The organism is Janibacter sp. LM (assembly GCF_039631275.1).
GTDB lineage: Bacteria > Actinomycetota > Actinomycetes > Actinomycetales > Dermatophilaceae > Janibacter > Janibacter terrae.
Genome location: NZ_JBDIVG010000029.1, coordinates 1 through 91684, shown reverse-complemented (window position 1 = coordinate 91684; position 91684 = coordinate 1). Strand labels below are relative to the sequence as shown.

Sequence of the window (91684 nt, the reverse complement as noted above, 5' to 3'; positions counted from 1 at the left end):
GCTGACGCAGGCGCGACTCCAGATGGTGCGTGCTGCCGACGTAGTAGCTCCCGTCGGCGCACCTGAGCATGTAGACGTGTGCCATCGCTCGATCCCAGCAGGGTCGGCGAGGGGACGAAGGGAGTTATCCACAGTTGTCGGCGGGCGCCCCCTTCGAGACGGTCGCTGCGCGACCTCCTCAGGGAGCGGTGGGGTGGGACCTCCTCAGGGAGCGGTGGGTGGAGAGTGCGCGGCGGCGCCCCCTTCGAGACGGTCGCAGCGCGACCACCTCAGGGAGCGGTGGGGTGGGACCTCCTCCGGGAGCGGTGGGTGGTGAGGGCGCGGCGGCGCCCCCTTCGAGACGGTCGCAGCGCGACCACCTCAGGGAGCGGTGGGGTGGGACCTCCTCCGGGAGCGGTGGGTGGTGAGGGCGCGGCGGCGCCCCCTTCGAGACGGTCGCTGCGCGACCTCCTCAGGGAGCGGTGGGGTTGCGACCTCCTCAGGGAGCGGTGGGGAGGGGACGCGGACGAAACCTATTGGGGGGCACCACGGCCCGCGTGGTTGCATGGGGCCAGCATTTCCAGACGAAGGGGACCCCATGACGAAAGAGGGCGCGCGCGTAGAGGTGCGCAACCTGACCAAGAGGTTCGGCAGCTTCACCGCTGTCGACGACCTGACCTTCTCGGTCGAGCCTGGCCGGGTCACCGGCTTCCTCGGCCCGAACGGCGCCGGCAAGACGACGACCCTGCGCATGCTGCTCGGCCTCGTGCGCCAGAACCACGGCACGGCGACCATCGACGGCAAGACCTACCGCGAGCTCGACCAGCCGCTGCGGGTCGTCGGTGCCGCGCTGGAGGCGACCAACTTCCACCCCGGCCGCTCGGGCCGCGACCACCTGCGGGTGCTCGCCGCGACGATCGGCGCGCCGAACAGCCGTGTCGACGAGCTCCTCGAGCTCACCGGCATCCCGGCCGCCGCCCGCAAGAACGCGGGCGGCTACAGCATGGGCATGCGCCAACGCCTCGGGCTGGCCGCGGCCCTGCTCGGCGACCCCCGGCTGCTCGTCCTCGACGAGCCGGCCAACGGTCTCGACCCCGAGGGCATCCGGTGGCTGCGGGGGTTCCTGCGCCACCTCGCCGACGTCGAGGGGCGCACGATCCTCATCTCCAGCCACATGCTGCAGGAGATCGAGCAGACCGTCGACGACGTCGTCATCCTCGCCAACGGCAAGCTCGTGAAGGAGGGCACGGTCGACGACCTGCGTGGCGGCGCGACCACCCTCGTGCGCACGACCGACCCCGATTCCCTGCTCGGCGCCCTTCGGGTCGCCGACGTCGTCGCCTCCCGCCAGGAGGACGGCGGCATCATCGCCCAGACCGAGGACCTGCGCCTCATCGGCGACGTCGCGCTGCGCGCCGGCGTCCCGGTGCACGAGCTGCGCTCCCTCGGCGCCGACCTCGAGCAGCTGTTCTTCTCCCTCACCGAGGGCACCAACCGCAATCTCGCCACCGGGGGGCCCTCCGTCCCGGTCGCGGCCGCCACGATCGAGGGCAAGGAAGGGGTGAACGGCTGATGTGGGGTTCCATCACCTCCGAGATCCGCAAGATCTTCACGACCAGGCTCTGGTGGGGCATGGGCATCGGGATGGCGGTCGCCGCCTTCCTCCTGTCGATGGCCGGCGCCTCCTTCCTCGGCCTGACCAACCCGGACGGCTCCAGCGCCGGCTTCGACGAGATGACCCCGGCGCTGGGCCAGATGATCTACACCGCCGGCCTGCTGGGGAACTTCGGCAGCCTCTCGGCGCTCTTCCCGCTGGCGCTCGGTGTCCTGCTCATCACGACGGAGTACCGGCACAAGACCGCGACCGCGACCTACCTGGCCACCCCGCGCCGGTGGGTCGTCGCCGTGGCCAAGACCCTCGCGGTCGTCGTCGTCGGCGCCGTCCTCGGACTCGTCCACGTCATCGCCTCGGTCGGCGGCGGCGCGCTCGTGCTGACCCTCTTCAAGGATGGCGCTCCCCTGCTCCTCGGCAACAGCGAGGTGCTCTCCTCGCTCGGCACCTCGGTCGTCGCGACGATCGTCTGGACGCTCATCGGCTTCGGCTTCGGCATGCTCGTGCGCAACCAGATCGCGGCCGTGCTGCTCGCGGTGGCCTTCGGCTTCCTCGGCCAGCTGATCCTCAACATCGCCTTCGGCCTGCTCGGCTGGACCACCGCGAGCAAGTTCATCCCGGGCAACCTCACGACGGGGATGCTCGTCACGGGCGACCCGACCAACGGCACGATGACCGCAGGCGCGGAGAGCCCGTACTTCACCTGGTGGGTGTGCGCGCTCATCCTCATCGGGTACGCGGCCGCACTCACGGTCGTCGGCTCGTTCCTGAGCAACCGCAAGGACATCAGCTGAGGGGGTTCCCCCTTCGCCCTGACCGAGACTCGGGTGGTGGCTCGTATCCCTCGCGGATCGCGGCCATCGCCCGAGTCTCGTCTGGTGTGGCCGGTGGCCGGGCATGGTGTTCGTCACGTTAGGCTGCCCCGGTGGGTCCGCGCTGACTTCGGGCCCTGATCGCGACTGTGACGAAAGAGGCGTATGCGCCGTGCCTGACCCCCAGGATGGCTCCGTGTCCATGGACGACTTCGGCCCCAACGAGTGGCTGGTGGACGAGCTCTACCAGCAGTTCACGCAGGATCGGAACAGCGTAGACAAGGCGTGGTGGGAGTTCTTCGAGAACTACACGCCGGGACAGGCTGGCGGGAGCTCCAACGGCAGCACGGCGAAGGGGGATTCCCCCGCCGCGAGCGCGCCCGCCGCCAAGGCCGAGCCCAAGAAGGCCGAGCCCAAGAAGGCCGAGCCCAAGAAGGCTGAGGCCAAGCAGGCCGAGCCCGCCAAGGCCGCCCCGGCCAAGGCCGAGACGAAGAAGGCCGAGACGAAGAAGGCCGAGCCCACCCCTCGCGAGGAGCAGAAGCCCGCGAAGGCGGAGGCGCCGGTCGCCGAGGACGTGCACACCCCCCTTCGTGGCGCCGCCGCCCGGGTCGTCACCAACATGGAGGCCTCGCTCGAGGTCCCGGTCGCGACGAGCGTGCGCGCGATCCCCGCGAAGCTGCTCATCGACAACCGCATCGTCATCAACAACCACCTCGGGCGCAGCCGTGGCGGCAAGGTCTCCTTCACCCACCTCATCGGCTACGCGCTCATCAAGGCGCTGCGGATGATGCCGGAGATGAACGTCGGCTACACGACGAACGAGAAGGGCAAGCCGGTCGTCGTCCAGCCCGCGCACATCGGCCTGGGCATCGCCATCGACCTGCAGAAGGACGACGGCTCCCGCCAGCTCATGGTCCCCGCGGTCAAGCCCGCCGAGACGATGGACTTCACCGGCTTCTGGCGGGCCTACGAGGCCGTCGTCAAGAAGGCCCGCGACGGCAAGCTGGCCGTCGAGGACTTCCAGGGCACGACGATGTCGCTGACCAACCCCGGCGGCATCGGCACGGTCCACTCCATCCCCCGCCTCATGAAGGGCCAGGGCGCCATCATCGGCGTCGGAGCCCTCGACTACCCGGCCGAGTGGCAGGGCGCGAGCACCGAGACGCTCAACCGCAACGCGGTCTCCAAGCTGGTGACGCTCACCTCGACGTACGACCACCGCATCATCCAGGGCGCGCAGTCCGGTGAGTTCCTGCGGGTCGTCCACCAGCTGCTCCTCGGCGCGGAGGACTTCTACGACGAGATCTTCGCCAGCCTGCGCATCCCCTACGAGCCCGTGCGCTGGGTCCAGGACATCTCCACGACCCACGACGACGACATCAACAAGGTCGCCCGTGTGCAGGAGCTCATCCACTCCTACCGGGTCCGCGGCCACCTCATGGCCGACATCGACCCGCTGGAGTACAAGCAGCGTCGCCACGAGGACCTCGACATCACGAGCCACGGCCTGACGCTGTGGGACCTCGACCGCCACTTCGCCACCGGCGGCTTCGGCGGCGAGCCCTTCCTCAAGCTGCGCCACATCCTGGGCATCCTGCGGGACTCCTACTGCCGCACCACCGGCATCGAGTACATGCACATCCAGGACCCCGACCAGCGTCGCTGGATGCAGGAGCGCGTCGAGGTCGGCTACGCCAAGACCACGAGCGACGAGCAGCTGCGGATCCTGCGCCGCCTCAACGCTGCCGAGGCCTTCGAGACCTTCCTGCAGACGAAGTTCGTCGGGCAGAAGCGCTTCTCCCTGGAGGGCGGCGAGTCCGTCATCGCGGTGCTCGACCGCATCCTCACCCGCGCCGCGAGCGAGGGCATGGACGAGGTCTGCATCGGCATGCCGCACCGCGGCCGCCTCAACGTGCTGGCCAACATCGCCGGCAAGTCCTACGCGCAGATCTTCCGCGAGTTCGAGGGCCAGCTCGACCCCAGGTCCGTCCAGGGCTCCGGTGACGTCAAGTACCACCTCGGCACCGAGGGTGAGTTCACCGGCGAGGACGGCGAGACGACCAAGGTCTACCTCGCGGCCAACCCGAGCCACCTCGAGGCGGTCAACCCGGTCCTCGAGGGCATCGTGCGCGCCAAGCAGGACCGGCTCAACCACGGCGGCGAGGACTTCCCCGTGCTGCCGATCCTCATGCACGGTGACGCGGCCTTCGCCGGTCAGGGCGTCGTCGCGGAGACCCTGCAGCAGAGCCAGCTGCGCGGCTACCGCACCGGCGGCACGATCCACGTCGTCGTCAACAACCAGGTCGGCTTCACCACCTCGCCCTCGGCGAGCCGCTCCTCGGTCTACTCGACCGACGTCGCGCGGATGATCCAGGCGCCGATCTTCCACGTCAACGGTGACGACCCGGAGGCCTGCGTGCGGGTCGCCGAGCTCGCCTTCGAGTTCCGGCAGAGGTTCCACAAGGACGTCGTCATCGACGTCGTCTGCTACCGCCGCCGCGGCCACAACGAGGGCGACGACCCGTCGATGACCCAGCCGCTCATGTACAAGCTCATCGAGTCCAAGCGCTCGGTCCGCAAGCTGTACACGGAGAACCTCATCGGCCGCAAGGACATCACGCCGGAGGAGGCCGACGCCGCGCTGCGCGACTACCAGGCCCAGCTCGAGCGGGTCTTCGTCGAGACCAAGGAGGCCCTCAAGCAGGGCCCCGACTCCCCCGCCGACCAGGCCGGGTCCGGGTCGAGCGACGTCCCCGACAACGCCGGCCTGGAGCGTCCCGCAGCGCAGACGAGCGACCGCACGAGGCACTCGGCGGTCGACACGGCGATCTCGGAGACCGACCTCAAGCACATCGGTGACGTCTTCGACTCCCCCCCGGCCGACTTCACGATCCACCCGAAGCTGCAGCAGGCGATGCAGAAGCGCGCCGCCTCGGTCAGCGAGGGCGGGATCGACTGGGGCACCGGCGAGATGATCGCCTACGGCTCGCTCCTCATGGACGGCACCCCGGTGCGTCTGGCCGGTCAGGACTCGCGGCGCGGCACCTTCGTCCAGCGTCACGCCGTCCTCATCGACAAGAACACCGGTGAGGAGTGGACGCCGCTGAACTACCTCGGTGGCGACCAGGCCCGCTTCTGGGTGTACGACTCGCTGCTGTCGGAGTTCGCGGCCCTCGGCTTCGAGTACGGCTACTCCGTCGAGCGTCCCGACGCGCTCGTGCTGTGGGAGGCCCAGTTCGGTGACTTCGTCAACGGCGCGGCCACGATCATCGACGAGTTCATCTCCTCCTCGGAGCAGAAGTGGGGCCAGAACTCCTCGGTCGTCCTCCTCCTGCCGCACGGCTACGAGGGCCAGGGGCCGGACCACTCCTCCGCCCGCATCGAGCGCTTCCTCGCGCTGTGCGCGCAGAACAACATGACGGTGGCCTTCCCGTCGACGCCGGCGAGCTACTTCCACCTGCTGCGTCGTCAGGCCTACCACCGTCCGCGTCGTCCGCTCATCGTCTTCACGCCGAAGTCGATGCTGCGCCTCAAGGCCGCGAGCAGCCAGCCGGAGGACTTCACGACGGGCACCTTCCGCGCGGTCCTGCCGGACCTGGTCCAGCCGAAGGGCGACCAGGTCACCCGGGTGCTCATCGCCGCCGGCAAGGTGACGTGGGACCTCGAGGCCGAGCGCAAGAAGCGGGGCGACGAGACCACCGCGATCCTGCACCTCGAGCGCTTCTACCCGCTGCCGGGCGAGGAGCTCGCGGCCGAGCTGAAGCACTACCCGAATGCCGAGCTCGTGCTCGTGCAGGAGGAGCCGCAGAACCAGGGTGCATGGCCCTTCCTCGCCATGAACCTGCCGGGTGACCTCGCCGCCCATGGCGAGACCCGCACCCTGCGTGCGGTCACCCGCCCGGCGAGCGCCTCCCCGGCGGCCGGCACGGCGAAGAAGCACGCAGCGGAGCAGGCGGAGATCATCCGCACCGCCTTCGATCGCTGATGTACTTCACCGACCGCGGGATCGAGGAGCTCGCGGACCGGCGTGGTGAGGAGCAGGTCACTCTCGAGTGGGTGAGTGACCAGCTCCGCACCTTCGTCGACCTCCACCCCGAGTTCGAGACGCCGATCGAGAGACTCGCGTCGTGGCTGGCACGCCTCGACGACGATGAGCTCGACGACGAGTAACGTCGGGGGCCAGTCCACTTCCGTACCGACCCCCAGGAGCACCCCCGACGTGAGCGGCCACCCGATGACCGACGCTGCCGGCAACGAGTTCACCCCGAGCGCCACCTTCACCACGGAGGACGGACGACGGGAGATCGCGCTGGTCTTCATCGGCGACAGCTTCGTCGCCGGTGTCGGTGACGACAAGGCCCTCGGCTGGACCGGTCGGGTCATGGCCCGCACCTCGGTCCCCGAGGCCCTCGTCGCGCAGTACAACCTCGGTGTGCGCGGCGAGACCGCCGGTGGGGTCGCCGAGCGGTGGCTCACGGAGGGCGTGCGTCGCTTCGACGGCGTCACCGAGCGTCGGCTCGTCGTGCAGGTCGGTCACGCCGACGTGCAGGCGGGCACCTCGATCGCCCGGCTGCGGCTCAACCTGGCCAACATCCTCGACGAGGCCTCGAGCCAGGGCGTCGCGACCTTCGTCGTCGGTCCCCCGCCGTCCGCCGACCCCGAGACCAACGACGCGCTGCGGCACGTCGTCGAGGCCCAGCGCGATGTCTGCGACCGCCGCGGCGTGACCTTCGTCGACACCTTCACCCCGCTCGTCGGGCACGACCAGTGGGAGTCCGACCTCGCCGCCTCCGTGGACGGCACGCACCCCGGCCAGGCCGGCTACGGCCTCATCGCCTGGCTCGTGCTGCACCACGGCTGGGGCGAGTGGCTGGGCTAGAGGTCCCCCCTCCCGGTTCGAGGTAATCCCGACCGGCTATCCGGTCGCTCACCCGTCGACCCCTGATACCTCGACCCGCGTCATCCCCACACCTCCTGCGTGAGCGGCTCCCGTCCACCGATGGCGAGCGCACCCCGCGGGCGAAGGGAGAGCCCGTCACCGTGCTCTCATGACCACCAGGGAGACCCCGCTCGAGCGGCACCGGCGCGTGCTGGCCGTCGCGGCCGACACGGACCACGTCATGAACCATGCCGCCCTCCGCGCGATCGACGTCACCAGGCAGCAGGCGGCCCGCCAGGTCGCGGCCGGTCGGTGGGCGCGGCACGGCAGCCAGACCTTCGCCATGCACACGGGCGAGCTGAGCTTCGAGGCACTGTGTCGCCGCGCGGTGTGGGAGGTCGGGGAGCGGGTCACGCTCGTCGACGGGGTCACCTCCCTTCGCCTCGCGGGCCTCAAGGGGTGGCAGGACGACGACGTGCACGTCTCGCTCCTGCACACCCACGACCCGAGTCCGCGCGGGGGCATCCGGATCCACAAGGTCATCCGCAGGACCGAAGGGGAGGCCCTCACCCTCGGCATCCCCCGCACCAGGCCCGCCGTCGCCGCGATCCGGGCGGCGCACTGGGCGGCGACAGACCGAGCGGCCGCGACGATCCTCGCGATGACGGCGCAGCAGCGCCTCGCTACCGGGTGGCAGCTGGTCGACGCTCAGCACGAGGTGCGGGGTCGCACTCGACGGGCCTTCATCAAGCAGGTGGTGCGTGACGTCGCCGACGGCGCCCAGTCGCTCGGCGAGTTGGACTTCACGGCCGCCTGCCGCTCGCGTGGCCTGCCCGAGCCCACCCGTCAGGCCGTGCGCCGGGGCCGGGACGGTCGCGTCTACCTCGACGCGTACTTCGAGGAGTACGGCGTGGTGGTCGAGATCGACGGCGCGGGCCACCTGTGGGGGCTCACCGGTGTGGCCGACGCCCTGCGCGCCAACCAGGTCGTCATCGACGGGGACCGGGTGCTGCGGATCAACCTCATCGGGTGGCGGCTGGACGAGGACGCCTTCATGGACCAGCTCACCTTCGCCCTCGGGTCCAACTGGGCACGGGACAACCTCGCGCGGTACCTGCGCGACCACCCGGACGTCACGCCCCCTCCCCCGATCCCGGCGCCGTCGCCTCGCCCCCGACGCCCGCGGGGCCAGGCCCCCCGGACCCGTTCGAGGTAAAACCGGTCGAAGGGTGAGCGACCGGATAGCCGGTCGGAGATACCTCGACCCATTGGGCCGCTCATTCGAGGTATCAGGGGTCGAAGGGTGAGCGACCGGATAGGCGTCCCCGAATACCTCGAACGGGCAGCTCAGGCGCCCAGCACCCGCTCGGTCGCCGAGTACCGCTCCTCGGCGGCGGCCTTCTGCGGCCGCCACCACGCCTCGTTGTCGCGGTACCACTCGATCGTCGCCGCCAGCCCGGCCTCGAAGTCCTCGTACGCCGGCTCCCACCCGAGCTCGGAGCGCAGCCTCGAGGCGTCGATGGCGTAGCGCCGGTCGTGGCCAGGCCGGTCGGTCACGTGGTCGAAGTCGTCCGCGGACCGCCCCATCAGCCGCAGCACGGCCTCGACGACCCGTCGGTTGTCGACCTCGCCGTCGGCACCGATGAGGTAGGTCTCCCCCAGCCGGCCGCGGTCGATGATCGTCCACACCGCGCTGTTGTGGTCGTCGACGTGGATCCAGTCGCGCACGTTGAGCCCGTCGCCGTAGAGCCGCGGACGGCGCCCGTCGATGATCTCGGTGACCTGGCGCGGGATGAACTTCTCCACGTGCTGGCGCGGCCCGTAGTTGTTGGAGCAGTTGGAGATCGTCGCGGCCACGCCGAAGGACCTCACCCACGCCCGCACGAGCAGGTCGGACGCCCCCTTCGTCGACGAGTAGGGACTGGACGGGTTGTACGGGGTCTCCTCGGTGAACCGCTCCGGCGCATCGAGCTCGAGGTCGCCGTAGACCTCGTCGGTGGAGATGTGGTGGTAGCGCACGTCGTGGCGGCGCACGGCCTCGAGCAGCTGGTAGGTCCCCATGACATTGGTCTCGACGAAGATCCCCGGCGACGCCAGCGAGTTGTCGTTGTGCGACTCCGCGGCGAAGTGCACGACGACATCCGACTCCCCCACCAGCGCGTCGACGAGCCCACCGTCGCCGACGCTTCCCTCGACGAGCCGCACGCCCGTCCCCTCGAGCGAGGACCGGTGGCCCGCGTACGTCAGCGCGTCGAGCACCGTCACCTCAGCGTCCGGCCGCGTCGCCAGGGTCTGGTGGACGAAGTTGCTCCCGATGAACCCGGCCCCGCCGGTGACGAGTACGCGCATGTCAGATCCCCTCCACGTAGCGCCGCAGCGCATCCATTTGGTCGACCGGCTCGTACCCGGCCGCCCGAAGCTTGTCGAGCGCGAGCGTGGAGTGCGTCGGCCGCGGCGCCATCGGCCGCCCGGCGGCGTACTCGGCCGTCGTCACCGCCACGACGTCCTCGCGGGCGCGGCCGCGCAACGCGAAGACCTCCCGCGCGATCCCGGCCCAGGTGAGCGGGGGCCCGTCCTGCGTGACGTTGTACGTGCCGAAGGGAGCGGACCGCGCCACCAGGTGCAGTGTCGCCGCGGCGATCTCGTCCGCGAAGGCCAGCCTCCCGGTCTGGTCGTCGACGACGGAGGGGGACCTCCCTTCGTCGGCGAGTCGGGCCATGGTCCGCACGAAGTTGCCGCCCTCCCCCACGACCCACGACGTGCGCAGCAGGTAGTGCCGCGGCGCGACGGCGACGGCGAGGTCACCGGCGGCCTTGGTGCGGCCGTACTCGCCGAGCGGGGCGAGGGCCTCGCTCTCGTCGTGCGTCTCGACGTGCCCGTCGAAGACGTAGTCCGAGGAGTAGTGCACGAGCGTGAACCCGTCGCTCACCGCGCGTCGGGCCAGCTGCGCAGGCAGCTGCGCGTTCAGGCGCCAGGCGAGCCGGGAGCCCTCAGGAGTCTCGGCGTCGTCGACCGCGGTCATCGCGGCGGCGTTGATCACGAGGTCGTGCCGGGTGAGGTCGTAGGCGTCGAGCGCGGCGGGGTCGGTGAGGTCGAGCTCGGCGCGCGTCGGCGCGACCGCGTCGGGCAGGAGCGCGCGCAGGGCCCGGCCGATCTGCCCGGTCCCGCCCAGGACGAGCGCCGGCTTCGGGACGAAGGGGGTGACCTCCCCCAGCTGCGGGTTCGCCCGGTCCTTGTCGCTGATCTCGCTCTGCGACAGCGGGATCGGCCAGTCGATCGCGACGCTCGGGTCGTCCAGCGCGAGCGCTGGATAGGTCAGGCCGGGGCGCCAGTGGGCGTTGACGAGATAGCTGTAGACGGTCTCGTCGGCGAGCGCCTGGTAGGAGTTGCCGACGCCGCGGGGCACGAAGACCGCCGTGCCCGGCTCGACCTCGAGGGTGAAGCTCGTCCCGAAGCCCTCCCCCGCGCGCAGGTCCACCCACGCACCGAAGATCCGCCCGTGGACGACCGTGACGTACTTGTCCCACGGCTCCGCGTGGATGCCGCGGGTCGCGCCGCGCGCGTCGTTGTGGCTGATGTTGTGCTGGACCGGCCCGAAGTCCGGCAGCCCCGCCGCGACCATCTTCGCCCGCTGCCACGCCTCCTCGAACCACCCGCGGGCATCGCGGTGGACGGGCGTGCGCACCACGAGCAGCCCGGGGACTGGCGTGCGCTCGACGGTGAGGTCCATGCAGCGAGGCTATCGGCGCGGAGCTGCCGAAGGCCGGGCCCGGCCCCCTTCGACCGTGGTGTCGTCGTGACCCGGGACGCCGTCGTGCCGACCGGCGTGGGCAGGGTGAAGGACGGGGGCGGGGCGGCGGCCTCCGGCAGACCGGCCTCAGCTGCGCGGAGGTGAGCGCTCCCGGGCCCAGGGTTCGATGGGCGGCGGGTGGAGCGTCGGTCCGGGGACGTCGTCCTCGGGGGTCAGTGCCACCCGATCGCGATCGCGTCCACCCCTGGCGCAGGCGGTCCCGGCTGGAGGGTCTGAGTCGATGACCGCGTCGAGCTCCAGGAGCAGCAGCTCGTCATCGCCGAGGACCTCAAGGAACCGCTCCACGGCTGCCTCGGTGAGGTCCTCCTGCGGGATCGTGCCGGTGAGCACGGCGCACCTCGCTCAGGCGTCGATCGCCTGCCGGCCCTCACCGCGGCCGGCAGCGATCTCGATCTTGCGGGGCTTGGCCTGCTCGGCGACCGGGATCCGCAGGGTGAGCACGCCGGCGTCGTACGAGGCCTCGATGTGCTGGGTGTCGAGGTTGTCGCCGAGGACGAGCTGCCGGCTGAAGGTCCCCCTGCGGCGCTCCGCCGCGATCATCTCCTGGTCCCCGCTCCTCGCCGGCCGCTCGGCCGTCACGGTGACGACATTGCGCTCGACGTCCAGGTCGATGTCCTGCGAGGCGAGTCCGGGCAGGTCGAACTCGACGATGAAGGTCTCGCCCTCACGCCACGCATCCATGGGCATCGCCGTGGGAGCCAGGCTCCCGTCACCGCGAAACAGCTGCTGAGTGACGCGGTCGAGCTCCCGGAACGGATCGGTGCGCATCAGCATCTGTGCCATCGTGTCCAACTCCTTCCCTCGTGGTGGACCACCACCTGATCTGTGGTGGCGGTGATAGATTTTTTATAGCAAGATCGAGCGAGACGGACAAGACCCGAGGAGCGAGATGACGGCGACTGATCCGACGCGTGGCGTGTACGGGATCTCGGTGGCGGCGGACCTGGTGGGGATGGGTTCGCAGCAGCTGCGCTGGTACGAGACGCAGGGGCTGCTGAGTCCCGACCGCACGCCCGGAGGCACCCGGCGCTACAGCGACGAGGACCTGACGCGCCTGCGCCGCATCGACGCGCTCCTCGACGCCGGGCTCAACACCGCCGGCGTCGCGATGGTCATCGAGCTGCAGGACGAGATCGACGACCTCAATGAGGAGCTCACCCGAGCACGACAGCCCTGACACCCCCTGGAAGGACACGGATGTGGACACCCGAGCGCTCCCCTTCCCGCCGGCCCGTGGCGCGGACCGGCACGCCACGCGGGACATCGGCACGCCCGCGACACCGCTGGACTCCCTCACCGTGCGGGAGCTGATCGCGCGGCTCGCCCGCACCGAGGACCAGCTCAACCTCGCGCGGTTGCAGGACGGTGCGGGTGGATCGGAACCGGTCGGCCACCTGCTGAGCGAACAGCTGGAGATCATCAGCGAGCTGCGACGACGCCATTGACACCGGTCGAGGGCCTACGCTCGGGCTCATGCGCGGGATCATCCTCGCCGGGGGGACGGGGTCCCGGCTCCACCCGATCACCCTCGGCGTCTCCAAGCAGCTCCTGCCGGTCTACGACAAGCCGATGATCTACTACCCGCTCAGCACGCTGATGCTGGCGGGGATCCGCGACATCCTCGTCATCACGACGCCGCAGGACGCGCCTCAGTTCGAGCGGCTGCTCGGGGACGGGAGCCAGCTGGGCGTGTCGATCACCTTCGCGCAGCAGCCGAGCCCGGACGGGCTCGCGCAGGCCTTCCTCATCGGTGAGGAGCACCTCGCGGGCGGGCCCGCAGGGCTCGTGCTCGGCGACAACATCTTCTACGGGCCGGGTCTGGGCACGCAGCTGCGGCACTACGCGCACATCGAGGGTGCGGCGGTCTTCGGGTACCAGGTCGTCAACCCGCACGACTACGGCGTGGTCGACTTCGACGACGAAGGGCGGGCCCTGCACCTGGAGGAGAAGCCCGCCAACCCACGCAGCCGGTTCGCCGTGCCGGGTCTGTACTTCTACGACGAGACCGTCGTCGAGCGGGCCCGCGGGCTGCGCCCGTCAGCACGTGGCGAGCTGGAGATCACCGACCTCAACCGCACGTACCTGGACGAAGGGAGGCTGCAGGTCGAGGTCCTGCCGCGCGGGACCGCGTGGCTCGACACCGGCACCTTCGCCTCGCTCAACGACGCCAGCAACTACGTGCGCACCCTCGAGAACCGGCAGGGCCTGAAGATCGGCTGCCCCGAGGAGGTCGCCTGGCGGATGGGCTTCATCGACGACGCCGCCCTCCGCGGGCGCGCCGAGCCCCTGGTCAAGAGCAGCTACGGCGCCTACCTCCTCGACCTGCTGACCTGACCCCCGCTCGCAACCCTTTACCGCTCCCTGAGGAGCTCGCGCCCCCTCACCGCTCCCTGAGGAGCTCGCGCAGCGAGCGTCTCGAAGGGACGCCCTCGCCCCTCTCACCGCTCCCTGAGGAGCTCGCGCAGCGAGCGTCTCGAAGGGACGCCCTCGCCCCTCCCCCCGCTCCCTGAGGAGCTCGCGCCGCGAGCGTCTCGAAGGGACGCCCTCGCCCCTCCCCCCGCTCCCTGAGGAGCTCGCGCCGCGAGCGTCTCGAAGGGACGCCCTCGCCCCTCCCCCCGCTCCCTGAGGAGCTCGCGCCGCGAGCGTCTCGAAGGGACGCCCTCGCCCCTCCCCCCGCTCCCTGAGGAGCTCGCGCAGCGAGCGTCTCGAAGGGACGCCCCCTCGCTCCCCGAGGACCTCGCACCCCCTTCACCGCTCCCTGAGGAGCTCGCGCAGCGAGCGTCTCGAAGGGACGCCCTCGCCCCTCTCCCCGCTCCCTGAGGTGCTCGCGCAGCGAGGGTCTCGAAGGGACGCCCCCGCGCTCCCCGAGGACCTCGCCCCCCCTTCACCGCTCCCTGAGGCGCTCGCGCAGCGAGCGTCGCGAAGGGACGCCCCCTCGCTCCGCGAGGACCTCGCACCCCCGTCACCGCTCCCTGAGGAGCTCGCGCAGCGAGCGTCTCGAAGGGACGGCCACCCCCTCACCCAGCCCCGAAGACCGCGCGAAACAGCGACCCCAGCCGGTCGCGGCCATCCCCCGCCCCCGCGATCTCGATGACGGACGGATCCTGTGCGGCGATGCGCAGCTCGCCGACCACGATCCACAGGGTGAGCAGGGCGTCGTCGAGCTCGCCGCACTCCTGAGCGCTCAGCAGCAGATCCCGTAGGCCGGGCTCAGCATCGACCACGGCCGCCACCCGGCTCGCCGCTGACCGCCTGACGTGCTGGGTGCGTGCGTACCCGATGACGCGGCCCAGCTCGACCAGCGGAGCGGGGTCGGTGTGCCCGTCCCAGGCCAGGACGACCAAGGCCGACCTCGCATTCGCATACTCACGAAACCGGGCCGGCAGCACCAGGCACACGCCGGGACACCACGGGCACGAGTGGTAGCCCTCGAAGATGGGGGCGGGAGCCAAGGACGCAACTCCGTTGACCTGGTAGCAACGTGAGCACCACCAGAGGGACGCGCGCTCCGCGACCTCGATCATGGGCCTCCTCCTTCACAAGCAACACCGGCCACAGGAGTACCCAGACGCCACAGGATAAACCGCCTCATCTGGTGACCTGCGTTACGGCCGCCGCGTCGCTCGCTGAGGAGCTCGCGCAGCGAGCGTCTCGAAGGGACCCTCACCTCACAAGCGCCACCGCCACTGCAGTACCCAAACTGCCGCTCGACCTCCGCGGGGCGCGAGGGAGCGCCCCCGCCTTTCCTCGACGGTGGTCGGGCTGGCGAGCCGCTGCGTCCACGGTTCACGCTCGTCTGCTCGAGTCGAGCAGCCGAACGAGTTCCTTGAGCGTGAGGTCCGCTTGAGGTGTCGCAGCGAGTAGTCGAGGACCACCGTGCGGTGCTCGACCTCCAGCGGCAGGGCGATGTCCGCGTGCCTGAGGATCTGCTCCGAGATCTGACGCGCGGAGGGCTCGAGACCTCGAAAACACCCGGCCGAAACTCGTCGAGCCCGTGCTGGAGGGCTGATGCGCGCACGGGACCGGCAGATGTTGCTGGTGCACACGGTCATGGCGCGCACGGTCATGAGCTCTCTCCTGCCGGGCGACAACGTCCGACCATCGCGGGGGTCCCATGGGTGCGATCTCCGCCGCCGTATGCTGATTCCGCCTCAACGCACCCGGATCTTCGGAGCCCTTCCCCATGCCGCGTCACCGTATCGCTGCCCTCCGAGGACTTCCGCGAAGGCGTCGGAGTACCTGGCTCCCGATCGCGATCGTCCTTCTGCTCGCGCTCGTCGCCGCGGTCGCCTTGACCATCGACCGGACCGACTAGCGGACCGGCCCGGAGCCCACGAACGAGTGGCGAACACCACTGGACAGCGAGGCCCGGACCAAGACGAGCGCGGCGCTCGTCGTCGACGGTCGACCCAAGCTCGCGGCCGTCGTCTCGGGAGTGCCCGCCGAGCTCCAGGTGCTCGACATCGAGACGGGAGAGGTGGACAGCGCGGTCGGCCTGCCGGGCATGGTGAGCGGCGAAGCCATCGCCGTGGGCGGAGACGGCCACATCTACGTCGGAGGGGAATCCGGGCACGTCTTCCGGTACTCGCCCGGGTCGGCCGCCGCGGATGATCTGGGCGCGGCCACTCCAGGCACGACCAACATCTTCGACATGTCCGTCGCACCGGACGGCTCGGTCTGGGGTGGCAGCTACCCGACGGGGGAGCTGTGGCACCTCGACCCGGCCTCGGGGAGGATCGACAACCTCGGGCAGGTCCGACCGGGAGCGACCTACGCCCGCAGCGTGACGGTCGACGGCCGCTACGCATACGTGGCGGTGGGTGCGACCCGCCCCGAGATCATCCGGGTCGACGTCCGTGACCCGGCCAGCAAGACACGGATCGCCCTGCCCGAGCCCTTGACCGCCGGGATCATCAGCGAGGTGCGGGTCCTGGGCAACTTCCTCGCCGTGCGGCTCCCGTCGGGCTCGACCGCGAACGGGACGACGCACCCCGCGCAGCGACGCCTGTACGACCTGCGTCGCGGGTCGTGGGACGTCCCGGCGAATGTCACTGGGCAATCCCCCTCCCCCGTCGACAGTCGCGGCGAGTTTCACTACGTCGCCGACGGCCAGCTGTGGGGGGTCAGCGCCACGACGGGCACGAAGCGCGCGATGGCCTCCGTCGGAGCAGCCGTCGGCCGGGATCGTCACATCGTCCACGGGGCTTCGGCGACGACACGGCTGACTGGATGCTCACCTTCGTCCCGCAGTCCCAGGAGATCAAGGCGGTCGACCTCACGACCTTCGACCAGCGCACTCTCCCCGCTCGGCTGCAGCCTGTGCCGATGGCCATCAAGTCACTCTCGGCCGGGGACGACGGGCGCGTCTTCGTCGGCGGGTTCGGCGGTGCGAGCCTGGCCATCGTCAATCTTCGTACCGGCGCGACGACCCACTTGCCGCGTCGGCCGACGCCCCCCGGTCCGGGGACCATCGGGGAGATCGAGGGAACGATCGCGCACGGCCGCTACCAGTACCTTGGCACTACACCGGCGGCAAGATCTTCCGGAACGACCGCTCGCGGCCGTGGGTCGACGGGACGAATGCCCAGCTCATCGCGAGCCTCGGTCCTCCCACGGCCAGGACCGACCCGTGGCATGGGCCACGGCTGGACCACGGACCCTCTTCGGCACGATCCCCACGTACGGCGAGGTCGGAGGTGGTCTCGGGGTCATCCACTCCGACCAGGCCGACCCCACCTTCGTGCGCAACGTCGTCCCCGAGCAGTCCGTCGTCGCACTGACCGCCGTCGGCGACGTGGCCTACGGGGGCACCTCGCGTTGGGGAGGACTTGGTGCGCCCCCGTCCTCCGGCGACGCCAAGGTCTTTGCCTATGACACACGGCTGGGTCGCAAGCTGGGGGAGGTCGCACCCGAACCGGGCGCCCAGTCGATCGGCTCGATCGTCGCCGACGACTCGGGTCGGCTCTGGGTCGCCGGCTCAGGCACCCTCTACCAACTGGATCGACGGACGGGGGCAACGCTCCGCAAGGTCACGTGCACCCCCCTTCGCTGGCCGCGCGCCCCACCTACGCCTCCTCGGCACTGGTGGTCCACGAGGGCGCGATCTACTTCCAGTCGGGCGACAAGATCCACGCGGTCGACCCGGATACCCTCGACGTGACGACGGTGGTCTTCTCCGGAGTGACCGCGCCCCGTTTGGCCGTCGTCGACCAACAACTGGTCTACCCGGCCGGCACACGCCTCAAAACCGTCATGCTGTGACCGCCCCTCAGCGACCGTACGCTCCTGCGGGCCGCCGGCGACTCACAACATCTGCCACACTCGCCACAGGGGTATGTGATCCTGCGCAGACGAAGGGAGGGGACGTGGCGTCAGCCATGCCTGCTCGAGTCCGACGTCTGCGGCGCCACCGCCTCGTCGCCGCCGTGGCCGACACCCTCGTCTGGTCGGGAGCCGTCGGCGCAGCGACCGTCCTGCGGTATGACCTGGACCCCGCCCGCATCAGCCTCGACAACCTGGTCCTCGGGGCAGCGATCGCCTCGGCCGTCCACCTCGTGCTCGGGGTCGCCCTCGGCCCCTACCTCGTGCGGCACCAGGCGGGCTCCTTCGAAGAGGTCTACGCCCTGACCAAGCTCGGCCTGCTGGTCGGTGGGCTGCTCTTCGTTGCCAACTTCTTCTACGAACCCCTCCTGCTCCCCAGGTCGGTGCCCCTCACGGCGACGGCCATGGCCCTGATCGGCATGTTCGGCGCCCGGTTCGTCATCCGCGCCATGGATGTCGACACGCCAGACCCCGACGCCCGGAGGGTCGTCGTCTTCGGCGCCGGCGAAGGCGGGCACCAGCTCATCCGCTCGATGCTGCGTGACCCGCAGGAGGGGCTGCTCCCGGTGGCCATCCTCGATGACGACCCGCGCAAGCGGCGCCTGCGCATCGACGGCGTGCGGGTACGAGGGCGACGTGCCGACCTCGAGACGGTCGCGGATCGGGTGGGCGCCACCACCTTGGCGGTGGCGATCCCGAGCGCCGACTCGGACCTGATCCTCGATCTGCAGGACCGAGCGGCACGAGCCGGTCTCGAGCTGCTCGTCCTCCCGTCCACCTCGGAGATCATCGGGCTGCGCGGCGCCCGCAGCCTGCGCAGCATCGACCTGCGCGACCTCCTCGGCCGCCAACCGATCGAGCTGGACTCGGCGGCCATCGCCCGGACGGTCATGGGCCGGCGCGTGCTCGTCACCGGTGCCGGCGGTTCCATCGGCTCCGAGCTCTGCAGGCAGATCTCGCGGTACTCGCCCGCGAGTCTCGTGATGCTCGACCGCGACGAGACGGCGCTGCAGGGGACGCAGATGAGCCTGACCGGCCGGGGCCTCTTCGAGGGTGACGACGTCGTCCTCGCCGACATCCGGGACGTCGACCGGCTGTTCGAGGTCTTCGTCGAGCACGAACCGCAGGTGGTTTTCCACGCCGCGGCGCTGAAGCACCTGTCGATCTTGGAGCGGACCCCGAGCGAGGCGTGGAAGACCAACGTGATCGGCACACTCAACGTCCTGGAGGCAGCCAGGGCCCACGGTGTCGCCACCTTCGTCAACATCTCGACGGACAAAGCTGCCAACCCCCAGAGCATCCTGGGCTACAGCAAGCGGCTGACGGAGCGGCTGACCGCCGGGTTCGCGCGCAACTACGACGGAACTTTCGTCAGTGTCCGTTTCGGCAACGTCCTGGGTTCCCGCGGATCGGTCGTGGGCATCTTTTCCACCCAGATCGACCGCGGTGGACCGGTGACGGTGACCCACCCCGATGTCGAGCGGTACTTCATGCTGGTGGAAGAGGCCTGCCAGCTCGTGCTGCAGGCCGCGGCAGTCGGCCAGCACGGCGATGTGATGGTGCTCGACATGGGCCGTCCGGCCAAGATCGCAGACGTCGCCCGGACCTTGATATCGCTGGCTGGACGCCCCGACACCGACATCGTCTACACGGGGCTGCGCCCGGGCGAGAAGCTCCGGGAGGAGCTGTTCTCCGACGGAGAGACCATCCTGGGCTCCGGGCACCCTCGCGTGGCGCACGTCCCCGTCCACGCCATGACGACCCAGCAGATCGCCGGACTACGTGCCGCGTCCGAGGACGAGGTCATTGCTTGGATGATGCAGGGGCGACCGCGTCAGGTCACCGAGGACGGATTCCGCGCCGTGTGGCCCGGCGCCCCCGCCGACCTCGACACCCGTCGGTGAGGCCGATGAGTCGCACCTTCGTGCGGGTCACGATGACGACGGCGGCGGTCACGTGCGCTGCGGCCCCCGTGGTGCGTTCTGCGCTGAGGGCGGCCGACGTGCTCGACCGCCCCACTCATCGTTCCTCGCACTCGCTGCCCGTGCCCCGCGGCGGAGGGGTCGCCTGCGCCCTCGGGGTCCTTGCCGGCGGAGTGCTCGCACGAAGGGAGGCCGAGGGCCTGACGGGACGCCAGGCCCTCGCGGTGGGAGTGCTCACCACCACGGGCCTGGCCGACGACATCCTCGGCCTACCAGCTGCCACTCGTCTGGCCGTGCAGGTCGCAGCAGGTTGGTGCGCCGGCCGTGGAGGCGCTGACGTGACCGGGGCCATGGCATTCCCCGTGATCGTCAACGTCGTGAACTTCATGGACGGGATCAACGGCATCACCGGCCTCACGGCACTGGCGTGGGGGGTGACCGGTGCCGCCGGCGGCGCCCCGACGGTCGCCGCCCTCGTCGCGGGAGCAGCAGCCGGCTTCCTCCCCTGGAACCTTCCGGGCGGTCAGCTCTTCCTCGGCGACTCCGGCAGCTACCTCTTCGGCTCGCTCATCGGTTCAGGCGTGCTGTCGACCAGCAGTGCACGCGAAGCCCAGCTGCTGCTCGTGCCGCTCCTGCCCTATCTGGCCGATGCCGGTCTGACCCTCCGCCGTCGTCACGTGCGCCTTGAGCCGCTCCTCGTGGCCCATCGCGAGCACGCCTACCAACGTCTCGTCCACGAGGCAGGTCTGAGCCACACGCAGGTGGCTGGGAGCCACGCGGTCCTCGTCGCCGGCCTAGGTCTCGTGGCGCAGCGATGCAGGGCGCCCGTCGCCACGGCTACCGGGGTCGTCGTCGCGCTCGCGTGGGCCTGCGCGCCCGCGATCGTCCGGCGGATCAGACGAGATCCGCGCCGCTCACGGAAGCAGCTCGCGCACTGACGAGTTGCCGGGCCCCGTCTCGGTCTGCGTGCCGGTCTCGCTCGAGGTCGACGACGGCGGCGACGGCTCGGTGGAGCTGGTCGTCGGTGACTCGGTGGGAGAGCCGGTCGGCGACGGTGGGATGTAGGTCGGCGAGACGTAGGTCGGCGGGACATAGGTCGGTGGGATGTAGTTCGACGTGGGGGGAGCCCCCGGTGCCTCCGTCGAGGTCACCGGACTCGTCGTGGTGGGCTCGGGTTCCACGGTCTCCGGGGCGGTCGTAGACGGGCTATCGGTCGGGGCGGCCGTGGTGCTCGTGGCGCTGGAGCTGTCCGCCGAGTCGGCCCTGAGCAGGGCGTCCACGACCGTCGTTGCCCACAGACTCGCTCCCGCCTCGGACAGGCCCGTCGGCAACCAGTCAGCCCGCAGCTCGGTCCCCGAGGCATCACGGAAGGCCGCGTCGACGTCGATGACGGGCACATCTGCGCTCTTGGCCCAGGACCGCTGCTCACTGCGAACCGAGCCACCTGTCCCGTCCACGCGACGGGGAGGGACCACCAGGGCCAGGACGGCGTCCGGCGCCTGCTTCCGTGCGGCGGCTCGCAGGGCCTTCAGCCCCGGCCTGACATCCGCCTCGTCCTGCGGGGAGAAGCTGATGAGGACGACATCTGCGTCCTTCGGGATGAGGAACTGCGCTCGGTTGGCCGCGTAGGTGAGGCTGGCGGCAGCGACCGACCCGTTGCGCAGGGTGAGCTTCTTGCCGGTGCCCGAGGTGGTCTCGTCCAGGTAGCGCGTGGGGTCCGCGGGGTCCAGCTCGGAGTAGCGGACGGTGCGTTCGCGCTCTCCGGCGACATCGGCCATCTCCCGCACCCATCCCCCTTCCCCAACCCCGGGCTGCGCTCCCAGGACGACCACGACCGGGTTGGAGCGATGCCGCACGACGCTAGCGGGGCTCGGACTCTTGGTCGTCGTGGAGGAGGACGACTTCTCCGAGGTGGTCGAGGACTCGGAGGGGGTGCTGGACGACGAGGACAACGAGGGCGGACCCTCGACCCCCACGACCACGGCGAGCACGATGGCGAGGTTGAGGACCACGACCGCCACTCCTACGAGTACCCCGGACAGGCGTGCGCGTCTCACGATCGCCAGTATCACCCATGCCCTTGTCCCTTGGGCAATCGCGGCGTGCTGACCTGCACCCCGCGCTGGGCTCTCGAGTGGCAGACGACTGGTGCATCACCGACACTGGGGCTGCCCTCTCCCGTCCACGGAGGGCCACCGTCTCCTTCCATCGATGCAGACCGCATGAAGCGACTTCTGCATGCGCTCGCCCTCAGCGTCATGACGGGTGCTCTCGTGCTCCGTCGCAGTGCCGAGCGCGAGCGTCCTTGTACCGATCACTGCGGGTCCTGAGGCTTGGGGTCAGTTCGAGTCCACGGGGCTGACCCCGCAAGGGTGGTGGACGAGTGCCCCCTCACCGAACCGCGTGGTGGTCTCCAGCAGCCGAGCGATCTCCGGATCCCGTTTGCTCATGGTCGACGACACGTCCACCACTGCGGCCGCTTCCGCCACCCGACCGCGCTTCGAGGCCCACCCCCGTCGGACCTACTACGTCGCTGCCACGCCTACCAGACCGGCGGAAGCCAGCTGATGCGTATCAGCTGGTATGACGCGAACTCCAGGCTCATCGACCGCAGCCAGCGCGCCACCTCCAGGGCAACCATGGTGTGGCAGAGGGTCTCGATCGACGCCGTTGCCCCGGAAGGTGCTCGCTACGGCGAGCTGCAGATTACCTCGAGTGCGGCCGGTCGCGGCACTGTCTGGTGGGACGCGGTGACCCTGCTGACGCCCTTCGTCACGAACAGCGGGGCCCAGGCGACGCCGACGTCCTATGAACCCGTCCCCGGGTGGACCGTGACGACCAGTGGCGGAGCCAAGGCGAGCCGTTCCACCACTCAGGCCCCACTTGGCAGATGGTCCCCGGAGCTCGACGACGCCACCACGACCGGCGCGGCACGGGCCACGAGCGACCTGGTCCCGGTCCAGCCGTCGGTCACCCACACGGTGCGCGCTTGGGTCTTCCCCGTACGTGGCACCTCGTCGCTCGCGGTGGCGTGGCACGACGCGGACAAGCGACCCCTGACCTCCGAGACGGTGTCCGGCAGCAAGCCCTCCGGCCGGTGGGGCCTGATCGCGACGAAGCCCGTCGCACCGACGAGCGCCCACTACGTCACGGTGCGACCGCAGACCTCGGTCGCCGGCACGGCGCACTCCTACTGGGACGCCTTCAGCGTGCTTCCCACGCCGGGCGCGCCCATCCCGACATTCACCACCACCACCAGCCTCGGCACGCCTGTGGACGGTGAGGCGCAGACCAAGACGAGTGACATCGTGGTGGTCGGCGGGCGACCGAAACTGGTGACGATCGTCTCGGGCACCCCGGCGCAGCTGCAGCTCCTCGACATCCAGACCAACCGCGTCGAGACGACGATCGACCTGCCCGGCATGAGCGCTGGCCAGGCGATCACCGCCGGCCAGGACGCCAAGATCTATCTCGGCGGCAACAGCGGCGCGCTCTATCGGTTCACCCCCCGGAGCAAGCGCGCGGTTCGGCGGCCCGAGCCTGTCCATCGTCGACCCGGCTGATGGATTTAAGACCCAGTACCCGAAGACGTCCTCCCTCTCCGGCAGTGCGGTCATCAGGAAGGTCGAGGGCTCCGTGGGCAGCGGTCACCACCAGCACCTCGGCACCTACACCGACGGTCGGATCTTCCGGCACGACACGACGCAGCCGTGGTCGGACGGCAAGAACCCGGCCCTCCTGACGACCCTCGGACCGACCCACACGCAGGACGGCCCGCTCGCGTGGGCGACGTCGGGTGGCCGGACCTACTTCGGGACGGTGCCGAAGTACGGCGTGCGCGGCGACGGGCTCAGCATCATCGACAGCGCCACCGCGACCCCCGGTTCATCCGCAACACCGTCCCGAGCCAGTCGATCGTGAGCGTGGCTGCCGCCGCCGACGTGGTGTACGACGGCACCTCTCGCTGGGGCGGCCCCGGGGCCCGGCCGTCGGACGACGGCGCCAAGGTCTTCGCCTATGACGCCTCGACGGGCCAGAAGCTCTGGGAGGTCCAGCTGCGCGCGAATGTCCAGTCCTTCGGACCGATCATGGTCGGGCTGGACGCCACCATCTGGACGGCCGACTCGGGGGCCCTCTTCGAGCTGGTCCCCGAGGACGGGCGCGACGTTGCGGACGCTCGTGGTCACCCCCAGCCCCCAACCCGTACAGCACGCGTACCAGAACTCCGACCTCGCCAGCCACGGCGGGTACATCTACCTGCAGGCCCTCGACAAGGTGTACGCGATCGACCCGGTCACCCTGCGCGTCGCGGCGCCGGTGTCGAGAGGGGTGACGACCCGACGGATCGCGATCCTGGACGACCAGCTTCTCCACCCCGTCGGCCCCACCCTGATGCGGACGGCGATCCGCTGACTCGGTGACTGACGCCGCGAGATATGTTGTGGGCAGCGATCGAAGGGGGAACTCCGTGCCGATGTCCGCGGCCCGTACGGCTCTGTGGCACCTGCGCAAGGGCGGCGTCCGCCAGCTGCGGACCTGGCGGCGACGCCAGCGCGTCGGTGGCGGCGTCCCGACCGTGACGGGCACCGACTTCCCGGAGTGGCCGATGCAAGACCGGCCTCCGCGACGACCCGACCTGCGGGTCGCGGTGGTCCTCGACGACTTCAGCCGGCTGGCTCTGGCCCCCGAGTGGCACCAGATCGAGGTGACACCTTCCCGGTGGCGCAGTCAGGTGGCCGAGGGCCTCGACCTGTTCTTCGTCGAGTCGGCCTGGCATGGAAACGGCGGCACCTGGCGGTACCAGCTCACCGGGTCCAAGGCCCCCTCCCCCGAGCTCGTCGCCCTCGTCGAGCACTGCCGCTCGGCGGGTGTACCGACCGTCTTCTGGTGCAAGGAGGACCCGGTCCACTTCCACGACTTCGTCGACACCGCATCCCTCTTCGACCATGTCCTCACCACCGACGTCGAGATGCTGCCGCGCTACCGGGAGCGGCTCGGCCACGACCGGGTGGGCGTCATGCCCTTCGCGGCCCAGGAGCGCATCCACAACCCCATCCGCCCGGCCGGTGGCCATGCAAGCCGTGACATCGCCTTCGCCGGCATGTACTTCGCCCACAAGTTCCCCGAGCGCCGCGCACAGATGGACCTGCTCCTGGGGGCGGCCTCAAGGGTCTCGCCCCGGATGGAGCACGGGCTCGAGATCTTCTCGCGCTTCCACGGGAAGGAGTCGGAGTACCAGTTCCCTCCCCTGCTGGACGAGCACGTCGTCGGGTCGCTGAGCTACCTGCAGACACTGACCGCCTACCGGGTCTTCAAGGTCTTCCTCAACGTCAACTCGGTCGTCGGCAGCCCGAGCATGTGTGCCCGGCGGGTCTTCGAGATCTCGGCGTGCGGCACGCCGGTCGTCTCCACACCTAGCCCCGCGCTCGATGCCGTCTTCCCCGAGGACGAGGTGATCCGGGTCGACGAGCCGCAGGAGGCGGAGTGGATGCTCCGGGCTCTCGTGCGCAGCCCTCTACTGCGGGACCGCACCACCCACCTCGCCCAGCGCCGGATCTGGCGCGAGCACACCTATGCAGCGCGGGTCGACGAAGTCCTGAATCGGGTGGGGCTGGACGAGCACGTCCGGCAGGCGCGGACCGTGACGGCGCTCGTCTCGACGAACCGCCCGCACCAGCTCGAGCACGTCATCGCCCAGGTGGCCCGTCAGCGTGAGGTGCCGGTGCAGCTGGCGCTGCTCATGCACGGCTTTGACCATGAGGCGCGGGCGCGGGCGCTAGCCGCCGAGCACGGCATCGAAGACCTCGTCGTCTTTCGCGAGGACCAGGATGTATCTCTCGGATCGTGCCTGAACCGCCTCGTCGACGCCGCGGACGGCGAAGTGGTGGCCAAGATGGACGATGACGACGAGTACGGGCAGCACTACCTCTTCGACAGTCTCGCGGCGCTTGAGTACTCCGGCGCCGATGTGGTCGGTAAGCACGCCCATCACATGTACCTGGAGAGCCAGGGTGCGCTGATCGTGCGCTTCCCCGAGTGGGAGCACCGCTTCAGCCACTTCGTCGCTGGACCCACGATGGTCATGTCGCGCTCGGTCGCGCTCGAGCAACGCTTCCCGGACGCCTTCATCGGGGAGGACAGCGAGCTGCTGCGTCGAGTCTCAGCCGACGGAGGCCGAATTTACTCTGCGGACCGGTTCGGCTTCGTCCAGGTGAGGAGCGGTGCTGAACGTCACACGTGGGGGGCGACCGACGCGGAGATGGTCGCGAACGCCGACATGCTTGCGGCCGGAGTCGGCCTGGATGCGGCCGTGGACGCTCTTGCCGGGGGAGGATGGGGTTCTCCAGCCGTCGAGCCGAATCAACACCCGCAGACGTTGTTGCACCGAAAGGCGATCTGATGGCAGCCTCACCGCTCCCAGCGCACTTCCCTCTCACCCTCGTGTCCGTCGACGGCGCGGATTACCGGATCTGCCTTCCGCACGCGGGATCGGACTACATCCAGCGACAGATCAGCACGACCGGCGAGCCCTACGAGCACGAGATGCTCCAGGCGATGGCTGCGACGCTGGAAAGCGACGACCTCGTCCTCGACATCGGCGCGAACGTCGGGAACCACACCCTGTACCTCGCTGGTGTCGTGGGCGTGAACGTGGTCGCCTACGAGCCCGACGCGCGGCTCACCACCGCCATAGAGGAGTCGGTATCCGTCAACCAGCTCGGGGAGCGGATCCGCGTCCGACGGGCAGCGGTCTCCGACGAACCCGGTGAGGGAGTGCTCGTGGACGATGCGATAGGCAACCTCGGCGGCCAGCACCTCTCCACCGAGCCCGGCGCGGAGGGCTCGACAGTGCCGGTGATCCGGCTCGACGACGAGATGCCCCAACGACGGATTCGGGCCCTCAAGATCGATGTGGAGGGGCACGAGCGGCTGGTCCTCGAAGGGGCCGCGGAACTCCTCAAGCGCGACCATCCGGACGTCTGGATCGAGTGCCTGGACATCCAGTGCTACCGGGACGTGGTCGAGTTCCTGCAGCCTCGGGGCTATCGCTTCGACTCGGTCTACAACGCCTCCCCAACACACCGGTTCGTCCACGGGGACAGGACGACCACCCAGGCCATGAGCACCCCGATCACCGCACTCATGGAGAGGTTCTACTCGGACCATGCTGCTTATCTCTCCACCCGCGATTCCCTCGAGGAGGCGAACCGCAAGTATCGGCTCGTCACGCAGCAGTTGGCGGACCTCAAGGCGAAGAGCGCTGAAGGGAACGCACGGCTGGCCGATCGTGTCAACGAGCTCACGTCGGCCGCAGACGCCCAGAATCCCGATGCCTGGCAACGCGTCACCGCAGCGGAGGAGGGAGCGGAGCGCGCGGAGCAGCAGCGACAGGGAGCCGTCGATCGTGCCCGGCGGCTCGAGGCCGAGCTCGCTGAGCTCACGAGCAAGCACACGACACTGGCGGTGGACTACGACGAGCGGGTGACAACCCTCCTGGAGGCCGGGCAGCAGTTGCGTCGACAGCTGTCGGACGCGCGCGAGACGCACTCCCGGGAGGTCGCGGAGTTCCGTCAGCGACTGAGGGAGATCGAGGCGGCTGTCGCGGACGAACGCCGCGGGTGGGAGGAAGAGCGGGAGACGGGTGCAGAAGAGCTCGGCGTGCTCCAGCGAGAGCGGGACGAGGCGACAGCGGATCTGGACGACGCCAACCACCAAATCGAGGCCCTAACCGGCGAACGGGACCACGCCCACCACACCCTCGCCGAGCGCGACACCGAGTTGACCGACCTGCGCCCCCAGCTCGAGGACCTCACCACCAGCCGCGACCAAGCCCAGGCGGCCCTGGACGACGCCAGCCACCAGATCGAGGCCCTAACCGGCGAACGGGACCACGCCCACCACACCCTCGCCGAGCGCGACACCGAGTTGACCGACCTGCGCCCCCAGCTCGAGGACCTCACCACCAGCCGCGACCAAGCCCAGGCGGCCCTGGACGACGCCAGCCACCAGATCGAGGCCCTAACCGGCGAACGGGACCACGCCCACCACACCCTCGCCGAGCGCGACACCGAGTTGACCGACCTGCGCCCCCAGCTCGAGGACCTCACCACCAGCCGCGACCAAGCCCAGGCGGCCCTGGACGACGCCCGCCACCAGATCGAGGCCCTAACCGGCGAACGGGACCACGCCCACCACACCCTCGCAGAGCGCGACACCGAGCTGACCGACCTGCGTCATAGGCAGGCGCGGTACCGGGAGGACTTCGACGTCCTGCGGAGGTACGTCGCCACATCGAGTGAGGAGCTGGAGACCCTCCGCGCTGAAGCCGCCGAGCTGAGAATGTCCCTCGCGGAGCAGACCGACCGGTCTGGAGAGCTGCTAGGCGAGCTCGACCAAGAACGCGGCCGGATCGCGCAATTGGTCGCCGAAGGTGCTGAGCGTAACCAGCACGTCCAGCACCTCGCACGGAACAACCGCCATCGCCGCCAGCGCATCGTCGATCTCGAAGGGATCATCGAAGCCCGTCAGCTCGAGATCGACCGGATCGTCGAAGTCCGGCAGCTTGAGGCGGCTGAGCTTCGAGTCCGCCTCGAGAAGGGGGCTCGACGGCGCCAGCTGCTCGAGAGCGAGCTGGAGCAAGAGCGCGCCGAGTCCGACCGACGGTGGAGGACGGCTCGGGATCTCCGGGGGAGCCAGACCTATCGCGCCGGGCGGGCGTTGAGCGACGCACGCACATGGAAGGGCTTCTGGCTGCTCATCCCGCGTCTGTACGCCATCTACACGGGAGCACAGAAGGAGATTTATCGATGACCGCGCCAGGCATGGCCCCGACGCCCGTCGTCCCCGCCGACGTTGAGAACCGCCGGCGGCGCATAAACCCGGTCCCCGTCCGCCGTCGGGCCGGGCGGGCCGGAGATCTTGTCGTGGCCTGCATCCTGGACGAGTTCTCGTACAACTCCTTCGCCGGAGAGGCTGACCTGGCACCGCTGACGATGGAGAACTGGCTCGTCGAGATCTCCGCCGCTCAGCCGGACCTGCTGCTCGTGGAGTCCGCATGGCGGGGGCACAAGCAGACTTGGTGGAACACCGTCCACCGTCACGGTGCCGAGCTGACCGGAATCGTCCAGTGGTGCCGGAGCCGTGGCATCCCTACGGCGTTCTGGAACAAAGAAGATCCCGTCCACTTCAACACTTTCCTGACAACAGCGAGTATGTTTGACGCCGTTTTCACCACGGACCTTGACTGTGTACCGAGGTACAAGCAGCATCTTGGGCACACGAATGTGCACTTCCTGCCCTTCGCGGCCCAGCCCGCTGAGTCCAACCCGATCGAGGAATTCGAGCGCATTGACGGATGCGCATTTGCGGGGGCTTACTACGAGCGCTACCCCGAGCGTCTGGCGGACCTAGCGGAGCTCTCAGCCGAACTGTCCACGGGAAGCCGGCGGTTCGACATCTACGACCGGAACCTGGGTAAGCACACGCCGGGGTACCAGTTTCCTGACGAGTACCAGTCCATGATCGTTGGAGGCGCCCTGACGCCTGACATGCTCGCCATTCCTTACAAGGGGTATACCACCAACCTGAACCTCAACTCCGTCAAGCAGTCCCAGTCGATGTTCGCTCGGCGCGTTTTCGAGGTCATGGCCTCGAACACCCTGGTCGTGAGCAACTTCTCCCGAGGCCTCCGCGCCATGTTCGGCCAGCTATCGATCAGCACCGATTCCGGCGTCGAGATGCGACGTCGACTCGATGCGCTCGAGACCCAGCCGAACGGGAACGAGCGGCTTCGGGCCATGGCTCTGAGAAAGGTCCTCCGCGAGCACACCTATGCGGAACGTCTTGCGTTCATCGCTGCGCACAGCGGGGCAACCTTGAGGTCGGAGACGATCGAACGGCCCCTCCTCGTGCTGGAGCCGTCGAACGAGTTCGAGGAGCGCACTGTCCTGGAGGCTCTGACCGCCCAGAGTCACACCGACTGGCGGCTCCTCGTACTCGCCGGATCGACGGCTCTTGACGACCCTCGCGTCACCTACGGCGACCGAGCGAGCATCGCCGCCACAGGGCTGGTGGAGGGATGCACCCATCTGGGATGGCTCGACAAGGACGCGTGGTACGGCCCCCACTACCTCGAGGATCTGATTCTGGGGCTGCGTTTCGCGGATGTAGCGGCCTGCGGTCATGTGGAGCGCTTCATCTTCGACGGCGGGAGCACGGCACGACGGGACGACGCGGGAACGCAGTGGTCGATGCAACCGAACCTGTTGCTGGCACGCTCGCTGATGCTGGTCGATGACTGGGATTCATTGCCATGGGACCTGGATCTTGAGGACGCGTCCGAGCTCAGCCACGGCCCGGGTCTGGCCGTCGGACCGGTCGAGTTCGTCGCAGGGGGTGCCACCGCATCGGCAGCTGCGCTGTCGCCCGCGTCAACCTTGGACGTCGACACAGGTCTCTCGCTGACAGATTTGAGGAACTTCGCCGCCTCCCTCCATCTGGATGATTCAGCGGAGGAGCTCCTCCCACGGCTGCGCCTCGCCGAGATCCTGGCCGACCTGCCCCCCCACCCCGAGCTCACCATGTCCGAGACCCTCACTCAGGCTCTTGAACTCACGTCCACGCTTCCGGCGGGCCAGCATGTCTACTGGAACTGCAGCGGCACTGTTCCAAGGCCCGATGTCCTGCACGATGAGATGACGGTCTACCTCGACATCCCGGTCGGTCTCGACGCCATGCTCGTCGTGTACTTCCTCGACGACGAGGACCGACGTATCGGTCACGCCCTGGTCGGCCACCGACGGAACATCACTTTCACGGTGCCGGACAATTGCACGCGCGTCAGATGGGGCTTGCGTGTCAGCGGACCGGGTACGACCCAACTCGATGTGCTGTATCTAGCGGAGTTCCTGCCACCCCCGTTGCCTCTGCTGCCAACGGCGGACCACCTCGTCATCTCGAACATATACCCCTCATACGACAACCTGTATCGCAACGCCTTCGTCCACACCCGGCTGCGGCGCTACCACCAGGCAGACTTGCACACCGAGGTCGTCCTGCTCGCGCCGAGTCCCGCACCGGCCTTCCGTGAGTTTGAGAATGTGGACGTCGCAACGATCTCTCCCGAGGTACTGAGCACGACATTGGCGGAGCAGCCTGAGCGGACATTGGTCGTCCACACCCTCTCCCCTGGACTCTGGAAGGTCCTGAAAACTGCCGAACATCGCGGACGGGTCGTGGTGTGGGTCCATGGGTTCGAGATCCAGCCATGGTGGCGTCGACGTTTCAACTACGCTACAGAAGCCGAACTGGCCGAAGCGCAGCAGGTCTCTGATGAGCGGATGACCTTCTGGCGTGGAGTTTTCCACGACCTACCCGAGAACATCCACTTCGTCTTTGTGTCGCGCACCTTCGCCGAGAGCGTTTTCGAGGACATCGGCAAGAGGCTCCCCGAGGCTCAGTACTCGATCATCCACAACCCCATCGACACCGAGCTCTTCGCCTACAGGGAGAAGGAGCCCGAGCTCCGGAAACGGATCCTGTCTATCCGCCCGTACCACACTCGCGTTTACGCCAACGACCTCGCAGTTCAGGCAGTCCTTGACCTTGAACATCGAGAGGGCTTCGACGATCTGCATTTCACCTTCTATGGCGACGGACCCCTTTTCCAGGAGACCGTCGAGCCGCTACGAAGGCTCAACAACGTTGAGATCCATCAGGGCTTTTTGACTCACGAGCAGATTGCTGCAGTTCACCGGGAGCACGGAGTCCTGCTAGTCCCGACTCGTAGCGACACTCAAGGTGTCTCCCGGGACGAGGCAATGAGTTCGGGCCTAGTGCCTGTCACTTCAGCGGTCGCTGCTGTACCGGAGTTTGTGGACGACACTTGCGCCATACTTGCCCAAGCGGAGGACCACCAGGGACTAGCGGAGGGGATTTGGAGCCTGGCGTTCGATAGCAACCTGTTCAAGTCACTCTCAACTGCCGCTTCCTCGCGCGTTCGCGGCCAATGTGGGGCACACTTCATCGTCCCCCAAGAAGTCAGCGTCATTAATCAAACCATCGGAAACGAGTGCCGCCGCTTATGAAAATTTCCATCATCGGAAGCTGCGTAACACGCGACGCCTTCGAGATCGGCCCGCCGATTGTGCCAACCCACTACGTGGCGCGGTCTTCCCTCGGGAGCATGTATGGCGACACGCCGGCTTTTGAGTTCCCCACCGATCTCGTCACGTCGCCATTTCAGCGAAGAATGCTCGAATGGGACATTCAGAAAACCTCCCGCCTCATCCCTCTTAACGATGACACAGATGCGCTCATCTACGATCCTATCGACGAGAGGTTCTCCCTGGCACTTTGGCCTGACGGTGGAGTCTGCACAATCTCTAACGAGTTTCGAGCAATGAATGTTGCACTGCCCGAAGGGGTGAAAATCGTCCCATCGATGACCGACGACCACTACCAAATGTGGGAGCGCGGCTGGACCCAGATGGTGACCGAACTAACGAGGGCAAACATTCTCGATCGGCTGATTGTTCACAGGGCCATATGGGCCACCGGCTTTGACGATGCTGCCGGAGAGAGCCCCGTTTACCCGAGGCCCGTCATCGACAGGGCCAATCAATACCTCGGTCGACTGTCTTCCCGCATGGATAGAGACATCCCCCAGAGTCATCGAATTCAGGTCGAACCGTCATTGGTTCGTGCCACTCGTGATCATAAGTGGGGCCCGTCTCCCTTCCATTACACGTCTGCTTATTACGCCGACTTCCGAGAGAAGCTTTCCCAGATAGTCAGTTCGTGAGGCCTTCGCGGAAAGCTGTGGGGAACAGCGTGATTACACGATCCATGTCCGAGACCTCGGGATTTCTACCCATGTTCGTCGTGATAATCGCGTCCTTCCGATCGGGCAGCGCTTCATAGACCGTGTCTTGTTCCGCATGCCGTGTCCAAATATATCCAAAGTCACGCGAGTCAAGGATTACCGGCGCGAATTCATCCACCCGATGATGCGAGGCGTAGCGAGGCGGCACCGTCCACCTTCCATTCGATTCAATCCGCGAAATTCCAAGCAGACCGATAGCGATATTAGGAACAGTAACTTCACGGAAATTTGAGAACTGTCCATCCCGGTAGAGAGCAGTGACGCCCTTGCTCATTGAGATGTACATGCCGACGGTAGCATCAGACATTGAGCCAGCGCAGCGATCGAAGAAGTTCACGGGCAGGAGATCGTCATCGTCCAGCCGGAAACTTCCGTATATCTGTGGCCCGCCCCCCGTACTGGCCACAAGTTCGCTCGCCACTCGATCCAGATTATGCTGCCCCACGCCGTCTACATACTCGTCCAGAAGTAGCCATGGATACATTCGCGCGGCGTCGTGGAGTATGTCCGTCCACGGCGTGGGCATCTCCTTAGAGTAGGAAACCATGTGGCGGAACTGGTGTTCTTTAGCGGAAGCGTCAAGCTGAGGCAAGGAGCGGTTCACGAATATATCGATCCTCGGCTCCATCCGTTCGGGGGAATATAGACGTGTGAGATATGCGTCCCGATCTGATGCGTTCTTGCTTGCGTGCCAGGCGGAGGAACCTGGCAGAAAGAGCGAAAATCGGGTGTATCCAACGAAATGCATCTTCGTCCTATCCTGCTCACTTGCCCGGGGTGGGCGACTACCGCTGCCGACGCTTCAAGCCGGGCCGCTGTCGTCCGCGACTGCGATTCACCCTAACGGCTTGGCCTGTCCGGCTGGTCACCCCTCCGTCAGTGAGCGCCAGCGTGAAGCCCTCCGGGACCGTGTCTCGATCGTCGTTCCCAGTGGTTTGGTGTGCGCCGTCACACCACTCCAGTAGCTGAATTGGGCATAGTTGGTACTCCCCCGAGGTTAATACGACTGGCCGCCACCTATGCAGCCCCATCAAATCCCGACCGTAGCCCTCGCCCTGGAGGCCCCTCGATGCGCACATCCCGAACGCTGCACTGCCTGCTCGCAGCTCTGATGGTCGTGACCCTTGGGGTCTTCGCGGCCTCGGCGCAGGCTGCCCCGCCACTGGTCTCCGGCACCGAGACCGATCTTGGTGTCGCAATGCCGGGGAAGGACGGCGCGGTCCGCTCTGAGGATGCCGCGCTCGGCGCCCTCGGAGATGGCCGGTACCTCGCCGTCTACGCCGCGGCTGGAACGGCGGAGATCTCCCCGCGGCTCTTCGCGATGGACATGGCCGGCAAGAAGGTCGCGGAGATCGACCTACCCGCCGGTATGAACGTCCTGGCACTGACGTACAACCCCGCCTCCAAGAGCTTCTACGTCTCATCCGACGACAACTCGTACGGCTACGTCTACGAGTGGACCGGTGGCACGACGGTCACCCAGCGGGTGCGCATCGCAGGTCACAAGATCCAGACCCTGGCGGTGGCCCCCGACGGCGCTGTCTACATCGGCACGTTCGCTCCGAGCAACGGCCGGCTCTACCGGTGGGACGGAGCCCTGCGCGATCTGGGTCAGCCGGTGGCGGGACAGTCTTACGTCCGCGAGCTCGCCGTCACGAGCACCCACGTCTACGCGACCAACTACGCCTCCGCCCCGACTCGTCTGACCCGCATGGACCTGAACGGTGGTACTCGCACCAACCTGACTCTCCCCAGCGCCATCAGCTCCGAGAAGTCGATCGAGCACCTTCGCGTCGCAGGGGCCTACCTCCTCGGACGGACCGCAGACTCGGGCCGCCTCTTCGCGCTGAACATGTCCACCCTGCGCACGGTCAGCTTCAACGACCAGGTCGGCCGCGACTGGCGGACAGGAGAGACCGCAAACCCGGTGCCGTACCTGTCCAACGTGTCCCCGTACGCGGTGTCACCGCTCTTCGAGGGTAAGTACGTCTACCTCCAGCGGTCGGGCGCCGGACTGATGCGCGTCGACATCAGCGACGGCTTCAAGACCATCCGGCTCGACAAGTACTTCCCCGGAGAGAACCCGAACATCTGGAACGGTGCCACAGTCTCTGGCCCGACGGCTTTCGCGTGGCGCAGCGGAGCACTCGGTCGTGGGCTGTCCGTCGTCGCCACGACGATCGACGGCAAGCTCGTCGTGAACAGCCCCGCCCAGGCGGTCGGCGGCCCGGCTACCGCGTCGCTGAGCGCGACAGGGACCCCGTCCCAGATCTGGAGCATGGGGACAGACAGCGCCGGCCGTGTCTACGCGGGCGGGTACAACCTCCCGACGGGTGTCGCGAAGTACGCAGCCGGGAGCACGACGGTCCTGGACGGACCTCAGGTCGAAGGCTTCGGCGCGCACGGTGACGGTGTCTACATGGGCGGGTACAACGGCGCGGCCACCAACAGTGCCCCCATCCTGCTGTACGACGGCACCAACCCACCCGAGACTGTCGCCTACCTGAACCACAACCAGGAGAGGCCGGTCGCCTTCCAGTCGATGAGCACTAGTCTCGTCGCGATCGGATCGATCCCGGTCAAGAACACGTTCGGCGGTGCGCTCACCCTCTTCAACCCCGGCACAAACTCCGTCGTCGTCAAGAACAACCTCATCCCGAACCAGAGCATCATCTCGCTGAGCAAGCACAACGGTCTGATCGTCGGCGGATCCTCCAACACCGGCGGTACCGGCGTCACGCCCAGCGGCTCGACGATGGCGCAGATCTTCACCTATGACCCCTCCTCGGGCGCGCTCAAGACTCTGGAGGCCCCCGGTCCGTCCAGCAGCACATGGCGCTGGGTCGCCGCGATCACCCCCGACCCCGCGCAGGCCGGCCACTTCTGGGCGATCTCGACGGGCCAGCTCATCCAGTTCAAGATCAACGCCGACGGCACGCCGGCAGTCACGAAGAACCTCGGTGCGTACGACGCCAAGACCTCGTCGCCCTCCGGCCGAGAGCTCGGCATCGTCTTCAACGGCTCGACGATGTTTGTGACGATGGACGAGTCGATCTACGCGGTCAACCCCGAGACCGGGGAACGCCAGCTCGTGGCAGGCCCGACGCAGTCGGGCAAGGTCACCCAGCTCGTCAGCCCCGATAACGGCCAGACGCTCTTTTTCGCACGTGGGGTGCGCTGGTTCAAGTACACGGTGGCGTCCACGTCGATCCCGGCGGACCCGTGCACCTTCCCCGCGCCGACGGTGACCTCCCACCAGGAGGACACCTACTCCGCCCCGAACCAGAATGCGGTCTTCGAGGGGACAGCCGAGCCCGGCACCAAGATCAAGCTGGTTTCTGGAAGCCGAACGAGGCTCGCGGACGTCAGCGCCAGTGGCAAGTGGTCCATGTACCCGCTCTGGATGGGATGGTGGTCAGGACCGCTCACCTTCACCGCCAGCAAGACGGGTTGCGACTCGAAGGCCACGACCATCCGGGTCTGGTTCGTCAACAAGCCCACCAGCCACGTGAACGCCATCCTCACCAGCCACGACACGACGACCGTCTACTCCGGAAGCCAGTGGGTCGCCTTCGGCGGCAAGGGCACTCCAGGTGCTCTCGTCGAGATGTGGGTCGGCTCTCAGTACCGCTTCGCCACAGTGCGTGAGTCCGGTCGATGGAGCATGAGGTCGGTCTTCGTGGGGACCAACCCCATCACCATCAAGTTCAAGTCACACGCTCCGGGGACGACCACCCCGGTCAGGGACTCCACCGCATCGGTGAACTTCGGCTGACAGATCACGAAGAGGGTGCCTCGCGGACGACATCCGTGAGGCGCCTCTTCGTTCGTGCTGCCGCACAGCCGGACTACTGACCACCTTTGCCGCGCATCCGCCAGATGTTCCTCTGCAGCTGACCCAGGCGAGAGTTCCGCAAGTTCTGGAGGCGGCGGCTCGTGTACTCCAGGTCTCCCTGAAGCCTCGTGATCTGTTTCTCGGCGGAGGCCAGTCTCGCCGAGACCGCCAGGAGGTCCGCGGAGACCTCGGGGGCGGGCTCGACGTCGACCGGAGCCCCGGTAAAGTACCCCCATCGCGTCGCCGCCGCCTCTCGCGCATGCCAGCTGCTCACCGCGAAACAGGCCCCCAGGAGAGCGGCCGCTGCTGGGGCCCCCTGCTCGTCGTAGACCAGGTCCACCCACGGCCCCCGCATCCTGGCAACGACGGGGTCAAGCACAGGTCGTGCGGTATCGACGCTCCTCACGAGATCTGTCACGAGGACGCTGTGGCCCGTGTCCGCCGACAACGGGCGGCTACCCAGAGCAGCCAGGAGTCGAGGCGCGACCGTGGAGTACCAGTGCGGCCGGGACACCGTGAAGCATCGCTCAGCCGCCACGCGTAGGTCGTCGCCATGGTCTCTCATCCCCAGCAGCGCCGCCCTGAACTCCGAGGACGAGTCGACGAAGTAGGGGTAGTCCTCCCCCAGCATGTGCTCATGCATCCGCGTCCGGTTGACGATTACCGGCTTGGCAAGGGCGCCGTACTCCAGAACTTTCGTCGACAGCTCCGTGCTGTCCGACAGCCGGCTCGAGCGCCAGCTGATGCCAAGATCCGCCTGCCTGATGAGCTCGCGGGCCTCCGTGCGTGCGAGTCTCCCGTGCCAGGTGACGTGCGGGGACGAGGCCAGCAGGTACTTCACGTTTGCCACGAAGAGAGGGTTGTCGGGATCCTCCTTGAACTGGTCCCCAGCGATGTCAAGATGCAGCGACCCATCGACGGCCGCAGCCGACTTGACGCCAGCGATGATCCGATCAGGGATCCAGTCGCGCAGAAACTTGCCAGTGTAGACAAGCCGTGTCGGGTCGGGCCGAGCTACATAGCACTCCGTGAACTCCCCGTCTGCGTCCGGGACGTGAGGGGGCAGGATGAAGGCTCGCTCAGCCACGGATCCGAGTCCCCAGTGAGACAAGGTCCCGAGCATCTCAGGTGTCTGACAGCAGAACTGTGCCCCGAGCTGCTCCAGCTCGAGCAGTGCGGTCACCACGGCAGGGTCGGGGTCGTCGACGAGGCTCACGACACCCGTGACGTAGACGCTGGTCCTCTCGGCAGCCTCCGGACAGACCCGTAGAAACTCCAAGGCAGCTTCGTTGTCACGGATGAGCACGGCGTCGAACACTTCGCTCTCATACACCGCCTTGAGCGTCTCGCCGTAGGACTGACGTGTCATGTACGACCCGGAGAGTCCCAGCTCGAGGCCCAACCGGGAGCGGTATGGATCGATCAGTCGGACGTTCGCCCGCCCCAGGACCTCGGCCAGCACCTCAGGCCTTGTGACGGGGTTCGCGGCGACGAGCGTGACCTCCACTCCAGGGTACTGGGAGCACATCGCCGCCACCCCGGACAGGAAGAACGCTGACCCGTCAATGACGTTGACGTTGATGTAGCCGCCGAGGAGCACCCGGAACGGCGTGACCTCCAGCTCGATAGAGGGCCTCACCGCCCCAACTCCCTTGTCGCAGAGATGGTCTGCCCGTCGCGGTGCGATCGCACGGTGACCCGTACATGCTCGCCCCCTGCGAGGGTCCTCAGGATCACAACCGAGTTGTTGCGGACGTCCCGCTTGAGGTCCGACTCACCGTCGTCTCCGATCACGGTGAAGGTGTAGTCGAGGTTCTCCCCATCAGCGACGCAGATGACCTCGACGCCTTCCGGGAGGTGGTTGACGAGCACCTTCCTGATGCGCACCGTGACCAGGCGGGCACCCAGTCCCTCCTCCTCGTTGGTCTGCATGACCGCTGCAGTGTGCATCACCATGTACTGCAGCTGCCGCTCGAGCTCGCGATAACGGCATTCCCAGATGTCATCCACGCCTGACCTTCTCTCGGATGAGGGCGACTTCACGATGGACCGTCTGCTCGTGTCCGCACTGCGACCTCATCCGCCTCGCGCCTCCCCCGGAGATCTGCTGAAAGAGGTCAGGGTCGAAATACAGCTCCTCAACTGCGTCCGCGAGGCCTACCGCCGACTCCGGGGGGGCCAGCATCCCTGTCACTCGATTCTCGATGAACTCGGGGATCGCCGCCACATCGCTGCTGATCGTTGCCAGGCCAGAGGACATGGCCTCGCACATCGAGACCCCCTGGCTGTCGAAGCGCGTGGGAGCGAGAAAGACTCCGTGCAGCTGGTGAAGGTAGACGATCTCGTCCTGCGAGAAGAACCTCTCGTGGAGCGAGACGTTGGGCAGGTCCCGCAGATCCGCCACCTCTCGCTCGAAGAGGCGCCCCTCACCGCAGATGGTGAACTCGAGCTCGCCGAAGAAAGGCCGCCGGGAAAGTTCCTTGATGGCTCTGACCGTCAGGTCATTCGCATACTTCCGTGAGGCAAAGGGCCTGATGCTGAGAACTCGGAGGCGGTCGGCGTCCTCCTTGGGTTCGAAGCGGAAGAGGCGCTCGTCGACGAGGTTGGGGATGACGTGCGAGCCATGCATCTCGGCTCCAATATCAGGTTCGACAACCATCCGCTGGAACCATTCCGAGACGTTGATCCAGGTGAAGTCGAGGGGTTCATCCGTCACGAGGTGCCTGAGGAAGGCGTTCTGCTCCTCGTAGTAGGACGTCCTGCGCTCGAGCGCGACGATCGCCTCCTCGGCACTGTCCAGGAAGTTGAACCACCGGCGGTGCCAGGCCTCGGCCTCGAAGCCGTGGACCCAGACGAGCACCGGGCACGACACCTGGGCCTCGATGAGCGGCTGGATCCTTCCTGGCTCCGCGAAGTGGACGAGAACGGCGTCGAAAGTCTCGCCGCGCAGGAGCGCGAGCAGATCACGTGACCGCCCGACCTCAACGCTGACACCTTCGAACTCGTAGTCATACGGCGTCGCAACAGGCTCATGGTGGTAGAACACTCGGACTCTCATCCCAGCGGAGACATACGCAAGGACACGCCTATGGATGAACCCGTTGCGGTACAGGACCCCAGGGGACGGGTACGCATTGCAGACGACAAGAACGTCCAGATCCGGGGCGGTCCCGTCAGTGTTCGAAACTCGGGGCAGAGCTACCGGGGCAGGCGGCTTCATCTCAATGCTCCTGATCGTCATGTGATGCACGTCGGCGCACCCACCGGCACACCACCGACTTCGGCAGCCACTCGTCAACCTCGAGGCATCCGCCAGACTCGTCCAGCCAGCGCGTGAGGATAGTGCGTTCCTCCTCGCGGACCGTGTCGTCGAGCACGATCGTACTGTTCTCACCCAGTCGATCCTGGAGGGCGGAGAGTGCGGGGTACCGGGCGTGGCTACCGGTGGACGCGGGCGGGCCGTCGACGAAGAGGAGCCCGACCGACAGGTCATCGGGGAGCTCAGCTGTGTCGTACCAGAGTCGCTCCACCCCGCCGATTGTCAACGTCGTGAGGGGTGCCTCCACGACCGTCGCCCATCCCGACACCTCATAGGTCTCGAGGAGAGTCCTGGTCCGGCGGACGTGCTCCGCGTCGTGCTCCAGAGCGAAGCAGTGCCCCCTTCCTGCGCGACGCAGAGCGAGGGCTAGCCACAGGGTGGAGACCCCGGACCCGCACTCAAGGACCGCCGAACCCGCAGGCATTCGTCGGGCGTGATGCACAAGAGCCGCCAGAGTGGGCGCGGTCGCTGCCCAGTGTCCGATGCTGGGGAACGGCGGGAGACCCTCCGGAGCGGTGGCGCTCCGGAGGGCGAGGTACTCCGCCACGTCCGACGGCGCTGCCTCCTGGGCGTTGATCAAGGTCACCATGCGTTCCTCCAAGGCCGCGAGGCGTGCGAGGACTTCCTCCTGGAAGGCTGCTTGAGTCTCGACCGCGGGATCGTCCGCATGGTCATCAACCATCACGACCCCCCGACTCGGCGATGTCCTGGATCGCCTCCGCCACTCCCCGACGGATCACGTCATAGGTCCGCGCCGAGTAGTGGAAGGGCGCTGGACCCCAGCGGTGATCTGGATCGGCACGTGCCTCGGACTCCGGCACTCTGATGAATTCGAACCCAAGCTCCTCCAGATGCGAGTAGTACCCCGCCATCTGGGCGTTGAGCAGGTCAGCACGTGACGCTGTTGCCGGATCGGGGTCCGCCTCGGGCGCGTCCGACTCGGCGATGAACGGCACAGCGAGGACCCGGACCCGGCGTGTCAGGCCGGCCCTGTCCAGGAGATCTCGGAACTCCACGGCGGCCACGCGGAAGCGACTGAGGTGCTCTGGCTCACCGAACTGAATCGTCCTCAGGTCTTGGGTGAGGTCTGGATCGACCAGGGCTGTCCGAACCTCGAAGGAGTCCGTCAGGACGCGCCCGTCGCTCGCCATCCGCAGACCGAGCCGCTCGTCGACGAGGTCCCACAGGACGAGATCGGTCGAGTCCGCAGCGTCGCTGAGGAGATGGGGTGCACGGTGGGTCAGGTCCCATCGGACCATCCGTCGTTGGAAAGACGAGGGGAGCGGTGCGAGGTCGAGCTCGATCGGCTCGGCCGACGACATAGCGCTGACAAGGGACTGCCGGGCGACGTACTGGGTGATAGTGACGTCGCCTCGACCGTCGTTGAAGGCATCTCGCGATACACAGCTGCCGTAGATGAAGATTCGGGGACGCTCGGTCACGACTGATCCACCATCGGGACGAAGTCTGCTTCTCGATGCCCCAGCCCGAACATCTCCTCGATCGCCGCCACCGACCGACGCGAGGCTAGACCGTCCCCGTACGGGTTCACCGCATGGGCCATCTCCTCGTACGCGCTCGCGTCGTCGAGGAGCCTAGAGACCTCAGAGAGGATCTTGTTGACGTCGGTCCCCACGAGTCGCACCGTGCCCGCTTCCACCGCCTCCGGTCGCTCGGTGTTCGTCCTGAGCACGAGGACCGGCTTGCCGAGGCTGGGAGCCTCCTCCTGGACCCCGCCGGAATCGGTGAGGATGAGGTGCGCAGCCTGCTGCAGGTGGATGAACTGGACGTAGTCGAGTGGCTCGATGAGGCTCACGTTCGGCAGCGGCGTCAGCACGGGGAAGATCAGCTCACGGACGCGGGGGTTCTTGTGCGCCGGGAAGACGACCTGGACGTCCGGGTATCGCTGCGCGATCTCGGCGACCGCGCGCGCGATGTCGCGCATCGGTTCGCCGAGATTCTCTCGACGATGAGCCGTCATGAGGATGATCCGACGGCCCGAGCGCACGGCATCGGCGACCTCAGGGTCGGAGAAGGTCGCCTCGGTCTGGGCGGTGTGCAGCAGAGCGTCGATGACGGTGTTGCCAGTGACGACGACGTCCTGACCAGGGAAACCCTCCGCGAGGAGGTTGGCCCTCGCCTGGCCCGTCGGCGCCAGGTGGAGTCTCGTCAGCTGGCCGGCGAGGCGGCGGTTCGCCTCCTCCGGGAACGGCGACTGCAGGTCGTGGGATCGGAGGCCAGCCTCGAGGTGGACCACGGGGACATGCCGATGGAAGGCGGCGAGAGCAGACATCGCGACCGTCGTCGTGTCCCCCTGGACGAGGATGGCGTCGGGCTCCACCTGCGCGAGCGCCGAGTCCATCCCCTGGAGGACACGGGCTGCCAAGGCGTTGAGCGACTGCCCCTGACGCAGCACGGCGATGTCGAGGACCGGTTCGATCCCGAAGACGCCGTTGACCTGGTCGAGCATCTCGCGATGCTGGCCTGTCGTCACCGGCACTACATTGATGTGCGCCGAGGACCGCAACTCAAGGATCAACGGCCCCACCTTGACCGCCTCCGGCCGGGTGCCGTAGGCCACGAGTACGGTCTTCATTTCATGCACCTGACCTCTTCGTCTCCGCACGGCCGTCTGGACAGCATTTCTCACGTGAGCGATCTGAGCTTCCTCCGTCGTCCCTGTCTCGGCGTGGTGTAGGAGATGCTAACTGCAGCATGATCCTTCCGGACGTTGCGCAGGTGGGCAGCCGCCCGTTCGGGCTCGTCCTGGGCGATGCACCAAGCCCACCAGCGATAGGCGCGCGCTGTCTCCTCCGCCGGACCGTCGGCGACGATCTCTCCTTCGTGGAGCCAGAGGGCACGGGTGCACATCTCCTCGATGGTCTGGGCCGCGTGCGACACGAGGAAGATCGTGCCCGCTTCCTCCCGGATCTGCCTCATCCGGTCCTCGCTGCGGGACTTCGTGGCGGCGTCACCAGTCGCCAGCGCCTCGTCGATGAGGAGGATGTCGGGACGGGCGGCCGCCGCGATGGCGAAGCGAAGACGCGCACCCATGCCGGAGGAGTACGTCTTCATCGGTCGGTGGATCGCCGGGCCGAGGCTCGCCAGCTGCAGGACGTCCGGCACCGCCGCCGTCGCCTGCTGCGGAGTCAGACCTATCGCGAGCAGGCCGAGCCGGACGTTCTTCGAGCCGGTCAGCTCAGGGATGAGCGCCGCATTAACCCCGAGGAGGGTTGGCGTGCTCGTCGCAAGGACAGACCCCGAGGTCGGTGGCTCGAGGCCGGCCATGATGCGCAGCAGTGTCGACTTGCCGGAGCCGTTGTGACCGAGCAGGCCGATCGTCTCGCCCCGTCTCGCGACGAAGCTGACGCCTCTAAGAGCGTGCACCTTTGACTTGCGGCGCCACAGGCCAGCGCGTCTGCCGTCGTCCTCCTCGGCGACGACCTTGTAGGTCATCCTGAGGTCCCTGACGACGACGCTCGCATCGGTGATCAGCGGGTCACTCACGGCCGTACTGCTCCTCGCCCTGCCAGAAGTAGAGGAAGCCCAGGAGCGGGGTGACGACCGCCCACGCGGCGAGGACGACCCAGAGGACGGGATCACCCGGCTTGCCGTAGAGCAGCAGGTCCCTCGAGATCTCGAGGACGCAGTACAGCGGGTTGAGCTGCGTGATCGCCATGACGACGGGATGGTTGTCGGTGAGGTTCTCCAGGGAGAACATCACGCCCGAGCCGTACATCCAGATCCTCGTGAAGAACGAGATCGCCACCTTGCTGTCTGGGACGAGGGCCCCGAAACGCGCCGCGTACAGCCCCAGGCCGAGGTTGACCAGGGTCTGGAGGAGCAGGGCGACCGGGAAGAGCAGCCACCACGTGGTGATCGGGGCTCTCGGGGGAATGGTCAGGAGCAGGACGACCATCGTCAGGACTGTCGGCACAGTGGCGAAGGCCTCGCGGAGGATCCCTGCGAGCGGGATGACCGCACGGGGGAAGGCAAAGGTCCGGATGAGGTTCTTGCCGGTCGAGATCGCGCTGACCGAGGTCGTCAGGGACCGAGCGGAGTACCCGAACAGGAAGATCCCGATGAGGAGGAAACCGATGAAGTTGTCGATCCCCCGCGAGGCCCCGAGCAGCATCCCGAAGATCACGTAGTACGTGGCGCCATCGATGAGCGGCCGCCCGATGAGCCAGAGGTTGCCAAGGAGGAAGTCCTTGTTGGACGTGAACGTGCGTGCCTTGGAGTCGGCGACGATGAAGGCGCGGCGCCGCCAGAGCTCTCTGACGTAAGGGGCCAGGGGGAGCCGCCGTCCGACGGGTCGCAGGGCCTGCACGTCGACGTACTCGGTCGAGACCGGTCCGACGTCGTCGACCGGCGGGTCGCCCTTCGCGACTCTGGCCATCAGTGCACCTCCTCTGCGCCCACGAGTGTGTCGTACAGACCCACGTATCGGTGGGTCAGGGCGGTCCACGTGCGTGTCTCCGCGAATGCTCGGCCCCTCAGACCGAGGTCGGTCCGCAGCGTCTCGTCGCCGGCCAGACGGACGAGAGCCGCAGCGAGGTCGGCTGCGTCGTCCGGCCTCACGAGGAGGCCGCTCCCAGGCGTCTCGACGATCTCGGCCAGCGCGGGGAGGTCGCTCGCGACCACCGGGCGTCCGACGGCCATGGCCTCGATCGGCTTGAGCGGAGTCACGGTGCGGGCGACCTCGATGTCCCGACGCGGCACGACGAAGACGTCGAGCGCCTGGTGCCACAACCTCGCGGCCGAGCGCGACACTCGCCCCGGGAGCAGCACATGCCCCTCAAGCCCGAGACGGCGCACCTGATCGACCAAGGCGGGGCGAGCCACTCCGTCACCGACGATCGCGGATCGGACGTCCACGCCCGCCTCGCGGGCGAGCGCGACGGCGTCGATCAGGGTGTCCAGGCCTTCGTACCCGACGATCGAGGAGACCGTACCGGCCCAGATCCCTTCGGAAGGCAGGTCCAGGTGCCTCCGAGCGGACTCGGCGGGAGGCGCGTCGACGAGGAGGGTGGCGTCCACGGCGTTGGGCACGATGGTGACCCGCGCGAGAGGGACGCCACGGGCGACGAGGTCCTCTCGCATCGCCCCTGATGTCGTAACCACCGCGTCGGCGGCGAGGGCCATCTCGATTTCGCGGGCTCGCCAGAGCTGGTAACGCTCGCTCGTCAGGGCTCGCTGCGCTAGGTCGCCCGGGCGGGACGCCGCCCAGGTCTTCTCGAGCTGACCCCGGACCTCGTAGACCCACGGGACGTCGAGCGAGGCTGCCGCAGCCTGAGCGACGAGAGCGTTCGGGTAGTGCGTCGTGGCGTGCAGGACCTGGGTCCCAGACCGGGCGCCGATGCGCGTCACCTGCTCGGCCCACATCTCCAGGCGCTCCTCGGCTGTCGCGGGCAGGCGCGACCCGAGCACGCGGTGGTAGGGCACACCGTCGACGAAGTCTGTCGTGGCCGCGGCCGCCACCCCGATCGTCACCGGGTAACCCGGCCGCGTCACCGCACGCGCGGAGATACCCGCGCCGCGCTGAGCCTGGAGGATCGAGTGGCTGCGCATCGAGTAGCCCGATGATGTATGCGGCAGCGAGTTGGTCAGGACATGGGTCACGCTGCGGCGCCGCACGCCGAGTCTGACAAGGGGGGGTGCCGGTTCCGCGATCCGGTGGCCGGGCTGCAGCAGCGTTCGTTCTGAGGCGAGACGCGCCGCGTACCGCCGGTCTGACCCGTTGCCGCTGGTCGTGAGCTGCCGGACAGCCTCTCCGAGAGCACCCTCGCTCCAGAGGGCCCGGGCCTGGATCCGTCCCGGCCGCCCCGCGGTGCCCTCCACGATGAGCTCGAGCTCCTCGGCCAGACGAGACCTCCCTGCCGCGGCCAATGCCTCTTGGGCAGGCGCCGGGCGGTCCGCGAGGACGTGCCCCAGCGCCACGACGCTCGGCTGGCCGTGGACCCGCGTCAGACCGCTGGACAGCCTGTCCCTGACGCTGTGGGGCAGGCGGCGCATGACGAGCACGCCGAAGGAGACGGGGTCGTCGCCCACGTGCTCCACAGCCGTCGACCCGAGCAGCAGGAGGTTCGACCCGATGCTCCGCAGCCGCGAGAGGTCCGTGAGCGGCTGGTCACCCACGACCACGTGGAGGTCCCCGAGCAGCGCGAGGTACTGCTCCCCGATCACCGACCGGGTCGCGTGGGTCTTCACCCACGCCATGGCTCTCGGCGCCGGAGCCGGAGCATCAGGCGCCTCCGCCAGCCGGACCCACAGACCGGCGAGCGCCGCAGGGTCACCCGCGGGGACGACGTCTCCTGCACCCGACTCGAGCACGACGTCTGCCGCCTCGCCGCTCACGCTCGCACTGACGTGTATCCCGGCAGCCATGAGCTCGTAGACCTTCGACGGGATGGTGAGCCGCAGGCCGGGCCAGTCCCTCAGCATGACCAGGGCCGTGTCGGCCCAGCGGTAGTGCTCTGGCACCTCGTCGCGCGGCACGACCCCTCGCAGCTCGACGTCGACACCCGCACGATCCGCAGCCTCCTGCACGAGTGCGCGTCCGGCTCCTCCCCCGACGACGCGTAGGTGCACCCTGACCCCCGAGAGCGCCGCGAGGCGAGCGGCCTCGACGGCCGTCTCGAGACCCTGAGCCCGGCCGACGGTGCCGACGTAGACGACCCGCAGCTCCCCCTTCGGCTGCCGGGGATCGAGCCTGGGCTCGACGTCGAAGGGGTGGGCCGCGTTTCGGACGACCCGGACGTGGCGGAAGCGTCGCTCACGCAAGGTCTCCGAGAAGGAGTGGGTCGTGGTCACGACCACCGATGCCCGACGCTGCAGCAGGCTGGTCCCCATGGCTGCCACCCGCGCCAGGGCGCGCTTGACCCGTTGCTGTCCGGAGGCCCGCCCGCCCTCCCACCGATCGATGACAGCGAGGAGGTCGGGCCAGGCATCGCGCATCTCGAGCACCAGCGGGCGCCGCAGCAGGCGAGACACGGTGACGCCGGCGAGGAGCGACGGGAGCGCCGGGACCGTCGTGATGACGACGTCTGGCCTCGCCTCTCCCCGGAAGCGTCTCGCGATCCACACCGAGTCCGCTGCCCCGACGAGCTGATCGGCGAGGAGGGACCAGACGGTGCCGTCGGTCTCGCGGAACCGGGCCCGGTGGATGACCTCGCCGTGCTCGCCGCCGTGAACCGTCCCGGGGGCGAGGTGGCCCGCCTCCGGCCACATCCGCCCCGCGGGGTAGTGGGGCACGGGGGTGATGACCGCGAGGCAGTGGCCCTGTGCGACGAACTGCTCGACCAGCCCCGCCCAGCGCTGCTGGGGGGCACCCATCTCGGGGGCGTAATGATGCGTCAGCAGCAGGATGCGCATCGACCTGTCCCGGCAAGCATGAGAGGCATTCTGCCCGACGCCCGCTTGGTGCTTGTCACATGGCCCAAACCAGTGTCGGCGATTCCTGCTGCCTTCGACGGCAAACACAGCAAAATGGTCGCCATGCACTCAGTCAACGGCGCAGCTGTCACCGTCACCGGCGAAACCGGTTCCTTGGGCAGGACGACGGTCCGTCACCTCCTGCCATACACCTTCGGCTAGCACGGGCGCCCCCGGTACCGCGACCTTCGTCCGCGCGACGATCGCCGAGGAGGACGTGACGATCAACGACAACCAGGTCGGCCTGCTCCACGTCCAGGACGCTGCGCAGGCGCTCATCGACGGGCTGGAGACCAGCACCGGTCGACTCTCCCCGAGCCTGAGACGCACGAGGTGCAGGAGGTGTGAGACCTGCTGCAGGACTTGCACGCGAGCCACGTCCCCGTCGGCGAGATCCCCGAGCTCTCGACGAAGTTCCGCATCGACCTCTTCACCACCTACCCGGCGGCGCTCTTCCCCAAGCACTACCCAATCGCGCTCACCCCGCACAGCGACCCGCGCGGCTCCGTCGTCGAGACCGCGCGGTGCCGTGGCGGCGAGGGGCAGACCTCGTTCTCGATGACCGTGCCCGGCACCAACCGGGGCGAGTACTACCACCTGCACAAGATCGAGCGCTTCGCCGTCATCTCCGGCACCGGGACGATGGATCTGCGCAATATGTTCACCGACGAGGTGCTGACCTTTCCCTCCACCGGTGAACAACCCGTCGCCATCGACATGCCCGTCGGCTGGGTGCACAACATCACCAACACCGGTGACGGCGTGCTGCTCACGCAGTTCTGGAGCCACGCGCTCGTCCGTCCGCATGCTCCGGACACCTTCGTCGAGCCGGTCCACGCATCCAACACCTGAACACCAGTTTGGACATCCATAACTAGACGTTATGCTCCGGGGGTCCGTCCGAAGAGAGGTTCCCTCGTGCCCACTGCTGCCCCACAGGCTGCCCTGACGCACCTCGACGTCCTCGAGTCCGAGTCGATCCACATCATCCGTGAGGTCGCCGCGGAGTTCGAGCGCCCCGTCCTGATGTTCTCCGGCGGCAAGGACTCGATCGTCATGCTGCGGCTGGCGGAGCGGGCCTTCGCGCCCGCCAAGATCCCGTTCGGCCTGCTCCAGGTCGACACCGGGTTCGACTTCCCCGAGGTCCTCGCCATCCGTGACCGCTGGGTCGACCGGCTCGGCATCGAGCTGCACGTCGCGTCCGTCGAGCAGGCCATCGCCGACGGCATCGTCATCGACGACGGCAAGACCTCGCGCAACCGGCTGCAGATCGGCACGCTGCTCAACGCCATCGAGGAGCGCGGGTACACCGCAGCCTTCGGCGGCGGACGCCGTGACGAGGAAAAGGCGCGCGCCAAGGAGCGCATCTACTCCCACCGCGACGACTTCGGCCAGTGGGATCCCAAGAACCAGCGCCCCGAGCTCTGGTCCCTCTACAACGGGCGCATCCACGAGGGCGAGCACATGCGGGTCTTCCCACTCTCCAACTGGACCGAGCTCGACATCTGGCAGTACATCGGCCGCGAGCAGCTCGACATCCCCGAGATCTACTACTCGCACCAGCGACGCGTCTTCGAGCGCGACGGGATGCTGCTCACGGAGAGCGAGCACAACCCCCTTCGTCCCGGCGAAGAGGCGCAGGAGCGCACCGTGCGCTTCCGCACCGTCGGTGACCTGACGCTGACCGGCTGTGTCGAGTCCGCAGCCGGCACCGTCGAGGAGATCATCGACGAGATCTCCATCGCCCGCCTCACCGAGCGCGGCGCGACCCGTGGCGACGACCGGTTCAGCGAGGCCGCCATGGAGGACCGCAAGAAGGAGGGCTACTTCTGATGAGCACCGATGTTGAGAACGTGACCGACCCTTCGAGGCTCGTCGCTGGCGCTCCTCGCACCTCAGGGGGCGTGACGGGGACCGACCTGGACCTGGGGCTGCTGCGCGTGGCCACCGCGGGCTCCGTGGACGACGGCAAGTCGACGCTCATCGGGCGCCTGCTGCTCGACAGCAAGGCGATCTTCGAGGACCAGCTCGAGGCCGTCGAGGCCACGAGCAAGGCCAAGGGCCACGACCACACCGACCTCGCGCTGCTGACCGACGGCCTGCGCAGCGAGCGGGAGCAGGGCATCACCATCGATGTCGCCTACCGCTACTTCGCCACGCCGCGCCGCAAGTTCATCCTCGCCGACACCCCTGGCCACGCGCAGTACACGCGCAACATGGTCACTGGCGCCTCGACCGCCGACCTGGGGCTCGTCCTCGTCGACGCCCGCCACGGCCTGACCGAGCAGTCCCGCCGGCACACCGTCCTGCTGTCCCTGCTCCAGGTCCCCCACATCACCCTCGTGGTCAACAAGATGGACCTCGTCGGCTACGACGAGTCCGTCTACACGCGCATCCGTGACGAGTTCCTCGCCTTCACCGAGCAGCTGCAGGTGCCCGCGGTCGCGACCTTCCCCATATCGGCCCTCGTCGGCGACAACGTCGTCGAGACGAGCGACGCGATGCCCTGGTACTCGGGCACCAGCCTGCTCGAGCACCTCGAGACGGCCGAGAGCGCCGACCTCTTCGAGACGAAGGGGGACCGCTTCCCCGTCCAGTACGTCATCCGCCCGCAGCAGGGCGAGCACCGCGACTACCGCGGTTACGCCGGCCGCGTCGATGCGGGCACCTTCCACGTCGGCCAGGAGGTCGTCGTCCTGCCGAGCGGCGTGCGCACGACGATCGCCGGCATCGACACCCTCGACGCCACGCACGAGCAGGCCGTCACCGGCCAGTCCGTCACGCTGCGCCTCGGTGACGACGTCGACGTCTCCCGCGGCGACCTCATCGCCGACGCCGAGCACGCCCCCGAGGTGACCCGCGAGATCACCGCGACGGTCTGCTGGATGACGACCGGCACGCTCCACAGCCGGCAGAAGCTGCTGCTCAAGCACACGACCCGCACGGTCAAGGCCATCGTCGACGGCCTCGGAGCGCGCCTGGACGTCAACACCCTCGAGCGTGACGGCGAGGCCAGCGAGCTGGGGCTCAACGAGGTCGGGACCGTCTCCCTTCGCCTGTCGCAGCCGCTCGCGGTCGACGCCTACGCGACCCACCGGGCGACGGGGTCCTTCATCCTCATCGACCCGGCCACGGGCAACACCGTGGGCGCCGGGATGATCTCGGGCACGCACGGGGTCGAGTACTCGATCTGAGGGTCGGCCCGGCCTTGACTGTTCTGATCATGTTCAGAACAATGGGGGGATGGCTGTCATGACCACGTATCGCGCCTCCGACCTCTCCCGCGACAGCGCCAAGGTCTTCCGGTCGGCGGAAGAATCACCCGTCGAGGTGACCCGCCGCGACGGCGAGTCCTTGGTGCTCACCCGCAAGAGTGAGTACGACGAGCACTTCGCTGCGCTGGCTGTCGCTGCCGACCTCGTCGTGGTGTCCCTCGCACCCGGCGACTCTCCCCTCGAGGATCGGCTGCTCGAGCGCTTCCCTTGGCTGCGCTTCCTCAGCGCTCGCGACCGGACGTCCTTCACCACCGACATCATCGACACCGCCCGCGGGTGCGCGGCGGTCCACGACTTCGGGCCCTTCCTCGTCGAGCTCCACGAGTGGCAGGCGACAGCGGCTGCCATGGCTGCGGGGTACACGTCCCCTGATGACCTGGAGTGGCTGGACGAGCCGATGGTGGTACCCGACCCGCGCATCGCCCCGGCTCCCGTCGAGGCGTGATGGTCAGGCGGTCACGGGTACCGCGGCCGACGAGGTCCACGGAGTACACACTCATCTTCGGCACCCGCCAGGCCGAGCGGGGCTGGCGGGACCTGCTCGCGACCCAGCGCAATGCCGTGGTCGAGACGTGGGAGTTCCTCACCCGGACGCCTCAGGAGCGGGTCCCACGCAACCACCGCCTCAAAGGCGAGCTGTCCACCGTCACCCACGACGGACGTACCCACGAGCAGTGGCAGCACGAGCTGACCAACGGCGCACGCATCTGGTTCTACGTCGACGAGTCGACCGTCGTGCTCGTCGACGTGCACACCCGGCACCCCAACCAGACGAAGTAGCCCGCCCGGCGCCCGGCGCCGACGAGCGGGAGGCGTCAGCCCGCGTGGGCCGCCACCGCAGCGGCGACCGCCTCGGCCACGCCCTCCTGGAAGACCGGCGGGACGATGCAGTCGGCCGTGGGCTCCTCGACGAGGTCGGCGATGGCGCGCGCGGCGGCGAGCTTCATCTCCTCGCTGATCTGCACCCCACCGGCGTCGAGCGCCCCGCGGAAGATGCCGGGGAAGGCCAGGACGTTGTTGATCTGGTTCGGGAAGTCGCTGCGGCCGGTCGCCACGATCGACGCGTACTTGTGCGCGATGTCGGGGTGCACCTCGGGCGTGGGGTTGGCCAGCGCGAAGATCATCGGCCCCTTCGCCATCGTCGCGATCTGCTCCTCCGGCACGGTGCCGCCCGAGACGCCGATGTAGACGTCGGCGCCCTTGAGCGCGTCGCCCATCGAGCCGGTCCGGCCCGAGACATTGGTCGTGGCGGCCAGCATCTCCTTGTGCGCGACGAGGTCGTTGCGGTGCTTGCCGATGATGCCGCGCGAGTCGCAGACGACGATGTCGACGACGCCGGCGAGCTGCAGCAGCTGGGTCACGGCGACACCGGCCGCGCCGGCGCCGCCGACGACGACCTTGAGCGAGCTGATGGTGCGGTCGACGACGCGGCAGGCGTTGATCAGCCCGGCGAGCACGACGATCGCCGTGCCGTGCTGGTCGTCGTGGAAGACGGGGATGTCGAGGCGCTCGCGCAGCCGGCGCTCGAGGTCGAAGCAGCGCGGGGCCGAGATGTCCTCGAGGTTGATCCCGCCGAAGCTCGGCGCCATCCGGGCGATCGCGTCGACGAGCTCGTCGATCGAGCCGGACTCGAGGCACACCGGGATCGCGTCGACGCCGGCGAAGTGCTTGAAGAGCACCGCCTTGCCCTCCATGACCGGCATCGCGGCGAGCGGGCCGATGTCACCCAGGCCGAGCACGGCGGTGCCGTCGGTGATGACGGCGACCGTGTTGTTGCGGGCGGTGTAGGTGCGCGAGAGCGACGGGTCCTGCTCGATGGCCAGGCACACGTCGGCGACGCCCGGGGTGTAGAGCAGGGACAGGTCGTCCTGGTCGCGCAGCGGCTTCGTGGCCCGTACCTCGACCTTGCCGCCCTCGTGGGCGACGAACTGCGGGGCAGTCAGGTCGTAGGTGGTGGTGGGCTCGGGCGCAGACACGGCAGACAGACCTCGGATGAATCGATACCAGACACAGGAGACGGAGCGCCCTGGGCGACCTGGTGGGTCGCAGCGGGCGGCTGGTGAGCCGCGCCCATCCTCGCACACCCAGCCACTACGCTCGGCGAACCACCCCCCTTCGCCACCGGAGTCGTCCATGCGCTCGCGCACCCTGCTCGCCGCCCTGCTCACCGCAGCCCTGAGCGGCACCGCGCTCACCGCCCAGGCGCAACCGACGGCCTCTCCCGACCCGCAGGTCCGTGTCACGGGCACGCTCGTGCGCACCGCGGTCGAGGAGGCAGGTGGGCGGCAGCACTTCGGCGTGCTGAGCGAGGACCGGGTCGTCCCCGTCGACGGCGCCGGGCTGGAGCACACCGCACCCGGCTCCCGGGTGAGCATCGACGTCGCCGTCCCGCAGACCGTCCTGCGCCGCTCCTCCCCCGCCGCGCCCACGGCGACGCTGCGCGCCGCGAGCCGGGACACCGCCCTCGCTCCCGGCGGCGACCCCCTGCCCGTCACCGAGGTCCTCTCCGCCGAGGCCGCACCGCAGGCCGCGACGAGCACCCGCAAGATCACCTACGTCGAGGTCACGCCGAAGGGAGTGACCCGCGACCCGGTCACCAGTACCGTCGCGACGCGACAGGTCTCGGCCGCGGACGCCTACTGGAGCGACCAGTCCGGTGGTCGGATCCGCATGGGCGCGCCGACGATGAAGCCCCACTACACCTCCATCTACACGTGCAGCGACGACCCGATGGCGCGCTTCGACGAGGCGCTCGTCGAGACCGGCTGGCGGGTCGAGGACAACTCCAGCCTCGTCCTCGCGCTGCCGCGCTCCACAGCGAGCACCTGCGGCTACGGCCTCGGGACCCTCGGCGCCACCACCTCGGCGCCAGGGCTCCTGCACGTCGCCGACACCCGCTACCCCGTCCTCGCCCACGAGCTCGGGCACAACATCTCGCTCGACCACGCCAACTCGCTCATGTGCTCCAGCCGCAGCGACACGCGCAACCTCAGCGACGGCTCGTGGGACAGCGGCTGCCGCGAGGCTGCCTACGGCGACTCGCTGGACGTCATGGGCGTCTCCGGCTCGACCGCGCCGATGCTCTCCTCCCCGCAGGCCCTCGCCAAGGGCCTCATGCCCTCCTCCGCCGCGACGGCCGTCGGGCCCGGGACCACCCGCGTCACGCTCCGGCCGGTCTCCGGCATGGCCGGCCCCCGCGCGGCCGTGGTCACCAACCGCGGCTCCGGCGTGAAGTACTGGGTCGAGCTGCGCGCCGCCACCGGCCGCGACGCGACCAACCCCCTCGGCCAGGCCACCGGCGTGCGCGTGCTGCGGCTGAACTCCAAGGAGCGCACCAGCGTGCTCCTCGACCCCACCCCCACCGGCACCCGCGACAACTCCATGTCGCTCGCCGCCGGCCGCACCCTCACCAGCTACGACGGCAAGATCGCGATCACGACGGAGTCGGTCTCCTCCACGCAGGCCGTCGTGCGGATCGCCAACACCTCGAGGCCCAAGACCTTCTCGCTCGTCGCCGGGCCCCGCATCACCGGGACGAAGGGGGTCGGCCGCACCCTGACCGCCACGAACGGGTCGTGGTCGCCGACCCCGTCGTCGTACGGCTACCGGTGGCGGCGCAACGGCGTCGCGATCAACGGCGCGACCGGGCGCACCTACACCCCGACCCGCTGGGACGCCGGCCGCTACCTGACCGTCACCGTCACCGCCCGTCGCACCGGCTACACCTCGAAGTCCTCAGTCTCCCCCCGCGTGGGGATCCCGATCCACGCCACCCAGCGTCCCTACCTGGTCGGCACCCCTCGGACCTGGTCCCGCCTCACCGTCTACGTCGGGTCGTGGACGCCGAAGCCGACCTCGTACGCCTACCGCTGGTACCGCGACGGCCGCGCCATCAGCGGCGCGACCGCCAAGACGTACACGGTCCGCTCGATCGACCGAGGCCACCGCATCCAGGCCAAGGTCATCGCCCGCCGCACCGGCTACTCCACCGGGATGCAGCTGACGTACAGCACGACCATCCGCTCCTGACCCGACGCCCCTCCCGCCCCCTGAGGAGGCATCCGCCGCTCCCTGAGGAGCTTGCGCCGCAAGCGCGCCCGGCCCCCTGAGGAGCTTGCGCAGCAAGCGTCTCGAAGGGTGGCACCAACTACCCATACGTGCCGTAGATCCCCCGGTCCTAGCGTGTGCTCAACGCCGAGCGGGACTCCCCGCCACGACGCCGATCCCACGCCACGGGGGCTGCCATGCGCGCACGTCGAGTCCTGCCCGCCATCCTCGTCGCCGGAGTCGCGGTCGCCGCGGCGTCGACGACGAGCTCGGCCCAACCCCCTTCGACCGCCTCGGCGCCCGACGCGCTGGTCCGGGTGTCGGGCACGCTGCTCGCGACCTCGGTCGAGCGCGGCTCGCCCACGGCCTGGTACGCGGTGCGCGACGGTGACCGGCTCGTGCCGGTGCGGGGCGCGGTCCTCGGGCGGGTGAGGCCCGGCAGCACCGTGACCGTCGACGTCGAGGTGCCCGCCACCGTGAGCAGCGCGGCGGCCGCGGACCGGACGATCTCGATCCCGGGCCTGGGCGGTCGCGCCCGACCGCACGACCTCTCCCCCGCGGACCTGCGGGCGGCTTCCGACGCGACGCCGGCGAGCGCCGACAGCGCCATCGGGCGGGCGACGACGACGGTGCCGCTGGCTCCCGGCGCCGACCCGCTGCCCGCGAAGCGTCTCGTCTCCAGCACTCCCAGCACGGCCGCCGCGTACACGCCCGCGACCCGCAAGATCACCTACTTCGAGGTGACGCCGAGGGGGATCACCCGTGAGCCGCTCAGCAGCTCGCAGGCGAGCACGCAGGTGTCCTCGTCGGACGCCTACTGGCGGCTCAACTCGCGCAGCACCCTGCGGCTCGGCACGCCGATCATGCGCTCGCACTACGCCTCCCCGTACGGCTGCGCGGACAACCCCTTCGCCCTGTGGGAGGACGCGGCGAACGCGCGCGGGTGGGTCGCGGAGCAGGACTCCACCCTGGCCCTGAAGTTCCCCGAGGCGTCGTACGTGAGCGGAGGCTGCTCCTACGGCCTGGGCTCGGTCGGCATGGACCCCAACAGCGGGGGCTACGTGTACTTCGGGTCGTACACGACCAGCGTGCTGGCCCACGAGGTCGGCCACAACATGGGTCTCGGGCACGCCAACGCGATCGCCTGCGCCGGCGGCAAGAGCGACGGGGCGTACTCCAGCGGCGTCTTCAGCGGCTGCGACGAGTACGAGTACGCGGACTACATGGACGTCATGGGACCCGACCTCGGCGGGCCCCCGGCGATGCTCTCCAGCCCGCAGGCCCGCCACTACAGCACCCTCGAGTCGACCGCGCGCGTGCTCGTCGGCACCGGCACGACCACCGTCACGCTCAAGCCGATGGCGGGGACGAGCGGTGTCCGCGTCGCGCAGATCACCAATGCGATCACCCGCGCCGTGTACCTCGTCGAGTACCGCACCGCTGCAGGCCAGGACACGTTCGCCTCGACGTGGGTCCCGCCCGGCGTGAAGGTCCTGCGCCACAACCCCTACGAGGGCTCGAGCGTCCTGCTCGACGCGTCTCCGACCGGCAGTCCGGACGACAACTCGGTGCTGACCGTCGGGCGCACCCTCAGGAGCTACGACGGCCGCATCACGATCACGACGCTCTCGGCGACGTCGACCGGGGCGACGGTGCGGGTCACCAACTCGGCGACCCTCTCCCCCTTCACGCTCGTGACGGCCCCCAGGATCACCGGGACGAAGGGGGTCGGCAGGCTCCTCACCGCGTCCAACGGCACGTGGTCGCCGACGCCGACGTCGTACTCGTACCGGTGGAAGCGGAACGGGGCGAGCATCTCCGGCGCCACCGCCAGGACGTACACGCCGACCCGCTCGGACGCCGGCCGCTACCTCACCGTCACCGTGACCGCACGGCGTTCGGGCTACACCTCGAAGTCCGCGACCTCGGCCCGCGTCGGCATCCCGATCTACAACACGACGCGACCGAGCATCTCCGGCACCCTCCGCGCCGGCAGCACGCTCACGGTGACGAACGGGGTCTGGACGCCCACGCCGAGCACGTACGCCTACCAGTGGTACCGCAACGGCGTGGCCATCTCGGGGGCCACGAGCAAGACCTACGTGGTGCGATCGATCGACCGCGGCCAGCTGGTCAAGGCCAAGGTCGTCGCCCGCCGCACCGGCTACTCGAGCGGCTCGATCTACACGTACAGCAAGACGATCGCGCGCTGACCCCGCTCGCTGCGGAGCTTGCGCAGCAGGCGACCCCACGCTCTCGGCCCACGCTCCCTGAGGAGCTTGCGCAGCAAGCGTCTCGAAGGGCTGCGAGGATGCGCGCATGCTCCTGCCCGGTCTGACCCGCGTCGTCGGACGCTCGATGGAGCCGACGCTGCGTGACGGCGACCTGCTGCTCGTGCTGTGGGGCGCACGACCGCGCACCGGCGGCCTCGCGCTCGTGCGCCTCCCGGACGACGACGCCGGGCTCACGCGCCCGGTCGCGGTCAAGCGCGTGACGGGGCGCGACCCCGCCGACCCGACCCGGTGGTGGGTCGAGCGGGACAACCCCCGCGAGGGCGTCGACTCGTGGTCGGTCGGCTCGCTCGCCGAGGACGCCGTGCTCGCCCGCGTCCTGTTGCGACTCCCTTGCAGGAGAAGGCCCTTTGCGTGACGCAGCGACGTGCGTTGGGTACGTTGAAACCAGCGTCGCCCGCACCGCGGGCGATCCAGCCCCCACGAGAGGAAGGCACTCCATGCGACTTCGTGACATCTTCCGCATCACCCAGGCCAGCGCCCACTGCGACCTCCCCTGCGGCGTCTACGACCCCGCCCAGGCCCGCATCGAGGCCGAGTCGGTCCTCGCCATCATCAAGAAGGTCGCCGACAACGACGACCCCGACTTCCGCACCCGCGCGATCCTCATCAAGGAGCAGCGCAGCCAGCTCGTCAAGGAGCACCTGTGGGTGCTGTGGACGGACTACTTCAAGCCGCCGCACTTCGAGAAGTACCCGCAGCTGCACACCCTCGTGAACGAGGCCACCAAGCTCGCCGGCGCCGGCGGCACCAAGGGTGAGCTCGACCAGGCCAAGGCCGAGGAGCTGCTCGAGAAGATCGCCGAGATCGACAAGATCTTCAAGGAGACCAAGCAGGGCTGACCCCCCTTCGTCCTCCTGCGTGGCCGTCACCCTCCGGGGTGGCGGCCACGTTGTCGTCGTCAGACGTTGTCGTCGTCAGACGGCGCGCTCCATCACGGCCTGCTCGAGTGCGGCGACGACCTCCGGGTCGTAGTCGTACCCCAGACCGAGGTGCAGTCGCTCGAGCGCCACGGCCTGGGCGCGCGGGGAGCGGGCGCCCTCGGTGATGTCGTCCCAGGCATTGGCGACCCGCACGATGCGCGAGGCGATCGGGATGTGCTCGCCGAACTCGCGCGTTCGGCGGAAGGGGGTACGGACCTGGTCGAGCAGCGGGAGGAGCTCCGCGAGCTGCGGGGTCCCGGCCACCAGGCGCCGGGTCGAGTACGCGATCTGGGCCTCCTGGATCGCGGTGGCGTGGATCGTCGCGCCACCGCGCAGCGGCTCCGCCAGACCCAGCTGGCCCAGGTCGTGGAGCAGCGCCGTGCGCTCGACGAGGCGCAGGGCAGCGAGGTCCATCTCGAGCGAGCGACCGATCGCGACCGCGAGCCGAGCGACCCGCTGGGAGTGGCCGGGACGGGTGAGGCCGGCGACCTCGCTGAGCCGGGACATGGCGAGCATCGACTGCTCGAGGGCATCGCGGATGCCGATGACGCGCCGCACGGCCACGTACGTCAGGACGACGGGGATGATGAGCAGCGGGATCGCGGCCCACTCGAGGTAGGGGCTCGACAAAGCGATGAGCGGTCCGGTCGCGATCGTCGCGCCCCCGATCCCGGCCAGCGGCCCGACCTCGACCGCGAGCACTCGTGCCAGCGGCCGCTCCTCCCCCAGCCACAGCACGAGCGTCTCGAGCGCGCGCTCGACGAGACCACCCGCGAGAGCGGCCGCGAGCATGCCGAGCGCGCCCAGGGTGGACGAGTGGGCGGGGTCGAACGTCCACTCGACGAGGTTGTCCCCCCGGACCGCCGGGGAATGGGAGAGGTAGGTCGTGACGGCCACCCCCAGGAAGCGCGCACCGAGCGAGCCCTCGATGACCGAACCGCCCCGGGCCCGGACGAGGAGGCCACCGATGAGGATGCTCAGCCACACGACGGCCAGGACGGTCCAGCCGTCGACCACGGTGCCGGTGGACGCTGCGAGGACGAGCCCCAGCGCGGGCGCGGTCGTGAGCGGCGCGATGGCGCGACCGGCGACGACGAGCGGCACCTGCTCACCGATGATGATCGCGATGACGGCCACCACGGTGAAGCCGGTGAGGACGTCTGCGCTGAAGTTGGCGTTGATCGCGGCGTAGGACCCGATGAGGATCGCGCCGACGAAGAGGATCAGGCCGGATCGGCCGGGACGCTCGGTCACACCACGGCCTTCGGCAGCTGGTCCCGCTCGAGTGCCCGCCTCAGGGCCATGACGCACTTCGGGTCGAGGGCGTGCCCGGCCATGCGCTCGCAGGACGTGACCGCTTCCTCCGGGGACACCCCTTCGAGCACGCACGTGCCCCATGCGTCGGCGGTCGCGAGGACCCTGGCGCCGACCGGGATGCTGCGGCCGATGAGCCCGTGCGGCCGACCTTCGCCGTCGTAGCGCTCCTGGTGCGCGGTGATGATCTCCATCGACTCGTCGAGGAAGGCGATCGACCCGAAGACGCGGCGCGAGGCGTCGGCGTGGTCCCGGCGGCGGATGGCCGGCGGCGCGTCCTCGAGCGCGAGCTTGCCGACATCACGCAGGCGCGCGGCGGCCGTGACCTGGTCGACGACCCGCGCGGACAGACCCATGGTGGTCGCGATGGCGCCCGCTGCGGCGGCGACGACCCGCGCGTCCTCGGCGGCCCCCGGGTGGCGCAGCTCGAGCGCGCCGACGAAGGGGGCGAGCACGTCGTGCCGCGTCGCCCACTCCTCCGCGTGCTGACGCAGGCCCCACTGGATGACGAGGAGGGAAGGGAGGAAGAACAGGGCGGCGACCCACCCCAGGCCGGCGGGGGCCCAGAGGACGACGAGGAGGTAGGCCCCGACGATGGACAGCGCGTAGGCGGAGCTGGTCTGCTTCAGGACGTCGACGAGGACGACGCGCCACGGGGCGTTGGTGCTGAGCTGCAGGACCCCGGCGAGGAGGAACGCGTTGATGAGGCTCGCTGCGACCGCGGTGACGGCGACGCGCAGGGCGAGGTTCTGGGGGGTCGGCATCGTGTCGGTCATGCCCAGCTGCCAGCCTCCGGCCGCGGCGTAGGCGGCCGAGCCGGCGATGACGAGGAGAACACGCTGCGAGGCGTTGAAGACCCGCTTGACCGTGTTGTTGCGGTCGAGGAGGACGGGTAGGACCGCGACGACGATCGCCCCGACCGGTCCCACGAGGGGGATGGAGGCGATGTGGATCATGCCGGCGACCGACAGCTGGAAGGGCCCGACCGCCTGGGGCTTGCTGATCGAGGCGAGGCTGGCGACGACGAGCAGCGCCACGACCCAGCTCAGCTGGCGAGGGGGGCCCGCGAGGGCTACGGACGCACCTGCCGCGACCACCGCCAGGATGGCGACCGTCGCGACATAACCGTGCGTCGACCGGGACGGGGCCCCGGTCGACGCCGTGGTCAAGCTCAGGCGTCGGTGGACGGTGCGTCAGGCGACGGCAGCGCCCAGTCGACGCTGTTGGACTGGGCGCCGGCCCAGTCGACGCTGCGCTGAGCACCCGCCCAGTCGACGCTGGCGGCGCGCATCGCAGTGAAACCGGCGACACCGGTCAGGAGGGCGGCAGCGGCAAGGGCTACGGTGATTTTCTTCACGATCCTATGATGCCATCAATGTGGGTCAAAGAGGAAGGGTCATTGATAACGCTATGACACAATGACTCGTCGATCACCGCCCGGCACGTCGCCGGGGGCATCCAGCAAGGAGTCACCTCATGAGCAAGCGCGCCCGCAAGCGTCGCTCGCGCAAGGGCAAGTCCGCGAACCACGGCAAGAAGCCCAACGCCTGAGCATCTGCACCTCGTGCACTGAAGGGGGCCGCCCACCCGGGCCGGCCCCCTTCGTCATGCCTCGCGACGCCGAGTCTCGGGCCATGGCCACAAAACCCGGCTCTTTGCGACCATGCGCCACGTCTCGGGGGCCGGTCAGAGGAGGAGATCGCCGAGCCGGGTGATGAGCCGTCGGGTGTAGGCCGCCCTGACCAGGTGGATGTTGGTCATCTCCACGTACGTCCACCCCGCGGCTTCGAACCGCGCCCGACGGTCCCGCTCGTACTGCGCGCTCCGATCGGTGCGGTGCTGGTCGCCGTCGTACTCCGCCACGACCTTGGGCTCGCGCCACAGGAAGTCCGCGACGCCGATGAGGACGCCCCAGTCGTCGCAGACCCTGACGTTGAGCTCGGGCGTGGGCAGACCGTGGTCCCGGAACAGCAGCCGGGCCTCGGACTCCTACGGGGAGGCGGATCCCGGGTCGAGGAAGGGGGCGACCTCCCGCAGCGTGCGGATGCCGCGTCGGCCGGACAGCGTCTCGAGGTGGCGCAGGACCTGGGCCGGCGTCACGTCATGGTCGCGGAGCAGGGCGTCACCGGCGGCCACGAGCTGTGGGCGCGTCCAGCTGCCGGCCAGGTCCGACCAGGTGTGCAGGGCGGCGACGACCGGCAACCCGTGCACCTGCGTCACGGCGCGCGTCTCGAGGCCGTTGTGGCTGAGCACGCCGCGCCGCTCGAGCCACGGCCGGCCGCTGTCGCGACTGACGTGGACCGGCTCGTCGCGGCTCCACGGCCGGGGCGTGGGCAACCCGAGCAACCGGGCCGCCGTGAGATGACTGACGACTGCGTCCCGGGGCACCACCGAGCGGACCAGCCTCGCCAGCTCACCGACGTCGGACGGTCCCTGATCACCCGGGCGGAACCGCAGTCCGTGCGACGGGATCTCGAAGCCCGTGCGCAGACGCCCCCGGACGCCCAGGTCCCGCGCGTCGGCCATCGTGAAGCCGGCACCGGACAGGTCCCCCGGCAGCTGCTGCGGTCGTCTTCCCATGTACCGACCCCACCCTCCCCAGCGCCTCGGGCACAGCCCCACCGGCCTTCTGTGGACGGTGCGGGTCCGCCCCCTTCGCCTGTGGACTCATCGACACTCGGGCGATGGCCTCAAAAGTGGCGACATAGCGGCCATGAGCCGAGTCTCGGCGAGGGGGAATGAGGGGCCGGGCGAGGGCGTTGGACCCACCAGCACAACGGCCACGAAGGACAGGAGTGCACGTGCTGGTACTGCACGCCGGAGAGCGCACCGCCGCCCCGCTAGGGTGGAGCGCGATGACTGATCCCACGATTGACGAGCTGGAGGCCATGGCCGCAGCGGATGCCTCCGTCGACGTCTCCCAGGAGACGACGGAGGAGCGGCGCGCGCGCTTCGAGCGCGAGGCGATGCCGCTGCTCGACCAGCTGTACTCGGCCGCCCTTCGCACCACGCGCAACCCGACCGACGCCGAGGACCTCGTCCAGGAGACCTTCGCCAAGGCCTTCGCCGCCTTCCACCAGTACCGGCCGGGCACCAACCTCAAGGCGTGGATGTACCGCATCCTCACCAACACCTACATCAACAGCTACCGCAAGAAGCAGCGCGAGCCGAAGCAGTCCGACTCCCCCGAGATCGAGGACTACCAGCTCCACAAGGCCGAGCAGCACACCTCCAAGGGGCTGCGCTCCGCCGAGGTCGAGGCGCTCGACCGCATGCCCGACACCGAGGTCAAGCGCGCGCTGCAGGAGCTGCCCGAGGACTTCCGCATGGCGGTCTACCTCGCCGACGTCGAGGGCTTCGCCTACAAGGAGATCGCCGACATCATGGGCACGCCCATCGGCACCGTGATGTCGCGCCTGCACCGGGGACGTCGCCAGCTCCGCGAAAAGCTCACCGACTACGCCGCCGACCGCGGCATCGCATCCGCCAAGGAGGGTCAGGCATGAGCCACGACCCCGAGCACGTGGACTGCTCCCAGGCGCTCCACCGGATGATGGAGTACCTCGACGGCGAGATGTCGCGCGAGGACGCCCAGGGGATCGCCGAGCACCTCGCGCAGTGCGGCCCGTGCCTGGCCGAGCACGACCTCGACCAGGTCATGCGCCAGGTCCTCCAGCGCTCCTGCGCGCGGGAGCAGGCCCCGCCGCAGCTGCGCGCGACGATCATGCAGAAGATCACCACGATCTGCAACGACGGGTCGTGGACCGAAGTGACCCAGATCCGGCAGATCTCCACCGAGGGCTGAGCCGTACCCTGACGCCATGCGCGTCCTCGTCACCGGCGGAGCCGGGTACATCGGCTCCCACACCGTCGTCCAGCTCGTCGCCGCCGGCCACGAGCCGGTGGTCGTCGACAGCTTCGTCAACTCGCGCCCGTCGGTCATCGGCCGGCTCGAGGAGCTGACGGGCCGGCGGGTCGAGACGCACGGCTTCGACCTGCGGGACGCGGACAAGACCTCCGCGCTCCTGGGCGAAGGGGGGTTCGACGCCGTCATCCACTTCGCCGGCCTCAAGGCCGTGGGCGAGTCGAGCCGGATCCCGCTCGAGTACTACGAGAACAACCTCGGCACGACCTTCTCGCTCCTGCGGGCCATGGACCGGCAGGGAGTGCGCAGGCTCGTCTTCTCCTCGTCCGCCACGGTGTACGGCGAGACCGAGACCGTGCCCATGCCCGAAGAGCTCCCGACGAGCGCGACCAACCCCTACGGGTGGACGAAGGTCATGCAGGAGCAGATCCTGCGGGACGTCGCGGCGACCGGAGCCGTCCAGGTCGCGCTGCTGCGGTACTTCAACCCGGTGGGCGCGCACGCCTCGGGGCGGATCGGCGAGGACCCCCAAGGCACCCCCAACAACCTCATGCCCTTCATCGCGCAGGTGGCGGTCGGGCGGAGGGAGCGGCTCCGGGTCTTCGGCGGTGACTACCCCACGCCGGACGGGACCCCCCTTCGCGACTACATCCACGTCGAGGACCTCGCCGCCGGCCACGTCGCGGCGTTGCAGTACCTCGAGCGGCACCCCGAGACCCCGGTGCGCGAGTGGAACCTCGGGACCGGCCACGGCACGTCGGTGCTCGAGATGGTCGCCGCCTTCGCCGCCGCGAGCGGGCGCCCGGTCCCGTACGAGCTGGCCCCTCGCCGGGCCGGGGACCTCGCCGCCTGCTACGCGGACCCGAGCCGCGCCGAGGCCGAGCTCGGCTGGCGCGCGACGCGCACGATCGAGCAGATGTGTGCCGACACGTGGCGCTGGCAGTCGGCCAACCCGCAGGGCTACCCGGCCTAGACCCGCCCAGACGCGGGCAATGGCCGCTATCCGGGGTGGATAGCGGCCATCAGCCGAGTCTCGCGGTCAGCCGGCGAGGCGGAAGCGCGTCTGGCGGGCGCGCGCCTTCAGGCCCTTCATGCCGGACGTGCGCAGGATGCCCACGGCCTGCCGCAGCGAGGTGTCGTTGGGCAGGGAGAGGCGGATGATCTCGCTCCACGCCGAGCCGACCTGCTTGTGCAGCGGGCCGGTCAGGTACTCCAGCCCGTACTCCGCGAAGAGCGCCCGGATGCGCGGCGCGATCTCCGGGTAGCGGCGGCTGGGCATGTCGGGGAAGAGGTGGTGCTCGATCTGGTAGCTCAGGTGACCGGTGGCGATGTGCATCGGCGTCGAGCCGGAGATGTTGGCCGAGCCGAGCATCTGGCGCAGGTACCACTCGCCGCGGGTCTCCCCGTCGATCGAGTCCTTGGTGAAGGTCTTCACGCCGGCCGGGAAGTGACCGCACATGATGACCGAGTGCGTCCAGTAGTTGCGCACGAGGTTGGCGACCACGTTCGCGCCGAGGGTCGAGAGGAAGTTCGGCCCGGACAGCAGCGGGAAGAGGAGGTAGTCCTTCGCCGCCTGCTTCTTGATCTTGTTGACGACCTTGTTCGCCTCGGCCATCCACTCCGGGTTGTCCTTGCGGGTCGCCCAGTGCTTGCCGAGCTCCAGGTCGTACGCGGCGATGCCGTACTCGAAGAAGGTCGCGTTGATGAACTGCGTGATCGGCTGGATCAGGTAGCCCGGGTACCACTTCTGGGCGTCGTCGACGCGCATGATCCCGTAGCCGAGGTCGTTGTCGTGGCCGACGACGTTGGTGTACGTGTGGTGCACCTGGTTGTGGCTGTTCTTCCAGTGGTCCGCCGGGGTGACGTTGTCCCACTCCCACGTCGAGGAGTGGATCGCGGGGTCACGCATCCAGTCCCACTGGCCGTGGATGATGTTGTGCCCGACCTCCATGTTGTCGAGGATCTTCGACGCGCTGAGCGCGGCGGTGCCGGCGACCCAGGCGATCGGGTTGCCCGAGAAGAGCAGGGCCGCACGGCCACCGATCTCCAGGTAGCGCTGGGCCTTGATCACCCGACGGATGTACTGGGCGTCCTTCTCCCCCAACGAGTCCATGACGGACGCGCGGATCTCGTCGAGCTCGCGGCCGAGCTCCTCGATCCGCTCCGGGGTGAGGTGGGCGATGGGCGAGTCGGCGAGGTTGACGGTCGTGTGGACGACGTCGGCCTTGCCGCCGGTGATGCGGGCATCGGTCGCGCGGGGGCGCTCGAGAGTGGCAGTCATGGTCACTTCTCCTGGGTCTCGATGGTGCAGGAACCCGCGACGGCGGAGATGCAGGTCTGCACCTTCACCGGCGGGTCGTCGGGGGTCGTCGTGGTCAGGTCGCCGGTGCGCAGGTCGCGCACGGCGCCGTCGGTCATGGGCAGGACGCAGCTGAAGCAGATGCCCATCCGGCACCCGCTCGGCATGAGGACGCCGGCGTCCTCGGCGGCGTCGAGGATCGTCGTGGCGCCGTCGAGCTCGAGGGTGGTCGTGTCCGCCCCGGTACGAAGGGAGGCGGTCCCCCCTTCGCCGGCCTCGACGATCGTCGGGCGGAAGCGCTCCACGTGGAGCAGGTCGCTGTGGCCAGCGGCCTCGTAGTGGGTCTCGAAGGCGTCAAGCATCGGGGCGGGCCCGCAGATCCAGGTCTCGCGGTCGCGCCAGTCGGGGACGAGCTCGTCGAGCAGGTCGGGCGTGAACATGCCCTCGTCGTCGGTGTGGCGGACCATGACGCGGACGCCCGGCGCCGGGCTGGCGAGCTCCTTGGCGAAGATCACGTCGTCGGCCGTCGGCGCGGAGTGCGCGTGGACGACGTCGAGCCCGTCGAAGTCGTGGTTGCGCAGCATGCCCATGACCGGCGTGATGCCGGAGCCACCGGTGAGGAAGAGGACCTTGGCGGGGACGGTCTGCGGGAGCATGAAGTCGCCGGTCGCCTGGTCGAGCTGGACGATCGTGCCCGGTCGGGCGTGGTGCACGAGGTGCCGGGAGACGAGACCGTCGGGCATCGCCTTGACGGTGATCGAGATGAGACCGTCACGAGCGCTCGTGTCGGAGGTCAGCGAGTACGCGCGCCAGTGGCGGCGGCCGTCGACGTCAACACCCAGGCGGATGTACTGGCCGGGCGCGTGGCCCTGCCAGTCCCGGCCGGGACGGATGGTGACGGTGGCGGCGTCGCGGGTCTCGGGCACGACCGAGACGATGCGGCCGCGCAGGTCGGCCCCGGAGCGAAGGGGGGCGAAGAGGTCGAGGTACTCCTCGGGCACGACCGGCGTGGCCAGGCCGCGCGCGATGCGGACAGCCGTGTCGCGGGCCTTCAGCAAGGGCTGGGTCCGGACGGCGTCACGGGTCGCGAAAGTTGTCATGTGTCCATCCTCCCGCCTCAACAGGTGCCGGACCATGTCTCTCGCGAGTAGGCTTTGGTGCAATGAATTGTTCGCTGAGGACAAAGGACGCCCATGAGCACCCCGGATCTCGCGCTCGACGAGACGACCGTCACGGCCGTCCGCTCCCACCTGCCGCGGGTCGCCAAGCTCGTCGTCGCCGAGGTCATGGAGCAGGTGCCGGCCTACGACGTGCCCTTCCAGGGGCGGATGGGGCGGGTCATCGAGAAGGCGGTGCAGGTCTCGCTCGAGAGCTTCGTCGCGCTGGCCTCCGGGTCCGCACCCCAGGGCGCGCCCGTCGGGGTCGGTGCCGCCGCCGCCAGCGAGCTGGGCCGGGCCGAGGCCCGCAACGGCCGGCCCGTCGAGGCGCTGCTCGCCGCCTACCGCGTCGGCGCCCGGGCCGCGTGGCGCGAGCTGTCCGTCGAGGCCCTGGCCGCCGGTGTGGACGCCCCCACGCTGGGGCGCTTCGCCGAGCTCGTCTTCACCTACATCGACGAGCTGTCCGCCGCCTCCGTCGCCGGGCACAACCAGGAGACGAGCAGTGCCGAGCGCGACCGCATCGTCCACCTCGACCGGCTCACCCGCGGGCTCCTCACCGGCCTCGGGGAGGTCGAGCTCGACGGTGCGGCGGCCGCCGCGCGCTGGACCCCGCCCCGCACGCTCACCGCCGTCCTCGTCCCCCGCGGCCGACTGCCCGCGACGGCCGGCCTGCTCGACCCGCGCACCCTCACCCTCGGCGAGGACCTGCCCGTCGCCGACGCCGTCGTGACCCGCTCGGTGCTGCTCGTCCCCGACAGCGGGGGGCCCTCCCGGCAGCGGCTGCTCGCCCTCCTGGAGGGGCACGACGCCGTCGTCGGCCCCGCCCGTCCGTGGAAGCGAGCCCACGAGTCCTACGAGCGTGCCGCCCGCGCCGTCGACCTCGGCCCCGGGGTCGTCGACACCGACGCCGTGCTGCCCGAGCTGGTGCTGCAGGCCGACCCGGCCGCGCTGGCCGACCTGCGCGAGGCGGCGTTGGCCCCCTTCGCGGAGGTGGGTGAGGGCGCGGCCGACCGCCTCGCGGAGACCTTGCGCGCGTGGCTGCTGCTGCAGGGCCGCCGCGAGCTCGTCGCCGAGAGCCTGCACGTGCACCCGCAGACCGTGCGGTACCGCATGAACCAGGTGCGCGACCTCTTCGGCGAGCGCCTCGACGACCCCGACGAGGTGCTGACGATCCTGCTGGCCCTCGGCCGCGGGCGGTGACCGCTGACCTGCATTCCCCTAGGGCAATGGCACATCTTGACGTCGAGAGTCTGCATTGCCCTAGGGGAATGCAGACTCCACCCAGCGGACGACGGACTCGGCGACGGCGCCACCGCCGGTGAAGGAGTGGGTGCCGGGGGCCTCGTCGACACCGACCACGCCCGGGCCGATCCCTGCGGCGGCGAGCGCCGTGCGCACGTCGTCCGGGCAGCCGAAGGGGTCCCGAGCCCCCTGCACGACGTGCACCGGCAGGCCCGCCTCGACCGGGAGGACGAGCTCGTCGATGCGGGACCTGTCCGGCCCCTTGCCGGGCGGCACGAGCGGGAAGGACAGCGCGAGCACCCCGCCGGCGCCGAGCTCCGGCGCCAGCCGGCAGGACACCCTGGCCCCGGCGCTGCGTCCGCCGAAGACCACCGGGCCGGGGAGGGAGTCCCGCGCTCCTGCGACGATCTCCCGCCAGGCGGCGTCGAGCTTCGGCGGCATGGGCGCGACCTTCTTGCCGGCGACCTTCCACGGCATCTCCACGAGCGCCACCTGCCAGCCGTGCTCCGGCAGGGTCGCCGCGATCGCCACGAGGTCCTTGGCGTCGACGCCCCCGCCCGCGCCGTGGGTGAGGAGCAGGGTGCCGCGTGGGTCCCCCTTCGCCTCGGTGACGTGGAGGCGCGCCGGGCCCTGGGTGGTGGGCACCTCATCCATCCCGGCCCCCGTGGATCTCCCCGGTCTCCGGGTCGACGACGCCGACGAGCTCCGACTCCGGCAGCGGCGTGAGCAGCCCGGGGCCGTTGTTGCGCGTGGCGTTGACCGCGGTCGAGATCGGGTACGCGGCGAACCGCCCCGGCTGCGCGAAGGCGAGCATCTCCCCCACCTCGGCGAGGTCGGTGAGGGTCGGGTCGAGCCAGCGCGCCCAGTCCCGCGGCTCGAGCACGAGCGGCTGCCGGTCGTGGATGCGGTCCATGCCGGGGTCGGCTGCCGTCGTGATGATCGTGAAGGTCGTCAGCCACGCGTCCGGGTCGTCGTTGTCCGCCACGGCCCGGTCCCGCCAGAACTCGTACAGCCCCGCGAAGGCTAGGTCCGCCCCGTCGCCGCGGTGGACGAAGAAGGGCTGCTTGCGCGGCTTCCCCTTCGCATCTGTCGCGACGGGCGAGACCTGCCACTCGTACCAGCCCGCGGCCGGCACGAGGCAGCGCCGGCTCGCCGCGGCCTTGGCGAAGCTCGACTTCTCCAGCACGGTCTCCGCGCGGGCGTTGGTCATCCGCAGGCCGACCTTCGTCTCCTTCGCCCACGACGGCACGAGGCCCCACGTGAGCAGCCGCAGCTGGCGAAGGGGGTCGCCCGGCTCGTCCTTCGACGCGCGGGTGAGCACCACGGGCGCCTGCTTGGTCGGCGCCATGTTGTGGTCCGGCCGGCCGGGCGGCGGGTCCTGGGGCGACTTCAGGAGCGAGCGGGCCGGGTCGCCCGTCCGGTCCACGTCGATCTCGAACTCCTCGACGAGGTCATCGGGGCCGGCCGTTGCCGCATAGCGTCCGCACACCCTCCGAGCGTAGGCCCACCGGGATCGCGACTACGGTAGTCACGTACCCGTCGGGACCTCCCCGGCGACGTCCACGACGACAAGGAGGCACCACCATGATCGTTCGTCGCATCGCCCGCCCGCTGCTGGCCGGCATCTTCGTGTGGGGTGGCATCAACGCCCTGCGCTACCCCTCGGCCCACGCCCCCGCCGCCGAGAAGGTCACCAAGCCCCTCGCGGCCAAGACCCAGCTCCCGGACGACACCGAGATGCTCGTGCGCGCCAACGGCGCCGCGATGGTCCTCGGTGGCGCCCTCCTCGCCACGGGCAAGGCCCCGCGCCTCGCCTCGACCGTCCTCATGGGCACGCTCGTGCCGACCGCTGCCACGCACGACTTCTGGACCGAGTCGGACCCGCAGGCCAAGCAGGGCAAGATGACGCAGTTCATCAAGGACCTGTCACTCATGGGTGGCCTGATGCTCGCCGCCGTCGACACCGCGGGCAAGCCCGGCGTCACCTACCGCGCCAAGCTCGCCGGTGAGAGCGTCGGGCGCACCGCGCGCCACGCCCGCCAGGCCGCTCGTCGCGAGGCCAAGCTGGCCGCCCTCCAGGCGAAGAACGCGGTGTCCTGACCCGCGATGACCAGTCCTGATTGGCATGCCCCGGCGGCGTCCGGCCGCCTCGACGCGACCGTGACGCTGCCGGGGAGCAAGTCCCTCACCAACCGTTACCTCGTCCTCGCCGCACTGGCGACCGACACCTCCCGGCTGCGCCGCCCCCTTCGCTCCCGGGACACCGAGCTCATGGCCCAGGCGCTGCGCCAGCTCGGCGCCGGCGTCGACGACGCCACCTCCCTCGGCGGCTCCCCCGACTGGATCATCACGCCGGCGACGCTGCGCGGCGGCCGCACCGTCGACTGCGGCCTCGCGGGGACGGTGATGCGCTTCCTCCCGCCCGTCGCGGCGCTCGCGTCGGGGCCGGTGACCTTCGACGGCGACGAGCACGCTCGGGTGCGGCCCATGGCCGCGATCATCGACGCCCTCCGGGACCTCGGGGTGGGCGTCGAGGACGAAGGGCGAGGGACCCTCCCCTTCGTCGTGCAGGGTGAGGGGTCCGTGCGCGGAGGCCGGGTCGTGCTCGACGCCTCCGCGTCCTCGCAGTTCATCTCGGCGCTGCTGCTCGTCGGGTCTCGCTTCGAGGAGGGGATCACGGTCGTCCACGACGGCAAGCCGGTCCCCTCGCTCCCCCACATCGAGATGACCGTCGAGACGCTGCGCGACGCCGGCGCCGCGGTCGACGACTCCGAGGCCAACACCTGGCGGGTCGAGCCCGGTGAGCTGCTCCCGCTCGACGTCACCGTCGAGCCGGACCTGTCCAACGCGGCCCCCTTCCTCGCCGCCGCGCTCGTCGCCGGCGGCTCGGTGTCGGTGCCCGACTGGCCGCAGCACACGACGCAGGCCGGCGACATGATCCGCAACGTGCTCGACGAGATGGGTGCCGACGTCACCCTGGACTCGCGGCGCCTCACCGTCACCGGCGAAGGGCGCCCGGGCGGCATCGACGTCGACCTCCACGACGCCGCCGAGCTGACCCCGGTCGTCGCGGCCCTCGCCGCGTGCGCGGACGGCCCGTCGATCATCCGCGGCGTCGCGCACATCCGCGGCCACGAGACCGACCGGATCAGCGCCCTCTCGCGCGAGCTGGGTGGTCTCGGCGTCGGGGTCACCGAGCTCGAGGATGGGCTGAGGATCGACCCGGCACCCCTGCGGCCGAGCACCTTCCACACCTACGCCGACCACCGCATGGTGATGGCGGGAGCGCTCCTGGCGCTGCGGGCGCCGGGCACGGTCATCGAGGACCCGGCGACGGTCGGCAAGACGCTGCCCGACTTCGTGCAGCTCTGGGAGTCCGCGGTGGAGACGGGCGGCTGATGGGCCGGTCGGCGCGCAGCTGGGACGAGTCGGACGTGCGGGTGCGCCCCAACCGTCGTGGCTCCCGGCCGCGCACCAAGGACCGGCCCAAGCACGAGGACGCCGTCGTGGGACGCGTGACGGCGGTCGACCGCGGTCGCTGGACCACCCTCGTGCCGGCCACCGGCTCCGAGCCCGAGCGGGTCGTCATCGCCATGCGCGCCCGTGAGCTCGGGCGCTCACCGGTCGTCGTCGGTGACGACGTCGCGATGGTCGGCGACACCAGCGGTCGGCCCGACGGCCTCGCCCGCATCGTGCGGATCCAGGAGCGCTCCACGGTGCTGCGCCGCACCGCCGACGACACCGACCCGGTGGAGCGCGTCATCGTCGCCAACGCCGACCAGCTCGTCGTCGTCTCGGCGCTCGCCGACCCCGAGCCGCGGCCCCGGCTCATCGACCGCTGCCTCGTCGCGGCCTACGACGCCGGCATGGACCCGCTGCTCGTGCTCACCAAGTCCGACCTGGCCTCGGCGGAGGACTTCCTGGCCCAGTACGCGCCGCTCGACGTCCCGCACGTCGTCACCTCCGTCCTCACCGAGGGCAGCGAGGGCCTGGCCGAGCTGCGCCGCCGCCTCGCCGGCCGGGTGTCCGTGCTCGTGGGGCACTCGGGGGTGGGCAAGTCGACGCTCGTCAACGCGCTGTGCCCGGCCGCGCACCGGGCGACGGGACATGTCAACGATGTCACGGGCAGGGGCCGCCACACCTCGACGAGCGCCCTCGCGCTGCGTCTGCCGCTGGTCGACGGGGCCTCGACCGAGTCGTCCCGATCGGACCCGGACGCAGCCGGGTGGATCATCGACACCCCGGGGATCCGGTCCTTCGGCCTCGCGCACGTCGAGGCCGACACGATCATCGGGCACTTCCCCGAGCTCGCCGAGGGCGCCGACGTCGGTTGCCCCCGCGGCTGCACCCACGACGAGCCCGACTGCGCCCTGGACGCGTGGGTCGCCGAGGGCCACGCGGGGTCGGGCGGGGAGCTGCGGCTGGACTCCCTTCGTCGGCTGCTGCGGGCACGCTCCGGCGAGGAGGGCCACGGCTGACGCTGGCGGACAGGTACTTTGGCGGCATGCTCCCCTCCGACTACGCCGATGACCTGCGCCTCGCCCACGTGCTGGCCGACCAGGTCGAGCGGATCACGATGGCACGGTTCCAGGCCTCCGACCTCGTCGTCGAGTCCAAGCCGGACCTGACCCCGGTCAGCGACGCCGACCGCAGCTGCGAGGAAGCCATCCGCGCCCAGCTGAGCCGCGCCCGCGGCCGCGACGCGATCCTCGGGGAGGAGTTCGGCAGCACCGGCACCTCCCAGCGTCGCTGGATCATCGACCCGATCGACGGCACCAAGAACTACGTCCGCGGCGTGCCCGTCTGGGCCACGCTCATCGGCCTCGTCGACGGCGAGGACTGCGTCGTCGGCCTCGTCGCCGCGCCGGCGCTCGGTCGCCGCTGGTGGGCCGCCAAGGGCGCGGGGGCGTGGACCGGCCGCTCGCTCTCCCAGGCCAAGCAGATCAGGGCCTCCCGGGTCTCGCGGCTCCAGGACGCCTCCCTGTCGTACAGCTCGCTGGAGGGCTGGCGCGAGCGCGGCCGCGGCAGGGCCTTCCTCAACCTCACCTCGGACCTGTGGCGCACGCGTGCGTACGGGGACTTCTGGTCGTACATGCTCGTCGCCGAGGGCGCGGTCGACATCGCCGCCGAGCCCGACCTCGAGGTCTACGACATGGCCGCGCTCGTCGCCATCGTCGAGGAGGCCGGCGGCCGGTTCACCTCGCTCGAGGGCGCACCGGGCCCCTGGGGCGGCAACGCCGTGGCCTCCAACGGCTTGCTGCACGACGAGGTGCTGGCCCGGTTGTCGCCCGACGCCTGAGGGGGTGTGGTTGTGTGTTGAAGTGGTAGCTGGCAGCGCCGGCACCCATGTCCACGAGGTTGCTGGCTCGCAGGACTACCGGTTCAACACACAACCATCGGCTCAGAGAGCCCACCGCTCGGGTGGATCCAGGTGCCGACCGCTGCGGATCACCCGGAGCAAGGTGTCCGAAGTCCGGCGCCATCCGGCGAAGACCATCCAGTGCGTCAGGCGCGTCGTGAAGTATCCGAGCTCGAGGGCCCGCAGGTCTCGCGCACGGTCAGTGGCGTAGGTCGTCACCCCGGTGTGGTGCGCTCGGCTGTCGCACTCGAGGATCCACCGTCGCCCGGCCAGGTTGTCCACCCTCCCCACACCGTCGATCTCCACCTGCGGGGTGACCGTCACGTTGTGCAGCTGCATGAAGAGCCTGGCCTTGCTCTCGGTCCCGGACTGCGCCAGGCCGGAGGCGCGCGCCAGAACGCGGGCCACCCCCCGCGGTGCGCCCTCGGCCAGGTCCCTCACCTGCTGTGCGCCGAGTAGACCCTGGTGGAGCGCGGAGTCCACGATGATCCCGACATCCAGCGGGTCCAGGCAGCCCATCGCGTGCCTCAGCGCGAGCTGGGGTGAGGCGACAGCAGAGTCCTCGGGCCATCGGTGGTGCCACCCGTGCCCCACGAACCCGGGGGGTGTGCTCCCTCGACGCGAGTAGACGTGCACGCCCGCAACCGGGGGGACCCACAGCCCGTGCTGCTCTGCCGCCGTGGTGCAGGTCGGCCGCAGTCCCTCGGCCAGCGCCGCCCGGACCTCCTGCGGTGCGTCGGGCGAGACATAGTACCGACCGACCCTCAGTACCTCGCCTCGTGCCACGGCCGCGGCCAGCTCGCGCGCAGTCCCCCGCCACTGGTCCCGTGTCCTGATCATCGGACCAGCACAGCCGCCGACCGGCCCGCCGCGCAGGGGATATGCGGACCTGTGGACAGGCGGCCCAGGTCAAGGTGGTGTGTTGAAGAGGTAGCCCCGGGAGCCGGTATCCCCGAATACCGGGTCCCCGGCTCGCAGGACTACCGGTTCAACGCACAACCATCAGGTGGGGACGACGGTCACCGGACCCAGACCGAGGGCCTCGACCTCGTCCCGGTACGTCGACGCGTCACCCACGACGACGATCGTCCAGCTGTGGTCGACGTGCGAGCGCCAGGCTGCGTCGAGGTCGGCCGGGGTCAGCTCGCGCATGGCGGCGATGACGTCGCTGGTGAAGGTGAGCGGCAGCTCGTCGCCCGCCAGCCCGACCGTCTCGTCGGCGATGGCGTCGGCGGTGTCGTAGCGGCCGGGTGCGGTGAGGGTCAGGAAGTCGATCCCGGCGCGGGTCTCGGCCTCGGAGAAGCCTTCGCCGACGCCGTCGAGGATCTCGCGCAGCAGGCGGAGGGAGTCGACCGTCGCGTCGGCGCGCACCGACCCCGAGATGGCGAAGGCGGACCCGACCTGGCGCGGCCGGAAGCCGGCTCGGATGCCGTAGGTGTAGCCCTTGTCCTCGCGCAGCACCTGGTCGATGCGGGCGTTGGGTGCACCACCGACGACATAGGCGATGACCGGGAAGGGGGCCCAGCCCGAGTCGACCCGCCGGTCCGGGCCCGGCCCGCCGATGAGGATCTCGGACTGCACGGAGCCCGGCCGGTCGACGAGCACGACGCGCGCCGCGTCGGCGGCCCGGGGCGCCGGCGTGCGGTCGACCGACACCGTACGACCACCGGTCGTCCACGCACCGAGCGACCCCGTGAGGAGCTCCTCGATGTCGATCCCGGTGAGGTCGCCGGCGACGACGATGGTCGCGCCCTCGGGGTGCACGTGCGTCGCGTGGAAGTCGACGACGTCCTGGCGCGTGATCGCGGCGACGCTCTCGGGGGTCCCCGACCCGGGACGGCTGGCCCGGCTGTCCGCGGCGTAGTACGTCGCGGCCCACTCCTTGAGCGCCCGACGACTGGCGGAGGCGCGCTCCTGCTCGATCTCGGCCAGGCGGGTGCGCCGCAGCCGCGCGACCTCCTCCTCGGCGAAGGCCGGCTCGGTGATGCACTCGGTGAGCAGGTCCAGCGCCGCGGCGAGGTTGCGCTGCGGGACGTCCATGTCGACGCCGAGCGTGGCCTCGCTCATCCCGGCACCGATGGCCACGCCACGGCGCTCGAGCAACTCAGACAGCTCGCGCTGCCCGTGCGTGCGGGTGCCCTCGTCGAGCAGCCGCGCCATGATCCACGCGACCCCCTCGACCTCGCGCGGCTCGTGCCGCAGCGCGGCCGGGATCGTCACCCGCACCGAGACGACGTACTGCCCCGGCACGTCGTGGACGAGCGCCCGGATGCCGTTGGGCAGCTCGATCTCGCGCGGCTGCGGGAAGGACCAGTCGGCCGGAGGAGCGACCTGCGGACGGGGCACGATCGTGGTGCTCATGCGGCCACCTCCTGGGCGACGCGGTAGACGACGGCGGCTCGGGAGTGCGGACGCAGCCAGCGGTCCGCGGCGGCGCGCACCTGCTCGGGCGTCACCTCCGCGAGATGGTCGAGGAAGGTGTTGACGTAGCCGGGGTCGTCGTGGAGGCAGGTGTAGTGCCCGATGACGTCGGCCCGCTCGTCCTTGGCGGCCAGCGCCGAGAGCCACCCGCGCTCGGCCTGCGCCTTGACCGCCTCCATCTGCTCAGTTGTCGGCCCGGCATCGGCGAAGGCCGTCAGCTCCGCGCAGATCCGCTCCTCGAGCATGTCGGTGTCGACGCCCTCGGCCACGTCGGCGACGACGAGCCCGAGCGAGACGCCGTCGACGAACCCCATCGCCCCGACGTCGACGCTGTTGGCCAGCTGCTCCTCCCGCACGAGCGTCTGCTCGAGCGGGGAGAAGCTCAGCCCGCCGAGGCAGTCCAGCGCCATCGAGGCGGCGAGGAACTCGTCCCGGGTGTCGCCCCCTTCGGCGGGGAGCCGGAAGGCGAGGTGGATGCGGTCGTTGGGGACCTCGTCGGCCACCTCGACCCGCACCGGCTCGTCGAGCGGCGGCAGCGGGTCGACCGGCGCGCGGCGCGGAGCGGCCCGGTGCGTGATGTGCCCGAAGTAGCGCTCGGCCAGCTCGACCGCCCGCTCCGCGGTGACGTCACCGACGATCGTCAGGACCGTGTTGTCCGGCGCGTAGTGGGCAGTGAAGAAGTCGTGCACGTCCTGCACGGACGCGGCGTCGAGGTCCTCCATGGACCCGATCGTCGGGTGGTGGTAGGGGTGCCCCTCCGGGAAGACCGTGGCGTAGACGGTGGTGAGCGCCTGGCCGTAGGGCTGGTTGTCGTACCGCTGGCGCTTCTCCTCCTTGACCACGTCGCGCTGGTTGTCGAGGTTGGCCTGGTTGACGGCAGCGAGGAGGTTGGCGTGCCGGTCGGCCTCGAGCCACAGCGCCAGCTCGAGCGCCCCCGAGGGGATCGTCTCGAAGTAGTTGGTCCGGTCGAACCACGTCGTCGCGTTGAGCCGCCCACCCACGCCCATGAGCGCCTGGAAGTGCTCGCCGTTGTCGACGTGCTCGCTCCCCTGGAACATCAGGTGCTCGAAGAGGTGCGCGAAGCCCGTCCTCCCCGGCTCCTCGTGGCGGGAGCCGACCCCGACCCACAGGTTGACCGTGACGGTCGGCGTCGTGGCGTCGGGCTGCACGACCACGCGCAGCCCGTTGGCGAGGGTGTGGTCCTCGATGGTGAAGTCCAGGGGCATGCAGGCACCCTACGTCGCGTCGCGCTGCTCCTCGTGACCGCGGCGCGGCAGCTCCGGGTAGGCGTCGGGACCGAGGTCCTCCATCGCCCGCCGCGCGAAGACCTGCTGCATCGTCGTCACCCGCTCGTTGCGGTTGTTGCCCAGGAAGGTGATCATCCAGTTGAGCAGCGTCGAGATGCGGTTCTTGAAGCCGACCATCGCCATGAGGTGCACGGCGAGCCACGCCAGCCAGGCGACGAAGCCGGAGAAGCTGATCTTGCCGATGCTCGCGACGGCGGAGTACTTCGAGATCGTCGCCATCGAGCCCTTGTCCTTGTAGACGAAGGGTGCCTGCGGCTCCTTGCCCTCGAGCCGGCCGAGGATCTCCCTGGCCGCGTAGCGACCGCCCTGGATCGCGAGCTGCGCGACGCCCGGGTAGCCCTTGAGGTTGATCATGTCGCCGAGGAGGAAGACCTCGGGATGGCCCTTGAGGGTCAGGTTGTCCTCGACCAGGACGCGCCCGGCGCGGTCGGTCTCGGCACCGGCCTGGTCGGCGACCATGGTGCCGAGCCCGGAGGCGGCGACACCGGCGGCCCAGACCTTGGTCACGGCCTCGATGCGCCGCGTCGAGCCGTCCTTGTACTTCACGTCGAGCCCGGTGCCGTCGACGTCGGTGACCATCGCGCCGAGCTGGACCTCGACCCCGCGCTTCTCGAGGCTCGCGCGGGCCTTGCCGCCGAGGTGGTCACCGAAGGTGGGCAGCACCTGGTCGGCGCCGTCGAGGAGCACGACGCGGGCGTCGCGCGGGTTGATGTGGCGGAACTCGTGGCGGAGCGTCTTGTGCGACAGCTCGGCGATCTGGCCGGCCATCTCGACACCGGTCGGGCCCGCGCCGACGACGACGAAGGTCAGCAGCCGCTCGCGGTCCTGCGGGTCGGTCGTGGTCTCGGCGAGCTCGAAGGCGCCGAAGATGCGCCCGCGCAGCTCGAGCGCGTTGTCGATGTCCTTCATGCCGGGGGCGTAGCGGGCGAAGTGGTCGTTGCCGAAGTACGACTGCCCGGCGCCGGCGGCGATGATCAGGCTGTCGTACGGGGTGACCGTCTGCTGGCCCAGCGAGCGGGAGGTGACGGTGCGCGCCTCGATGTCGATGTCCTCGACGTCGCCGAGGATCGTGCGCACGTTCTTGTCGCGGGCGAGGATGTCGCGCGTCGCGGGGGCGATGTCGCCCTCGGAGAGGATGCCGGTGGCCACCTGGTACAGCAGCGGCTGGAAGAGGTGGTGGCCGGTGCGCGAGACGAGGGTCACCTCGACGTCCTTGCCGCTCAGGGCCTTGGCGGAGAACAGACCGCCGAAGCCGGACCCGATGATGACGACGCGGTGCTTGCCAGAGTTAGCGCTCACACGTCCCATTGTGACCCAGCCCTGACGAAGGGAGAAATCCCTGCGGCCTCCGAGGGGCCGGTTGTGACGGACGAGACACCCGCCACGTCAGCGCCCCGTCGCGTAGGCGTGGCTGGCGCGCACGATGCCCTCGACGACGTCGACCTCATGGGGGGTGCGCGGGCCGAAGACCATGACGAAGCCGGCGGACAGGCGCGTACCGGCCCAGTGGTGGAAGGTGCCCCACCCGCGGGCCACGAGGTCGGCGGCCTGCTCCGGCGGCAGCGCGAGGTGCATCGAGCCGTCCTCGGCCGGGTGCAGGTGGGCGAACTCCCCGACCTGCGGCACGAGGAAGGCCGGCTCCGGCCCCTCGGGGGCGTCGAGGACGAGGGCGCGCGCTCCCGGGACCGAGATCTGCGAGTCCACGACGGCGACGCCCGCGAGCCCGCGCACCCGCTCGAAGAGCGTGCCCTGCAGCTCGACCGGCGCGTTGTCGCTCAGCTGCTGCTGCGGGATGGACCACGCGACGTCGGGGCGACCCCCTTCGCGCGGGTCGAGGCGACCACCGGCGAGGGTGGGCCACGCGACGTCCTGGGGCGCACCGACGGGGGCGGCACCGAAGGCACCCAGGTGGTGCACTCGGGCGGCGACCCACTGCGCGAGGCGGTGCACCCCGGTACCGGTGAGGTGGTGGCCGCCCGGCTCGCGGATGGCCGTGACGGGCGCGCCGGAGTCGCGGGTCAGGTGGTCCCAGGTGCGGTCGAGCAGCTCACGCGGGATGACGTGGTCACCCTCGCCCTGCGCGACGAAGACCGGCAGGTGCGCCAGGGCGCCGGCCTCGACCGGCACGCCCGCGTCGAAGGGCAGCGTGCCGTAGAGGATCGCGGCACCGGCGTACCGCGACGGGTCACCGAGCACGAGGCCGCCGGCGAAGGCCGCTCCCCCGCTGAACCCGATGAGCAGCACGGGGCGCCCGGTCGGCGCGACCTCGTCGAGCCACCCGCGGAACCACGCCATGTGCTCGGCGAGCGACTCCGCGACCGGCCGGCCGATGCCGCGGTTGGCGAACCACGCGTAGCCACCGCCCTCGGCGATGGGCGCGCGCACGGCGGCGTACGCGGGGCCGACGGGCAGGTGGTCCGCGAGCCCGATGATCTGCTGCTCGTCCGAGCCGCGGCCGTGCAGGAGCACGACGAGCGGCGCGGTCGGGTCGGTGGAACCGGCGGTCGCGACGACGGGGGTCGTGGAGGTGCGCATGGTGAAGCCCTTCGGTTGTCAGTACAACCAAGATACGAAGAGAGTAGTTGTCGCGTCAAGTACTTGCCTGCTCCTAGACTCACGGCCGTGGACCGACCGGACGTCATGTGGCACCACCGGGCCTCGACCCACGACGCCCTCCGCGCGCACGTCGACCACCCCCTGCCGGTCACCACGGGTCACCTCTGCCCGGCCTGCGGCTCGGGCTCCCACGGCCGCCCGTGGGTGCGCTTGGCGGACGGCAGCTCGCCGCACGTGAGCCTCTCCCGCTGCGGCGACCACGTGCTCACCGCCGTCGCCGCGAGCCCCGTCGGCGTCGACGTCGAGTCGCTCGAGGCGGTCGCGGCCCGCTGGGACCCGGCTCTCGTGCTCCGCCCGGACGAGCGCGCCGACACCCCCGCCGAGCGCGCGGCGACGTGGTGCCGCAAGGAGGCGGTCCTCAAGGCGCTCGGCACCGGGCTGCGCACACCGATGACCCAGATCCGCCTCGCCGAGTGGCAGCTCGTCGACCTCGAGGCCCCCGCCGGGCTCGTGGCCGCGGTGGCCGTGCTCGGGTCTCAGACGGGCAGCGGCGGCAGCTCGACGGAGTAGAGCCACTCCTCGAAGAGCCCGCCGAGGTCCTCACCCGTCACCCTCTCGACGTGCTCGACGAACATCGCCGTCGTGACATTGCCGTGGCGGTGCGTATCGGCCCAGGTGCGCAGCGCGTCGAAGAACCTCGCGTCCCCCACCCTCGCCCTCAGCGCGTGCAGGGTGAGCGCGCCGCGCTTGTAGACGCGGTCGTCGAACATCAGTTCGGGGCCCGGGTCCCCGAGGAGCAGGTCGGGCCCGTCGTCGTCACGGACCCTGGCGTGGTGCACCTCGGCGCGCTCACCGACGGTCATCAGGCCGATGCGCTCGGACCACAGCCACTCGGAGTAGCAGGCGAACCCCTCGTGCAGCCAGATGTCACGCCAGTGCGTGAGCGTCACCGAGTTGCCCCACCACTGGTGGCTCAGCTCGTGGGCGACGAGGCGGATGCACTCCCAGTCGTCGCACATGAAGTTGCGGCCGAAGGTCGACAGCCCCTGCGACTCGAGCGGGATCTCCAGGTCGTCGTCGGTGATCACCGCGGTGTACGACTCGAAGGGGTAGTCGCCGAAGGTCTCGGTGAAGAAGCCGAGCATCTGCGGCTGCATGCCGAAGGCGGCCTCGAAGCCCTCGCGCGGGCGGTCCTTGGGCGCGACGACGCGCACCGGCACGGGGGCGCCGGTCTGCTCGATGACCTCGTAGCGGCCGATCTGCACCGTGGCGAGGTAGGTGGGCATCGGCGCCTGCTGCGTGTAGCGCCACGTGACCGCGCGGCCCTGGGTCTGCCCGGCGAGCTCACCGGCGACGGCCACGTGGTAGCCCTTGGGCACGGTGAGCGCGATGTCGTAGGTCGCCTTGTCGTCCGGGCGGTCGTTGCACGGGAACCACGAGGGGGCGCCGTGCGGCTGGGCCGCGACGATGACCCCGTCCTCGAGCTCCTCCCAGCCGGCCTCGCCGAGCTTGCGGCTGCGGATCGGCTTGGGGTTGCCGGAGTAGCGCACCCGGACCTCGAAGTCCTCTCCCTCGGGGACCGTCCGCCCGAGCTGCACGGTGACGCGACCGAGGTGGGCCCGGTGCTTGGCGACCGCACCGTCGACGTGGACCTTGACCGCGCGAAGGGAGTGGAGGTCGAGGTCGATCCGGTCGATCGGCTCGTTGGCCCGGCACCGCAGGGTCGCCTCGCCGTCGAGCCGGTTGCCGTCGACGCGGTAGCCGATCTCGAGGTCGTAGTGCTCGACGTCGTAGGACGAGTCGCCGTGCCCGGGGACGTAGGGGTCGCTCCCTCGCCGCATCATGCGTCCTCTCCTTCCCACGGGCCGATCGGGTTGCCGATCCAGCGTGTCCGCGAGGGTACGCCCTCGCCGCGCATGACCAGCGAGACGGGTCCGACGGTGGCGTGCCTGCCGACGCTGGCGGCCGGGAGGATCACGCTGTTGGGGCCTAGGGTTGCGCCGGCACCGAGGGTGACGGTGTCCATGCTGAGCACCCGGTCGTGGAAGAGGTGCGTCTGCACGACGCAGCCCGGGTTGACGGTCGCGCCGTCGCCGAGCTCGATGAGGTCGCTCTCGGGCAGCCAGTAGGTGTCGCACCAGACACCCTGCCCGACCTTGCTCCCCATGAGCCGCAGCCACGCGTTGAGCGCCGGTGTGCCGGCGGTGATCCGCGCGAACCACGGCGCCGCGAGCATCTCGGTGAAGGTGTCGGCGAGCTCGTTGCGCCAGACGAAGGAGGTCCACAGCTCGTGCTCGCCCGGGCGGTGCCGACCGACGAGCAGCCACTTGGCGGCGACCGTGGTGCCGGCCGCGACGTGGCTGCCGAGGATCATCACCGGTCCGGCGAGGAGCAGCGCGAGCCAGGGCGAGACCTCGAGCAGCCGCAGGAGCGCGGCGGCGACGAGCACGTCGAGCGCGATCGTGCACCAGAGCGGCACGACCCGGCCCAGCTCGACGAGCGAGCGCAGGACCTTCAGGCGCGTCGGCGGGTCGTAGGTCCGGCTGGAGTCCTGCTCCGCGGCGGTGCGGCGCAGCCTGCGCGGGGGCGAACCGAGCCAGGACTGGCCTGCCCTGGCGACCGAGCGACCGGGAGCCGCGGAGAGCACGGCGACGAGCGAGCGCTTGGGCACCCGCCGACCCGGCGCGAGCATGCCGGAGTTGCCGACGAAGGATCGCTTGCCGACCTTGACCCGTTCGACGCGGATCCAGCCCCCACCGAGCTCGTACGAGCCCACGAGGGTGTCGTCGGCGAGGAAGGCGTGGTCGTTCACCCGCACGAGCTTGGGGATCATCAGCACGGTCGAGGCCTCGACGCCGGTGCCGATCCGCGCGCCGAGGAGCCGCAGCCACACAGGCGTGAAGGCGCTGGAGTAGATCGGGAAGAGCCAGTCGCGGGCCTCGTCGAGGAGGCGGACCGTGCCCCAGATGGCCAGGCCCTGCCGGGAGCGGACGGGGTAGTGCCCGGGCTCGATCGCGGTCGCGAGCACGCGGGTGAGCACGACGACGAGCAGCGCGAGGACGACGAAGCCGACGACCACGGCGAGCGGCAGCCACGGCAGGGCGGCGACGAGCGCGTCACCGAGACCGGTGCTGTCGGAGACGGCCGGCCACACCAGCGCGGCCCCCGCGAGCACGCCCAGACCTGGCAGGGCGGAGACCAGCAGCGCGAGCACGCCGTAGCCGGCCAGCCACCCGCGCGGCGCGGGCGCCTCCTCGGACGACCAGGGCCCACGGGCCGCTGCCTGACGCTCCGCAGGCGACCCGGACCAGAACTCGCCCGCGGCGACCGCGCCGAGCACGTGGGAGCCGGGCGCGATCTCGGAGCCCTCGCCGACGACCGCGCCGGGCGAGAGGGTGCTGCGGGCACCGACGCGCGCGCGTGGGCCGATGCTGATGGGACCGACGTGGACGACGTCACCGTCGATCCAGTGGCCCTGCAGGTCGACCTCGGGCTCGATCGCCGCGCCCCGGCCCACGGTGAGCCACCCGGTCACCGGGGGCAGGCTGTGCAGGTCGACGCCCGTGCCGACGCGCGCCCCGAGCAGCCGGGCGTACCACCGGAAGAAGAGTGCGCCGGACAGGCCCGCGGCCGCGAGCTCGTCCTGGATGCGCGCGGCGAACCACAGCCGCAGGTGCACCGCCCCGCCGCGCGGGTGCGAGCCGGGCTCGACGCCGTGCAGCACCGCGCGGGCGAGCAGGGCGGCGAGGGTCATCCGCCCGGGAGCGGTGAGCAGGAGCAGGGTCGAGACGACGAGCAGCCACGGGGAGGTCGTCGGCAGCCAGTCGGGCCCGCCGAGCGCGGCCGCCACCGTCGAGCCGAGCGCCAGCCAGGCGAGCCAGCGCAGGCCGGCGAGCGCCCGCAGCGGGACCATCCCGACGAGCTGGGCGACCTGGGTCCCCGTGCGGATCGGCTGCACGCGACGGTCGGACCGCACCATCGTCGAGCTCGCCGACGCCTCGTCGAGCCACGCCGCGAGATCGCCGATCCTCGAGTGCTCGTAGACGTCGCCGACGGTGGTCTCGGGGTGCTTGTCGCGCAGCCGGCTCACGACCTGCGCCGCGGTGAGCGAGCCGCCGCCGAGGTCGAAGAAGTCGTCGGTCGGGCTGCTCGCCGGCGCCCCGATGACCTCGGCCCAGATCGCGGAGATCCACTGCGCGGTCGGGCTGAGCGAGGAGGTGGGGGGCTCCCCCTTCGTCCCGGAGGAAGGGAGGGGCCACGGCAGCGCGTCGCGGTCCACCTTGCCGGAGGTGCGGGTCGGCAGCTCCTCGACGACCGCGAGGCGCGGGACGAGGGCCGCGGGCATCCGCTCGCGCAGGAGTTCGCGGGCCAGGGCGGCGTCGTAGTCGTCGGCGACGGTGAGGTACCCGACGAGGAGCTTGTTGCCGGCCCGGGTGGAGCGGACCGCTGCGGCCGCGGAGACGACCCCCGGGACGCGCAGCAGCTGCTCGTCGATCTCGCCGAGCTCGATGCGGCGACCCCCGAGCTTGATCTGGTCGTCGGCCCGGCCGGCGAAGACGAGGCCGAGCGGGTCGTTGCGCACGACGTCGCCGGAGCGGTAGGCGCGCTCCCAGCCGAGGGTCGGCATGGGGGCGTACTTCTCGGCGTCCTTGGCGGGGTCGAGGTAGCGGGCCAGGCCGACGCCGCCGATGATCAGCTCGCCGGACCCGCCCTCGGGGACCGGCACGCCGTCCTGGTCGACGACCGCGAGGTCCCAGCCGGCCAGCGGCAGGCCGATGCGCACGGGGGCGCTGCCGTCGAGCATCGCGCCGCACGCGACGACGGTGGCCTCGGTGGGGCCGTAGGTGTTCCACACCTCGCGGCCCGGCGCCTGGAGCCGGGCGGCGAGCTCCGGCGGGCAGGCCTCGCCGCCCATGATGAGCAGCCGCACCCGCGTGAGCGAGCTCGGCGGCCACAGCGCGACGAGCGTCGGGACGGTCGAGACGATGGTGATCTCGTTGGCGACGAGCCACGGCCCGACGTCGACGCCGGAGCGCACGAGCGAGCGCGGGGCCGGCACGAGGCAGGCGCCGTACGCCCACGCGAGCCACATCTCCTCGCAGCTCGCGTCGAAGGCGACCGACAGCCCGGCCATGACCCGGTCCCCCGGCGCGATCGGGTCCTCCCGCAGGAACATCTGCGCCTCGGCGTCGACGAAGGCGGCCGCGTTGCGGTGGGTGACGGCGACCCCCTTCGGCTTGCCGGTGGAGCCGGACGTGAAGATCACCCAGGCGTCGTCACCGGTCGTCGGCGGCGTCGGCTCGATCGGCGGGCGGCCTTGTCCCACAGCGGTGGTCGTGACGACGAGGTCGTTGCCGACGATCGCCACGGTCGCCGACTCCTCGAAGACCACCCGCGCCCGCTCGTCGGGGTCGTCGGCGTCGACCGGGACGTAGGCGGCGCCAGCGAGGATGATCCCGATGATCGCGACGTAGAGGTCGGTCGACCCCGAGCGGATCCGCACGCCGACCTTGTCCCCTGGCCCGATGCCGAGCTCCGCGAGCTGCTCGGCGAGCGCGGACGCGGCCTCCGCGAGCTCGGCGTAGGTGAGCATCTCCTGCCCGCTGTCGACGGCCGGCGCGTCCGGGTGCGCGGCCACGACACCCGTGAAGATGTCGACGAGGGTGCGCGGCGCCGGCGCGCGGTCACCCGCGAGGAGCGACGGGAGGAGGGGCGAAGGGGAGGTCACCGGCGCATGATCCCGCACCGAGGTGAACACCCGGCGGGGCAGCAGGTAGCCGCCCGACGGAATAGCCTGTCGACGCCACCAGTTGATTGATTCGACAACAACCCTCTTCCCGGAAGGCCACGATGACCACGCCCATCACCCAGATCGAGCTCGGGCTCGACACCTTCGGCGACATCCCCGAGGACGGCCGCGGCAACCTCGTCTCCGAGGCGGAGGCGATCCGCCGGGTCGTCGAGGAGGGCGTCCTCGCCGACCAGGTGGGGGTGGACGTCATCGCGCTCGGTGAGCACCACCGCTCCGACTACGCGATCTCCTCCCCCGAGACCGTCCTCGCCGGGCTCGCGACGCGCACCGAGCGCATCAAGCTCGCGTCCGGCGTCACCGTCCTCTCCTCCGACGACCCGGTGCGCGTCTTCCAGCGCTTCTCCACCGTCGACGCGATGTCGGGCGGTCGCGCGCAGGTCATCCTGGGACGTGGCTCCTTCACCGAGTCCTTCCCGCTCTTCGGCTACGACCTCGCCGACTACGACACCCTCTTCGAGGAGAAGATCGAGCTCTTCGCCGAGGTGCTCAAGGAGCAGCCCGTGACGTGGCAGGGGACGACGCGAGCACCCTTGCAGGGCGCCGAGATTCACCCCCGGACCGAGTCCGGCCACCTCGACACCTGGGTGGGGGTCGGCGGCTCGCCGCAGTCGGTCATCCGCGCCGCCCGCTACGACTTCCCGCTCATGCTGGCGATCATCGGCGGTGCTCCCGGGCGCTTCGCGCCCTACGTCGACCTCTACCGCAGGGCGGCCGCGCAGCTCGGCACGACGGCCCACCCGGTCGGGATGCACTCGCACGGCTTCGTCGCCGACTCCGACCAGGAGGCCGCGGACATCGTCTGGCCGCACTACAAGCGCAACCGCGACCGGCTCGGGGCGGAGCGCGGGTGGCCGCCGGTGACCCGCGAGTCCTTCGAGGACGAGATCGCCCACGGCTCGCTGTACATCGGCTCCCCCGAGACGGTCGCCCAGCGCATCGCCGGCGCCATGCGCGCGATCGACGCGCGCCGCTTCGACATGGTCTACACGAGCGGGAGCACGCCGGTCGACGCCCGCCTGCGGGCCGTCGAGCTCTACGGCCGCGAGGTCGCGCCGCGGGTGCGGGAGCTGCTCGCGGGCACGACGGACGAAGGGGGCGACGCATGAGCACCGTCGGCATCCTCGGCGCCGGGAAGCTCGGTACCGTCCTCGCCCGGCTCGCGGTCGCCGCCGGCCACGAGGTGCTCGTCGCCGGCTCCGGCGACCCCGAGCGGATCGCGCTCACCGTCGAGGTCCTGGCACCCGGTGCCGTGGCGACGACGGCGCAGGAGGTGGCCACCCGAGCAGATGTCGTGGTCCTCGCCCTTCCCCTCGGCAAGTACGCGGGCATCCCGGCCGGCGCGCTCGCCGGGAAGCTCGTCGTCGACGCGATGAACTACTGGTGGGAGGTCGACGGCATCCGCGACGACCTGACCGACCCGCGCACGACGACCAGCGAGATCGTCGCGGCCCACCTGCCGGGCTCGCGCGTCGTCAAGGGGCTCAACCACATGGGCTACCACGACCTCGAGGACGGGGCCCGGCCCGCCGGCGCGGCGGGTCGCCGCGCGATCGCGATCGCCGGGGACTCCCCGCAGGACGTGGCCGCGGTGGCGGAGCTCGTCGACGGCCTGGGCTTCGACCCGGTGGCCATCGGGTCGCTCGCCGACGGTCGCCGCCTCGAGCCGGGCGCCCCCGCCTTCGGGGCGAACGTCGAGGCGGACGCGCTGCGGGAGCTGGTCGGGGTCTCCACCCGCGGGTGAGCGCCGGGCGACCGCTCGGCGCAAAATACTTGACGCAACAAGTAACCCGGAGTACGTTGATCTCATCCAATAGTTGACTCAACAACTTTTTAGGGAGTCACCATGACCAGCATCTCCATCCTCGGCACGGGCAACATGGGCAGCGCGATCCAGGCGGTCGCCGAGCGCGGCGGTCACCCGGTCCAGCTCCTCGGGACCGAGGACCAGGGCACGACGGTGACCGGCGACATCGTCGTCCTCGCGGTCCCCCACACGGCCATCGACGGGATCATCGCCACCCGCGCCGACCAGCTCGCCGGCAAGGTCGTCGTCGACCTGACCAACCCCGTCGACTTCGACACCTTCGACGACCTGGTCGTCCCGGCCGACAGCTCGATGGCCGCCAAGATCGCCACGGCGCTGCCGTCCTCGCAGGTCGTCAAGGCCTTCAACACCAACTTCGCCAGCACCCTCGCCGAGGGCACCGTCGGCCCGCTCACGACCACCGCCCTGGTCGCCGGTGACGACGAGGCCGCCAAGCAGACCGTCACCGAGGTCCTCACCTCGGGCGGCCTCAAGGTCATCGACGCCGGCGCCCTCAAGCGCGCCCGCGAGCTCGAGGCCCTCGGCTTCCTGCAGATCACCCTCGCTGCCCGCGAGAAGTTCGCCTGGACCGAGGGCTTCGGCATCGTCTCCTGACGCCCCCTTCGCTCCCCTCCCACGGAAGGAACCACCTGTGCCCATCCCAGCCGTCCGCCTCAACCACGCCGTGCTCTTCGTCGCCGACGTCGAGCGCAGCATCGCCTTCTACCAGGCCGCCTTCGGCGCGGAGACCATCGCGTACGAGCCGCGGATGCGCGCCGCCTTCCTGCGCATGCCGCGCTCGACCAACCACCACGACCTCGGCCTCTTCGGGGTCGGCGCCCAGCCGCCCCGCCCGCGCGGCTCGATCGGGCTGTACCACCTCGCGTGGCAGGTCGACACGATCGAGGACCTCGACGAGGCGCGCACCACCCTCGCCGGGCTCGGCGCGTACGCCGGCGAGTCCAGCCACGGCGCGACCAAGAGCATCTACGCCCACGACCCCGACGGCAACGAGTTCGAGGTCATGTGGATGCTGCCGCGCAGCGAGTGGGGCGCGTACGACAACGCCGCCCCGGTCGAGGCGCTGGACCTGCCCGGCGAGATCGATCGGTGGGCCGGCGTGGCCACCGCCGGTGAGCTCGTCCCGCGCGAGGTGGACGCATGAGCGCGGCCTTCGCCCCGGCGGTCGTCGCCCACCACGGCGAGGACGACCCGACCCAGCCGCTCGTCGTGCTGCTGCACGGTCGTGGCTCCGACGAGCGCGAGATCCTCACCCTGGCACCCCACCTCCCGAGCGGGCTCTCCTACGCCGCCGTGCGGGCGCCGATCGCCGAAGGGGGTGGCTTCGCCTGGTTCGCCAACCGCGGCATCGGCCGACCCGTCGCCGAGTCGCTCGACGCGACGATGGCGTGGTTCCGCGAGTGGCTCGACGAGGCGGCCCCGACCGGGCGGCCCGTCGTGGTCATCGGCTTCAGCGGCGGCGGGGCCTTCGCCGGCGGGCTCGTCCTCGACGAACCGCAGCGCTACGCGGGCGCCGGGATCCTCCACGCGACGCTGCCCTTCGACGCGGGCGTGCCCGTGACGCCGCAGCGCCTCGCCGGCCTGCCGGTGGTCGTCACCCAGGGCGACGCCGACCACGTCATCCCGCGCGAGCTGCTCGACCGCACGTGGAGCTACCTGCACGACGAGTCGGGCGCCACCGTGACCGGCCACCGCGACCCGGGCGGGCACGGCATCTCGCAGGCGAGCCTCACCGCCGTCGGCAGCTGGCTGGAGAAGCTCGCGGGCTGAGCCGAACCGTCACCGACCTCGACCGGCGAGCTCTTCGGCCAGCTCCGTCAGCGACCCGACCCGGAAGTCGGGAGCCCGGAAGCAGTCGGGGTAGGGACCTCCGGTTCGGTTGACCCACGCCGTAGCCAGACCCGCACGTGCTGCGCCGTCGATGTCCCACGGATGGACGGCGACGAGCACGGCATCCATCGGGTCGACTCCGCTTCGCCCGAGCGCGTACGCATAGGCGGCCGCTGCCGGCTTCCAGAGGGAGGCGTCCTCGACCGAGAGGAGGGCCTCGAAGTGATCGCGGATGCCGGCGCGGGCGAGCAGCTGGTCAGCCACTGACGCAGCCCCGTTGCTCATGGTGACCAGCGGGATCCCCACGGCGCGCAGGGCCCGGACCCCGTCCGGGACATCGGCATGCACCGGCAGCCCGGAGAAGCCCTCCATCACGTGCTGGATCGCGGCGTCGGCATCGCGGTCCAACCGCTGACCGTGGAGGACGACGCGCAGAGCGGCGGCCGCGATGGTGGCGAAGGACTCGTTCACGCCGACCGCCGTCAGGGCGAACCCGTCGCGGAGGACTCCCGCGAACCATGTCTTCGCCAGGTGGGCCGGCGCTCCGACATCCTCGAATCGCTGACCCATCGGCGACATGTCCGAGAGCGTCTCGTTGACGTCGAAGATCAGTAGGCGAGGCCGCCTGGGTCCGTCGGGACTCACCGGACGGTCCGCGCTGGGGAGCTCACTGGTCATACCCCACCGTAATCACTCCGCGCGAGCAACGCGGGCCATCCCGGCTCTGCTGGCCGGTCACGATCGTCTCCCGGCCCCCGTTGGTCGTCAGGGGGTCCCCGAGGCGTCGTCTGGCATTCAGGGAGGAGCCACCGGCGCTGCCTAGGTTCCGTCATGGCCTGTTCCCCCCTGGAGGTTCTCTGACATGACGCTGTCCCGCCGTTCGCTTCTCGTCGCCGGCGCCGCCGCCGGCTCCGCAGTCCTGGCCCCGTCGGTGGCCGCGGCCGACCCTCGGGTCGGATCAAACCCCTTCGCCTGCGGTGTCGCGTCCGGCGACCCGTGGCCCACGAGCGTCGTGCTCTGGACGCGACTCGCGCCCGAACCCACAGCCCTGGACGGTCTCGGCGGGCTGCGTGATCCGCGCCAGCTGATCCCGGTGGAGTGGCAGGTGTCGTCCGACCCGTCCTTCGCCGCGCGGGCAATCGTGCGTCGCGGTGTCGAACTGGCGACCCCCGAGTGGGGCCACTCCGTGCACGCCGAGGTCGACGGCCTCGAGCCCGGCCGCGAGTACTGGTACCGCTTCCGCGTCGGCACCGAGATCAGCCAGGTGGGGCGGACCAAGACGGCCCCCGCCCCCGGGGCCGACATCCAGTCGTTCACCTCGGTCCTGGCGACCTGCCAGAGCTACCCCGCCGGCTACTTCACGGCGCTGGGCCACATCGCCGACGAGGACGTCGACCTGGTCATGCACGTGGGGGACTACATCTACGAAGGCGCGGGGGCCGGCTCCATCGGTCGCGCGCATGCTCCCAGCAAGGAGATCTGGGACCTGGCCGACTACCGCGTGCGCTTCGGCCAGTACAACGCCGACCCCGACCTGATCGCCGCCCGCGGGTCGGCGCCCTTCTTCTGCGTCTTCGACGACCACGAGGTCGAGAACAACTGGGCGGCGGACAGGTCCCAGATCGACAGCGAACCCGACCAGGATCGTGACGTGTGGCTGGCGCGCCGTGCCCGGGCGCTCCAGGCCTGGTACGAGAACCTCCCCCTGCGCAAGGCCCAGCGTCCGGTCGGCAACGACATCCAGGCCTACCGGCGCCTCCGGTTCGGGCGCCTCGCCGACGTGCACATGGTCGACACCCGCCAGTACCGCTCCTTCCAGAACCCCGGGGCGACCAATGCCACCGATCGATGGACCCCGGACCGCACGATGCTGGGCGACACCCAGGAGAAGTGGCTGCTCGACGGCCTGGCCGACCGGTCGGTGCGCTGGCGCGTCATGGCCGACCCGGTCCAGATGGCCCAGCAGGACGCAGCCGTCGGCCCCGCGGTGGACGTCCCCAACGACCCGTGGGACGGGTACGCGTGGTACCGGACCCAGCTGCTCAGCCGGATCCACGACCTGGGTGTGCGCAACTTCGTGCACATGGCCGGCAACGGGCACTGGAACATGGCCTCCGACCTGCTGGTCAACTTCGACGAGCCCGGCTCTGCGGTCGTCGGGGCCGACTTCATGGCCACCTCGATCACCTCCGGTGGCGACGGCTCGGACCAGAACGCGCAGGCCAGGGACCGCATGGCGGCCAGCCCCTGGCTGAAGGTGGGCAACACCCGCCGTGGCTACCACAAGACGATCTACACGACGTCGGAGCTGCGCCAGGAGATCAAGGTGCTGCCCTACGTCACCCGCCCGGACGCCCCGGTCTTCACCCGCGCCACCGCGGTCGTGCGGGACGGCATCCCCGGCATCTCCGAGGTCGTCGAGGGCACCGTCGTCTGACGACCCGCGTCGACCACGAAAAAGTCCTGAGGCCCGGCACCGTGTGAACGGTGCCGGGCCTCAGGACCTGTGGTAGCGGGGGCAGGATTTGAACCTGCGACCTCTGGACGTGATCGGAGGCCTGTCCCGGACTACTGCAACTCTCGGGTCCCCATGGAAAACCTCGGGTTGTTGAGGAAGTTCCCATCGGACGCCTCCAACTGTATCGGAACGTCTCGGGACGCTTGCCCGTCGTTTCTGATGACCTTTCGATGACGTGTCGAATCCGAGTTCCGACGAGGCCGAGTCCCGCCGGCCCGGTCCGACGGTCTCGACCGGGGACGGACGCTCGGAGACACGGCGTGCGGAATCAGCGTCACACCGTCGCTATCGGAGGAGGCCACGGACTTGAGGGCAATGCAATGCGCCGTAAGACGAACCAGTCCCGGTCATGATCGCGGACAGGTCTAACGGGACGCGGGCCACAACGGCTCGGTGATGCTCCTCCATGATCCCACAGGAGGTTCGTCCTGTGGGACGAGTTTGCGACTCACCGACGTGGCCGGGGCACTGACGACCCGGTCGCCGAGCAGTCACGCCTACATAGCCGAAGTAGGTGGAGTCAACGAGTCGCGACCACCCACGAGCGGAATCCACGGGGACTGTCTGGAGGTCCGGGCGAGACACTCACTTCCGAGAGCGACACTTCCCCCTGTCGGGCTGGGACACTCGCGGGTTCCAGTCGGGACAGCTGTGGTTCGGTGCCTAACCCCCCAGGGCCTGTGGCGGCAGGCCCGGGCGCTCAATCGAGCGCTCTACCAACGACGGTGTTCCTCACCGAGGACCACTCCGCCCGGATCCAGGCCAACAAGGGTGGCCGCCTACATGCAACCGGGACTGCTGCACGATCAGGTGACATCTGATCTGTGGTGCCCAAG

At 69.9% G+C, this 91684-nt stretch carries 78 protein-coding genes and 1 pseudogene; 44 read left to right on the top strand and 35 right to left on the bottom strand.

The genetic code is table 11. From position 1 onward, the window contains the following. A pseudogene (locus ABC138_RS14890) lies at positions 1-70 on the bottom strand (GIY-YIG nuclease family protein); the annotation flags it as partial. A 507-nt stretch (positions 71-577) separates the two neighbouring features. Between ABC138_RS14890 and ABC138_RS14885 the strand changes: the two are divergent. The 6 genes from ABC138_RS14885 to ABC138_RS14860 all read left to right on the top strand — a co-directional run bounded on the left by ABC138_RS14885 (position 578) and on the right by ABC138_RS14860 (position 8498). Continuing rightward, positions 578-1552, top strand: a complete 975-nt coding sequence (locus ABC138_RS14885; RefSeq protein WP_345914177.1) for an ATP-binding cassette domain-containing protein — start codon at positions 578-580, stop codon at positions 1550-1552. Beyond that, positions 1552-2385, top strand: coding sequence for an ABC transporter permease (locus tag ABC138_RS14880; protein WP_068422646.1), 834 nt, complete (start codon positions 1552-1554; stop codon positions 2383-2385). Before ABC138_RS14885 ends, ABC138_RS14880 begins: the two co-directional genes overlap by 1 nt. Before the next feature lie 220 nt (positions 2386-2605). Further along, positions 2606-6388: a multifunctional oxoglutarate decarboxylase/oxoglutarate dehydrogenase thiamine pyrophosphate-binding subunit/dihydrolipoyllysine-residue succinyltransferase subunit gene (locus tag ABC138_RS14875; protein WP_345914181.1), complete on the top strand. Its 3783-nt coding sequence runs from the start codon at positions 2606-2608 to the stop codon at positions 6386-6388. Further along, positions 6388-6573, top strand: coding sequence for a DUF6104 family protein (locus ABC138_RS14870; RefSeq protein WP_068325322.1), 186 nt, complete (start codon positions 6388-6390; stop codon positions 6571-6573). The genes ABC138_RS14875 and ABC138_RS14870 overlap by 1 nt, the downstream gene beginning before the upstream one ends. A 49-nt stretch (positions 6574-6622) precedes the next feature. Then, entirely contained in the window at positions 6623-7282 is a 660-nt protein-coding gene (locus tag ABC138_RS14865) for a GDSL-type esterase/lipase family protein (protein ID WP_082807565.1), read from the top strand. Between the two features lie 169 nt (positions 7283-7451). Further along, complete coding sequence (locus tag ABC138_RS14860) at positions 7452-8498, top strand: hypothetical protein (RefSeq protein ID WP_068325324.1); 1047 nt, start codon at positions 7452-7454, stop codon at positions 8496-8498. Between the two features lie 131 nt (positions 8499-8629). Here ABC138_RS14860 and rfbB read toward each other — a convergent pair whose 3' ends face one another. The 4 genes from rfbB to ABC138_RS14840 form a co-directional block, all read right to left on the bottom strand. Next, positions 8630-9631, bottom strand: coding sequence for a dTDP-glucose 4,6-dehydratase (gene rfbB / locus ABC138_RS14855; RefSeq protein WP_345914176.1), 1002 nt, complete (start codon positions 9629-9631; stop codon positions 8630-8632). 1 nt (position 9632) lies between these two features. Continuing rightward, on the bottom strand, positions 9633-11012 hold the full coding sequence (locus ABC138_RS14850; RefSeq protein ID WP_345914175.1) for a bifunctional dTDP-4-dehydrorhamnose 3,5-epimerase family protein/NAD(P)-dependent oxidoreductase: 1380 nt from the start codon (positions 11010-11012) through the stop codon (positions 9633-9635). Positions 11013-11159: 147 nt separating this feature from the next. Continuing rightward, positions 11160-11423, bottom strand: coding sequence for a hypothetical protein (locus ABC138_RS14845; protein ID WP_345914174.1), 264 nt, complete (start codon positions 11421-11423; stop codon positions 11160-11162). A 12-nt stretch (positions 11424-11435) separates the two neighbouring features. Further along, the gene (locus ABC138_RS14840) at positions 11436-11867 is read right to left on the bottom strand and encodes an Hsp20 family protein (protein ID WP_068423186.1); all 432 of its coding nucleotides are present in this window, start codon (positions 11865-11867) and stop codon (positions 11436-11438) included. 115 nt (positions 11868-11982) lie between these two features. Between ABC138_RS14840 and ABC138_RS14835 the strand changes: the two genes are divergently transcribed. From ABC138_RS14835 to rfbA, 3 genes are read left to right on the top strand one after another with little or no spacing between them, the layout of a single operon-like run. Continuing rightward, positions 11983-12270 carry a MerR family transcriptional regulator gene (locus ABC138_RS14835; protein ID WP_068422660.1) on the top strand — a complete coding sequence of 96 codons (288 nt, stop codon included), beginning with the start codon at positions 11983-11985 and terminating at the stop codon, positions 12268-12270. 22 nt (positions 12271-12292) lie between these two features. Beyond that, positions 12293-12538 carry a hypothetical protein gene (locus ABC138_RS14830; protein ID WP_068422662.1) on the top strand — a complete coding sequence of 82 codons (246 nt, stop codon included), beginning with the start codon at positions 12293-12295 and terminating at the stop codon, positions 12536-12538. 28 nt (positions 12539-12566) lie between these two features. Next, on the top strand, positions 12567-13427 hold the full coding sequence (rfbA, locus tag ABC138_RS14825) for a glucose-1-phosphate thymidylyltransferase RfbA (RefSeq protein WP_345914173.1): 861 nt from the start codon (positions 12567-12569) through the stop codon (positions 13425-13427). A gap of 683 nt (positions 13428-14110) precedes the next feature. Here rfbA and ABC138_RS14820 read toward each other — a convergent pair. After that, positions 14111-14617, bottom strand: coding sequence for a hypothetical protein (locus tag ABC138_RS14820; protein ID WP_345914172.1), 507 nt, complete (start codon positions 14615-14617; stop codon positions 14111-14113). Positions 14618-17126: 2509 nt separating this feature from the next. On the opposite strand from ABC138_RS14820, the gene ABC138_RS14815 reads away from it, so the two are divergent. The 3 genes from ABC138_RS14815 (at position 17127) to ABC138_RS14805 (ending at position 20274) form a co-directional block, all read left to right on the top strand. Then, complete coding sequence (locus ABC138_RS14815; RefSeq protein ID WP_345914171.1) at positions 17127-17354, top strand: hypothetical protein; 228 nt, start codon at positions 17127-17129, stop codon at positions 17352-17354. 116 nt (positions 17355-17470) lie between these two features. Beyond that, positions 17471-19318 (top strand): nucleoside-diphosphate sugar epimerase/dehydratase, encoded by a 1848-nt coding sequence (locus tag ABC138_RS14810; protein ID WP_345914170.1) that lies wholly within the window; start codon positions 17471-17473, stop codon positions 19316-19318. Between the two features lie 5 nt (positions 19319-19323). Beyond that, on the top strand, positions 19324-20274 hold the full coding sequence (locus tag ABC138_RS14805; RefSeq protein WP_345914169.1) for a UDP-phosphate glycosyltransferase: 951 nt from the start codon (positions 19324-19326) through the stop codon (positions 20272-20274). On the opposite strand, the gene ABC138_RS14800 is transcribed toward ABC138_RS14805, so the two are convergent. Then, entirely contained in the window at positions 20251-21393 is a 1143-nt protein-coding gene (locus tag ABC138_RS14800) for an SGNH/GDSL hydrolase family protein (RefSeq protein ID WP_345914168.1), read from the bottom strand. The genes ABC138_RS14805 and ABC138_RS14800 overlap by 24 nt on opposite strands. A gap of 510 nt (positions 21394-21903) precedes the next feature. Between ABC138_RS14800 and ABC138_RS14795 the strand changes: the two genes are divergently transcribed. The 7 genes from ABC138_RS14795 (at position 21904) to ABC138_RS14765 (ending at position 32138) form a co-directional block, all read left to right on the top strand. Then, positions 21904-22899, top strand: coding sequence for a hypothetical protein (locus tag ABC138_RS14795; RefSeq protein WP_345914167.1), 996 nt, complete (start codon positions 21904-21906; stop codon positions 22897-22899). A gap of 73 nt (positions 22900-22972) precedes the next feature. Then, positions 22973-23257 carry a hypothetical protein gene (locus ABC138_RS14790; protein ID WP_345914166.1) on the top strand — a complete coding sequence of 95 codons (285 nt, stop codon included), beginning with the start codon at positions 22973-22975 and terminating at the stop codon, positions 23255-23257. Positions 23258-23515: 258 nt separating this feature from the next. Beyond that, positions 23516-23749 (top strand): hypothetical protein, encoded by a 234-nt coding sequence (locus ABC138_RS14785; protein ID WP_345914165.1) that lies wholly within the window; start codon positions 23516-23518, stop codon positions 23747-23749. 61 nt (positions 23750-23810) lie between these two features. Next, entirely contained in the window at positions 23811-25736 is a 1926-nt protein-coding gene (locus tag ABC138_RS14780; protein WP_345914180.1) for a glycosyltransferase, read from the top strand. After that, positions 25736-28147: an FkbM family methyltransferase gene (locus ABC138_RS14775; protein WP_345914164.1), complete on the top strand. Its 2412-nt coding sequence runs from the start codon at positions 25736-25738 to the stop codon at positions 28145-28147. Before ABC138_RS14780 ends, ABC138_RS14775 begins: the two co-directional genes overlap by 1 nt. Then, positions 28144-31422, top strand: coding sequence for a glycosyltransferase (locus tag ABC138_RS14770; protein WP_345914163.1), 3279 nt, complete (start codon positions 28144-28146; stop codon positions 31420-31422). Before ABC138_RS14775 ends, ABC138_RS14770 begins: the two co-directional genes overlap by 4 nt. Then, complete coding sequence (locus ABC138_RS14765; protein WP_345914162.1) at positions 31419-32138, top strand: DUF6270 domain-containing protein; 720 nt, start codon at positions 31419-31421, stop codon at positions 32136-32138. The genes ABC138_RS14770 and ABC138_RS14765 overlap by 4 nt, the downstream gene beginning before the upstream one ends. Here ABC138_RS14765 and ABC138_RS14760 read toward each other — a convergent pair. After that, entirely contained in the window at positions 32128-32967 is an 840-nt protein-coding gene (locus ABC138_RS14760) for a glycosyltransferase (RefSeq protein ID WP_345914161.1), read from the bottom strand. The two genes, ABC138_RS14765 and ABC138_RS14760, sit on opposite strands and share 11 nt — an antisense overlap. Before the next feature lie 363 nt (positions 32968-33330). Here ABC138_RS14760 and ABC138_RS14755 point away from each other — a divergent pair, with 363 nt between their 5' ends. Continuing rightward, positions 33331-35994: a hypothetical protein gene (locus ABC138_RS14755; RefSeq protein WP_345914160.1), complete on the top strand. Its 2664-nt coding sequence runs from the start codon at positions 33331-33333 to the stop codon at positions 35992-35994. Positions 35995-36067: 73 nt separating this feature from the next. Here the strand turns inward: ABC138_RS14755 and ABC138_RS14750 are convergent, their stop codons facing one another. The 9 genes from ABC138_RS14750 to ABC138_RS14710 are packed head-to-tail and all read right to left on the bottom strand — an operon-like array spanning position 36068 to position 46747. Next, positions 36068-37693, bottom strand: coding sequence for a glycosyltransferase (locus ABC138_RS14750; RefSeq protein ID WP_345914159.1), 1626 nt, complete (start codon positions 37691-37693; stop codon positions 36068-36070). Further along, positions 37690-38064: a hypothetical protein gene (locus ABC138_RS14745; protein WP_345914158.1), complete on the bottom strand. Its 375-nt coding sequence runs from the start codon at positions 38062-38064 to the stop codon at positions 37690-37692. The genes ABC138_RS14750 and ABC138_RS14745 overlap by 4 nt, the downstream gene beginning before the upstream one ends. Further along, on the bottom strand, positions 38057-39295 hold the full coding sequence (locus ABC138_RS14740) for a glycosyltransferase family 4 protein (RefSeq protein WP_345914157.1): 1239 nt from the start codon (positions 39293-39295) through the stop codon (positions 38057-38059). The genes ABC138_RS14745 and ABC138_RS14740 overlap by 8 nt, the downstream gene beginning before the upstream one ends. After that, a complete protein-coding gene (locus ABC138_RS14735; protein ID WP_345914156.1) occupies positions 39276-40055 on the bottom strand; it encodes a class I SAM-dependent methyltransferase in 780 nt (259 codons plus the stop codon). The genes ABC138_RS14740 and ABC138_RS14735 overlap by 20 nt, the downstream gene beginning before the upstream one ends. Further along, positions 40048-40815, bottom strand: a complete 768-nt coding sequence (locus ABC138_RS14730; RefSeq protein WP_345914155.1) for a DUF6270 domain-containing protein — start codon at positions 40813-40815, stop codon at positions 40048-40050. Before ABC138_RS14730 ends, ABC138_RS14735 begins: the two co-directional genes overlap by 8 nt. Beyond that, positions 40812-41969, bottom strand: coding sequence for a UDP-N-acetylglucosamine 2-epimerase (non-hydrolyzing) (gene wecB / locus ABC138_RS14725; RefSeq protein WP_345914154.1), 1158 nt, complete (start codon positions 41967-41969; stop codon positions 40812-40814). Before wecB ends, ABC138_RS14730 begins: the two co-directional genes overlap by 4 nt. Positions 41970-42019: 50 nt before the next feature. Further along, positions 42020-42880: an ABC transporter ATP-binding protein gene (locus tag ABC138_RS14720; protein ID WP_345914153.1), complete on the bottom strand. Its 861-nt coding sequence runs from the start codon at positions 42878-42880 to the stop codon at positions 42020-42022. After that, positions 42873-43772 carry an ABC transporter permease gene (locus ABC138_RS14715; RefSeq protein ID WP_345914152.1) on the bottom strand — a complete coding sequence of 300 codons (900 nt, stop codon included), beginning with the start codon at positions 43770-43772 and terminating at the stop codon, positions 42873-42875. The genes ABC138_RS14720 and ABC138_RS14715 overlap by 8 nt, the downstream gene beginning before the upstream one ends. After that, the gene (locus ABC138_RS14710; protein ID WP_345914151.1) at positions 43772-46747 is read right to left on the bottom strand and encodes a glycosyltransferase; all 2976 of its coding nucleotides are present in this window, start codon (positions 46745-46747) and stop codon (positions 43772-43774) included. The genes ABC138_RS14715 and ABC138_RS14710 overlap by 1 nt, the downstream gene beginning before the upstream one ends. A 423-nt stretch (positions 46748-47170) precedes the next feature. On the opposite strand from ABC138_RS14710, the gene ABC138_RS14705 reads away from it, so the two are divergent. The 5 genes from ABC138_RS14705 (at position 47171) to ABC138_RS14685 (ending at position 50862) form a co-directional block, all read left to right on the top strand. Then, positions 47171-47659, top strand: coding sequence for a hypothetical protein (locus ABC138_RS14705; protein WP_345914150.1), 489 nt, complete (start codon positions 47171-47173; stop codon positions 47657-47659). Between the two features lie 66 nt (positions 47660-47725). Beyond that, positions 47726-48640 (top strand): sulfate adenylyltransferase subunit CysD, encoded by a 915-nt coding sequence (gene cysD, locus ABC138_RS14700; RefSeq protein WP_345914149.1) that lies wholly within the window; start codon positions 47726-47728, stop codon positions 48638-48640. Further along, positions 48640-50001, top strand: coding sequence for a GTP-binding protein (locus tag ABC138_RS14695; protein ID WP_345914148.1), 1362 nt, complete (start codon positions 48640-48642; stop codon positions 49999-50001). The genes cysD and ABC138_RS14695 overlap by 1 nt, the downstream gene beginning before the upstream one ends. 58 nt (positions 50002-50059) lie before the next feature. Next, complete coding sequence (locus ABC138_RS14690) at positions 50060-50527, top strand: type II toxin-antitoxin system Phd/YefM family antitoxin (RefSeq protein ID WP_245634718.1); 468 nt, start codon at positions 50060-50062, stop codon at positions 50525-50527. Further along, entirely contained in the window at positions 50527-50862 is a 336-nt protein-coding gene (locus tag ABC138_RS14685) for a hypothetical protein (protein WP_345914179.1), read from the top strand. The genes ABC138_RS14690 and ABC138_RS14685 overlap by 1 nt, the downstream gene beginning before the upstream one ends. 35 nt (positions 50863-50897) lie before the next feature. Here ABC138_RS14685 and ABC138_RS14680 read toward each other — a convergent pair whose 3' ends face one another. Continuing rightward, a complete protein-coding gene (locus tag ABC138_RS14680) occupies positions 50898-52058 on the bottom strand; it encodes an NADP-dependent malic enzyme (protein ID WP_169701933.1) in 1161 nt (386 codons plus the stop codon). A 157-nt stretch (positions 52059-52215) separates the two neighbouring features. Between ABC138_RS14680 and ABC138_RS14675 the strand changes: the two genes are divergently transcribed. From ABC138_RS14675 to sodN, 4 genes are all read left to right on the top strand, one after another. Further along, positions 52216-54111 (top strand): hypothetical protein, encoded by a 1896-nt coding sequence (locus ABC138_RS14675; RefSeq protein ID WP_345914147.1) that lies wholly within the window; start codon positions 52216-52218, stop codon positions 54109-54111. A gap of 215 nt (positions 54112-54326) precedes the next feature. Next, complete coding sequence (locus ABC138_RS14670) at positions 54327-56342, top strand: hypothetical protein (protein ID WP_345914146.1); 2016 nt, start codon at positions 54327-54329, stop codon at positions 56340-56342. Between the two features lie 106 nt (positions 56343-56448). Further along, positions 56449-56778, top strand: coding sequence for a S24/S26 family peptidase (locus ABC138_RS14665; RefSeq protein ID WP_345914145.1), 330 nt, complete (start codon positions 56449-56451; stop codon positions 56776-56778). A gap of 82 nt (positions 56779-56860) precedes the next feature. Further along, a complete protein-coding gene (gene sodN / locus ABC138_RS14660) occupies positions 56861-57262 on the top strand; it encodes a superoxide dismutase, Ni (RefSeq protein WP_068325549.1) in 402 nt (133 codons plus the stop codon). Between the two features lie 75 nt (positions 57263-57337). Here the strand turns inward: sodN and ABC138_RS14655 are convergent, their stop codons facing one another. The 5 genes from ABC138_RS14655 to ABC138_RS14635 all read right to left on the bottom strand — a co-directional run bounded on the left by ABC138_RS14655 (position 57338) and on the right by ABC138_RS14635 (position 61237). Continuing rightward, on the bottom strand, positions 57338-58597 hold the full coding sequence (locus ABC138_RS14655) for an HD domain-containing phosphohydrolase (RefSeq protein WP_345914144.1): 1260 nt from the start codon (positions 58595-58597) through the stop codon (positions 57338-57340). Beyond that, positions 58594-59694: an HD domain-containing phosphohydrolase gene (locus ABC138_RS14650; protein ID WP_345914143.1), complete on the bottom strand. Its 1101-nt coding sequence runs from the start codon at positions 59692-59694 to the stop codon at positions 58594-58596. Before ABC138_RS14650 ends, ABC138_RS14655 begins: the two co-directional genes overlap by 4 nt. A 134-nt stretch (positions 59695-59828) precedes the next feature. After that, positions 59829-60014, bottom strand: a complete 186-nt coding sequence (locus ABC138_RS14645) for a hypothetical protein (protein WP_068325555.1) — start codon at positions 60012-60014, stop codon at positions 59829-59831. 329 nt (positions 60015-60343) lie between these two features. Next, complete coding sequence (locus ABC138_RS14640) at positions 60344-60541, bottom strand: hypothetical protein (RefSeq protein WP_345914178.1); 198 nt, start codon at positions 60539-60541, stop codon at positions 60344-60346. A 105-nt stretch (positions 60542-60646) separates the two neighbouring features. Next, positions 60647-61237, bottom strand: coding sequence for a hypothetical protein (locus ABC138_RS14635; RefSeq protein ID WP_345914142.1), 591 nt, complete (start codon positions 61235-61237; stop codon positions 60647-60649). A 275-nt stretch (positions 61238-61512) separates the two neighbouring features. Between ABC138_RS14635 and ABC138_RS14630 the strand changes: the two genes are divergently transcribed. The 3 genes from ABC138_RS14630 to galE are packed head-to-tail and all read left to right on the top strand — an operon-like array spanning position 61513 to position 63495. After that, complete coding sequence (locus tag ABC138_RS14630) at positions 61513-62163, top strand: sigma-70 family RNA polymerase sigma factor (RefSeq protein ID WP_068325559.1); 651 nt, start codon at positions 61513-61515, stop codon at positions 62161-62163. Further along, positions 62160-62462 carry a mycothiol system anti-sigma-R factor gene (gene rsrA, locus ABC138_RS14625; protein ID WP_345914141.1) on the top strand — a complete coding sequence of 101 codons (303 nt, stop codon included), beginning with the start codon at positions 62160-62162 and terminating at the stop codon, positions 62460-62462. The genes ABC138_RS14630 and rsrA overlap by 4 nt, the downstream gene beginning before the upstream one ends. Before the next feature lie 16 nt (positions 62463-62478). Next, positions 62479-63495: a UDP-glucose 4-epimerase GalE gene (galE, locus tag ABC138_RS14620; RefSeq protein WP_345914140.1), complete on the top strand. Its 1017-nt coding sequence runs from the start codon at positions 62479-62481 to the stop codon at positions 63493-63495. A gap of 66 nt (positions 63496-63561) precedes the next feature. Here galE and ABC138_RS14615 read toward each other — a convergent pair whose 3' ends face one another. Together ABC138_RS14615 and ABC138_RS14610 are read right to left on the bottom strand one after the other, a co-directional pair. Continuing rightward, positions 63562-64803, bottom strand: a complete 1242-nt coding sequence (locus tag ABC138_RS14615) for an acyl-CoA desaturase (RefSeq protein WP_082807596.1) — start codon at positions 64801-64803, stop codon at positions 63562-63564. Between the two features lie 2 nt (positions 64804-64805). After that, positions 64806-65921, bottom strand: coding sequence for a ferredoxin reductase (locus ABC138_RS14610; RefSeq protein ID WP_345914139.1), 1116 nt, complete (start codon positions 65919-65921; stop codon positions 64806-64808). A 93-nt stretch (positions 65922-66014) separates the two neighbouring features. Here ABC138_RS14610 and ABC138_RS14605 point away from each other — a divergent pair, with 93 nt between their 5' ends. Beyond that, the gene (locus tag ABC138_RS14605) at positions 66015-67178 is read left to right on the top strand and encodes a helix-turn-helix domain-containing protein (RefSeq protein WP_345914138.1); all 1164 of its coding nucleotides are present in this window, start codon (positions 66015-66017) and stop codon (positions 67176-67178) included. 60 nt (positions 67179-67238) lie between these two features. Here the strand turns inward: ABC138_RS14605 and ABC138_RS14600 are convergent, their stop codons facing one another. Both ABC138_RS14600 and ABC138_RS14595 read right to left on the bottom strand, forming a co-directional pair. Beyond that, positions 67239-67874, bottom strand: coding sequence for an alpha/beta family hydrolase (locus ABC138_RS14600; protein ID WP_345914137.1), 636 nt, complete (start codon positions 67872-67874; stop codon positions 67239-67241). Continuing rightward, the gene (locus tag ABC138_RS14595; protein ID WP_068422753.1) at positions 67867-68709 is read right to left on the bottom strand and encodes an SOS response-associated peptidase; all 843 of its coding nucleotides are present in this window, start codon (positions 68707-68709) and stop codon (positions 67867-67869) included. The genes ABC138_RS14600 and ABC138_RS14595 overlap by 8 nt, the downstream gene beginning before the upstream one ends. 95 nt (positions 68710-68804) lie before the next feature. Here ABC138_RS14595 and ABC138_RS14590 point away from each other — a divergent pair, with 95 nt between their 5' ends. Genes ABC138_RS14590 through hisN form a run of 4 tightly spaced genes read left to right on the top strand, consistent with a single transcriptional unit; the run spans position 68805 to position 72519 of the window. After that, the gene (locus ABC138_RS14590; protein ID WP_338538525.1) at positions 68805-69320 is read left to right on the top strand and encodes a DoxX family membrane protein; all 516 of its coding nucleotides are present in this window, start codon (positions 68805-68807) and stop codon (positions 69318-69320) included. 6 nt (positions 69321-69326) lie between these two features. Further along, complete coding sequence (gene aroA / locus ABC138_RS14585) at positions 69327-70619, top strand: 3-phosphoshikimate 1-carboxyvinyltransferase (protein WP_338538526.1); 1293 nt, start codon at positions 69327-69329, stop codon at positions 70617-70619. Continuing rightward, positions 70619-71698, top strand: a complete 1080-nt coding sequence (gene rsgA, locus ABC138_RS14580) for a ribosome small subunit-dependent GTPase A (protein ID WP_338538527.1) — start codon at positions 70619-70621, stop codon at positions 71696-71698. The genes aroA and rsgA overlap by 1 nt, the downstream gene beginning before the upstream one ends. A 26-nt stretch (positions 71699-71724) precedes the next feature. Next, complete coding sequence (hisN, locus tag ABC138_RS14575) at positions 71725-72519, top strand: histidinol-phosphatase (RefSeq protein WP_068422766.1); 795 nt, start codon at positions 71725-71727, stop codon at positions 72517-72519. 102 nt (positions 72520-72621) lie between these two features. Here the strand turns inward: hisN and ABC138_RS14570 are convergent, their stop codons facing one another. The 5 genes from ABC138_RS14570 to ABC138_RS14550 form a co-directional block, all read right to left on the bottom strand. Then, positions 72622-73419, bottom strand: a complete 798-nt coding sequence (locus ABC138_RS14570; RefSeq protein WP_345914136.1) for a hypothetical protein — start codon at positions 73417-73419, stop codon at positions 72622-72624. A gap of 162 nt (positions 73420-73581) precedes the next feature. Next, entirely contained in the window at positions 73582-74940 is a 1359-nt protein-coding gene (locus tag ABC138_RS14565; RefSeq protein ID WP_345914135.1) for a pitrilysin family protein, read from the bottom strand. Continuing rightward, positions 74937-76226: a pitrilysin family protein gene (locus tag ABC138_RS14560; protein WP_345914134.1), complete on the bottom strand. Its 1290-nt coding sequence runs from the start codon at positions 76224-76226 to the stop codon at positions 74937-74939. Before ABC138_RS14560 ends, ABC138_RS14565 begins: the two co-directional genes overlap by 4 nt. 9 nt (positions 76227-76235) lie before the next feature. Next, on the bottom strand, positions 76236-77615 hold the full coding sequence (locus ABC138_RS14555; RefSeq protein ID WP_345914133.1) for an NAD(P)/FAD-dependent oxidoreductase: 1380 nt from the start codon (positions 77613-77615) through the stop codon (positions 76236-76238). A 78-nt stretch (positions 77616-77693) separates the two neighbouring features. Continuing rightward, positions 77694-78842, bottom strand: a complete 1149-nt coding sequence (locus tag ABC138_RS14550) for a phospholipase (RefSeq protein WP_345914132.1) — start codon at positions 78840-78842, stop codon at positions 77694-77696. 87 nt (positions 78843-78929) lie between these two features. Between ABC138_RS14550 and ABC138_RS14545 the strand changes: the two genes are divergently transcribed. Next, the gene (locus ABC138_RS14545) at positions 78930-79433 is read left to right on the top strand and encodes a 4'-phosphopantetheinyl transferase superfamily protein (protein WP_345914131.1); all 504 of its coding nucleotides are present in this window, start codon (positions 78930-78932) and stop codon (positions 79431-79433) included. Here the strand turns inward: ABC138_RS14545 and ABC138_RS14540 are convergent. Both ABC138_RS14540 and ABC138_RS14535 read right to left on the bottom strand, forming a co-directional pair. Then, positions 79400-80707, bottom strand: a complete 1308-nt coding sequence (locus tag ABC138_RS14540) for a M1 family metallopeptidase (protein WP_345914130.1) — start codon at positions 80705-80707, stop codon at positions 79400-79402. The two genes, ABC138_RS14545 and ABC138_RS14540, sit on opposite strands and share 34 nt — an antisense overlap. Further along, a complete protein-coding gene (locus ABC138_RS14535) occupies positions 80704-84591 on the bottom strand; it encodes a Pls/PosA family non-ribosomal peptide synthetase (protein ID WP_345914129.1) in 3888 nt (1295 codons plus the stop codon). Before ABC138_RS14535 ends, ABC138_RS14540 begins: the two co-directional genes overlap by 4 nt. Positions 84592-84713: 122 nt before the next feature. Here ABC138_RS14535 and ABC138_RS14530 point away from each other — a divergent pair, with 122 nt between their 5' ends. From ABC138_RS14530 to ABC138_RS14510, 5 genes are all read left to right on the top strand, one after another. Beyond that, entirely contained in the window at positions 84714-85781 is a 1068-nt protein-coding gene (locus tag ABC138_RS14530; RefSeq protein WP_218005579.1) for an LLM class flavin-dependent oxidoreductase, read from the top strand. Beyond that, positions 85778-86416 carry an NAD(P)-binding domain-containing protein gene (locus ABC138_RS14525; protein WP_345914128.1) on the top strand — a complete coding sequence of 213 codons (639 nt, stop codon included), beginning with the start codon at positions 85778-85780 and terminating at the stop codon, positions 86414-86416. Before ABC138_RS14530 ends, ABC138_RS14525 begins: the two co-directional genes overlap by 4 nt. A gap of 102 nt (positions 86417-86518) precedes the next feature. After that, positions 86519-87094: an NADPH-dependent F420 reductase gene (locus ABC138_RS14520; RefSeq protein WP_345914127.1), complete on the top strand. Its 576-nt coding sequence runs from the start codon at positions 86519-86521 to the stop codon at positions 87092-87094. Between the two features lie 37 nt (positions 87095-87131). Continuing rightward, positions 87132-87644: a VOC family protein gene (locus tag ABC138_RS14515; protein WP_068325600.1), complete on the top strand. Its 513-nt coding sequence runs from the start codon at positions 87132-87134 to the stop codon at positions 87642-87644. Then, positions 87641-88270, top strand: a complete 630-nt coding sequence (locus ABC138_RS14510; RefSeq protein WP_345914126.1) for a serine esterase — start codon at positions 87641-87643, stop codon at positions 88268-88270. The genes ABC138_RS14515 and ABC138_RS14510 overlap by 4 nt, the downstream gene beginning before the upstream one ends. A gap of 9 nt (positions 88271-88279) precedes the next feature. Here ABC138_RS14510 and ABC138_RS14505 read toward each other — a convergent pair whose 3' ends face one another. Continuing rightward, entirely contained in the window at positions 88280-89008 is a 729-nt protein-coding gene (locus tag ABC138_RS14505) for a haloacid dehalogenase type II (RefSeq protein WP_345914125.1), read from the bottom strand. 184 nt (positions 89009-89192) lie between these two features. Between ABC138_RS14505 and ABC138_RS14500 the strand changes: the two genes are divergently transcribed. Beyond that, entirely contained in the window at positions 89193-90767 is a 1575-nt protein-coding gene (locus ABC138_RS14500) for an alkaline phosphatase D family protein (protein ID WP_345914124.1), read from the top strand. Positions 90768-91684: the final 917 nt, after the last annotated feature.

Coding starts and splice junctions, on each gene's coding strand:
- ABC138_RS14885 (WP_345914177.1), top strand. CDS start 578: ATGACGAAAGAGGGCGCGCGCGTAGAGGTGCGCAACCTGACCAAGAGG.
- ABC138_RS14880 (WP_068422646.1), top strand. CDS start 1,552: ATGTGGGGTTCCATCACCTCCGAGATCCGCAAGATCTTCACGACCAGG.
- ABC138_RS14875 (WP_345914181.1), top strand. CDS start 2,606: ATGGACGACTTCGGCCCCAACGAGTGGCTGGTGGACGAGCTCTACCAG.
- ABC138_RS14870 (WP_068325322.1), top strand. CDS start 6,388: ATGTACTTCACCGACCGCGGGATCGAGGAGCTCGCGGACCGGCGTGGT.
- ABC138_RS14860 (WP_068325324.1), top strand. CDS start 7,452: ATGACCACCAGGGAGACCCCGCTCGAGCGGCACCGGCGCGTGCTGGCC.
- rfbB (WP_345914176.1), bottom strand. CDS start 9,631: ATGCGCGTACTCGTCACCGGCGGGGCCGGGTTCATCGGGAGCAACTTC.
- ABC138_RS14850 (WP_345914175.1), bottom strand. CDS start 11,012: ATGGACCTCACCGTCGAGCGCACGCCAGTCCCCGGGCTGCTCGTGGTG.
- ABC138_RS14840 (WP_068423186.1), bottom strand. CDS start 11,867: ATGCTGATGCGCACCGATCCGTTCCGGGAGCTCGACCGCGTCACTCAG.
- ABC138_RS14835 (WP_068422660.1), top strand. CDS start 11,983: ATGACGGCGACTGATCCGACGCGTGGCGTGTACGGGATCTCGGTGGCG.
- rfbA (WP_345914173.1), top strand. CDS start 12,567: ATGCGCGGGATCATCCTCGCCGGGGGGACGGGGTCCCGGCTCCACCCG.
- ABC138_RS14820 (WP_345914172.1), bottom strand. CDS start 14,617: ATGATCGAGGTCGCGGAGCGCGCGTCCCTCTGGTGGTGCTCACGTTGC.
- ABC138_RS14810 (WP_345914170.1), top strand. CDS start 17,471: ATGCCTGCTCGAGTCCGACGTCTGCGGCGCCACCGCCTCGTCGCCGCC.
- ABC138_RS14805 (WP_345914169.1), top strand. CDS start 19,324: ATGAGTCGCACCTTCGTGCGGGTCACGATGACGACGGCGGCGGTCACG.
- ABC138_RS14795 (WP_345914167.1), top strand. CDS start 21,904: ATGCGTATCAGCTGGTATGACGCGAACTCCAGGCTCATCGACCGCAGC.
- ABC138_RS14780 (WP_345914180.1), top strand. CDS start 23,811: ATGTCCGCGGCCCGTACGGCTCTGTGGCACCTGCGCAAGGGCGGCGTC.
- ABC138_RS14775 (WP_345914164.1), top strand. CDS start 25,736: ATGGCAGCCTCACCGCTCCCAGCGCACTTCCCTCTCACCCTCGTGTCC.
- ABC138_RS14770 (WP_345914163.1), top strand. CDS start 28,144: ATGACCGCGCCAGGCATGGCCCCGACGCCCGTCGTCCCCGCCGACGTT.
- ABC138_RS14765 (WP_345914162.1), top strand. CDS start 31,419: ATGAAAATTTCCATCATCGGAAGCTGCGTAACACGCGACGCCTTCGAG.
- ABC138_RS14760 (WP_345914161.1), bottom strand. CDS start 32,967: ATGCATTTCGTTGGATACACCCGATTTTCGCTCTTTCTGCCAGGTTCC.
- ABC138_RS14755 (WP_345914160.1), top strand. CDS start 33,331: ATGGTCGTGACCCTTGGGGTCTTCGCGGCCTCGGCGCAGGCTGCCCCG.
- ABC138_RS14740 (WP_345914157.1), bottom strand. CDS start 39,295: ATGACGATCAGGAGCATTGAGATGAAGCCGCCTGCCCCGGTAGCTCTG.
- ABC138_RS14735 (WP_345914156.1), bottom strand. CDS start 40,055: ATGGTTGATGACCATGCGGACGATCCCGCGGTCGAGACTCAAGCAGCC.
- wecB (WP_345914154.1), bottom strand. CDS start 41,969: ATGAAGACCGTACTCGTGGCCTACGGCACCCGGCCGGAGGCGGTCAAG.
- ABC138_RS14715 (WP_345914152.1), bottom strand. CDS start 43,772: ATGGCCAGAGTCGCGAAGGGCGACCCGCCGGTCGACGACGTCGGACCG.
- ABC138_RS14710 (WP_345914151.1), bottom strand. CDS start 46,747: ATGCGCATCCTGCTGCTGACGCATCATTACGCCCCCGAGATGGGTGCC.
- ABC138_RS14695 (WP_345914148.1), top strand. CDS start 48,640: ATGAGCACCGATGTTGAGAACGTGACCGACCCTTCGAGGCTCGTCGCT.
- ABC138_RS14690 (WP_245634718.1), top strand. CDS start 50,060: ATGACCACGTATCGCGCCTCCGACCTCTCCCGCGACAGCGCCAAGGTC.
- ABC138_RS14685 (WP_345914179.1), top strand. CDS start 50,527: ATGGTCAGGCGGTCACGGGTACCGCGGCCGACGAGGTCCACGGAGTAC.
- ABC138_RS14675 (WP_345914147.1), top strand. CDS start 52,216: ATGCGCTCGCGCACCCTGCTCGCCGCCCTGCTCACCGCAGCCCTGAGC.
- ABC138_RS14670 (WP_345914146.1), top strand. CDS start 54,327: ATGCGCGCACGTCGAGTCCTGCCCGCCATCCTCGTCGCCGGAGTCGCG.
- ABC138_RS14665 (WP_345914145.1), top strand. CDS start 56,449: ATGCTCCTGCCCGGTCTGACCCGCGTCGTCGGACGCTCGATGGAGCCG.
- sodN (WP_068325549.1), top strand. CDS start 56,861: ATGCGACTTCGTGACATCTTCCGCATCACCCAGGCCAGCGCCCACTGC.
- ABC138_RS14635 (WP_345914142.1), bottom strand. CDS start 61,237: ATGGGAAGACGACCGCAGCAGCTGCCGGGGGACCTGTCCGGTGCCGGC.
- ABC138_RS14630 (WP_068325559.1), top strand. CDS start 61,513: ATGACTGATCCCACGATTGACGAGCTGGAGGCCATGGCCGCAGCGGAT.
- rsrA (WP_345914141.1), top strand. CDS start 62,160: ATGAGCCACGACCCCGAGCACGTGGACTGCTCCCAGGCGCTCCACCGG.
- galE (WP_345914140.1), top strand. CDS start 62,479: ATGCGCGTCCTCGTCACCGGCGGAGCCGGGTACATCGGCTCCCACACC.
- ABC138_RS14615 (WP_082807596.1), bottom strand. CDS start 64,803: ATGACTGCCACTCTCGAGCGCCCCCGCGCGACCGATGCCCGCATCACC.
- ABC138_RS14610 (WP_345914139.1), bottom strand. CDS start 65,921: ATGACAACTTTCGCGACCCGTGACGCCGTCCGGACCCAGCCCTTGCTG.
- ABC138_RS14605 (WP_345914138.1), top strand. CDS start 66,015: ATGAGCACCCCGGATCTCGCGCTCGACGAGACGACCGTCACGGCCGTC.
- ABC138_RS14600 (WP_345914137.1), bottom strand. CDS start 67,874: ATGGATGAGGTGCCCACCACCCAGGGCCCGGCGCGCCTCCACGTCACC.
- ABC138_RS14590 (WP_338538525.1), top strand. CDS start 68,805: ATGATCGTTCGTCGCATCGCCCGCCCGCTGCTGGCCGGCATCTTCGTG.
- aroA (WP_338538526.1), top strand. CDS start 69,327: ATGACCAGTCCTGATTGGCATGCCCCGGCGGCGTCCGGCCGCCTCGAC.
- rsgA (WP_338538527.1), top strand. CDS start 70,619: ATGGGCCGGTCGGCGCGCAGCTGGGACGAGTCGGACGTGCGGGTGCGC.
- hisN (WP_068422766.1), top strand. CDS start 71,725: ATGCTCCCCTCCGACTACGCCGATGACCTGCGCCTCGCCCACGTGCTG.
- ABC138_RS14570 (WP_345914136.1), bottom strand. CDS start 73,419: ATGATCAGGACACGGGACCAGTGGCGGGGGACTGCGCGCGAGCTGGCC.
- ABC138_RS14565 (WP_345914135.1), bottom strand. CDS start 74,940: ATGAGCACCACGATCGTGCCCCGTCCGCAGGTCGCTCCTCCGGCCGAC.
- ABC138_RS14560 (WP_345914134.1), bottom strand. CDS start 76,226: ATGCCCCTGGACTTCACCATCGAGGACCACACCCTCGCCAACGGGCTG.
- ABC138_RS14555 (WP_345914133.1), bottom strand. CDS start 77,615: ATGGGACGTGTGAGCGCTAACTCTGGCAAGCACCGCGTCGTCATCATC.
- ABC138_RS14550 (WP_345914132.1), bottom strand. CDS start 78,842: ATGCGCACCTCCACGACCCCCGTCGTCGCGACCGCCGGTTCCACCGAC.
- ABC138_RS14540 (WP_345914130.1), bottom strand. CDS start 80,707: ATGATGCGGCGAGGGAGCGACCCCTACGTCCCCGGGCACGGCGACTCG.
- ABC138_RS14530 (WP_218005579.1), top strand. CDS start 84,714: ATGACCACGCCCATCACCCAGATCGAGCTCGGGCTCGACACCTTCGGC.
- ABC138_RS14525 (WP_345914128.1), top strand. CDS start 85,778: ATGAGCACCGTCGGCATCCTCGGCGCCGGGAAGCTCGGTACCGTCCTC.
- ABC138_RS14520 (WP_345914127.1), top strand. CDS start 86,519: ATGACCAGCATCTCCATCCTCGGCACGGGCAACATGGGCAGCGCGATC.
- ABC138_RS14510 (WP_345914126.1), top strand. CDS start 87,641: ATGAGCGCGGCCTTCGCCCCGGCGGTCGTCGCCCACCACGGCGAGGAC.
- ABC138_RS14505 (WP_345914125.1), bottom strand. CDS start 89,008: ATGACCAGTGAGCTCCCCAGCGCGGACCGTCCGGTGAGTCCCGACGGA.
- ABC138_RS14500 (WP_345914124.1), top strand. CDS start 89,193: ATGACGCTGTCCCGCCGTTCGCTTCTCGTCGCCGGCGCCGCCGCCGGC.